This window comes from Dehalobacterium formicoaceticum (genome assembly GCF_002224645.1).
Lineage (GTDB): Bacteria > Bacillota > Dehalobacteriia > Dehalobacteriales > Dehalobacteriaceae > Dehalobacterium > Dehalobacterium formicoaceticum.
Genome location: NZ_CP022121.1, coordinates 689,566 through 804,908, shown reverse-complemented (window position 1 = coordinate 804,908; position 115,343 = coordinate 689,566). Strand labels below are relative to the sequence as shown.

Sequence of the window (115,343 nt, the reverse complement as noted above, 5' to 3'; positions counted from 1 at the left end):
ACGGATCAGCTGAGACAACTCCTGCTCCAATTCCGGTGACGCAAAAAATAAAACCGTTTTTGAAGCGTATTTATTTGCATGTATATCAATTTATTGAATATATAATGATACGTTATAATTAAGACTACTTCCCGGGAGCAAGGGAGGATCCGGGCGTAAGCACCCATAATAGTTGTCCGGGAGACGGGGGTATTGACATTGCTGACACCCCCAATGACCAACTTAGAATGCCAATAACCCCGTCCCTCCGACATCCTAGTACCGGGTTATTATAACAATATTGATACAGATTCAAACTTAGCGGATTGGTGACCTGCCCCTCATTACTGTCCTCCGAAATAAACCTGCCCACAGAGGGATCGTAATACCTGGCCCTTAAATAGTACAGCCCACTCTCCTCATCATAGTACTCTCCCGCATAGAGGATAGGATTATCAATCCCTTCCGTCTGACTAAGCACATTCCCCCATTCGTCATAGGTGTAGCGGTTGACTACAGCACCGCTGCTGTTCACGATCTGCACCACATCACCATGGCCATTGTAAAAATAATAATAGTAGCTGCCGCTGATCTTGCGGGCCAGCATTCGGTGGCCCCAGATGTTTTGGGCTGTTAACTGACCAGATCCGTTGGATTCAGCCAGGACTCTCCCCTGATCATCCAAATGATAGCGCAGGGTATCCGTGCCCTGGATCTTCGCGGTGCGCAGACCTTCCCCGTCATATTGATACTGGGTTACCTCCCCTTGGCTGCTAAACTGGGCCAATTGATCCCAATTGTTATAGGTAAAGGTACTGGGTATACCGGTCAGTTCATCCTCTGCGGTACCCCTCATCTGGGTACGGTTGCCCCGGGTATCATACCCATAAGTTTTCTTTGTCCCGTCCGGCAAGGTAGTTTCAATCAGTCGGTTCAATACATCATAAGTATAACGGGTCACGCTCCCGTTTTCCACCTGCTCAATAATATTGCTGTTATCATCATACCGGTAGCTATATTGGGAGATAATCTGAGTGCCCACTTTATTCACCAAGAAAGTCAGGCGGTTCATATTATCATAAGTATAGGTGCTGAGGGGAATCTTTCCTCCGACCGCAGGATACTGCACCGATTTCAGCATCCCGTCCCCGTAGAATTCGTAATCGAAGACCTGCCCTTCCACGGTTACCTGATCCGGATTGTTCAGACTGTCATAGCTGTACTGAACCGTCAAGTTAAAGGGATCCTGCACGGACGTCCGGTTTAAAACCTGGTCGTATTGAAAAACAGTGCTGTAATTACCCAACTTTCTTTCCCGGGTGACTCCGTCGCCAAAATATTCATAGGTCAGGGTATCCCCGTACACCTTGCTGCCCCCGGTATCCTTCCAGACCTCATATTGATCGGGCTGGCCCATGGGGTGATAGGTGATGGTGATGCCGTCATCATTGGCCCTCTTTTCTTTGGGCCGATTCAGATAGTCATAAGAATAGGCGGTGCTTTTGCCTGTGGCATCCGTCATCAAAACAGGCAATCCGGCGGCGTTATTAACATAGGTGCGAGTTTCCCCCATGGGCCTGGTTTGTGAGAGCAAAGCTCCACGCTCATCATAAGCTTTGCTGTTAATGATGCTCTGGCTGTTTTCATATTGCTTGATTTCACTGATTTGATTCAGATGGTTGTAAGCGTAATCCGTGTTTTCTCCTAAGGCGTTGGTGACGCCGGTTACATTACCCAAAGGGTCATAGTGAAAATCTGTTTGGTTTCCTCTCCCATCTGTAAGACGGATCAAATTATCCAAAAGGTCATAGGTATAGCTTTCCTGTACCCCAGAGCCGCCGCTTACGGGATAGGCCCTGCGCTCAATGATCCGGCCTCTTTCATCGAAGCACTCCCGGTAGTGGTTTTCACTGCTGCCCCCTGCCGGCTGGAAATAGGTATCCTTACTTTGCTGTACAATATCATACTCATAGAATTGTTTATTCCCCTGGACATCGGTGACGGATTTCAAACGATCCCATTCATCGATGCTGTAGACAGTTTCTCGTTGGAGGGGATCTTTTGATGAAACCAACCGGCCGTAGTCGCCATAGTGGAATTGGGTTGCACGGGTAAGACCCTGCACATGCTCCCATTCCTCTTTCACCAGAAGATTGCCGTAATCATCATAATAATCGTAGGTGCGATTGATAATCGGCCGGTCGATGATACTGCGAAAATGGATGGTCGACGTCTGTACCCGAAAAGCCCCCCGGCCGTTATAGCCATAGTCCGTCAACAGCACTTTGTCATATGTAAAATACCGAATTGCGATATAAGTACCACTCTTATCTTCCAGATCCCAGGGAGACCATTCAGACATCAACCGTCCCTGAGTATCATATTGATAGGTGGTTTCATTACCCAAGGCATCATCTTCACTGATCAGATGGCCCCATAGAAAATCATATTGACGAGTGGTGATACTGGTTTTAGGTACTCCGTCTTCCGTATACTTTTGCATAATCCGGGTGGGATAGGCAGCATAATTAGCATCATACTGATACTCTGTAATCTCCTGCTGACCATTCGGGAGCGCCCGCCAGGTTTTGCTGCAGTTCCCGGGATGGGCCCCGTCCGCATATTCAAAATAGGTGGTTTCCCCCTTGGCATTAGTTGTGGACTGAATCGCACCGGAGGATGTATATTCGGTATTTTCCGTTAATAATACACCCTCTTTTTGATAATAGCTTGTGGATGCAGGAAACTTATACGTGGGATGATAGGTATAGCTCACAGTATTCAGTTCCTTTTGGGTGCTGTCTTCCCATTGGGCCGGGGTCAATGGTTTCGTTTCCTTTGCTACGCCGCCCCAGGTATTATAGGTATAGCCCTGATAGAGGGGATAGGTACCGCCGCTGTTTTCCTGCACACTTTTGATGCGGAGGGGCTGGTTATGGTATGTCCCGTCATACTCTTCATAGTACAGAGTTTCCTTTTCACCCCCGGAATGGTAGGTGACCCTTTGATCTTCACGAAGGCCCATGGCGCTGCTTCCTTTGAAGACGTAATCAGTTTTTAATCCGTCCTCCTGCTCTACGCTGCAGATCCACTGGAACCCTGTATTTTTAGGTAAATCATGATTACTGTAAAAGGTCTCCGAGTAGCCGGTTTCATTGTAATAGGGATTTCCCTGGTAGGTACCACCGTAACTGTAGGTTCTTTTGTTATGTCCTCCGCCGTCCCATTTGTTATTAACTAAGTATTGTTCTTCCCGGGAGGTCAGATAGGATTGTTCATAAAAGCCTCTTCTCCCCAAATGCTTGGGGTTCGTCTCATTAAAATCATAATTAATCCGGCTGTTACGCAGTGAGATGCTTCTTAATAACACCTCACCAATCGTTGCATAGCCACCTGAATATTCCTTGTTGACAAAAGAGAAAAAGTCCGTTCTTAGTCTGTATCTATATTCATATAAATCTTCCCCGTCATGGTAGCTTACCAGGCTGGGATATCTTCTTTGGCCGGAATATTCTTCCCCCGGATAGAGGTGTTGACATACATTGCTAACACTTCTAAAGAATTAGAATGCCAACAACCCAGTCCCCCTGACATCCCGTTTGGCTGATCAAGTCGAATCCCCTGGTTCATAGTTTTAGAACAATATCACTAGAAAGCCGGTATCTGTTTCTGATCTCTAACACCCATTACCTGGTATTGAACGATATTTCTGTCATCTGGCAACTAAAGCAGCATTAACGGTTTCCTGACATTCCTGAAAAGCTCAAAAAATCGTCGTTCATCGTGAAGCCCTTTTGCAGATACCCATGCAAAAAAGTTTTATCCACTGTCGGAACCGTGTGCTGCGCGGAGATTTTACGCGGTATCCGACCGCGAGAATCACTTGATGTCCTATTGACACCTTCTTTTCAAATAAAAAAGGTCAATAGACTTTAGTGTCCGTTGACCTGATGTTCAGAACCTCAAAAAAATTTTGCTGAACATCTAAGATGGTCAAGAAAACAGCTCAACAATCAGTGTTTATCTGACTGTTGAGCTGTTATTACAGCAAAGCTTCCGAAATGAACCCTTCAAGGATCGTCCCATGTTCTAATAATAATGGCTTTGAGACTAGGAGGTTGCGGGTATTGAGACGATTTCAGCACACCCCCCTGTAACATGCCAATAACCCCGCAACCCCTACACTTAATCAAACTTCCACTTGCATTGTGTGTAAGCAAGACGGTTTTGAATTATGGCCTTTTCTTTAAGACGTTCATTTTCGTTTAATATTCTATCCATGTCGGTGTATTTGCCCACTAAAAAATAATTTACGAAAATGTGGTCATCATCAGCCGTTAATTCATCGAAATCAATTAGCAAACCATTTTCCGCTAATTCCAACAAGCAACAGCTGATTAGCTTATCTGGTTCGCTTATGCTATATTTTGTTTTGCCCTCAATACATGATTGAATTTTTTTAGCCAATAATGTAGCAAAATCTTCAATATGTCGACAATATAGTTTACAGAAAAACCCATCATCATGCGCCAGATAAGCGAATTGGTTGTCTAACTTCTCAAAAAAAGGTGTTGTTAATGGTTTATACATATGCCCCAAATATAGCAACTCTGCTATCTGTTCATCTGTTAATTGATTAACCATGTCCGCTTGCTTATAATCCACAAAGCAGAAGTCCCCATAACTGTTAACATCTTCTTTTGCTAATAATCCAACCTCATCTAATCCTTCTACCAATTCAAAGTTGTTTGCAAAACCATTTCCCATATAGTTTGACTTTAAAAGAAGAATATGCTCTATTGGATTCCGCAAATAATGTACAAATTCATAAAATTCTATGCCTGTATAAATAAATTCACGATCTTTAGCATTTGCATTAATATAAATCTTTGTTCTTTTTTGACTCATTTTCTCCGTCCTCCTATCTCAAAAAATAGGTATTGGCATGGGGGCTGGTGACGGCATAGGTATGGGCATGGAATTTGGCATTGGGACAATCATTCCTTTTCCGTTATTGCTGTTTCCAGCATTATTATTTATATAAGTAGGCCCAGTATAATACTCAATTAATTCATTTCTATTTGGCCAATACGGCGCCGTATATCCCATCGGTCTATACGGCGCAACCTTAACCGCTCTACCATTAGGATATTTTATATAATGGGTACCACCATCATCTACACCTATATAAATCTTATTCGCCCAATCTTTTTCTTTTGCGTCCCAATCCCATCCCTTTTTCTTTTTCAAATTATTTTTTACGCTACCGGGAGGACCTCCTTTAGAACCATCATGCGGCGATCCATCTTCATTTTGTGCATATTTTGAGTCTCCTTTATACACGTGCGCATGCTTATCTGATCTAGCACCCGATGCATCACGTTCTATTCTGCCAGTCCAACCATTTCCTAGATCAAATTTTACTGCTAATGCTGCAAAAAGCCATGTATCATTGGAATACATTAAACCACCTTGAATGAAGTTACCATTGCCATCACGGTCATATACTGTGACAGAGCTTCCATCCAAATAAACAGTTCCTACATTCGTATTGGAATTCCAACTGATGCTGCCACCTAAATTTTGAATCGTTGGCCGGAGTTGGACATATGCTAATCCACTAGGATCAATAAAATTCACCGGATTATTAAAGCAATATGTGTACCAGTTCAAGCCGTGCCTAGCAGGATCCTCCGATATAAACCTGCCCACTGAGGGATCGTAATACCTGGCCCTTAAATAGTACAGCCCGCTCTCTTCATCATAATACTCTCCCGCATAGAGGATGGGATTATCAATCCCTTCCGTCTGACTCAGCACATTCCCCCATTCATCGTAGGTGTAGCGGTTAACCACAGTACCGCTGCTGTTCACGATCTGCACCACATCGCCATGACCATTGTAGAAATAATAATAGTAGCTGCCGCTGATCTTGCGGGCCAGCATTCGGTGGCCCCAGATGTTTTGGGCTGTTACCTGACCCGCTCCGTTGGATTCGGCCAGGACTCTCCCCTGATCATCCAAATGATAGCGCAGGGTATCCCCGTCATTGGTCTTTGCGGTACGCAGACCTTCCCCGTCATATTGATACTGGGTTACCTCCCCTTGGCTGCTAAACTCGTCCAACTGGTCCCAATTGTTATAGGTAAAGGTACCGGGTATACCGGTCAGTTCATCCTCTGCGGTACCCCTCATCTGGGTACGGTTGCCCCGGGTATCATACCCATAAGTTTTCTTTGTCCCGTCCGGCAAGGTAGTTTCAATCAGTCGGTTCAATACATCATAAGTATAACGGGTCACGCTCCCGTTTTCCACCTGCTCGATGATATTGCTGTTATCATCATACCGGTAGCTGTATTGGGAGATAATCTGAGTGCCCACTTTATTCACCAAGAAAGTCAGGCGGTTCATATTATCATAAGTATAGGTGCTGAGGGGAATCTTTCCTCCGACCGCAGGGTACTGCACCGATTTCAGCATCCCGTCCCCGTAGAATTCGTAATCGAAGACCTGCCCTTCCACGGTTACCTGATCCGGATGGTTCAGACTGTCATAGCTGTACTGCACCGTCAGGTTAAAGGGATCCTGCACAGATGTCCGGTTTAAAACCGGATCGTATTGGAAAGCGGTGCTGTAGTTTCCCAACATTCTTTCCCGGGTGACTCCATCGCCAAAATATTCATAGGTCAGGGCATCCCCGTACACCTTGCTGCCCCCGGTATCCTTCCAGACTGCATATTGATCCGGCTGACCCATGGGGTGATAGGTGAGGGTGATCCCATCCTCATTGGCCCTCTTCTCTTTAAGCCGATTCAGATAATCATAGGAGTAGGCGGTGCTCTTACCCGTGGCATCGGTCATCAGAACAGGCAATCCGACGGCGTTATTAACATAGGTGCGAGTTTCACCCATGGGTCTGGTTTGTGAGAGTAAAGCTCCCCTTTCATCATAGGCTTTGCTGTTAATGATGCTCTGGCTATTTTCATATTGCTTGATTTCACTGATTTGATTCAGATGGTTGTAAGCGTAATCTGTGTTTTCTCCTAAGGCGTTGGTGACACTGCTTACATTCCCCAAAGCGTCATAGTGAAAATCAGTTTGGTTTTCTTTCCCGTCTGTAAGACGGATCAGATTATCCAAAAGGTCGTAGGTGTAGCTTTCCGATACCCCGGGGCCGCCGCTTACGGGATAGGCCCTGCGCTCAATGATCCGGCCTCTTTCATCGAAGCACTCCCGGTAGTGGTTTTCACTGCTGCCCCCTGCCGGCTGGAAATAGGTATCCTTACTTTGCTGTACAATATCATACTCATAGAATTGTTTATTCCCCTGGACATCGGTGACGGATTTCAAACGATCCCATTCATCGATGCTGTAGACAGTTTCTCGTTGGAGGGGATCTTTTGATGAAACCAACCGGCCGTAGTCGCCATAGTGGAATTGGGTTGCACGGGTAAGACCCTGCACATGCTCCCATTCCTCTTTCACCAGAAGATTGCCGTAATCATCATAATAATCGTAGGTGCGATTGATAATCGGCCGGTCGATGATACTGCGAAAATGGATGGTCGACGTCTGTACCCGAAAAGCCCCCCGGCCGTTATAGCCATAGTCCGTCAACAGCACTTTGTCATATGTAAAATACCGAATTGCGATATAAGTACCACTCTTATCTTCCAGATCCCAGGGAGACCATTCAGACATCAACCGTCCCTGAGTATCATATTGATAGGTGGTTTCATTACCCAAGGCATCATCTTCACTGATCAGATGGCCCCATAGAAAATCATATTGACGAGTGGTGATACTGGTTTTAGGTACTCCGTCTTCCGTATACTTTTGCATAATCCGGGTGGGATAGGCAGCATAATTAGCATCATACTGATACTCTGTAATCTCCTGCTGACCATTCGGGAGCGCCCGCCAGGTTTTGCTGCAGTTCCCGGGATGGGCCCCGTCCGCATATTCAAAATAGGTGGTTTCCCCCTTGGCATTAGTTGTGGACTGAATCGCACCGGAGGATGTATATTCGGTATTTTCCGTTAATAATACACCCTCTTTTTGATAATAGCTTGTGGATGCAGGAAACTTATACGTGGGATGATAGGTATAGCTCACAGTATTCAGTTCCTTTTGGGTGCTGTCTTCCCATTGGGCCGGGGTCAATGGTTTCGTTTCCTTTGCTACGCCGCCCCAGGTATTATAGGTATAGCCCTGATAGAGGGGATAGGTACCGCCGCTGTTTTCCTGCACACTTTTGATGCGGAGGGGCTGGTTATGGTATGTCCCGTCATACTCTTCATAGTACAGAGTTTCCTTTTCACCCCCGGAATGGTAGGTGACCCTCCGGTCTTCACGGAGCCCCATGGCGCTGCTTCCCTTGAAGACGTAATCAGTTTTTAATCCGTCCTCCTGCTCTACGCTGCAGATCCACTGGAACCCTGTATTTTTAGGTAAATCATGATTACTGTAAAAGGTCTCCGAGTAGCCGGTTTCATTATCATAGGGATTTCCCTGATAAGTACCTCCATAGCTGTAGGTTCTTTTGTTATGTTCTCCGCGGTCCCATTTGTTATTAACCCGATAATCTTCTTCCCGGTCTGTCAGATATGATTGTTCATAAAAGCCTCTTTTTCCCAAATGCTTGGGTTTCGTCTCATAAAAATTATAATTGATCCTGCTGTTGCGTAGTGAAATGTGACTTAGCAACACCTCACCAATAGTTGCATAGCCTCCTGAAGATTTCTTATTGACAAAAGAGAAAAGGTTCATTTTTAGACTGTATTTATATTCGTATAAATCTTCCCCGTCATGGTAGCTTCCCAGACTGGGATATCTTCTTTGACCGGAATAGTCCTCCCCCGGATAGACCTGGTAATCATCCATATCCAATTCACCGTTTTTATAACTTAAAAGAACTCCTTGAAATAAATAATCATAAGATTGAGTATTAATGACCCCGCGCTGATAAGTAAGGGTTTTGGTTTGACTCAGGCTGGGATCCTTTATGGTTACGGTGATGGGATTGTTGTTATCATCCTCGCCATCCTCTTCATAAAAATTATCCGTATATTGAAAATTGATCTTCCTGCCGATACTATCCGTGATTTCTGTGATCAAAGGATACACTTGATCCAAACATACCTTATCCAACCAGGCATCTCCCTTAGCACTCTTGGCTAAGAATTCAATCTGGATATAATCGGTATCATCGTCGACGGTGAAATATTCCTCAAAACCGCGCCAATTCCAATCCCCGTAACTGGAGCTGGCAATTTCAATTGAACTGTTCGGCACTTTTTCCAGGAAATATCCGGACACCCAGCCGCCCAAATATGCATTATAATGGATGCCGCGCCATTTTGAATATTGGTGAATGCGCACAGAGGCAACCCCCGCATCCAAGGCATCCGCCAAATAACCGCTGATACGATGCTTGCGGTTGGGTGTCACTTTAATCGGCTTGGAAAAAGCAGATTGGGTGGTCCTGGTGGAAGAAGGGTGCTCAAACCACAAGGAAGTATTATCCTGGTATCCCTTATCAGTTGCTATTTTAAGGTAAGCTTCATTAAAGGTCCAGGGTACACCGCTATCCATCTGGTTGCTGTCGTCAAAATCGTAATTTACCACCCGGTTGGTTACGGGAAACAATTTATGCTTAAACTCAATTTTGTTGCCAAACCGGTCAATTATCGCCATCAGACGGCCATCCGCCGCAAAATATTGCTTTGTCTTATCCGCCGTCTCAAAAACATACTGGGAGCGGATACTTTCCAAACCGTCTCCTTCCGTACCGTCCATATACACATAGGTGGTATCTCCCCTGAATTCACAATCTTTGCGATAATAATTCTCCAGATTGCTATCCCCGGTTTGTGAAGTCATTTTAACCAGGTATACCTCACCGTTACCGGTATGATAATATAACTCTCGGCTTTCAATATCTTGATCGCTGTCTTGTTCTACCTGAACGGAAGGAAAGGCGAAGGACCAGCCGGTACCTAAATTATAACGCTCCTGAAAATATGAAGAAAAACTGTTTTGCTGATCTTCGAAAGGGGAGATATCCCATTTCCCCGTCCGCGCCTGACTGCTTTGATAAATTCTGCCGATCGTTAGATCCAGACCGTTTCTCCCCGGCAACTGAATGTCATCGAAGCGCAGGGTTAATTCACCTGTTTGGGGTGATACAATTTCACTGGTATCGTCCCAGGCAGCATATTTATTGTTATGGACATTATTGGCAATGGATGGGCCCACCAGGCTGTTGAACCAGCTCTCTTCTTCGTTTACCTGCTGCATGATTGCCTCTAGTTCCGACTCTAATGCAGGGTCAAGTGTGTTATCCGGTATGCCTTCAAGTATTTCCTCATTTGATTTATCCATCTCCGGGCCGGAGGAATCAGCACCGGCAGACTCATCCCCTGCCGGTGCCCCTTCGGGTTCGGTTTCATCAGCCTGATCCTGCTCCGGTTCGTATCCCTCTTCGATTACAGTTTCCGGGAGGGATTCTTCCGTTACAATATCTTCATCGTTAAGGGTTTGGTCGGATGTATCGGGGGCAGCTCCCCTTTCTTCAGCCGGTGCATCTTTTTCGGTACTTTGACTGCTGTCTGATTCAACCGGCTATGTGACTGTTTCTTCATTTATATCGTCAACCATCTCGTCAGCCGGGTCAGAGATAATATCTTCATTCATATCAATAACGGGATCAGAGACAGGTTCTTCACCTACCTCTTCTTCAATCAGCTGCGGCTCTAAAACCGGTTTTTCCGGAGAAGGAACCTCAGCTTTGGGAGGGAGTAAAAAACCTGTTCCTTCAAAAAGATAATTCCGCAAACGGTCCCAGCTGTTATTTTCTTCTAAGATACTTTTTACCAACACACTCAGTGCATTTACACGGACAGTGCCTTCGGGCAGAGACAAATCAATAAAATTATCCTCTTCTTCATCACCCAGGCCCACATATTGGTGATTAATAATAGATTTTGGCTCTGCGGTGGTTGTGTCATCTTCCTTAAAGATCTCTTCGATATCTAAGTCCTTGAATGAAGCAGCCGCCAAGGATGGTACCGGGATACTGCCGAATAAAAATGTCACCAATAATATCCACGCAATAATTTTTTTCAATGCCAACCCGCCCTTCTATCCTTCAAATATTAATTTAACGGTTCTTTGGACAGCAGATTCCCGTTCTGATCATATATAAACTGCCAGGTCGTATTGCCTTGCCTCATGATTAAACGATTGTTATGATCATATTGATAATAGAAACTGGGACCCGTAGAAATATTGGGCTTGGGCCACACATTGGATCTAAAGGTACCATCGCCCAACTGTCCATATGTGTTCTGTCCCCAGGTCCAGATATTATGATCACTGCTTAGACCTAAAGAAAAATCATATCCGGCCGATACCAGGACGCCGCTTTCGAAACGCTGCACCTTTACAGGTACTCCCCGGGTAGTATTAGTACCATCCCCCAACTGACCGTAGTAGTTTTGCCCCCAGGCATAGGCTGTGCCATCGCTTTTTAAGACCAGGTTGTGCACACCCCCTGCGGATATTCCTGTTACATTGCTTAAGGTGGATATTTGCGTCGGGAGATAAGGAGTCGTACTGCCTCCCCAGGACCAGACCGTACCGTCGCTTTTCAAGGCCAATGAATTTCTATCGCCGGCTGATACAGCAACGATATCGCTTAGGGCGAGGACCTGCACCGGAACTACCCGCCCCGTCGTCGTATTATCACCCAGCTGACCATATGCGTTTTCTCCCCAAGCCCAGACAGTGCCATCGCTTTTCAGAGCCAGATTATGCTGCCTGCCCACGGAAATGGCTTTGACGCCGCTCAAGCTGCTCACCTGCACCGGAGCCAGATAAAAGTAATAATCTCCGGTTCCCAGCTGGCCGGAACTGTTCATCCCCCAGGTCCAAACGGTTCCGTCGCTTTTCAGGCCCGCACTGTGATAGTAACCGGCACCGATTCCTACGATATGGTTTAGGTTTAACACCGACACCGGGGTGAGTCTGCCTGTTCTTGTATTATCACCTAACTGTCCCTGGCTGTTATTACCCCAGGCTTTAACAGTCCCGTCACTCAGTAAGGCCCGACTGTGCAAATTCTTGCCGGAAATGCCCATCACCTGTTGCAGCTGCAGCACCTTTGCCGGTGTATTGCGATTCGTTGTTGTTCCGTCTCCCAAGATGCCGCTTCCATTATATCCCCAGGCCAGGACTTCACCCTTTTCCACGACCATGGAGTGATAGCTGCCGGCCGCTCCTTTAACGATGGAGGTCTGGAGGCCCAGCTTCAACGGCACACTCTCATAATAGGCGTTGGTGCCGGGCCCCAGTTGACCATAATTGTTCGGCCCCCACAAAAAGCACGAACCATCTGCTTTTAAGATCATGGTATTCCTTCCGTTATGCTCCCCTACCTCTGTTACCTGAGTGAGATACGGATTCATTTTGAAGATACTGCTGTCTGTTGATGTTCCGTCACCCAGGCTTCCGCTATTATTGAAGCCTGCCGACCACAGGGTACCGTCATCTTTCAGCACATGACTGTAATAATATCCTGCAATGACCTTTTGGGCATTGAGTAAACCATCGACCTGGACCGGTATATTACGACCCACCAAACTGCCGTCTCCTAACGCGCCATAAGAATTATCTCCCCAGGCCCAGACGGTGCCGTCCTCTTTAACAGCCAGGGTATGATCCACTCCGCAGGAGATGGCAGTAATTGAATTCAAGCCCGTCACCTGCACCGGCGTATTACGCGCGGTGTTTGTCCCGTCACCCAGCTGGCCTTTTCCATTTTTGCCCCAAGCCCAAACGGTACCGTCACTTTTTATGGCCAAGGCATGTTCACAACCGGCACTGATAGCGATGATGTTCCGCAAACCGCTGACCTGCACCGGTAAAGAGCTGGACACAGTGGTGCCGTCACCCAATTGGCCATACCGGTTTCTGCCCCAAGCCCATACTGTGCCGTCGCTTTTTAGGGCAATATTAAAATCATACCCGGCTGAAATGGCAGTAACATCGGATAATCCGGCTGTCTGCACCGGTGCGTAGCGTGAGGTAGTTGTTCCGTCACCTAATTTACCATAGCTATTGTTACCCCAGGTCCAGACCGTGCCGTCACTTTTTAAGGCGATGCTGTGTTCAAAACCGCCGTCCACAGCAGTTACCTGAAATAAATTACGCACAGGCCCCGGCATGGCGCGATTTATATTTGTCCCGTCGCCCAATTGACCTGTCCAATTTCTGCCCCAGGCCCAGACGGTTCCGTCCACAATCATCATATGGTAACCAAATCCCCCTGTAACCGTGCCCGGCTTACCGCCGTCACCCTGACGGAGGACTGTCATATCAATACTTTCCCTTACCTGCATATCCCTATCCACCGGTATAACACTGCCTTCAATATCCGTTATTTGATCCGGTCTGATTTTTTCAAGGGCATTCCCTGCATTCACTTTTCTGCCGGTTTGGGTTCTCTCTATTAGGGTTGACAACAAATCTCCCGTTTCCATCAGGGCCTTTTTTATCTCAGCGGGCTGCATATCCGGATTTTGTTCAAGGAGCAGGGCGGCCGCAGCCGCCGCCAAAGCGGCGGAGAAGGAGGTACCTTGCCGGGATTCATATTTTCCTCCGGGGGAGGTACTTAGAATAACTTCCCCGGGAGCTGCCATGTCCACGGATGATTTTCCATAGTACTTAGATTATTTTAAGACTACTTCCCTGAAGATAAAAATTTAAAATTTAGGAAACATTTTTAGGTTGGAGACAGTCTATAATATCTGGAAGGGAAAAACTAAATTTTTGAATAGGAGTGAAGCTATGTCCATTAAAAACAGAAAAATCCTTATGATGCTCGGCGTCATTACCATGTTGCTCATGCTTGCACCCTTGGCTGTTCTCGCTGGAAAAACAGAAGCGGTAAGCCTGGGCGCAGATTTAACCGCTGCCCAAAGAACCCAAATGCTGGAGGAATTCGGTGTCTCTGAAAGAGATGTGGATATTATCGAAGTATCCATTCAAGATGTGGAGGAGCATCTCAAAGGAATTGCCACCAAGGAGAAGATCGGTACGAAAGCGATTTCTTCCTCTCATGTCAAATTATTGCCCAGAGGGGAGGGTCTGGGCGTCAGCACCCATAATATTACCTGGGTAACCAAGGAAATGTATGCCAACGCCTTGGTCACAGCAGGAGTCAAAGACGCGGAGGTGCAGATAGCGGCTCCTTTTGATGTCACGGGAACAACGGCTCTCACCGGTATTATGCTGGCCTTTGAAGAAGCTACTGGGGAAAAACTATCCACTGATGCCAAAGAAACGGCCAATGAAGAGCTTTTCGTCACGGAAGATATCAGCCAGGACATTGGTAAAGACGAAGCCGTGAAACTGATCCAAAACGTAAAAAAAGAGATTACCCAGCAAAATATCAAAACACCGGAAGATATGCGACAGGTGATTTTAAATATTGCTCAGGAATTAGGGATCAATCTTTCCGAAGAGCAGGTCAATCAAATTCTCAACCTAATGGAAAAAATCAGCAAGCTGGATTTGAATGTTGATACCATCACCAAACAATTGGACAGTATTAGCCGGAATCTTGATATCGTCAAGGATACGCTAAATGAAAACAAGGGCTTTTTCCAAAATCTTTTAGACTCGATCATGAGCTGGCTGCGCAGCATCTTCGGCTAAAACTAGGATTGATCAAAAAAACCAGAATTTGATGCCCGCTGAGTGATTTTGCCAAATTCTTCAGCGGGCATCTTCTTTTACAGGGGGGAAACCTTGGACCAGCAGTTGGCTTAATTTTTGATATCTTCCTTCTGCATTTTCCGGTATTTTTATTTTACAACAAACACTTGCACAGATGTCCGGTTTAAAACCGGATCATATTGGAAAGTGGTGCTGTAATTCCCCACCTTTCTTTCCCGGGTAACCCCGTCTCCAAAATAACTGTAGGTCAGGGCATCTCCGTACACCTTGTTTCCCCCGGTATCCTTCCAGACCGCATATTGATCCGGTTGACCCGTGGGGTGATAGGTGATGGTGATTCCGTCATAATTGGCTCTCTTTTCTTTGAGCCTATTCACATAGTCATAGGCATAGGCGGTGCTTTTGCCTGTGGCATCCGTCATTAGAACAGGCAATCCGGCGGCGTTATTAACATAGGTCCGGGTCTCTCCCATAGGCCTGGTTTGTGAGAGTAAAGCTCCCCGTTCATTCTTCTTTCCCTTCTATAACCTGAGAAGATCCTTGATCCTGATTGAGGGAGACACGTTCCAAAGTCACATCCAAACCCAGACTCCATTGCTGTTTTAGATTCGGATCCGCTCCTGCCAGATACAGTAATTCATCCGGCTGAATATGTATTATTCCTTCCTTGCCTTCCAATTCTTTGATCACTTTCAAGGGATTCTGCTTTGCTGTAAGATGGATCAGATCCCACCCATCTAAACTAAGTGTACCAAATTCTTTAAAGGATCCTTTCAGAGCAGTAATGATTTCTTTGCGACCGGTTTCTTTTTTTCCGGCAGCATATTGTACCAGCATTCTATCCGTCCAGGCTTCCTCCGGCAGGTAGTCCTCCCTTAGCTTAGGATCTAACCCTGTTGTCATTTCCTTTAACATTTGATCAGGGGTTTTTTGCTCAAGAAGGGAAGTCTCTCCTTCCGCCCACACCTTGGACGTGCCTGGCAGAACTATCAGGCACAACATTAGGAACAGCATACAAACAAGTGTGTAATTGACAAATTTCCTCAAAAATATCTCTCCCTTTACATAATTAATATATTTTGTCATATTGCCAAATATTGTGTTATATTAGGCATCTTTTACCAATTTCCTTCTTTTTTGAAGATGATTTTATGCAAATTATTTGTTATAATCCAAGTTTAGTGTAAAAAATCTTAAAATGTAGATATAGCAAGGCTTTAGAGCAATCATCTTTTAGACTCGATCATGAGCTGGCTGCGCAGCATCTTTGGCTAATACCAGAAGTGATCAAAAAAATAAAGAAAATTAATACTTTCAACCTTTAAAAATTTATGCTTTCTGAAAGCAGAACCAAAGATGCCCGTCTGAAGAATTTGGCCAAATTCTTCAGACGGGCATCTTCTCTTACAGGGGTAAATATTCATTCATTTTCTGCTTTTGGAAAGCTACGATTTGACTAATCTCCTCATTAGAAAATACCACACCTGATTCCAGCTGCTCCAAGCCATGGCTAAAACTTTGGACCAGCAGTTGGTTTAATTTTTGATATCTTCCTTCTGCGTCTTCCGGCTCTGGCACCCTGCCGCTCCAAATATCATTCATTTTCACAAAAAGATGATTGGTAATTTGGCTCATGGCCTCGGCTAGAGTCTTTACTTGGGGATCAGCAAAATCAGCTGCCCCTTCATAGGTAGTGGCACCAAGCACCAGCCGGCCCGCCTTTTTTAATTCTTGGTAAGCCTTGGTGCCCTGAAGAATAATCTGGGGATGATAAAGTACATTGGCCGTAATCGCTAAGTTTTTTAATAAATCGTTTCTCAAAAGAAATTCAAGGTTGGTTCTGATATCGGCCAATGAAGAATCCGGCTCAAACATAATAAACCCCACATTGGGCTCAATGCCATACTTCCGAAGGATTTTCAGGGCTCTTTCATTTTGGGCGACGGTAGTCATTTTATTGAGACGTTTCAGGGAATCATCCTTGCCGCTTTCCAGTCCGATCAGGATATCCCTCAAGCCTGCCTCCACCAAAGCGGAAATGGTTTCTTCATGAATATCATTGACTCGCGCCTCAATGCCAAAATGAATCTTTCTCTCTTTTATCATCTGCGCCAATTTCAGAGCCCTTTCCTGCCCTCTTTTCCCAGGGCCGAAAAAGTTGGGATCGGTAAAATAGAACTCTTTTTTCCCCCACTTAGCTATAATCTGATCTATTTCACTCATGATATGTTCCGGCGTACGACCCCGCCAGCAAGCATGCTCTCGTCCATAGTAAGGATTAATATAGCAAAAGGTACATCCACCGTAACAGCCCCTGCTGCCTTCCAGATTAACTTCATACATCTTCATCATCACCGGAGTACGCAACGGATAAGGCAGATCATCCAGATTTTCAACAGGGTCCCGTCTCTTTACCTCAAGAGAACCGTCTTCATTCCGCCAAGCCATGCCGGAGATACTTTTGGGAACACCAGTACCGTCAAACCTTTCCGTCAATTCTGCAAGGGTAAGTTCAGGTTCACTGATTACGGCTCCGTCAAGAGCCGGACATGATCGGAGGATTTCTTCATAGGCAAAAGTGGGATAAAATCCGTACACCAGGACAAACTTCGCGCTACCATCCGATTTTAATTTGTTGATCAAAGCAAATAAGTTCTGATTATTCCCCCAGCTGTACACCAGGTGTACCGCCATCAGATCCGGGGAGAAGTCCCGAACCTCATCGAAGATCTCATCATAGGACATCTTTTCCAAATATCCTTCAATTATTTTTACTTCATGTCCCCTGTCGGACAACATACCGGCAACATAGCCGCTAATCAAACTGGAGGACAGGGGTGTATTGGCAATATCATTACATCTTTCCCGGGCAATATACCGGGGATGCTCTAAGAGCAGAACCTTCATTATGATAACCTCACTTCCTGCCACATAAAAACATTTTTACATAAGTGATAGGTTTCCAATTGATACCGAAGCATTTCATAGGGCTGAGGATTGTAATATACCGGATAGATCAAATCGGTATGGGGTGATATTACTCCCTGGGCCAGAGCAATTTTTTCTATGGGCGTCCCCGGAAAAATGCGAATGTTATTTAAGACCACCGTTCCCAGGTTTCTTTTTTTTGCGTGGAGCTCATAAAGACGATCCAATAGCTCCATGCCGCTTTTTATGGTTTCAGAGTTTTCGCCGGGAACATTCACCAAAAAATGATACATGGTACAGACATCTGTTTGGGCGGTTAACTCACCTGCCCGAATCACATCTTCTATCTTCATGTTTTTACCCAGTACATCAAGGGCTTGCTGGCTAAGACCGTCAGGCGACAAAGAAAAGCAATTACAGCCGGCCGCTTCATAAAGAAAAACATTTTCTTCATTTAATAAATCTTCTCTAAAAAAACCGCTCCATGTAATCTGGAGCCTGCGTCCCAGGATTTCCCGGCAAATCTCATCCAAATGCTCACTGGGAAGATTAACCACAGGGGCGTTAAAATGAAAATTTTGGACGCTGTGTTCCTTGTACAAAAATTCTAATTCGTCGACTACTTGCCGCGGTTCCCGACAGCGAAGCTTTTCCCCTTGCAGCCGCCCATACACACAATAAGTACACTGGAATGGGCAGCCCCGGGAAGTTTCAATGCCCATGGAAGGAGCATACTGATTGATCCCGGTATATAATTCGGGGGCGAGGAGACTTCGGTCCGGAACCAGATATTCCCTCATATCAAAGTCGGCAATAGCAGGAATCCTTTCGATTTTCTCCCCTTTGCGATAGCACAATCCGGGAATCATAGGGGGATTGTCCAATGAACGGAGCAATGCCAGATAGGATTTTTCTCCCTCGCCGACAATTCCGTAATCAATCTCCGGCAGCTCTGCCATGATCCGTTCCGGAAAGAGAGAAAAACCGGTCCCCCCAACCACAAGCCGAGCCTTTGGTAAAAGAGCTGATACCAAACGCACGGTTACGATAAAAGGAGGGATCAGGGAACTGGTTTTGTTGGCTAAAGGGTCGATGTTTCTTAGTGATAAACCTACCAGATCCGGCTGAAAGTCTAAGAGCCGTTCCTTCAAAGCTCCAAATTGATCCGCCTCTAAATTCATATCCAGAAGTCCCACATCATAGCCGGCTTTTTTAAGGTAAGTCGCCAGGCTCACAATGCCGATAGGATAAACTCTTTCTTGGGTCACACTCTCCACAGAGGGGGTTTGTACCAATAATATTCGCATCCTGCTCACTCCAATAATAAAATTGCAAAATATTTTACATAGTAATCATCAGGCGACAAGGGTTTTAAAGAGATCCCCGCTCTCTTTACCGTCTCATAGACATCAATCCCGGATGCTTCCATGGAAGGCCGGGCACTTTGAGTATTCTTACATCCTTCTGTACCGCCGCATTCTGCACAGATGGAGCAGGGGCCTGCCCAAAGAGCGAAAGCTCGATAATACCCATCATAAAAAGCTGCTTTCTCCGCCTTTAGTACCTGGCGCTGAAAGTCTCCGGTGGGTGGTTCACCTTCAATCAAAATACAGGTGGTATAATCTTGAAGCATCTCTCTTGTTTGTTGGGGAGATGGGCTGTTGGGAGGACAGTGGGGCGCACCGAAATTACTGCAACCGTAATTGCAGTGCCAATTCACCCAATTGGGTATATGAATGATTTCAGTGGAGACCACCGAAGCTTTGCGAAAACCCAGGTGCTCTATTTTAGCTGCCAGTTGGCCCTTTTTGTTCAAAGACAGGGCTTTTAATCGATCTTCATTTTTAGCGCCAAATATCAATGAGGTATCCGATGACAAGGGCACCATCTCCGTCACAGCAAGCCCCAGTTCCTGTAGTTGTTCTCTGATCCAATGAATGCTAAACACCTTTCCATTAAAGGTATTAACAAACATATTAAGATCAAAAAGAGCCGCTTTTTCATGACCGTGCTCAAAAAAGAAATCATGAATGAGCAAATACCCCTCCGGTTTCAGACAAGCTGCCGCCCTCTTTAATATCAGAGAAATTTCCTCTTCCCCATAAGCATGCACAATATTTGAAAGGATCACTAAATCAAATTGACCCTCCTCAACCGGCCAGGACTCCAAAATATTGGCCGGAAAGTATTTGATCCGCTCCCCAAACTTACCTGATAATTGTTCCTGGGCATAAACCAAAACAGCATCCAGGTCCAAAAGTGTCGCCTGGGATTCTGGATATGTTTCCAGAAAGGCGGCAGCAATAGACCCTGTGCCCGCGCCAACATCTAAAATATTACCTGTGAGAGACAGATCCCGGAAAAATGGTAAAATTTCCTCGGCCTTATTACGGGCAACAGAGCCCATGGCAGAACTGTACCAACGGTTCCTTTCCTCCAGTTCCGTCAGATCATCTTCGACGGGGGAGTATACTACTCTCGTCCCTTCCAGAAGACAGTCTTTCAGACTGCGCCAATTATCAAAAATATGTTTGCGCCACAGGATGGAATCACCCTGGTAGTCCTCCCTGCCCCTGACCAGATACTTAGCTGCCATTTGACCGTTATAATAAGTTGAACCATTCGCTGAAACTAAGCCCAGGGCACATAAAGCCTTCATAAATCGTTTTAATCCTGACTCATTTAATTCCGTGCCCTGAACTAATTCTTCCAGTGTCTTCCCCACCGGTTCCAAGGATGAAAAAATGTCCATTTCCACAGCCGTAAAAAGAACTTCTGAAAACCAGTAACCGGTAGCCAGATCCTCAAGATATTGAGGATTGTTCTCCTGGGGATCATGTTTCATAAAATCCAGCTTTTTCATCTTTTATTCACCTTCTTTACTGTACCGGACTGGCCACGCCGGAATCTTGATAAGTCAGCATCTTGCACATGGCCTGGGCGGCTGATTCCACAATATTCATCGCTAATGCTGCCCCGCTTCCTTCTCCCAAACGCAGGTTCATGTTCAGAATCGGCTTCAGTCCCAGCTCCTCCAGCATAAACCGGTGCCCATACTCCATGGATTGATGGGCGGCAATCATGTAATCAACAGCATCAGGGGCGATGTCCTTAGCGAGAAGTGCTCCGGCGGAAGAAATAAATCCATCAATCAATATGGGTATCCGGTAATAGGCCGCGCCCAGAATCAACCCGGCGATGCCTCCGATTTCAAAGCCCCCAACCTTGGACAAAACATCAATGGCATCCTTCCCGTCAGGTTGGTTCACGGTAAGAGCCTTTTCAATCACCCGGACTTTGTGGGCCAGCGCCTCATCACTTAGTCCGGTACCTCTGCCTGTTACCTGAGCTGCCGGACGCCCGGTCAATGATGCCAATACCGCACTGCTGGGTGTCGTGTTACCGATCCCCATATCACCGGTAGCCAGCAGTTCCACCTCGTCTGCCGCCAGATTGCCCGCAATCTCAATACCGGTTTCCAGAGCCCGGATTGCCTGCTCCCGGGTCATCGCTGCTTCCCTGGCAATATTACGGGTCCCGGGGGCGATCTTATAAGATTGAATTTTTCCATCCTGCACCAAGAAGCTTAAATCCGCTGCTACACCCATATCAACCACGGTAACCCCGGCCTCGGCAACTTCCGCCAAGACATTAACAGAGGCTCCGCCCATGACAAAATTATTGATCATTTGAGGTGTTACCTCCTGAGAACACAAGCTGATTCCTTCCTCGACCACTCCGTGATCTCCCGCCATGGTAACCACCATTTTCTTCCTCACAGAAGGTTTTAATGTTTCCTGAATTCCGGACAGCTGTTCCGCCAGATCCAGCAAATCCCCCAAGCTCCCCAGGGGAATAGCCAATTGGTCAATATGCCTTCTGGCTTTTTCCCGCCATATTTTATCAACGGGTTTAATATTTGCTATTGCTTCCTGAAGCTTTACACCCATGTTTTCCCCTCCCCCATCATTTAAAAATATATTATGAAAATTTATCAAAGATCACCAGCATCAAGAGCAGAAGCACCTCAACACATTCGTTTACCGCACCTAATGTATCTCCGGTAACCCCGCCGATCTTTTTTAGAAAATAATTATTCAGGACCAAGATCGATAACACCACAAATCCCAAAAGCAGCACAGCCTGAAATTTTAATAAATAAACACTAAGAACCACCGGAAAAAACAAGCTGATTAAGACTTCCCGGTACCCAACATAATTTGTAAAGGAAGCGGTTCCTCCATCTTTTCGCGCATAAGGATACCAAGCTGCGCCCAATACCTGGGACCAACGGCCGAAAACGGTTGCCAGCACCAGGGTCCACTCCTGCATCTCCTGGGGCATTTCCCCCAATAACATCAACCGACCCAGAAAAAAAATCATAGCCGCCATCACACCGTGGGATCCTACCCTGCTGTCTTTCATAATTTCCAGGATCCGCTCCCGGGGTCTGCCGCTGAAAACCCCATCAGCTGTATCCATTAATCCGTCCCCATGGAGATTTCCTGTTAAAATAATGAGAAAAACCACCGCAAAGAAATTACTCACAGGAAGGGAAAAAATATGAGCCAGCAAAAAATGTACACCTACGGCACAGCCTCCCAAAATCAGTCCAATAAGGGAAAAGAAGGCCATAGACTGGGCTACCAATTTTTCATCGAACTGGGTGTGAATCTTTACGGGAATTCCTGTCAGAAACTGAAGTGCAACCAAAAATTTCACACCAATCACACCAATTCACCTGCAATTACCTTCTTGATTTACTTGCCACACTTTAAACAAATCCTAACCAGGCAGCACCATTGAAACAGGCCGCCGGGGACATGGGTCTACAAGGAATGTCCCCGCCAGCCAAATCCCTGAACAAAAACGTTAATGTTAAAGAGAATGATTGGATCCCAGCCCAAAATATTCTGCCGCAACCTGAGCGGCACATTCTGACCCGCATACCCCGCATATTTGGTCAAAATCCGCATCCTGAGCTGCAGCCTTGATCTTATCCGGATACAAAGCCAACTCAATTTGCCGGTCTAAATCACGATTGACTCGGGCCTTGGCCATTGCCAGATCTCTTTGCCAGGCCTTTTTATTACCTCGGGAAATATCCGCAATGTGTGCGCCCATTCTCGTGGCGATGACACCGGTTCGCACATCTTCTTCAATGGGCAGTCCCAGGTGTTCCGCCGGGGTTAAGTAACATAAAAAGTCTGCCCCGCAAGATCCGATCAAAGCTCCTCCAATAGCTCCGGTAATATGGTCGTAACCAGGGGCAATATCAGTAGCAAGGGTACCTAAAATATAATAAGGAGCATTGTTACACAGGCTTTTTTGTACTCTCATCGTCGCATCCACATGATTGAGAGGAACGTGGCCTGGTCCTTCCACCATGACCTGCACACCGGCCTCCTGAGCTCGTTGCACCAGTTGGCCCTGAATGATCATTCCTTCCAATTGGGCTCCATCCAGGGAATCGGCAATGCATCCCGGACGGATGGCATCTCCCAGGCTTAATGTCACATCATAAGCCTTCATAATCTCCAGTACCCGGTCATATTGGGCATATAGAGGATTTTCTTTTTGGTTGTGCAGCATCCAACCGGTGAGGAAGGAACCCCCTCTGCTTACTACCTGAGTCACTCTGCCGGTAGTCTGCATTCTCTTGATCACATCAAAATTAAGGGCACAATGAATAGCCATAAAATCCATACCATCCGCTGCCTGTCTTTCAATGACTTCAAAAATTTCATCTTCTTTCATATCGACCACACTGCCGTACTTTTCGATGGCTTCAATCCCTGCCTGATAAATGGTAGTGCAGCCCACGGCAACATGGGCTAAAGAAAGGGTCTGATGCCGCATCCCGTCAATATCGCTTCCTGTACTTAAATCCATAAAACTGTTACATCCTGCTTCTTCTGCCGCAGCCAGTTTTTTCGCTTCCAGCTCCATGTCATCACAGTCGCTGGATGTACCGATTAAAGCATTGACCTTAATGCTCATGCCCTCACCAATGCCGCATACTTTAAATTCTTTCCGTTTTTTATTCTTAGGAATAACAATTGTTCCCCCGGCAACTCCCTGCCTTACAAATTCTGGGGTTACTCCCTCATCAAGAGCTACTTTTTCCATTTCCTCGGTAATAATTCCGGCACGTGCTTTTAAAACCTGAGTCATTTTATCCACCCCTTCTTTTTTAACAGCTATGTTTTTCTATCTTCAAATACTTAGCGATAATTTCCATGGCGCAATATTTGCCGCACATGGCACATCCTGTGGATTCGCCGCTATTCCGGGTTTTTCTGATTTCCGCAGCTCTTACAGGATCAATTGATAATTCCAATTGCTTCTTCCAGTCTAAACTTTTCCGCGCCATGGACATGTCCAAATCCCATTGATAGTCCTCTTTTCTTCCTTTTGCCAAATCCCCGGCATGGGCAGCAATACGGGCGGCAATCACACCTTCATGAACCTGTTGTGCGTCAGGTAACCCAATATGCTCCGCCGGTGTGACATAGCAGAGAAATTCTGCGCCGGCCCAAGTACTGATCGCCCCCCCGATGGCAGCGTTTATGTGATCATAGCCCACTCCGATATCCGTAAGCAGCGGTCCAAAAACAAAATAAGGAGCGCCTTTACACAGGCTTTTCTGTAAGGTAACTGTTGCTTTGACATGATCTAAGGGCATATGTCCCGGTCCTTTGATCATAATTTGCACCCCTGCCGCGCGGGCGCGGCGCACTAATTCCCCCAGAACTACCAGTTCCTGAACCTGAGCGCCATCCAGGGAATCTGCCAAACATCCAGGCCGCATCCCATCCGCCAAGCTAAGGGTGACATCATATTTTTTTGCAATTTCCAGCACCCGATCATATTGCTCATATAAAGGGTTTTCCCGTTGGTTAGCGATCATCCAGCCGATAAGGTGGGAGCCTCCATAACTTACCAGGGGATCTACCCGTCCCTCACTTTTTGCCCGTTCCACAATATCCATGGTGGTCCCGCAATGCATCGCTAAGAAATCAACGCCATCCGCGGCATGTCGTTCAATCACCTCAAACATTTCCTCAACATCCATTTTCACCGAGGAACCGTACTTTTGGCTCGCCTCAACCATGGCCTGATAAATGGGGAGTGTCCCCACCGGCACAGAAGCTGAGGAAAGTGTTTCTTTTCTCATACCATCCATATCACCACCGGCACTTAAATCCATAATGGCATCTGTTCCGGCTTTTAAAGCAGTTTCGATTTTCTCTTTTTCCTTGCTGTGAGAAGTGTCCTTTCCGTGGAGGCCGATACTGGCACTCACTTTCGTCCGAAGGCCTTTGCCGATGCCTAAAGGAGTGATATTTTTACGGTTGATATTAGAGGGAATCACGATATTGCCTTCTGCCATTCCCTGCCTGATAAATTCCGGAGTCACCCCTTCCCGGACTGCTACCTGCTCCATTTCCGAAGTAATTGTTCCATTCAAAGCACTTGTTAATAAAGTCATTTTTATCCTCCTCTACCTTAGTCAGTTCATTTATTTAGAACTAATCTCTTTAATTAAATTACCCGGACTTGCTCTTCCCTCCCTTCGAAATCAGATCTTGTCGTATCTTTTCAGTCAGGTTAAAAAGAAAAAATCCACAACCTGATCGGTGTGAATTTTCCATCATTCCCACGCTCCATCTCTTTTAAGACGAAGAGCACATCTTTCAGGCAGGTCTCCTGGCTTCCGGATTACCATCCACAGCTCCCTTCCCGCCTGCTTTACCTTTTAGGCAACAAACGGTGGTTATGAGCCGGACTACCGGTTACAGTGGCGGGACCGCCCGGGACTTGCACCCGGTTCCCTATTCTCCCTTCTGGGCACCTGAAAATAGCTTATATTATTTTTATTTATAAACCCTTAGAGCAAAGACGATTTTTGTAAAGCACCATAAACGCGTTTAGTAAGAAATCCTGCCACAATGGTCGCCACCAAAGTGGTAATAGAGGAAGAAACTAAGGCTACCTTCCAGTCTAAATTAACAACGAAAATCAAACCCAGCATGACACAAAAGTTACCGGTTACATTACAGGCGATCATTGCCAAATAATGATGGCTTAATTTCTCCATTGATAACTCCCTGGCAACCAATGAATACATAATGGATCCAATGGTATTGGCAAACAGGAAGAAAAATGCCAAGGGTGAGTAGGCAGTAGCCATGGCGATGATTGCTTCTAATAATCCGGCAATAATCCCGGCAGGTTGTTTGTACATTAAAACAATGAGACCGGTAAAAAATGACCAACATGTTCCATTAAACAGTAATAAAGTAGGATCTAAAATACCGTCGATACGCCCTGTCACTTGCATCATGATTAAAAATACAATTCCTACAATGACACTGCCCACTAAAGCTTTGGTGTCTGTTCTAAATAAACTTTCTTTCATGTGATCCTCTCCCTGCATAGATGTATTTTAGCTTGCAAATGGTGCCATTTTGTATAAAGAACTAAGGATCATGATTAAAAATATGCCGCTGATTAAAACCCGGTCATATGTTTTTATCTCAATATTTGAGGCAAATGTACGGGTTTTACTCTGTCCGTAACCCCGTAAGTCCATGGCCAGGGCGATTTCTGTGGAACGCCTCACCGCTCGGTATAAAAAAGGCAGAAATGTGGGAATTATTGCCTTGATTTTGTCCCAGACCTTTTCCATTTTTAGACCTCTGATACTCTGGCTTTCAATAATCGACAGATATTCAGCCTTCATCAAAGGTAAGAAACGAACACCCAGTCCCACCAGCATGGCAAACCGATAAGGGACTTTAAACTTCATCAGCATCAAGGTGAATTCCGTCGGTGAAGCAGAAGTTAAAAACTGCATGCTGGCAAAAACAATTACAGTTGTTCTCAACATACCAAGAACTGTGAGGGGGATGGCTTCACTGTAGATCTTAATCATACCCCATTGATAAAGGAGCATACCTTCCCGGCAGAATAGCAGCTGAAGAATCAGCATCTGCAGTCCTAAAAGCAACATGATTGCAATCATCACCCGATATTGTTTCAATGAACCCTTTAAGATCAAGGAAACAGTCATGCCCACACATAAAACAACGATAAGTTGAAAGGGTGTTTCACAGATTAAAGCGAAAAGAATCATCAGCCCGTACCAGGCTAACTTTGTGCGGGGATCCAATTTATCGTTCAGTTTTTGTTTCGTTTTTTCCATTGATTCATAAGCAACAGACGATATCTCCATTTTTTAACCTCCTCGCTCTTCGTCCCGGTTGTTAAATGAAATAATATTTCCAAAATCCAAATCAATGTCGATTAAAGGTTTAAGATGTTCCTTCAGTTTACTCGTTGAGATATCCAGTTGAAGCCGATGGTTATACATGGCCACGATGCGGTTGGAGTAGTTTTGGGCCATGGTCAAATCATGGGTAATGAGCAGGACTGTCTTTCCCAGCCTCGATAAATCAGCTAGTTTATCCATAATCATATATCCTTGATTTTCGTCAAGACCCGAGGTCGGTTCATCAGCGATAATCAGTTCCGGATCGCTGACCAGAACAGATGCCAAGGCTAAGAGCTGACGCTGACCGCGGCTTAAACGTTGAGGATGCAAATCCTTATATTTTAAAAGACCCACGAATTCTAGACTCTCATCAATTTTTCTGTCCATCACCTCCTTTTTTTCGCCCCTCAGTTTCAAGGAAAACCCAACCTCTTCCCGCAAGGAACTGGCAAAAATCTGATAGTCAGGGTTTTGAAATAAAAATCCGATCCGGGAACGGATCTTATTTAGATTTTCCTTGATTAAGGATTCATGAAAAACATCAATGGTACCTTTAGTGGGCAGTAATAAACCAACGATCATTTTTGCTAATGTTGATTTTCCGGAACCGTTTAAACCGATCACCGCTAAAAAATCCCCCTGATAAATCTTTAAATTGACATCCTCACAGCCTGTGTAATTGTTTGGATACCGGTAAGATGCATTTTTGATATTGACAACAACCTCCTTTTCCTGACGGTGTTGATGATTTTTGCCCCGCACAACGCTCTTATTTTGAAATCGTTTTTTTAGTTCCTCATTTCGTTCTTTCAAATATTCCTCAGGGAAATATTCCCTGACGATTTCCCCTTCTTCCATATAGAAAACTCTGTTGGCATAGGTAATAACTTCTTCGATGCGATCCATCACCAAAACAATGGTCAGATCTCGGGTTTTATTTAAGTGTCCCAATCTTTGATAAAGCTCATAGCGGCCGCGGGGATCCAATTCGGCCGTAGGCTGATCAAGAATCAGCATCGGGGCACGGAGGGCCAAAACACCTGCCAAAACTACCCGTTGAGCCTGCCCTCCTGAAAGAGACGCGGTCTGTCTGTTTTCAAAGCCTCGAAGCCCCACAAATTCCAAGGTATCTTTCACAATCTCATCGATTTGTTCCATCGGTAATTCCATGTTGCCCAGTCCAAAAGAAACATCATCGTAAACATCCAAACTAATCAGTTGATTCTGAGGTTCCTGCATCATATACCCCACATACCGGGACATTTGATTAAGACTTACGTCTTTAATATCCTGACCCATCAGGGTCACTTTTCCCTCCAGCTCCCCTTGATGGTAATGGGGAATTGCCCCTGTGATCGTGTGGAGAAGAACGGATTTTCCTGATGCCACACCACCGGTAATGACAATAAAATCCCCTTTATTAATCTTAAAATCAATGTTCTTCAGGGCAGTATTGGCTGTTTGGGGGAAGAAAAGCTTTTCAATTTTGATCTGAGCGATGGTTTCCATGGCGACAGCTCCTATATATGCATAATGGAAAAAATATTAGAAAATAAAAAAAGTTCCAGCTTGTAATAAGCTAGAACTTTACCATTGTTCATCTCGAAAATTTTTCAGGCAGGTCTCCTGACTTATAGACTAATATGTACGCCTTCCCAGTGAACCCAGTGGCAAATGCACATATTTTAACGTCTAATTACAGTGGCGGGACCGTCCAGGATTTATAACCTGGTTCCCTATTATCCCTTTCGGGCACCTAAAAAATATCTGGTTTTCAATTGAGCCCAGTATAAGCCAATCTATTTGTTTTGTCAACCTAAATTTTTATCTTTCTGATCACTTGTCCCTGATGAGGCTATCAAGTATAATAATCCCATTGGAGGTGTTTTTATGGCTCTTTCTTGCGGTATCGTTGGACTTCCCACAGTGGGAAAGACCACTTTTTTTAATTTATTGACCAACGCAAACATTGAAACCAGCGCATTTTATTCTGGAAAAACGGCAACAAATATCAGCACAGCATCGGTTCCCGATGAGCGGATTGATTTCTTAACCCAAATGTTTCATCCCAAAAAAACCACCTACGCTCAAATTGAAGTCATTGATGTCCCCGGTTTGGTGCGCGGCTCCAGTCAAGGCCAGGGAACAGGCAATGAGTTTTTATCAGCGGTGCGGGATGCGGATGCTTTGGTTCATATTGTACGCGCTTTCAAAAATGATCAGGTGCTTCATGTGGACGATTCTTTGGACATCATTCGGGATCTGGAGACCGTCAATATGGAATTACTTTTTGCGGACCTGCAATTGGTGGAAACTCGTCTGGAACGTATTAACAGCACTAAAAAGAAAAAAATGGAGCATCCCTTAGAAGAGGATCTGTTATTAAAAATCCAGGAAGCCTTGGAAAATGAACAGCCTGTGAGCACTCTTTCCTTTTCTGAGGAAGAAAGGGAAGCTATTAAACATATCACCTTTTTAACAGACAAGCCCATGTTGATTGTGGTGAACCTGGATGAGAAACAATTTACCGCCGCTTCCTATCCCCAAAAAGAAGTAGTCCATGATTACGGAAAGGAACATCAGATGATGGTTTTAGAGATCTGCGCTCAGGTTGAGGCGGAGATCAGTCAACTGGAGGCAGAAGATAAGGCTGTTTTCATGGAGGACCTGGGCATCAGGGAGCCGGGCATTGACCGCCTGGCTCGGGCAATCTATGACCTTTTAGGCTTAATCTCTTTTCTTACTGCCGGGGAAGATGAGGTACGTGCCTGGACCATCCCCAAAAATCTCCCTGCCAAAAAAGCGGCAGGAAAAATTCATTCCGACATTGAAAGAGGCTTTATCAGAGCGGAAATTGTCGCTTATCAGGATTTACATGAGGCAGGATCGATGGCTAAGGCCAGAGAAAAAGGCCTTTTCCGCTTGGAAGGAAAAGAATACCTGGTACAGGACGGAGATATTATTAATTTCCGTTTTAACGTTTAAGGATAAACAGGGTAAAACAGGGGACGGTTCTTTGTTTTGAACATATGTTCAAAACGAAGAACCGTCCCCTGTTTTACCCCCTGTTTATCCTTTATTTTGATGCAGCAAATAATCTAAGAAAACGTCCCGTGCCCTGGTGGCAGCAGTATTTTTGGAGATTACGGCGTAGATATTACGCTTTAAATCAAGATCTGGTAGCATCACTTGTTTTACCACGCCGGCTTTAATAAATACATCCGCTGCCCAATGAGATACAAAGCCTACCCCTAAATTATTAATCACACCGGTGATCACCGCTTGGGTACTACCCAATTCCATGACAATTTTTAAATCCGATTCCTTAATCCCCTTTATTGATAAACAATCCTTTATCACATTACGGGTGCCGGATCCCGCCTCCCGGGAAACCCAATCCAGGGAAGACAGATCCTGACTGGATAGCTCCTCCTGAATCGGATACTCCGTCCCTGCGATCAGCACCAGCTCATCCTGGAGGATAGGAAAATACTCCGCATGATTTGTTTCCACCTTGGCTCCTACTACACCCAAATCAATTTTTCGATCATATAGAAGATCCACCACTTGACCGGTATCGGTGATAGTTAAAGAAATATTTATCCCCGGATAAAGCTTCCGAAATCCCCCAATAAAATTTGGCATGATGTATTCACCTGGAATCGTACTGGCTCCCAGAGCCAAGTTGCCTTTTTTCAATGATTTTAATTCATTCATGCTTTCTAGTGCCCGTTCATATACAGTCAACAATTCCCTGGCTTCCCGGTAAAAAATTTGACCGGCATCCGTCAGCCGCACTCGCTTATCATTACGGACAATTAATGGAACCCCCAGATGTTCCTCTAATGATTTAATCTGAGCGCTTATGGCCGGCTGAGTCATAAACATTGCTTCTGCCGCCTGGGTAAAGCTTTTTAAATCAGCTACAGCAATAAAAGCCTTTATCTGCCTGATACTTGACATTTTACTTCTCCCGTACTTTCATAGTGTTTTTTTAGGTTTTAACAGACTTTTCTTCATGGAAAATCATATATATTATTCGCGCATTAATGATCCATTCCTGCCTGGAATAAAAAATAATTATTATCGGAATAAAATTTCTTTATGACCAACAACAGGTAAACAGGGAGGTAAACAGGGGACGGTTCTTTGTTTGAACATATGTTCAAACAAAGAACCGTCCCCTGTTTAGACCCCCTGTTTACCACATTTCTAACGATTTCGGGTAATTTCCAAGCGTGCTAATTCATCACACCGATTATTATAAATATTATCAGCATGTCCTTTCACCTTAATCCAAGTGATTTGATGCTTTTCAGCCAGCGTCAAAAGTTCTTTCCATAAATCTTGATTTTCCACCGGCTCTTTTTTGGAATTTTTCCAACCGTTTCGTTGCCAATTCTCCAGCCAGTGTTGATTAAAAGCATTGATTAAATAAGCACTGTCACTATGAAGCTTTACCCGGCAGGGCTCCTTTAAGGATTTACAGGCTTCAATGGCTGCCGTTAATTCCATACGCTGATTGGTAGTCAGAGGAGTAAAACCGGAGATTTCTTTTTGGTGCCCTCCGTAAATTAGAACAGCACCCCATCCTCCCGGTCCCGGATTTTTAGAACAGGCTCCGTCGGTATAAATCGTCACTTCTTTCATATCGGGATCTCCTTGATCTGTTTTCCCATTTATTATACCTGATTTCCCCTCCTCTGTGTCCTTACTGAGGGAAATTTTCAAAGCCATATTCAAAGAGCGCGGTGGCATCCGCATACCGTCTTGAACTTCCCAGTACGGTAGCAATTAACCATCGATCTCCTTTAACTGCGGAAGCAACCAAACATCCCCCCGCCGCATTGGTGGTACCGGTTTTAATCCCATTGGCTAAAGGGTAATAATCTAAAATTTTATTAACATTACGCAATGTTTTCTTTTTAGTTTCTTTTTTTGTATGATCCTGCCAAACAATGTCCACCTCACGCTTCTGTACCGTCTCAGCAAAAAAAGGGTTGCCCATGGCCGTACGAGCAATCAACGCCAAATCATAGGCCGTAGAATATTGACCGGGTACGGAATAACCGTTAGGATTGCGAAAACTGGAATTGTAAGCCCCAAGAGCCCATGCTTTGTGATACATAAGCACAGAGAATAGCTGGGGATCTCCGGCCAAATGCTCTGCGATGGCCACAGCTGCATCATTGGCCGACCATAAAAGAGCGGATTCCACTAAATGATCCAGAGAAATCCAGTCTCCTTTGATAAGCTCAATGGTCTGTCCCACATATGTTTGATGAGCTTTTTCTCCTACTTCAACCAAATCACTTAGATTGCCTTGCTCCAAAGCGATTAAACAAGTGAGCATTTTGATTGTACTAGCCGGGTGTCTAAGTTTATGAGCATCCTTCTCCCATAAGATTTCTCCGGTATGACCATCTATCAAAACTGCTGTTTCTGCACGCACCTTTGGCTCCGCCCCCGCCATTAAAGGGTGGAAAATCACCCCTATCCCTATAATGACCCAAAAGATTTTTTTCATGACACACCTCCTGACTTTTATTATTTGTCATGTTTTTTTCCCTATACGCGAAAAAAAATTTATGATTCTTGCAAGTTATGGTATAATAAAAATTAAGGGGTGAAATAATTTGAAAAAATCTCTAAGCAGTACCATCTGGGAGTATGGGAAAAGTTTATTATTAGCGGTGCTCATAGCCTTAATCATCCGTACCTATTTGTTTCAAATCACGGAAGTTTACGGCCAATCCATGTATCCTACCCTCCATGACCATGACCGTTTATTTACCAATCGTATTGGCTACACCTTAGGTATGCCCAATCGGGGTGATATCGTTATTTTAAATGCACCGGACAGGCCGGGTACTTTTTATGTAAAAAGAGCCATCGCCTTAGGCGGAGATAAACTGCGCATTGAAAACGGCAAGGTTTATGTGAACGGCAAGGAGCAAAAAGAATCTTATATCAACGGATCTTTCACGGACGGAGAAATTGATACTGTGGTGCCGCCGGGAACGGTTTTTGTTATGGGAGATAACAGAGGGAACAGTCATGACAGCCGCAGTTCCGATGTTTCTTTTATTCCTGTGGACGATATTGAAGGAAAGGCCGTGTTCCGCATTTGGCCATTTGACAATCTGGGAAAAGTAGAGTGAGCTCGTTCAGTTAAAGCTGCACAAAAAAAACGCCTCTAAGGCGTTTTTTTAATAACCTAAATCTTCACCTACCAGAATTACTGTAATATCACTAAGCAAGGGCTTCTTCCTGAGAACAGAATAAATGCGGCAGGCTCTGCTTTTGGTCTGGCAATCACTGCAGATCCCCTGCTCTTTGCAAGGATTTGCCATATTCAACCTTTTATTGTTCATCGGCGCGGCAATCATTTCAATCCTTTCATAAGCGGCCTTTTCATTAACACAAATTTTGTTGATTCCAGCCACAATAACAATCTTTTTCGGTCCAAAAGTCATCGCTGCCACCCGATTTCCTGCTCCATCCAGATTCACCAAGCGGCCATCCAGGGTTATCGCATTACTGCTGCATAAAAATACATCACTTAAAAGCTGTCCTCTGCGGATCTTCATCTTTTCTTCATCAGATAAACCAGGCACATTATGATTCAGCACTTGAGCCCCCATAGCTGCAGCTTTTTGAGGGATCTCCAGATCTGAGATCGTTACTGACCCACCCACACCAACTGTGCTTTCCGGGGTAATATATTTTAGCACTTCCTTTACGGCCTCGTCCCGGGTGGCAACGTATACTGCATCAAATTCGTTTTTAATTAAAGCCTTGGTAACTTGTTGCCCCAATGTGTCCCGATGCCATTGTTGAATGCTCATTAAGAGCCCTCCTTTTTCATTTGTAATTTTTACTTAGGTCAGTATTTCTCTGGGAAATGGAAAAAACCTCTTCCTGATATCACAGATGAAGGAGATATTTTTAATGAAAAAATTTGTTAATGGCAGGAGTTGAGCCCTCGAAAGTAGAATTTGGTATTAAAGAGAGCGAAAAAGCAAAAATAGACTTAATAAGTGAGGAGAGGGAATTATGCATGTTCGTTCAAAGATGACCAAGGAACCGGTAACAATCACTAAACAAACAACGATTGCCGATGCATTGGAATTAATGCGCAAACATAATATCCGTCGTTTGCCTGTACTGGAGAATGATAAATTAGTTGGCATCGTGACGGATCGGGATTTAAGCGAGGTATCCCCATCGCCCGCTACCTCCCTCAGTGTTTTTGAAATCAATTATTTATTGGCAAAAATGAAAATTAAAGATGCTCTCCCCAAAAAACAAAAAGTCATTACCATTGAGCCTGATGCTTATGTAGAAGAAGCAGCCATTAAAATGCGGGAACATAAAATCGGTGCCTTGCCCGTTGTGGAACAGGATAAATTAGTAGGTATCATCACAGAAACAAATATTTTCGACGCTTTTATTGACCTTTTAGGGGTGAGAGAACAAGGCTCCCGCATCGATATTGAAGTGGAAGATCACCCTGGAGTATTGGCTAATGTTACCCAGCTCATCCAAAAAAGCGGTGCGAACATTTCCCGGGTGGCTGTTTTCCGCGAAGAGGGTAAAACCTTTCTTGTCATTCGACTCACCACTTTTTATGGAGAACCGATTATTAAAACTCTGGAAGAAAGCGGTTATAAGGTTGTTGCTTACAAAAGCTATAACGATTACCAATAATTATCAATTAATAAAAGCCAGTTAAAAAGCACCTTTTTTTCCCGGAGAGTGAAAATCAGGTGCTTTTTTATTAGCTGAACGAATTCACAATTATTCAGGGAAATAGCGATTCAATCGCCCCAACATCTCCATATCGGCCTCCCCGTCCACCTGCATCATATGATAAGCTTCAAAAAGCTTGACGGCTAATTCCGTAGCGTTACCGTACCGTCCGTCAGCATAATCCATCTGAAACCCCAGTTCCTGCAAACGATATTGAAGTATGGCTACATCCTGACCTGTTGATTTGACTTTCAATGGGCGCTTAAAGCCCCGAAAATCAGGAGTGTAGCCGGTCACGATCACTCTTGTCCCCATAGGAATCCAGGGATAAATCTCTTCCACATCCCGATTAAACATGCGAAAGCAGCCATGGGAAGCAGCCTGTCCAATAGACCCCGGTTTATTGGTCCCGTGGATGCCGTAAATCCCCCAGGGTACATTAAGCCCCATCCATCTGGTACCAAATCCTGTTCCCCAATTGAGGGCTTTATGGATGATTTTGTATTCCCCCACCGGGCTGGGTGTTTTTGACTTGCCGATGGCAATAGGATAAGTTTTAAAGACCTGTCCGTCATCTAAGATGTGGAGTTGATGGGTATTCAGATCCACCTTAATCGTCACCACACCTTTGGGACCTTCCTTTTCTTTTTTTGTTGCGATGACTTGCTCATACAATAAAGCCAATGCATCCCATGTATTGTGACCTACTACGCCGTTGGCGTCTAATCCCTGCTGTTCTTGAAAATGGCGCACGCCTTCTTCTGTACGGGGACCATAGCTCCCATCTATCTTTCCTGAATAGAACCCCGCCTTTTGGAGCAAATCCTGCAGCTCCAAAATATGTGCGCCGGACTGAACCGGTTCCGTGTGCTTCAGTTCCGGACAAGATAAATTGTCCGTGCAGGCTACGGAAGGTAGGGAACCTTGAAAAAAAATACAGCAGAAAAGCATGAGTAAACATAATTGTTTTCGAATATCCCTTCACCCCTTTCTTGATATCTTAATGCTCACAAACATCAATTAGATTTTGATCTGCATTAAATCTCCCCAATTCTAAAAGCCCTAATCCATATTTGGCGACAAAAATGGGATTGTCATGATGCATTGGTCCTAGAATGTGCAGTAAGTTTTCGCCCCTAACCTTATACAAGTCAATTTCAGTCAAATGAGCCAAGCGCATAAAGAGCAATACCACATCCATATTTTCCATAAAAGGGATCAAGGGAATCTTTAAATACCCCGGCTTGGAATCAATAATGGGAATGTCCCCATAATTACCCGCCGGCATCCGGTAGTTTTCCTCCATCTGTCCCATTAATAATCCGGCCCGTTTAAGATACGTCTTTTCTCCTGTATATTGATAGGCATCCAGCAGAGCAAGCATATATTGGGTTTGATCAGTGAGTAAGGCTGGGGCAGAGGTTTCCGGTGCACAAAAATGACTCATGCCCTGACCAAAACGATAGCATCTCGTCCATAGTAAATCCAATACCTGAAGTCCCAGCTTTAAATAACGGGGATAATTAAAGATTCGGCCGGCACGAATCAAAACAGATGCCATAAGACTATTCCAATTGGTATAGGGAATTCTATCCAGATGATTTTCCCTTCGGCTCCCACCGAATAACCCTGTTTCCTCATCCCAAAAATCTGTCATCAAATAATTGAGTGTCTGAAAAACAGCTCCTTTATATGATTCCCATCCATAAATATCTATAGCTTTCAAATAACAGCTTAACAGGCCGGCATTGCTCTCCAATAATTTTTCCTGATGGGCATGGGTCCAGTCTTTACGTTCACAAAAGCGAAAGAAGCCCCCATTTTCCCGGTCGTAAAGCTCCCCCGCTAACATCTGATCCAAGGTTTTCCGCACCATCATTACTTCCTGAGCATTGGAATATCCCATCCCAAAAGACAACAAATAGTCATATATTTCCGGCAGCGGAAATTTGATTTCCCCATCATCAATAAAAAAGCCCCCAAATTCCTGGTCATAAGAACGATCAAGGATTTGATTAATTTTTCTTAAGGAGAGAGACGGTTGTATGGCTAATGTTCTATCTGCTTCGTCCCTTCCTTGATGTTTATCTTGAAGGGCGTTTGCTTGAGCATGAAATCGGCTGCTGTTATGGCAGGCATGTTTCCCATGTTTCCTGAAACTCTCTTCCAGGAAACTGATCATTTCCCTGCCGGATAAATAGTTCTCCCCCTGGAGAATCTCACCTTCAGCTGTCAATATGATCACACTGGGATATCCTCCGAAATGATACCGATCAGCCACATGGGGATATTGATCTACATTTACCCTCATGCAAACAAATTTATGCTTCAGCCATTGCTGTACCTGATCATCCTGAAAAGTGGTTGTTTCCATAATGCTGCACCAATGGCACCAAGGAGCAGTTAAATACATTAAAATTGGTTGATTAAGGCCGCCCGCCCGCTCAAAAGTATCTGCACACCATGACAACCATTTTATGGTATGGGGCATTAAGAACCCTCCTTCCCCATACTATTTTTAGTCGGCACGGCGTATTTTAGAAGTTGTATTTTATGGTAATATCAAAGCTTACCTGTTTTCTTTCAACCCTTTCAACTGGGGATCAACCAGGTTTTTATGTTGAATCAGCACCTTAAAGATTCCTCCCATACCTTCCGGATTCACTAACTGTTGAGCAGCATAAGCTTTTTGAGGTTCTTTTGACAATGCCTCTGCCAGACCTAAATTAAAGAGAAAATGCATTTGATTGGTAAAACCCGTTGTCAAAAGGCCATTTTCCTCACCCCACTTTTTCAAAGCAGAAAAATTTACATGAGCGGTCATATCCTGCTCCCCCAAGCGCAGATATGGATTTTCTTCCGTCTGATGCCGGTAATAACACATAAGGGTACCATCCCTGCGGCAGGAATGGTATAAAAGAGAAGCCTCATAACCATAATCAATGGTGAGAACAAACCCCTGATCCAGATTATTGCCGATACTTTGGAGCCAATCCCGGGCAGCCAGATTTACCTCACCCACTTGACCTTCTGATAGAGTGATGTTCAAATCATCAAAATAAGCTTCTAATAAAGGTGTCGAGGGCACATCTGCCACTTCTATTAAGATGCCCTCTTCCTCCCGCACATAAATTTCTTTCAATTGATCCTCCAAATATTTTACCCGGTGCACGGGAAAAGCATCCACCAATTCATTGGAAAGGACACAGCCCCGGAAAGGCTTCTCCACCTCGTCCAGGCCATCCACCCAGCGCACTTGCGGCTGGAAATCCGTAAGTCTTCTGTATTGTTCCTTTTTTAAACTACTGCTTGCTTCAACGATATAATAAACGGTCCGGGCAAAGAGCGTTGGGTATTTTATCTGCAATGTTTTTAAAATATCATAGGCTAAAAATCCTTTACCGGCTCCAAACTCTGCCAATGAAAAAACCGGTCCTTCCAGAAGTACCGCCATTTCCGCCAATTGTTCCGCGATCATTTCCCCAAAGAGAGAACTGACATGAACGCTGGTATAGAAATCTCCTTCTTTACCCAGGATGGGTTTTTCCGAATTATAATAGCCATATTCTGGATGATAGAGCACCAACTCCATAAAAGATGCAAAAGTGAGGGTCCCTTGTTCTCTTATTATTTTCCGTAATTCCTGATCTGCCATGGATTCCAACCTCCTTTTTCAATACCGCTAAATTATACCATGGTTTAATATTTCTCATACCGAACTTTTCTGCAGTTTCAAAATTTCCTTTTTTAATACTTCACGCGGGGCATGGTTTATGATATGATGATACCATCTATGATAAGGATGGTGGCAAATGCACAAAATACTGAATTGGGATATGCACCTTTTCTGTTATATTAACAAAAGATGGCAATGCTCGTTTCTGGACAAAATCATGCCCAAAATGACCCATTTAGGCGGCCTAAAAGCTTCTGTTTTGATTTGTCTCACCTTACTCATGTCCTTTCATTCCCTGGGGAAAGAGGTTCTTTTAGCTATGGGAAGCAGTCAAATCGTAGTGCAGGCAGCAAAAAAATTCTTGCCTCGGCCGAGACCCTTTCTCACAATTCCCCAGACAAATATCTGGAAGAATTTGATTTTGAAGGATTATTCATTCCCTTCCGGCCATACGGCAGCAACCTTTTCCTTAACGACAGTTTTGGCCGTTAGTTTCCCTGTATTTGCACCAATTGCTCTGCCTTTGTCCTTAGTAATCGGGATTTCCCGCATTTATTTAGGATTGCATTACCCCTCAGACGTCCTGATTGGTGCTATTCTGGGATCGGCCTCAGCTGCTATCGTCTGCTTTTAATCTTTTTTCTATCCTTTATGTCTCAAATAGCTCCGGCCAAACATTTGGTAACAGGAGCTTTTTATTTTTACAAAGATTTTTCAAATCCATTCATATATGATATAATTTTTCTTGCCATTTGATTGAATTTGTCGATTTTTGCGGAATATAATCATCTCCCCCTTCGTTTTTCGAACATTAACCGTTTTTATTAAAAAATATTCGTATTTTGCAGGATTTTGACAGAGCATATGGAATTTTCCCTATGATAAGAAATGTTAATAAACTGTTAAGGAGGGAAGCATGCTCTGTATTTAGATCAAAAAATATCTGTTTAGGAGGTAATGATTAATGAAATCCATGAAAAAATATTTCCTTTTGCTTTTGCTATTGGTCTCAATTGTTTCATTAACCATCGGTTGCGGCAATCAAGATGCAAAAACGCCTAATGATCCTGCCAGCGGTGATGAACCTATGAAAGTCGGCTTCATTTATGTCGGTCCCATCGGAGATGCCGGTTATACCTATGCCCATGATCTGGGGGCAGAATTCATGAAAAAAGAGTTGGAGGACAGTGTTGAATTAATCAAGGTGGAAAATGTACCGGAAAATGCTGCCGATACCGAGCGGGTATTGAATCAATTAATCGATCAAGGCTGTAAAATCATTTTCGCCACCAGCTTTGGTTACATGGATAGTGTGATTAAAGTGGCCGAAGAAAACAAAGATGTGGTTTTTCTCCATTGTTCAGGTTATAAAACAGCAGAAAATGTCGGCACTTATTTTGGACAAATCGAACAACCTCGCTACCTCTCCGGCATTGCGGCCGGAAAGATGACCAAAACCAACATTATCGGTTACGTTGCCGCCCATCAAATCCCTGAATGTATCCGTGGGATCAATGCCTTTACCATGGGCGCTCGGTCCGTGAACCCGGATGTGAAGGTCAAAGTAGTTTGGACCAACACCTGGTTTGATCCGCCAAAAGAAAAAGATGCCGGAACGAGTTTGCTTCAAGACGGAGCAGATGTCATTGCTCAGCATCAGGATACACCCGGGCCCATGCAGGCTGCTGAAGAAGGCGGAGCCTATGGCATCAGCTACAACAGTGATATGTCCAAGTTTGCACCTAAAGCAGTTATCACGGGTCCCATATGGAACTGGGGTCCTTATTATGTAAAAACGGTCAAAGCTGTACAAGACGGAACCTGGAAGTCTGAAAAATACTGGGGTCCCATGTCCGATGGCGTTGTTGATCTGGCGCCCATTGCCGATTTTGTGCCTGAGGATGTGAAGCAGCTCATTGAAACTGAAAAGGGACGGATTCTTTCCGGGGAATTAAATATTTTTACCGGACCGATCAAGGATCAAACCGGGGCTGATAAAGTTCCTGCAGGAACCACAATGACAGACGACGAAATCTTAAATATGGATTGGTTTGTCCAAGGTGTTGAAGGCAGCCCGAAATAATCTGGATGATCTGGTATTTTTGGCTGCCGGTGCTACCGGCAGCCATCAATTTATTTTAGGGGGATAAACATGGCACACCCGATCCTGGTTAAAATGGAAGGTATCACAAAAAAATTTCCCGGTGTCATCGCCAACGAAAATGTCAATTTGGAGATCAGAGCCGGAGAAATTCATGCTCTTTTAGGGGAAAACGGAGCCGGAAAAAGCACTCTAATGAACATTCTAACAGGTCTTTACAAGGCTGATACAGGCCAAATTATGATCAAAGGGAGGCCCATGCACTTCAAATCTCCCAAAGATGCTATTGATGCTGGGATCGGAATGATTCATCAACATTTTCGTCTTGTAGCATCCTTATCGGTGGCAGAGAATGTGATTTTAGGTTATGACACAAAATCTTTTTGGTTAAATAAAAAGAAAATTATCCAGGCGATTCGGGAAATATCACAAAAATACAACCTGTCCCTGGATCCCCAGGCTAAGATTTGGCAATTATCTGTAGGGGAACAACAACGTGTGGAAATCGTTAAAAGTCTTTTCCGAGGTTCAGATATTTTAATTCTCGATGAACCTACAGCGGTGCTCACCCCCCAGGAATCCCGCGATCTCTTTGCCACCCTGAAAAAAATGACAGCAGGCGGCAAGGCCGTGATTGTGATCACCCATAAAATGCAAGAGGTGATGGATATGGCCGATCGCGTCACAGTGCTGCGCGGGGGCAAATCCATCAGCACCTTGGAAAAAAATAATACCAACAAAGAAGAGCTGGCACAGTTGATGGTAGGTCACGAAATTCCGGAAGACAGAAATCATAGAGTGCGCCATGAGCCGACTCCCATCATAAAATTGGAAAATATCCGGGCTTTAAATGATAAAGGTCTGCCCGGTCTTATAGATATTTCCTTACAAATCAACGGCGGTGAAATCATCGGCGTCGCCGGCGTCGCCGGCAATGGTCAAAGGGAACTGGCCGAAGTCCTCACCGGCCTGCGCAGCATCTATCAAGGGAAAATCATGCTGGATGGACAAGATTATACCGGCAAGCTGCCCCGTGATTTTATCAAAGCCGGCATTGCCCATGTACCGGAAGATCGCTTGGGGATGGGTTTGGTGCCTAATTTAGGTGCCGTGGACAATGTGATGTTGAAAAAATATTATAAATCCCTGACCGGTTTATTTTTAAATTATGCGCCCGTACGCCGGGAAACAAAAACCATGGTGGAAGATTTCAATATCAAGCTATCCGCATTGGACAGCCCCGTCAAGCTAATGTCAGGGGGAAATCTGCAAAAGCTTCTTTTGGCGCGGGAAATTTCCACGAATCCCAGGGTGATGATCGCGGTTTACCCCGTTAGGGGCCTGGATATCGGAGCCACAGAATCAGTGAGATCTTTACTTCTGGCCCAAAGAAATGAGGGGGTAGGGATACTCCTCATTTCCGAAGACCTGGATGAAATTATCAACCTGTCCGACCGGATCATTGTCCTCTATGAAGGAAAAATCATGGGGGAGGAGTTTCCTGAAACCACAACCAAGGAAAAGCTTGGTTACTTTATGACAGGCGTTCCCACACCTGAGGAGGACATCATATCATGAAAATCACTTTGGAAAAAAGACTGGCTCCCTCAACTTTGATGTTGTTTGCTGTTCCTGTCTTTTCCATATTCCTGGCCCTTCTATTAGGGGGAGTATTTTTGGTTATCAACGGTAGTAATCCGGTCGAAATTTATGGAATGCTTTTTAAAAGTGCTTTTGGCTCCTCTTACGGCATTACGGAAAGCATCGTTAAGGCAATACCGCTGATGCTTGCTGGTTTGGGCGTATCTCTGGCCTTTCGCATGCAGCTTTGGAATATCGGGGCTGAGGGCCAAATCTATATGGGCGCTGTTGCCGCCACTTGGGTTGCCCTTACTTTTCCCGGGCTTCCCGCTCCGGTGATGATTCCTTTCATGCTTTTCATGGGATTCCTGGCCGGCGCCCTATGGGCATTGCTGCCTGCCATCCCCCGGGCTTATATGAATGTAAATGAAACGATTACCACTTTACTGATGAATTATATCGCGATCTTGTGGGCAGATTATCTGATTTACGGTCCCTGGAAAGATCCGGCGGGCTTCAATTTTCCTTTGACACCTAAATTTGTACCTGCCGCCATTTTACCCACCCTGGGGGAAACCCGTATTCATCTGGGCTTAATTTTTGCTATTGGGGCGGCGATCGTAATTTATATCTTAATCAAGCATACCAAGTGGGGTTATGAAGTGCGGGTCATCGGAGAAAGTCCTGCTGCCGCCCGTTATGCCGGTATGAACATTAAGAAGAATATTTGTCTGGTGCTGTTTTTAAGCGGCGGCTTAGCAGGAATCGCCGGCATGGCAGAGGTTTCCGGTGTCGCCGGTCGCCTCCAGCACGGCATAAGCCCCGGGTACGGTTATACGGCCATTATTGTGGCCTGGCTGGCGCGTCTCCATCCCGCAACCTTAGCTTTGGTTTCCTTTTTATTTGGGGGACTTTTGGTGGGGGGATTTGCCATTCAACTGATTGGGATGCCTGCCGCCACCGTCAGTATGCTCCAAGGTTTAATTTTGTTTTTTGTTTTAGGGGGACAGGTGCTCACCAATTATAATATTAAAATAATCAGTTCCCCCAAAAAATCGGCATCAAAGGAGGTAGAATAATGGATCAGCTCTTTATGGTAACCTTGCTTGCCACTGCCGTAACGGCAGGTACCCCTATTCTTCTTGCTGCCTTAGGCGAAATCATTACGGAAAAATCCGGTATATTAAACCTGGGGGTGGAAGGGATGATGCTGGTAGGAGCTGTCGTGGGTTTTATGGCCAATGTTGCCACCCAAAACCCTTGGCTGGGCGTATTAATGGCATTAATCGCCGGTGGTCTTATGGCTTTGATGCATGCTTTTCTCACCATCACCCTCCGGGGGAATCAGGTGGTATGCGGTTTAGCCTTAACTATTTTCGGCACCGGATTATCCGGATTTCTAGGTAAGTCCTTTGTGGGCATCCCGGCTCCGGCTTCCTTTAAAGCTTTTTCCGTTCCTCTTTTAGGCGATCTTCCTTTGATCGGACCGATTTTTTTTCGGCAGGATGCTTTGGTCTATGTCAGTTACCTCCTGGTCATTGTGCTAGCCTTATTTTTATATAAAACGCGCTGGGGTTTATCCCTGCGGGCGGTGGGAGAAAACCCTGCCGCCGCCGATGCTGTGGGTATTAGTGTTTTCCGCATCCGATACCTCTCTGTCATTGCTGGCGGCATGCTGGCAGGATTAGGCGGAGCTTATCTTTCCCTGGCTTATGCCCCCTCCTGGCTGGAAAACATGACAGCGGGCAGGGGTTGGATCGCCGTGGCTCTGGTGATATTTGCCACCTGGAATCCGGTAAAATGCCTGGTGGGTTCCTATATTTTTGGCGGCTTAGACGCCCTAGGCTTTCGTATTCAGACGAGGGGAATCGATATCTCACCCTTTTTTCTGCAAATGCTCCCTTACATCGCTACGATAATAGTGTTAATTTTTGTATCCCGGGAAACAAAAACCCATCGAGTCTCATCCCCCAAGGCTTTAAGTATCCCTTATGACCGGGAGGAAAGATAAAGGAAATGAGGAAGGATAAACCATGGAATTATTAAAACGAAAAATTCAAGAGGAAGGAAAAATTATTTCGGAAGGAATTCTTAAGGTTGATTCTTTTTTAAACCACCAGATTGACCCTCTCCTAATGCAAGCTATGGGTCAGGAATTCGCCCGCAGATTTCACGGGGATAAAATCACAAAGGTTCTCACCCTAGAAGCATCAGGGATCGCGATTGCCATTATGACCGCCCTGTCTTTACAGGTACCCCTAATTTTTGCTAAAAAAAAGAGACCCTCCACCATGAACGATGAAGCCTTTTTAGGCCATGTTCACTCCTTTACCAAGGATGAGGATATTGACATTATGGTCTCCGCCAATTTCCTCTCCCCAGAGGATCGGGTATTGATTATCGATGACTTCCTCGCCACCGGAGAAGCTGCCCGGGGGATGATCGAAATTGTACGCCAATCCGGAGCTTCCATCATCGGTGTTGGGATCGTAATTGAAAAGGCTTTTCAAGAAGGCGGCAAATCCCTACGGGAAGAAGACATTCGGGTGGAATCCCTGGCACGCATCGCCAAGCTGGAGCAAGGCCGGGTCTTTTTTCTTTAAGCATGAACCCCTGAATCTTATTCAATTACAATCACGGCGCCGTTTTTGTAATCCATCCAATTATAAAGGAACCTGGCATGACTGGTAAAATTCCGTACGCACATATTAGAGCGGGGATATGTACCGATGGTATGGAGATATTCTGTGGGTCCCGGGTCTACCTTTTTGCCCCCTTGTTCCACATATGCCACCGGAACACCATGAATATAAGCACCTCCGGTAAAACGAATGGCAAAGGGCGCGTAACCCCCGATTTCTGATGTCCCTTTTTGCAGGTATTCAAAACGATCCTTTTTTTCAATAGCTTTGAAACTTCCTAAAGTGGTTTCAAAGGAATAATCCCCCGGAATGCCTGTGGTAGATAGGGTATAGGAAACCAGGTTCAGTCCCTTTTCATTTACTGTAAAGGCTGCCTGGTTTTGTTGATTCCGGTCCACCACTACCACATGATTCAAGGTGCTTAATGTAACAGAGGGATCCAGATACTGCTTGGGTACATAGTATTCCCCGCCAAAAGTAGGCACGCTGATATGGTAAAAGTCACCGGTCTCATTGAGCAGCCGCACCAGCATCCCATCCGGGATATAGCGAAAATTGCTGGCCGCATCTGCTTGTTCATAAGCTGGGGCACTATGATAAAAACGATATCCAAACTCATCTGTTGCAGTCTCCCCTTTTTTAGGTGGAGCGCCGTACTGATTTTTATAATTTCTGATAAAGTGCAGAGCTCCTTTGGCCAACTGCTGCCTGAGATCTTGCGCGGCAGCCTGCATCTTGTCAAAGCGGAAGGTCCTGGGAATACCTGTGGATGAGCGGAGATAGCCTTCCTTTGTTTTATCCCCATGACTGCAAGCTACCCGGTACCAAATATCAGATCCCTGAAAATCCTGCCCCTGGGCCTGCTGAAGCAGTGTAACCTTATCTAAATAATTAACCCGGCAAATTACCGGCGCATCGGTTGCCGGGTTTTCTCTGATTTCCCCGCCATTCTCCCCTGTTATCAAAAAATAATCAAAGGAAATTTTAAAATCAAAATATTGCACTTGATCACTAATTCCTTCCGGCAGTGTGGTGTTGTAAACTTGAAGAACATCATTCATCTGATTGGGACTGATATTTTTTAAAAGCCTTACTTGTTCTTCCTGATTGAGACTTAAGACCCTATGTTTTTTATGATCCTGTGTGTTTTGGGTGATTTTGAGGTCATTTTCAAGACCGTACCCGTTAATATCTTCTTCCACAGCCCTCTTTTGTGATTTGGCCAGCTTGTCTTCTTGAGGTAAATTCTGAGAAGGTGTTGGCAGCTGCCTTTGATGAGCTGGCGGCACACTCCTCAGATATAGATAACCTGAAGCTCCGATGATCACTGCAACCGCTAATAATATTCCGATTTTCCGCACCTTAAGCATCCCCCGTCTGATGTGATATATTGTTTTCAAGTATATCCTGCTCAGATTATTTTTTTATTATGTATGCGGTGATCATTTCTATCCCGCACTGGCCACCATTTAGAGGAATGAGGAAAAAGTTATACTTTCTGAAAGTACAAAAAAGCCTGAAGGAGTCATCCTTCAGGCTGTAATTTCATATTTAATACCAACACTAATACCGTATTTATCATTTCATCCTGTCCTTAACTTTTAATTAACTCAATGGCAGATTTTAAGGTTTCGGAATCAAGAGGTCCCTGGTAATAGGTAACAATATATCCCTCCCTATTAATAAAAAATGTTGTTGGTATACTGGAAATACCATAGGCCATTGCCCCGCTCATTTCCGTATCAAAATAGACGGGAAATTGATATCCCTCTTTGGCAATATACTGTTTACCCTTTTCTTGGGTTTCCCGCTGGCCGTCAACTAAATCTACCATCATAAACGCCACATCATCTTTAAGATCACCATATACCTGATTGAAATGAGGCATCTCACTTTGACAAGGGGGACACCAGGAGGCCCAAAAGTTCAAAACAACAGGTTTTCCCTTGAAGCCGGAAAGCCTCACCTCATTGCCCCGGTCATCAAAGACGATAAAATCCGGAGCTAAAGGCTTTTTATCCTTCGGATCATTAGCCTGTTCCCGGGTCTCATCAACGGCATCAATCTCAGCGGAATCAGGTTGATACCGGTCTGTCAAGGTGTTATAAGCAAGATAAGCCCCACCGATCAATAGGGAAAACAGGATGATGAATACAAGGGGTTTCATACGATTCATAAGAGCACGCTCCTAAAATGTTAGTAGGGAGAGGAGCCTCCCCATAAGACCTGTGGCCATCATCACACCAACGAGCACCAGGAAGCCTCCAGAAATAAGATTGATCACCCGATAATGTTTTTTGATCAAGTCAAAGGTTGATTTTAATTGATTGATTAAAATGGCACTGAGCATAAAAGGAATACCCAGACCTAATGAAAAACATAAAAGCATAAATATCCCCTTAATCGTTTCGCCTCCGGAAGCTGCCAGCATTAGAGCCGAACCTAAAAAAGCACCAACACACGGCGTCCATCCCACCGAAAAGACCATCCCAAAAAGCATCGTAGATAAGAAGCCGCTTTTAGAAATGTTTGACGTAAGTTGGCGATTGGTATTTAGAAATGGGATTCTGATCAGTCCCATGAAATTTAATCCAAAAAGAATCACAATCGTACCCAATGCCAGATTTACGATCTTATTGTATCTCATAAGAAAACCGCCTAGTGTCCCCGCAAAGGCCCCCAGGACAACAAAAACCAAAGTAAAACCCAAGACAAAGCCTATCGCATTGAGCAAAGTCCCCGATCCGGATCCCTCCCCCTCCTGCCCGGCAAAATAGGAAATATAGACGGGAAGCATGGGCAGTAAACAGGGTGAAATAAAGGTAATCATTCCTTCCAAAAAAGCAATCAGATAATCCATGCCATATCCTTTCCTTAGAAATTAAAGGCGCCAGATATTGAAGCTAAAGGGTGGCCACCAGCACCGCTTTAATGGTATGCATTCTGTTTTCTGCTTCATCAAAGACAACGGAATGACGGCTGCGAAAAACCTCATCTGTAACCTCACGAATATCATAGCCTTTATCCCGCTGTTCTTTGGCCATCCTCGTTTCAAAATCGTGGAAGGCAGGCAGGCAATGCATGAAAATGACGTCGGGGTTCCCGGCTTTCTCTAATAGTGCCGCATTTACCTGATAAGGTGTTAAAAGCTTTACCCTTTCCGGAATCTGAGCTTCTTCACCCATGGAGGCCCAAACATCGGTATAAATAACGTCTGCACCCTCTACCCCGGTTAAAGAGGAATCGAACTCCAAAATGGCCCCGGTTTCTTGAGCCACTGCCTGGGATCTGGCCATGATTTCTTCACTGGGGCTAAGCTCTTTTGGTCCCACAGCCACAAAATGCATACCCATTTTAGCACAGCCAAACATCCAGGCATTGGTCATATTGTTGCGGGTATCCCCCACATAGACCACTTTCACCTTGTTGAGCGGTTTGGCCACATGTTCTTCAATGGTCATCAGGTCCGCCAATATTTGTGTCGGATGATCTAAATCCGTTAAACCATTCCACACAGGTACGCCGGAATATCTTGCCAGTTCATCAACCACAGATTGTTCATATCCCCGATATTCAATCCCGTCATAAAAGCGGCCTAAAACCCGGGCGGTATCCTCCAGGGATTCCTTTTTGCCCATTTGAGAACTGTTGGAATCCAAAAAAGTAACATGGGCTCCTTCTTCCAAAGCTGCGACCTCAAAAGCACATCGAGTACGGGTTGACGTTTTTTCAAACAGCAAAACAATATTTTTTCCCCTAAGCTGATAATTATAGATCCCGCTTCTCTTTTTCGTCTTCAAATCTTTGGCCAAATCCAACAAATATCTGATCTCGCTGGTGGAAAAATCCATCAGCGTAAGTAAACTTCTGCCCTTTAGATTAACTGCCATTTTATCTCCTCTTTCCAACTGTGATCAAAATGCATAAAATATTATATCAGTTTTATATGGGAAAACAAATATGATAATCAAAATTTCTTTACTGGCCTTCTACCAGGGAAGATAAAATGCCGCTGATAATGGATAATACCAAGGCTCCAAAAACAAAGGTCCAAAATCCCTGAATCGAAACCCCAACAACAACATTATCAACGATTTTCAACATAAATCCATTGATAAAAAAGGTAAAAAGCCCCAGGGTAAGCAGATTAAGGGGCAGCGTTAAAAATAAAACGATCGGTCGAATCACAGCATTGACAACACCCAATACTACCGCTGCCACCAGGGCGGAAAAAAAATCTGTGATCTGAATTCCCGGAAACAAAGCCGCCGTGATCAACAAAGCAATGGCATTTAAGACCCACCGTACAATCATTCCCTGCATCACAAGACCTCCCTTCTTATATAATCATTATATGATAAAATTCCTCATTAAACTATATATTTTTGCATCTATTGGCATAATAACGGGGCAGGGGTTGGTTTCTTATTGTTTTTCTGATATAGATTTGTTAGAATTATATGATTTGGGAAGTTTTCCCGCTAAAGGAGGATACTGATCATGAAAGATCCTAGATTTAATACCTTAGCCGAGAATATTGTGAAATATTCCCTGAAAATACAACCCGGTGAAAAAGTGCTTATTGAAGTGACAGGCTTTGAGACGGAACTCGCCAAGGAACTTATTCAGGAAATATATCAGGCCGGTGGTCTGCCTTTCATTTCCATTAAAGGTCCTGAAATCAACCGGGTGCTTTTACAAAATACCACTCAGGAGCATCTGGAGTACATTGCACGGTGGGAATCCCAGCGTATGCAGGAAATGAGTGCCTATATCGGCATACGGGCGGGAGATAATTCCTATGAAATGAGTGCCGTACCCGAAGAAAAAATGCAGCTATATATGAAATATTGGGTCGATCCGGTGCACCATGGGATTCGTGTCCCCAAAACAAAATGGGTAGTATTAAGATATCCTAACAATTCCATGGCTCAGTTAGCCGGAATGAGTACTGATGATTTCAGTGATTTTTATTTCAATGTTTGTAATCTGGATTATCGTAAAATGTCCCAGGCTATGGACCCCCTGGTAGAGCTTTTAAACAAAACGGATCAGGTAAAAATTACCGGACCCGGTACCGATTTAAGCTTTTCCATCAAGGGCATTCCCGCCATCAAATGTGACGGACATCTTAATATTCCCGATGGAGAAGTGTATACAGCTCCTGTGAGAGATTCCATTGAGGGAACCATTACCTATAATACGGCCACCTCTTATCAGGGAAGTACCTTCGAAAATATCTCTTTTGAATTTAAGCAGGGCAAAATCATCAAGGCCCGGTGCAATCAAACGGATAAGCTGAATAAGATCCTTGATACAGATGAAGGTGCCCGCTTCATCGGTGAATTTGCCTTAGGGGTAAACCCTTACATTACCAAGCCTATGAACGATACCCTTTTTGACGAAAAGATTATGGGCAGTTTCCATTTCACCCCCGGTTCCTCCTATCAAGATGCTTTCAACGGGAATAAGTCAGCCATCCATTGGGATTTAGTCTCCATCCAAACAGAAGCATACGGTGGGGGACAGATTTATTTTGACGATGTCCTGATCAGAGATAATGGTCAATTTGTTCCCCAAAGCCTGCAGCCTCTCAATCCGGAAAATCTAAAGTGAACTCGTTCAGCTAAAGCTGAACTTCGGGGCTTCAGATGGGGAATCTACCCCACCTGAAGTAAGAATAGGAACTCCCACTTATAGAAGTGGGAGTCTTGGAATTTAATAACGCATACATAAGAATTGAATGGCGGGAAAAACTACCTGAAATGCAAGCTTAATAAAGGATGATGTCCGGTGAAAAAGTTTTGGCCTGCTGTTTTTATTCTTTTTCTGGTGATGGTTCTTTTATTCTCTCAGGGAACATTTAAGAATTCCCCGCCTCAGGACGCACCCCAGTCCTCCTCCAGTTACTGGCTGGTGAATGCGGCAAACAACGAAACGCTTACCCATACCTCGGTTTCATTAAGTGTGGGGGATGAATACATCGACTCCAACAACAGGGTTTATCGTATTACCAAAATATCCGAGGATAAAGCTTATGTCGAACGCATCGAGTAAAGAAAAACCACAAAAAATGCCTGAAAAGAAATTGTTCTTTTCAGGCATTTTTATCAACATCATATTTTTTTAAGACTCCTTACTGTCTTTGGCCGCAATAGCACTTCTGCTTAAAGCAATTTTCCCGGTGCGGACAATTTCAATAATACCGTGACCTTTCAAAACTTCACAGAGGGCATCAATTTTATCTTCTTCTCCGGTTAACTCGATGACCATGGTCTCCGGATGGACATCCACAATTTTGGCACGAAAAATATCGACAATGTCTACAATATCCGAGCGGTGCTCAGGCAGCGCCCAAACCTTGATCATCGCCAGATCCCGATTAATGGAATCCACTTTGGTAAGATTGATGATTTTGATGACATCTACTAATTTACCCAATTGATTCACGATCTGCTCCAGCTCGTCATCATTTCCCACATCCACCACCAGGGTAATTCTGGTCATATCCGATTCTTCGGTGGAACCGGCTGTAATACTTTCAATATTAAATGCCCGGCGGGAGATCAGACCGGAAATATGGGTTAACACCCCCGGTCTGTTTTCCACCAGAACGGCTAATGTATGTTTCACAGCTTAACCTCCTATCATCTGATCAATCGGTGCGCCGGCGGGTACCATGGGCAATACATTCTCCTGATCACAAACCAAAACATCAATAAACACAGGACCGCAATAATTATTGGCTTCCTGCAGAGCCGGAATCAATTCCCCGGGTTCCTGCACCTTTATTCCTTTAGCACCAAAAGCCTCCGCAACCTTGGCCAGATCCGTTTCCGTTCCATATCTGGAACAAGAATATCGCTGATCATAAAATATTCTCTGCCACTGGCGTACCATACCCAAACCCTGATTATTAATAACAACCACTTTAATCGGCAGTTGATGTTCTACCGCCGTTGCGATTTCCTGAATATTCATCATAATACCGCCATCCCCGGCGATTGCCCACACCGTCTCATCAGGATTCCCTAACTGCGCCCCAATGGCTGCCGGCAATCCATATCCCATGGTGCCCAATCCCCCCGAGGTGATAAATCTGCGGGGCTTTTTGGAGTTATAATACTGAGCCGCCCACATCTGATGCTGTCCCACATCTGTCACCAAAAAGGCGGATCCTTCCGTTATATCACTAATAGCTTTGACTACACTTTGCGGTTTGATCACATCACCATTTTCTTCAAAACGCAAAGGCCTTTCCTGCTTCCAAGCCAAAACCTGCTTTTGCCATGCTGCGATATCACCCGGCTCTGCCATTTGACTCAGTAAAGGCAGCGACCACTTTAAATCCCCAAGGATTTTAATATCGGTTCTGACATTTTTATTAATCTCAGCCGGATCAATATCCATGTGCACAATAAGAGCTTCCGGCGCAAACTTGGAAACCAGACCGGTAACCCGGTCATCAAATCTGACACCAATGCCGATTAAAAGGTCACACTGGGTAACACTTTGATTGGCCGTATAAGTGCCATGCATGCCCAGCATGCCCAGATATAGTTCATGGTCGGCAGGAAAACAGCCTAAACCCATGAGACTGGATACCACAGGAATCCCTGTTTTTTCGATAAAAGAAGCAAACTCAGACCAAGCCCCGGCAATTCTCAGTCCGCCGCCAACAAATACCATTGGTTTTTTAGCCTTTTTAATGGCTGCGGCTAATTCCTCGATCTTGGAAGGATCCCCTTCAAATAAAGGATGATATCCGCGCAAATTTATGCTTTCAGGATAAGTAAAATCCCCTTCCATCCCAGTGATATCTTTGGGAATATCAATTAATACCGGTCCCGGCCGACCTGTCCGAGCAATATAGAAAGCTTCTTTCACAGTTTTCATCAAATCCTGAGGCCGTTTCACCAAAAAATTGTGTTTCGTAATGGGCGTGGTAATTCCGGTAATATCCGCCTCCTGGAAGGAGTCCTTGCCGATTAAAGAGGTACCTACCTGGGAGGTAATAAACACCATGGGAACCGAATCCATATTAGCGGTGGCAATCCCGGTCACCAAATTGGTTGCCCCTGGGCCGGATGTGGCCAGGCAAACCCCCACCTTGCCTGTGGAACGAGCATAACCGTCCGCAGCATGAGCAGCACCTTGCTCGTGTCTGGCAAGAATATGGGTAATACCGGAGTCATAAAGAGCATCATATAAATTTAACGCTGCGCCGCCGGGATATCCAAAAACCAGTTCCACCCCTTCTGCTTTTAAGCCGGCGACGACTGCCTGAGCACCAGTCATCAACAAATCTTTCCCCTCCATCATCATTCGTTTAATATTAAATTATCCGAAAAAATAAATATTATTTCTATATTATCACTTCAGGTATTGAATAGCAATATTCATTTTTTGCCCATTTTAATTTACATTATTTTTCGTACCGCTTGTTCCAACTGGTCCAAATTGCGGCACTCCATGACGCCTTGGCAATACTTACCATAGAGCCCGATAATACTGTCATCCTGATTCCATTTTTCTTTTGGTTCCGGGTTCAGCCAATAAACCTGCTTCGCCTTTTGGGCGATCAACTTTAATTCTTCCTGGCGGGGGGGATACCAATTATTTTTAGCGTCCCCTAATATAATCACTGTTGTTTTTCTGTCTAAAATGTGACCAAAATTCTGATTGAAAAGTTCAAACACCTGACCAAAGTTGGAAATACCCAAACGGGAACATCGGGTTTGGGTAATGGCTTGACCAATACCCTCCCTCATATGATTGGTTTTGATTTGCGCAGTAATCTCTGCGATTTCATCAACAAATAAAAAGGCCTTCAGATCATGAAAACGGCGGCTCATAGCATATACCAGCTGCAAGAGAAAAGCAGAGTAGACCGAAACAGAGCCGGAAATATCACACAATACGATCATGCTGGGTTTATTCATCACCTTGTCCCGATACAGCAGTTTTTCCGGGGTACGACCCAGACGGGCAGCCTTTCTCAAAACCCGTCTCATATCAACCCGTCCTGATTTTGAGGCTTTAAAGCGGTAGGAATAACGGGACGCTAATTGATGGGCCAATCGAGCTACCCTTTTCTCCATTTCCTTTACCTGAAATTCATTTAAAGCGGCAAAATCCTTTTCCATTAAGTTCTCTTCAGTGAGTAAATCTTTTAAACCCTGATCCCCTTTCTTTTCTACCAGGATTTTTTCGATACGATAGCGGATGTATTGCTCAAGATCCTTTAAAAGCTGAAGATTTTCCTGACCTTCTTCCCCCCCACGCTCCAGGGCATTTTCCACCATAAACCATTCCATCTTTACTTTTAACTGAAACAGGAGCTGATCCACACGATCCTCTTCCATGTCCAGACCGGAGAGAATCTTTTCAGCCATGGAAATCAAATCTTCCGAGTGCCCCTTTGTCACGGCTTCATAAAGAGCCCTGGAGGCCCGCCCCATACCGGCTTTTCCGGTACCGGAGCCATCAGTGCTTGTACCAAATCCGGTGCTGGAATCCGGCTTCTGCAAATCTCCAGGCTTCTCCGCCTCTTCCCGGAAAAATAAGCGAAAAGCTAGATCAAAAATCGCGCCATCCGTTTCACTTTTTACAAGTGTAGCCTTTAACAAGATATAAAACTGTTCCGGATCTTCAATACCATAAGTGGCAATGGAGGTCAGCGCATCCATTAACTCTCCGGGAGAAACCTTCAGACCCCCATGGCGTAAAGCATGAACAAATGATAATAGCTTCTTTTCCATAGAAATTTTCCTCCATATATATCTTTATCATACCATAGGAAAGATCTTTTTTCCCCAGTCTATATTTCAATTTTTTTTTATGATATACTGATTTATATGATACGATACAGCGGAGGTTTGAAATGCTGTCTATTGAGGAAATTAAAGAAAATTTAAAACGGGAAGACTATTTATGCGACCATAACCTGGCCACGATCTTAAGTTTATCTTCTCTCTTAAAAAAACCCCTTCTGTTAGAAGGTCCGGCAGGCGTTGGAAAAACAGAACTGGCCAAGTCCATGGCTCAGGCTTTTGATATGGAATTGATTCGACTCCAGTGTTATGAAGGGCTGGACGAACATCAGGCCCTTTATGAATGGAATTACCAAAAGCAGCTTTTATATTTGCAATCAACTACGAAAAATGATTCCAATTGGACTTCCGCCCAAAAGGATATCTTTTCTCCCGACTTTCTTCTGGCTCGTCCCTTGCTGAAAGCTTTTCTTTCAGAAAAACCGGTGGTGCTTTTGATTGATGAAATCGATAAAAGCGATGAAGAATTTGAAAGTTTTCTTTTGGAAGCTCTGTCTGATTTTCAGGTTACCATTCCCGAATTTGGCACGGTAAAAGCAAAATCCATCCCCATGATGTTTTTGACCAGCAATGGCTCCCGGGATTTCAGCGACGGCTTGAAACGCCGATGTGTCCATTATTTCATAGATTATCCTGACTTTGATCGGGAATTAGAAATTATCAAAACAAAAGTGCCGGGAATATCTGAAAAGCTGTCCCAGCAAATTGTGGATTTTATTCAGCAACTGCGTAAACAAAAGCTGCGCAAAAAACCCAGTATCGCCGAAACCCTGGACTGGGCAAAGGTATTGTTAGCTCTAAATATTGAATCGCTGGAGGACGAAAGAATTAAAGACACCTTCAATTTTATTCTAAAATATCAGGAAGACATTGCTTTAGTAACGTCATAGGACAGGCGAACGATTAACCTGGTTTTTCTTTTTAATCCATACCCCCATGATTGTTTCCGTTAAAAAGGTGGATTAGATTCTACCATGAGGGCAGGTGGCTTGAGCGCAGCCATGGATAGAGGCACTCCTGCTCCCAGGATCATTAACCCTGCCAATAAGGCAATCAATACCCGTATTTCGGCTCTTTTCATGATCAGCACGCTCCTTAAGTTATTTTTCCCTTAGCGAATTGTTTATTAGTTTGACGTATTATCTTGGCAATAGGTTCCATCTTTATCTTTAATAATATCTATTCTGAAAATTATGCCGGGTTGATGGCGGCAAACAAAACGTCCCCGTGGTAAACCCTATACGTGGAGCAAAAAAACACCCCGGCGTGCCACGCCGAGGTGTTTTTTTGTGATCCAATGAAAGGTCATGCTTAATAGGGGACAAATAGGAACATCACCGGCATATAAGATGAAACCGGAGGTGTGAAAAGGAACTCTGATTGATCATATTGATTCATAACCAGATTCATCACCGCTTGGGTACCGTTGGAAACAAAGCCGGTATTGGGCAGTCCATAAACAGAACCGTCCGGAAGCATTCCTGCACCCATAAACAAGCCACCCCGGGGATTTGTTAATAATCCCATTCTGGACCCGGCATTGATGACTAATTTATACATCAAGCCATAATTCCCCTTATTGATCACTTGCTGTCCGGTAATCGCATCCATTCCACCCAGATGATAATCGGAGTTGCTGTCGGCGAGAGAGAACCGTACCGGTTGATCCCCTGTTACATCCAATTGATAGGTTCGGTTAGCCCCAAAAAAAGTCCCTCTTTGGTGCACATCCCGCTCCAGAATTGGCAGACCGGCGCAGGTGGTTAAAACATCACTTCCGGCATCTACCATAACAAAGGTAAACTTCACATTCTCCGTCGTTGTTAAATCCATCATAGCATAGATGCTTTGATTTGTAGCAAGAATACCTCCGGCTCCGGATCCGTCCAATACGATAACCTGTCCCGGTGCCAAAGTATAGGAATCCTTTAAATTTGATGATAAAAACCGCGCCACTCCATTTTTGCCGATGGCTAAATCATCCGTGGATGGCCCGCCTGTTCCCTTCTTATTCACAGTAATCACAGTATTTTTCATGCCTGGATTTTCCGCCAAAATATAAACTTTCTTCTTGCCGGAGGAAACATTTTTATGTGAATAAATCAAGCGCACGGAACCGCATACCGTATCCTGATATAGGATCCCGCTTTCTTTTACTGTTTCCGGGCTGTTGGATATGATGAGCACCGTATCGTCGAAGCTTTTGGCAACAGGCTTGACAACCGGAAAGTTCAATGGGTTAATCCCGTTTAAGTTAACGATTTCCCCGGATAATGGGTAATGAAGGTTATATTCCAACTCCGTCATCACCACTTTATCGGTCACATTCAATTCTACGGTAAAGGGCTCCGACCATTTGCCACGGCCATCCTTCACCTTTAAGGTCACAGGTACCTTCCCTGCTTTAAAATAAGCCCTTTGTTTCCCCGTCCATTGGACTTCCGTGACCCCATCCCCATCCGGGTCAAAGCTTTCATCGGTAAAAGCAATGGTTACCCCTTGATCGATCGTGGTGCTTTGGAGAGAAAACTTGGCTACAGGAGGTACATTGGGTTTTTCCAGAACCTCAATGACTTGCAAATATTTAGAACTCCAGCCGCCCCGTCGGTCTTTAACCTCCAGGCTGACATAATAGGTGCCTGGGATGGCAAAGGAATCCTTTTTGTTTTGCCAATTCCATTCAACAATTTCATCTCCGTCCGGGTCAAAGCTCTCGTCAGTGTAAAGGATCGGTTCATCCACATAGACCTTGGTGCGGTCGGTGCTAAACTGAGCCACCGGCTTGGTATTAGGCTCGCCGATAATCTCAATGGTTTGCTCAAACCATTCACTCCAGGTTCCCCGGCTGTCCTTTACTTTTAGCGAAACCACATAGATCCCCGGATCGTAAAAGTATTCTTTCTGATTCATCCAGAGCCGATCCACAATGGCATCACCATCCGGATCTGTGCTTAAATCCTGATAAACAATTTCTTCCCCCACGTCAGCTACCGTTTTGTTCACGGTAAAATTACTTTGAGGCGGATTATTGGGTCGGGAAATGGTAATCTTTTTCGTTTGATTCTCGTAATCTACCTGACAGCCAAAGGCCTGGGCAATAAATCTCAGGGGTACCAAGGTTCTCCCATCTTTGATTTTAGGAGGTATGATTAACCCTTGATCCTCTCCATTCACCTGAGCCGTGGTTTTTCCCACCTCGAGAATAACTTGGCTCACTCCCTGCTTCATGGTAATCCGGCGATTTTCCGGGGACCAATGCACCGTACTGCCCAGGGCTTCCCCCACAAATCTCATCGGTACCAGGGTAACTCCTTGATCCACCAATGCCGGCACATCCAACATCGCAGGCCGCTGATCCAAATAAGCCAAACGGTCATTGACCGTCAGGGTAATGGATGCCGCAATACTCCCAGTGGCCAGCACCCCTCCCCCTAACACACTGCACCATAAAAAAATAACCAACCCTGCAAAACCAAATTTTTTCATGCCTTACGTTCCCTTTCTTCCATACGTCTGTCTAACAAGAAGTCAAATATTTTCTTGTTGATGCCAAAATTATCTTTTATCTTAGACGCTCTTCAGACTCTTTTTGTTCCCGAAAGAACAATCTTAGCAAGCGAAGATTATTTTACCATCCTCTTTGATAATCATGAAAGCAGGCCAGACAAACTATCTTACCGTCTTCCAAGCGTGCTCTGGCTTCGGACAGTTTTTCCCCGCAAGACTCACATTCTACCGATAAAAAGATGCGGGCCTCTTCCGGCAGAGGTAAACTCACATTTTCTATTTTACAAAAATCCTCCGCCGGAGCAGAGAGGATCATCTCCCTCCGCGCTTCCCGATCATCACGATCTACAGGTAATTGAGAGGGATCAACATAAACCCGTACTCCCCGACCTGTTTTCCGATTACCAATGGTAAAGGCTTGTTTACCGTGATTTTTATAAAGCAAATTTCCTTTGCCGATGCTGCAACCGGCAATAACTTGAATGGCATCAACGCTGCAGGCATCCGTCTCTACAATGGCTACCAATTCTTCATCCTCGGCCCGGTCTACGCCCAACTTCTCCAAGGCAAGCACCGCCGCCCGAAAACCGATAGCCAGCCCGGGGCAGCTGTGACCGTGGAAGGCTACTGCCTCCTGCCATAATTTTTTATCATAACCCATAGTCTCTCCCCTTTCTAAATATATTTAAACCATTTTTTCCATTTCCACCAGCATCTCCTCAAATACTTTCAAGGCTTGCTCGATGGGATGGGGCTCATTCATATCCACGCCCGCTTTTTGTAAAAGATTAATGGGATAATCACTGCCTCCGCTTTGCAGAAACTTCAGGTAACGATCCACCGCCGGCTGACCCTCCTCCAGGATGCCCTGAGCTAAGGCGGAAGCGGCAGAAAAACCGGTGGCATATTTATAGACATAAAAAGCATTATAAAAATGGGGAATGCGCGCCCATTCCAAAGCAATTTCCTGATCCATCGCCATATCCGGACCGTAATAGTCTTGATTTAATTGATAATAAATTTCTGAGAAAGCTTCGGTGGTTAAAGGTTCACCGGCCTCAGCCTTTTCATGAATAATCTTTTCAAATTCCGCAAACATGGTTTGGCGGAAAACCGTTCCCCGGAATTCCTCCAGATAATGATTAATCAGATACATTTTTTGTTTTTCATCAGCCGCATTGGCCAATAAATATTTGGTGAGCAGAGTTTCATTGACGGTAGAAGCCACCTCGGCCACAAAAATCTTGTAATAAGAATAAATATAGGGCTGGGTCTGCCATGAATAATAAGAGTGCAGAGAATGTCCCAGCTCATGGGCCAGGGTAAAAACATTGTCCAAATTGTTTTGGTAGTTCATCAGTACATAAGGATGAGTGCCGTATGCGCCCCAGGAATAGGCCCCGGAAGTCTTGCCCTCGTTCTCCATCACATCCACCCAACCGTTACGGATGCCTTGCTTTAAATCAGTCAGATAAATTTCTCCCAAAGGTGCCAGCCCCTTTTCAACCATGGTTACAGCTTCCTCGTAGGGGATTTTGCTTTTCATTTCTTTGACTAAAGGAGCATAAATATCATACATGTGAAGCTCCGGAAGCCCAAGCAGCCTTTTTCTCAAGGCGACATAACGATAAAAAAGCCCTAAATGGCTGCGCACTGTTTTAATTAGATTGTCATAAACTCGCACCGGTATATTGTCATCATAGAGGGATGCTTCCAGGGCGGATCCGTATTTATGGACCCGGGCATAGAAAATATCCTTTTTCACACTAGCATTTAATAAAGCCCCTAAGGTGTTTTTTTGTTTGCCATAGGTATCATACAGGCCTTTAAAGGCATCCATACGCACCTGTCGCTCCTCACTTTCCATGAACTTAATATAGTTGCCGTGGGTGATCGCCACCCGGTCTCCTTCTTCATCGGTAATTTCTGGAAACTTAATATCCGCATTATTGAGCATACTGAAAATATTTTTCGGACCGGCGCCCAATTCCCCGGACATGGCAATAATCTCTTCTTCCCGGGGAGATAAGGTATGCTCCTTCATGCGCAGAATTTCTTCCAAATAAAACTGATATAAGGAAAGCCCCGGTTCCCGGTTTAAATATTCATTCAAAGTTTCAGAATCAATGGCCAGAATCTCCGGCTGAATAAAGGACAAGGCTTCCCCAATAGCCACCATCAGCCCTTGGGCCCGATCCTTCATTCCCTGGTATTTTGAGTTGGCATTGTTTTCATCTTTCCTCATATTGGCATAAACAAATACCTGATCAGAAATCTGTCCGATCTCATCCTGTAATCTAAGACAACCTAACAAGGACTGGGGCGAATCTCCCAATTTGTTACGGAATCCCTCCATGCGGGGCAAAATTTCTTTGATCTTGGCAAAATCCTTTTCCCACTGCCCATCATCAGCGTAAATTTCCTCTAAACGCCATTTATATTCCTTAGGAATCTCTTCCCTTTGCTTCAGCTTTTTATCTTCCATAGATCATGCCACTCCTTTCCATACTTTAGCTTAACATACGCCCCGTTTTCTGGAAAGACTTTTTAGGTTTTTTTAGCAAGCTTTCTTTCTTCGGGGCGCTCACATTTTTCATTTTCCCCTGTCTTTTTTGATCTGATGCACCAAATCCCAAATTCCCAATCCGAAATGCATGTAAATCTATTTTCGTGAAATACTATAGACATGCTAAAAAAGGGAGGCGAGTACAATTGCAAGAAATGAAACAAATGCTAGATAGGTTGGATACTTCTTCCTGGGAGCAGTATAAACACTCTTTAGGAGAAGCGATGGAATTTGCTAATGATATGGGCATCTCAGAAGATGAAATTACCCAGCTTGCTCAAACTTTCGGTAGTTACCTGGCCAATAATATTAGTCCGGATATTCCTGAGAACAAGGCTTTGAAAGAACTTTGGGAAGTAGCAACTCCTGAGGAACAAGCAACTCTCACGAGCTTAATGATTAAATTAGCCAAGAATAGTTAGCGGAATTTATGAAAAGGGAGCGTTTCGGCGCCCTCTTTTTATTTTGCTTTCATAAAATATAAGTTCTTAAAGGTTGAAAGTATAAGTGTAAATAAGGCTTCTCCTCAGCCTACGGCTTAGACAAGCCAAGTTTTCTATTCTTCCGCATTATATCGAAGCAGGAAAAAAAGAAAATTTGCAGAAAAAATATAAAAAGAATCAGGACCTGCGTCTGGAAAGGAATTCTTATGAATATCAATGTTTTCTTGGCTCAATTTGATGATGCCTTCGGCTATGATTTAGAAATATTAGATGAGAACGCTACGATTCAAGACTATTTGAATGCTTTAAATCAGTTCCAGGAAAAATATGTGGAGAATTGCAAAGGCTGTGACGGGTGCTGCTATGAGCGGATTCCCCTCACCTCAATCGACATCCTTACATATTTGAAAGATCCCACCCTTCCCCTCACTCCCTTTATTCATCAATACTGTAAAGTTACCGGTACCGGACCGGTGCTGGACATCTGCTTAAAAAGAAACCCCGATCAATCCTGTATTTTTTTAGACCGGGAACAAAAAATCTGCCGCCGTCACCCCGCCCGCTCCTTTGTTTGTCAATCCTTTGTATGTCTCCCCCATTCCGAAGAAGCCGGCCAATTAAGAGATCTCATTCTCAATGTGGGGGAAGACGATCTGGTGCACCGCTATCTAAATGAGGCCAAAGAAAAGGGAACAGCCCCAGTTATTCATGAAAATAACGAAGCTGCTCCCTCATTAATTGATTATCCCGCTACCATTTTTACTGGAAAAAGAAACTATGATGAAATCCGGATAAAAGATGTGCTTCCCGAAAATCTCTGGCAGAAATTATACATTCATCCCCGCCTCTAATGCCTTCAGATTGAGATCATGTACCTTTTCCGGGAGATGATCTCTTACAAGTTCGCTCCATTCAACATGGTCCAGCTCCAGAGCTTTGATTAAGGCACCTAGCAATATCATATTCTGCGTCTTGATGTTGCCCAATTCTTCCGCCATAGATACGGCATCAAAGGCCTTAACATGTTCCACCTGTTCCCGGATCTTGTCAATGATATTTTCCGGATAGGCCTGTTGACCGATTAAGACGGGCAGGGAATAGATCTCATGATCGTTGATCAAAAGTTTCCCTCCTTTTTTTAAGTGGGGCAGACTGCGTAAGGCCTCTACCTTCTCAAAAGCGAGAATTACATCTGCCTCCCCCCGGTCAATGATAGGGGAATAAACCTTTTCCCCATATCTTATCTGGGTGGTCACACTGCCGCCCCTTTGTGCCATACCGTGGATTTCGGACATTTTTACATCATAGCCTAATTGTATTAAGCCCTCGGATAAAATCTTCGAGGCAAGAATAATCCCCTGACCCCCAACGCCGACTAATAAAACGCTCTTCGTCTCAGACATTCTACTCACCCACCTTTTCAATGGCATCAAATTTACATACCTGACGGCATAAGGTACACCCATTACAAGAGGCCTGATCAATGTTCATCTGATCATTTTTAAAGGAAATGGCAGGGCAGCCAATGCGCAGACAAGATTTGCATTTGGTACATTTCTCCTGGTCGATGACACAATGAAGTTGGGCCCGTTTTTTCTGTACCGGTTTCAGCAGAGCACAGGGTTGCTTGGTAATAATAACAAAAGGTTCTGTGGCATCATAAGCTTCCTGTACCGCTTTTTTGGTTGCCGTCAAATCATAGGGATCTACCACCCGAATATTTTTCTCTTGTATGCCTACCGCTTTCACCAATCCTTCAATATCAATCACCGGCGCCGGTTTACCTTGCAGGGTTTTCCCCGTACCGGGATTTTCCTGATGGCCGGTCATGGCGGTAATACTATTATCCAGAATTACCGTCACCATGGGCGTATTATTATAAACAGCATCAATTAATCCTGTAATGCCGGAATGATAAAAGGTGGAATCTCCAATGAAGCCAAAAACCTTATCTGTCCTTCCTCCTTGCATGGCAGCCCGTTTAAAGCCCAGTCCGGCAGATATACCGGCACCCATACAGATCACAATATCCGTCACATTTAAAGGCGGGGCCATGCCTAAGGTATAACAACCGATATCTCCGGTGGCGATGACATCCTTATGCTTGCTGACCGCATAGAATATTCCCCGGTGGGGACATCCGGCACATAAAACAGGGGGTCTGGCCGGTATGGTCAGATCCGTTTGATAAGATGCGGTTTTTTTACTGGGCAGCAAGGCTTGACGAATAATCTGGGGCGTTAATTCGCCGCAACGGGGAATGAATTCCTTGCCGATACAGTTGATCCCTAAAGCCCGAACTGCGTTTTCCAAATATGGCTCACCCTCTTCAACCACATAAAGCTTGTCCACGGCCTTGGCAAAGCTCTTGATCATTTTATCCGGCAGAGGGTGACTAAATCCAATTTTCAGATAAGAAGCTTTGTCTCCAAAGACTTCTTTCGCATGCTGGTAGGATATACCGCTGGTAATGATACCGATTTTTTTCTTGCCCCATTCAATGCGGTTCAAGGTCGAACGGTTGGCATAAGCCTGAAGGGCTAGAAGCCTCTCCTCAACATCAAAATGTCTTACTTTGGAATGAGCGGGAACCATAATATATTTCTTAATATTTTTTTGGTAATCCTTAACTCCTACTTCCACTCTTTCCCCTAATTCCACCAGACTCTTGCTATGACAGACCCGGGTAGAAACACGGAATAAAACCGGGGTATCAAATTGTTCGCTGAGGGCAAAAGCCTCTTTGACAAAATCCTTGCATTCCTGGCTGTCAGAGGGCTCCAGCATCGCCACCTTGGCAAAGGGGGCATAAAGCCTGTTATCCTGCTCATTTTGAGAACTGTGGGTTCCCGGATCATCTGCCGAGACCAGCACCAAACCTCCGTTAACACCTTCATAAGCAATGGTGAATAATGGATCCGCCGCCACATTTAATCCCACATGCTTCATAGCTGCCAAAGAGCGAGCTCCCCCAATGGAGGAACCACAAACGACCTCTACCGCCACTTTTTCATTAGGCGCCCACTCAGCATAAATCTCCTGATACTGGGCAATATTCTCCAGAATTTCTGTACTTGGTGTGCCTGGGTACGCTGCTGCGACCAAACATCCCGCTTCAAAAGCGCCGCGGGCGATGGCTTCATTCCCGGACATGATTTTCTTCATCCCTTTTCCTCCTCACAATCACACTCATCTTAAATATATCGTAAAAAATGCTTTGCTTTCTTGCTATCTACTAAAGCCTATAAAATATATTTTACCATATCGTAATAGGTTTCCTCAATCCTTCTTTTACTTGGGAAATTGAGCCATTAGTTGGCATAACCGTTCATAAACTCCATCCATAAAAGGCATAAACTCATCTTCTACCAGATCCCGAGCCTCTGCCAAAACTTCGGCCATCGCCGGAGGGTCAGCTTGGTATATGCCATGTCTTTTTTGCAATTGCAGGGCATATTTCTCCGCTAAATGCAGGGGGGTGACCTCATTCAAACAAAAAAATTCAGGCATTTTCAGAAAAGCTGCTTTAATTTTCCCCCGGTCAATCTGAAAATATTTTCCTAAAATCATGGAGCAATCCTCGATGGCATCTTTATCTGCCAATGCTTCCTGAAAATCTTGCAGCAAATAGGGATATCGTTCGGCGGTAATGACATCATAGGTCATTTCAATAAAATTATGAGCTTTCCATAAACCCATTTGTTTGGGAATCCCGCAGGTTTTTACCACCTGATCTACAATTATGGAGCCCCGCTGGAAACAATATCCCTGGTTTTGTCCAGCAAAAGACTGATCAGCATAAAAATCCAGTCCCTGGGGATTGGCGCCATGACTGATCACTCCTCGGGCAAAATCAAGGTGTTCCTGATAATGATTATGGCAAAATCGATAAAAATCCAGACCCATCTCATGGGTCTCATCCCGATGGAGACCAATCACGTTGGCCAGGTCAGGAAAAACGCTGCCCAGAATCGCCCTGGCTCCAGGATTCTCGATTAATTTTTGAGCCGTCAGTGAATGGGTCAAGGGAAACATAATAAATTCTCCTTTAGATTTTAATATTTTGTTCTTTAAAAAAATTTGCTGTCCAGGTGCTTGATAAACAACTTCAATACTACTATTATATAGGCAAATGACATGAAAAGGATAGTGATACTTGTGAAAGTCAAAGAAGTCGGGCGAGATATAATTTTAATTATCTTAAGCTCGATCTTTATCGCCCTTGCAGTAAATGTTTTTATAATGCCCAACCATCTGGTCTCCGGGGGTATCTCCGGTTTGGCCATTATGACCAACCATTTTACTGCCTGGTCGGTAGGACTTTTAATTACCCTTTATAACATTCCCATTATGATATGGGCACGAAAGGAATTAAACATTCGTTTCATCACTTATACCATTCTCGCCATCTCCCTCCAATCAATTTTATTGGAGTATGTCAACCCAACAACATATACCAACGATCCCTTGCTGGCCAGCATTTTTGGCGGGATTCTTATGGGCGTGGGGGGTGGCATTATTATCCGTCAGTCCGGTTCCTCCGGTGGGATTGACGTCGTTGGCATTGTCTTACGAAAAAGACTGGGTATCAGTATCGGAACAGTGTCCTCTCTGTCCAACCTGTTTATCATTGGGATGGCAGCTTTAATCTTTGGCTTGGAACCGGCAATGTACAGCATCATCAGTATCTTGGTCAGCGGATTATCCGTCGATCTGGTACTGAAAGGATTAAACACAAAGCTTACCGCTATGATCGTTTCTAACTATTCCCATGAGATCAAAGATGCCATTATGAATCAGCTGAACCGTGGGGTAACCCTGATGCATGGCAGAGGAGGTTTTCAACAAATTGATAAAGATGTAATCTTTTGTGTCGTCAATCAATTTGAATTGGCCCGTTTAAAGGACCTGGTTTTAAGCATCGATGCTCATGCTTTTATGACCATTTCCGAAACCACCGAGGTGCTGGGGCGCTTCACTGAGCATTCCTTCCTCTGGAAAAACAATATGCAAGCACCCCCCGAAATAATTAAAGAATGAAGGTGAAAAAATGCAAGAAACTCATTTGAATTTATCCCGGCAAACCGTTAAATTAATCCTGATTAAAACGGTGCAAGATCTATTTCCCGATGACACCCTAAAGATCGCTTACTCCATCCCCGAGGGGGTTTTTTGCCGTCTGCTAAACTCGGCCCTCTCCATCCGCGAAGTAAAGCAATTAAATTTGAAACTCCAGGAGGAAGTACGGCAGGACCTTAAGATCTCTCTTTTAAAATATGAACATGGCTATTATCACTATCAAATCAACGATCGGATAATTAAAACGATCTATCCGGCTCATGACCATACCTCATTGGTGGAACCTTTTCAGGTAATTCCCTTTTACGACGGTTTTATCGTGAATTTTTCCCAAAGAGATCAGGACTTACCCTTGATCCTTCCGGAAAAATTAGCAGCAACCTATGAAGAATCCCAGAAAGGTTTAGAGAATATTAACCTGGAATTGGTTAGCGATATCAATGAGTATATCAGTTCCGGCAGAACTTTGGAACTAATCAGCCTGGCAGAAGCCCTGCAAGAAAAGAAAATCGTTAATATTGCGGATATGATCTTAAGCCAACGGCGCAGAATACGGGTCATTTTGATTTCCGGCCCATCCTCATCAGGCAAAACATCTTTTACCCGGCGGCTTGCCATTCAGCTAAGGGTGAATGGTCTCAAGCCTATCTCCCTGGGCGTGGACGATTACTTTGTGGAGCGTGAACAGACGCCTCGTGATGAAAACGGTAATTATGATTTTGACACCATCAAAGCTCTGGACGTGGCCCTTTTACAAAAACATATCAAAGAATTGATCAAAGGTGAAACGGTTGAGACACCTCTTTTCGATTTTCTTACCGGAACACGTAAAAAAGAGACAAAAACCATGCGTTTGAACGATGATGAAATCCTCATTATTGAAGGAATTCATGCCCTAAATCCCAAATTAATTCCTTCCGGTAATAAAAATGTTTTTTATAAGATTTATATCAGCGCTCTTTTCGAGCTCAATGTAGATCTTATCAACAGAACCCCTACGACAGAGGTACGGATGATCCGGCGTATGGTCAGAGATGCCCGTTCCAGGGGCTTCTCCCCTGAAAATACCTTGAAACAATGGCCCAGTGTACGTCGGGGTGAAAATAACAATGTCTTTAAATATCAGGAAGAAGCGGATGTCATGATTAATTCCAGCTTGATCTATGAAATGAATGCCCTTAGTGCATTGGCTCCGCCAATCTTGGAAGAGATCAAAAAAGACAGTCCCTATTATGATATAAAAGAACGACTCATAAGTCTATTATCCTTTTTTCAGCCTATGGATACGGCACAAATTCCCTTCAATTCTATCCTGAGAGAATTCATCGGTAACAGTATTTGTTTTCCGGAATAATTACATCTTACCCTTAAAAAATTGGCCTGAACCCTCGGGCCAGTTTTTTAAGCTCCTTTGAAGAATTAATCCCGGGGTTTTCCTGCACTTTTTCTAAAAGCAGGTGCAGTGCTTTGCCGATCTCCGGTCCCGGCGGATAGCCTATCTCGATCAGATCCTTCCCCCCAATGGCCAAATCCTTCAGGGAAATTGGCTCCTGGGTAGCCAGAATTCGGTTGATCTCCTTTTTTATTACTTCAATGCTTAATGAATCCTGGGAAGAAGAGCAAGCTTTGAGATCAGCAGCCTGCAAATCCAAAAGGCGCTCCATATTTTCTTTTCCCAGCCGATTAAGCATTCTTTTCAATGCTTTTCCTTTCATCGGGGAGAGATGATGCATATGTTCACCTACTAAAAGAGTGACCTGATCCTTTGTTTTGCGGTCCCACTTCAGTCGTGACATGATCTCATCAGTCATTTTTTGACTCTGCAGCTCGTGACCGTAAAAATGCCCTACCTCCTTTTCATCTAAAGAAAAGGTTACAGGTTTACCGATATCATGAAAAAGTGCTGCCAGGCGCAGGATCAAATCAGGAGATGTCTTCTCCAGCACCGTCATAATGTGGTGAAAAACATCCTGATTATGATGAGGATTCCTTTGTTCAAAGCCGAAACAGTTTTCCAACTCCGGCAAAATATACTTTAACAGACCGGTCTGATGAAGAAGATTAAAACCGGATGCCGGCTGCTCACTGATCAGAATTTTAATCAATTCTTCCCGAATTCTTTCCGGCGCCACCCTTTCAATCAAATAAGCCTGGGGAAATATCGCCTCTAAGGTCTTTTTTTCGATTTCAAAACCAAGCTGACAATGGAAGCGAATGCCCCGGATCATCCGTAAAGGATCTTCCCGGTATCTATTACAGGGCTGACCAATCCCTTTGATTTTTCCCCCAAGAAGGTCCGGCAGGCCACCTACCAGATCAATTAATTCTTTGCCGTCAAAAAGCAAACCATTAATAGTAAAATCCCGAGCCGAAACATCCTCCCTGACCGTATTTTTTTCAACCTGGGCCTTTAGTGCGGAGTCCCGCGCGCGAAAGGTGGTTACCTCCACTCCAAGGGATTCCTCAATCACCGTCACGGTACCGAAAGGAAGACCCGTTTCTACCACTTTGGGAAACAGTTTTTTCACCTCTTCGGGGGTTCCTGCCGTGCAGATATCAAAATCCTGGGGGATTTTGCCCATTAGAAGATCCCGTACCGCCCCGCCCACCAAAAAACTTTCATAACCATGGAACTGAAGGGTTTCCAAAGTCCTCCATACACTTTCCGGTATTTTATCCTTATCAATCATGATACGCCTCTTGTAAAAAAGATTTTTTACTCCTGTGATCCAATATTTCCATAAGTTTTTGGGGTTGCCGGTAAATGAGATTACCGATAATAATGGTATCGGCAAGAGATCCCATTTCCTCCGCCTGTGGGACACTCTCAATACCGCCCCCATAAAAGATGTGCGCTTTTTTCCGTCTTTCTTTTAATGCTTTCAGCCAATCCGGATTTCCATAGCGGCCGCTGTATTCAACATATAAAATAGGCAAGGCATACACCTCCTCGATCAATGTCTGATAGGCCAGGAGGTCCTCCCGGTCGGGAACAATCGCCTGTGTACGCCGGGCAGCGGCACTATCGGGATTGCAAATTACATAAGCCTCAACTAAAACCTGTGACCAATTGATCAGATGTCCCAAAGCTTTGATACCTGTTAAATGCTGCCCGATAAACCAGTCCCGATGCCCGGCATTCAAAACCACCGGTAACAGGTAACCGTCCACGTTGACAGAAACCGCCTGAAGTTCAGAAATTTCCTGAATCAATGGTCCCTCATAATCCGCATCATGTATTATCTGGAGAAGCACCTCCGTATTATCCCGGGTAATATTCTGGGTCCCCCCGACAATAACCGCATCAATCCCGCTATAAGAAAGGATTTCTTTTAAAATATCTTCCCTGATCTTCTTATCAGGATCTAGTTTTAGTATTATTCCCCAATCCCGCCAATTAACATCTTGCCACATCCCAAACCTCATCCCTTTCTCGCTTCAGCGTATTATCTACAGGTGGCAGCCATAAATCACTGCTCTGAACACACTCATATGTAAAAATAATCTGGGAAAAATAACATTAATTTAACGAAACTAAAAGTAAGAAATGTTGTAACCGGGAAAATAAGTTGTTATACTATAGGGAGCCCAATTTTAGGAGGAATTTTATGGCACCAAACATTCGCAATATTGCCATTATTGCCCACGTAGACCATGGCAAGACCACATTAGTAGATGGTATGCTTCGACAAAGCGGTATTTTTCATGAGAACGAAGCTGTAGCAGAAAGAGTGATGGATTCCAATCCCCTTGAAAAAGAAAGGGGTATTACTATTTTAGCAAAGAATACCGCTGTCACCTATAAAAATACGAAAATAAATATTCTGGACACCCCCGGTCATGCTGACTTTGGCGGTGAGGTAGAACGTGCCTTATCGATGGTGGACGGTGTTTTATTAATAGTAGATGCTTTTGAAGGTCCCATGCCTCAAACAAAGTTCGTTTTAAGAAAAGCTTTGGAACTTAATTTAAAACCGGTTGTGGTCGTTAATAAAATTGACCGGCCGGATGCCCGGCCTCATGAGGTCATTGACCAAGTATTCGATTTATTTGTGGAACTGGGCGCTTCAGAAGAGCAATTAGATTTTCCCATTGTCTACACCTCAGCCCGTTCCGGAACAGCCCAGGGAGAGATGGAAGATACGGGGGAAAACCTGGAACCCCTCTTTGAAACCATCATTGATCACGTTTCCCCTCCTCAAGTAGCAGAAGGACCCTTTCAAATGAGAGTAGCCAACTTAGACCATGACAACTATCTGGGGAAATATGCTATCGGGAAAATAAACCGAGGCTCTGTTAAATCAGGGGATAGTGTCTCCCTGATCAGGCACGACGGGAAGGTTGAACGGCAAAAAATTGCCAAGCTCTTTGTCTATCAGGGCTTGAAAAAAACAGAAGTCCCTTCCGCAACCGCCGGAGAAATTATCGCTTTATCCGGGATTGATGATGTCAACATCGGCGAAACAATTACTGAAGCGGATCATCCCGATGCTTTGCCTGTGATCACCGTGGACGAACCTACCCTCTCGATGACCTTTTCCGTAAATAACAGTCCTTTAGCCGGTCAGGATGGTACTCATATTACCTCCCGTAGGCTTCGGGAAAGACTTTATCGTGAAATTATCTCTAATGTCAGCCTTCGGGTAGAAGATACAGAAAGCACAGATGCCTGGCAGGTTTCCGGCCGCGGGGAACTCCATCTCTCCATTCTGATTGAAAATATGCGTCGAGAAGGATACGAGCTGCAGGTTTCCAAGCCCCAGGTAATCTACAAAAAAATCGACGGAAAGCTTTTAGAACCTATCGAACACCTGATGCTTGATATTCCTGAAGAGTTTATGGGACCGGTGATGGAAAATCTGGGACGCAGAAAAGCAGAAATGACTAATATGGTCTCCAGCGGTACAGGAAACGTTCGTCTGGAATTTAAGATTCCTGCCCGAGGTCTGATCGGCTTTCGTTCCGAGCTTTTAACCCAAACCAGAGGGAATGGGATTATGAACCATATTTTTGACGGTTATCAGCCATATAAAGGAGACATCAGCACCCGCTATTCAGGTTCCCTGATCGCTTGGGAAGATGGAGAAGCCACCACTTATGGTCTTTTAGCTGTGGAGGATCGAGGGACCCTCTTTATTGTACCCGGTACCACGGTTTATGAAGGCATGGTAGTGGGTGTAGGCAATCGGGAACAGGACGTGGAGATTAATGTTTGCAAAAAGAAGCATTTAACAAATATGCGCTCTTCTACTGCCGACGAAACCACAAAGCTCAAAGAACCCCGCCTCCTGTCTCTGGAAGAGGCCATTGAATTTATCTCTGATGATGAACTGGTAGAGATTACCCCGAAAAATGTTCGCATCCGCAAGAAATATTTAAAGAGAAATGAACGGGCAAAAGCTCAAAAAGAAGCAAATATTTTGAAATTTTAGAGGCAGGGGCTGTTGCACCATGAACCGACCGGTTCCAAGTAAAGTGCAGCAGCCCCTTTATTTTACAATATCTTTAGATTTACTGGGTGATCTGGGGCTGATGTTCAATTTCCAGCCAACCGGGATAAATATATGGAGCTACCTCCCAGTAATCCAGTGCCTGGAAGGTGGGCCGGTACATCACATCATAATATTCTCTGATCATCCGAGCGGAGGAAAATTGCCACTGGGCCATATCAATACTGGAAAGCATCATTTCCTTCCAGCGTTCCCGATCCTGATAATAGGTGGGCAGGATTTCACGGAAGAGTACCTGGTACAATTCCTGAAGATCTTTTTCATCCTGATCCCAAACTTCTGACTGTCGGGCGGCTTGTTCCAAAAGCCAACCACTGACACCATGCTGCGGTCCTTCTGCCACCCAGCCATCTACGACACTAAAGTTCAGTACCCCATTCATGGCGGCTTTAATCCCCGAGGTACCGCTGGCTTCAAATGGACGCCGCGGATTATTGAGCCAAACGTCGCAGCCCCGTACCAGGAGCTTGGCTACTTCCATATTATAATTTTCTAAAAAGACCACCCGATTCCCATATTTCTGATCCATTTTAACCAAATCAGCAATAATATCTTTGCCTAGTTGGTCATTGGGATGGGCCTTGCCGGAAAAAATCAACTGCAGCTTCCCATGGGAAATAAAAGGTTCCAGAAGGTCGGAATTCCTGAAAATCAGACACTCCTCTTATAAGGAGCGGCCCGGCGGGCAAAACCTAAAGTCAGCACCTCCGGATCCATTACTTGACCGGTTTTTTCAGCAATATAGTTAAAAAGTTCCTTCTTGCACGTCATATGTACGGCAAAAAGATCCTCAGAACGATCAAAAGCTTCTTTCATGCGCTTATCCTGCCAAGTCCCCTCATGTACCCCGTTTGTAATGGATATTATCGGTGTGGAAAGAGGAATCTCCTGCCACATTTTCCGGGCTGTATGCCCGTGGAGCTTAGATACTGCATTCGCTTTAAATGATAACCTGAGGGAGGCTGCTGTCATATTAAAGGGATCACCTCCAATTTGACACATTTCCTCGTAATTTAGCCCATTGTATGCTCCCATATAGTTTAGTAAATTGTGGTCATGGATCTCATTTCCGGCGGCTACAGGGGTGTGGGTGGTAAAAATAATCTGAGATTTTGCCTTCTTCCATGCCAAATCAAAACGATGATCATTTTTCTCCATTTCCTCCCGAATTAATTCCAACCCGGCAAAAAGAGCATGTCCTTCATTAAAGTGGTAAAGATCTACCTCTAAACCCAAAGCACGCAGAAGACGGATACCCCCAATTCCCAAAATCATCTCCGCAGCTAAGCGATCTTGGGCAGCGCCGCCGTACAATTTATTGGTCATCCAGCCATGGTTGCTGCCGGGGATATTGGTATCTAGAAGATAAAGGGGTACATTTTCGTAACAATCTACCATTTTGACCTTGCATTCCACATCTTCACCGCGCACATTCACATGCACCGATACCCCCGTATCCCGCACCATCGGGTAATCAAACTCGGGATAAACATCATAGGGGCGTCCTTCTCCATTAATATATTGCTCCGTATAATCATGGGCCCATAAAATCCCAATACCGATCATAGGGAATTGAGCATCCCGAGCCGCTTTCAAATAATCACCTGCTAAAACACCCAATCCCCCCGCATAAATAGGCATTTCTTCACTCAACCCAAACTCCATGCAAAAATACGCTACTTGAGGATTACTATTATTCTGATTCATATTCGGCCATATTGGCCCCGCACCTCCTTTGTCAGATGACGAAAACCTAGTCTCCAGTCTCCCACTAGTGTGCGATAAAATCCCTTAAAATATGTGAAGGAAGATTGGATCCCTCGTCCCAATCTGCTAATCAGAATAAGTGCTAAGTGTTTGTTCATGCTTAATAATAATGAAACAATTCCTCACAGAGAGGCACAAATCTTTCCGAATCAGCGGTAGCGTAATACTGAATCGTTCGCTTTTTTTCATTTTGATCGGCGAGAAGGTTTTTTTTGGTTAAAATTCTTTGCAAATTTTTCACCGTACCTATATTGCCATCAATGATTACCACCTAGGGAAACAATTCTGCTATCTGTTTCTTGATAAAAACATAATGGGTACAGCCTAACACGATGACAGAAACCTTGCCCATGTCAATGGAAGCAAAAATGTTTTCCAGATAATTTTGGACTGCTTGTCCTCTGTATGTTCCCCCTTCGATCAGTTCGGCCAAACCCGGGCAAGGCAAAGAGATTATATGATGATCCCCACGATAATTTTCCAGCAGACATTGAAACTTTTTTTCCCGCAAAGTAACGGGTGTCGCCATCACTACGATATCTCCCTGACCACATCTTTCCACCCCCGGCTTCAATGCCGGTTCCATGCCAATCACCGGAATATCCAAATTACATCTTAGGTCATTAATGGCAGCGCTGGTTGCCGTATTACAGGCGACCACCAGTGCTTTAATGCCCAATTTTATTAAAAATTCAGCAGCCTGAAAGGAAAGCTCCTTAATCTCTGCCACCTCTTTGGTGCCATAAGGGTTATGAAGAGAATCACCTAAATAGATCATAGATTCACAGGGAAGCAGCCGTGCCGCCTCCGCCAGGACACTGACGCCGCCCACCCCGGAATCAAAAAAACCAATGGGAAGATTATTATCAGACATTAAAAGCACCACCTAACAGATCTTAATCTGTTAAATTATAAACCTTCCCATAGCTCCCTTCAACAATAAAAGGCAGATCTAAACGGTTATTTTTAGATCTACCTTTAAACAAACACCCAAGAATGCCATAATGACCCGCAGCAGGCGAATGCGATCAGCATCAGATAGTGTCCCAGATGTTTTCCCCAACAATGCCAACAGGGGCTCCAAATCATCGCAACCCTCTAAAAGTTTAGCAAAATCTGAAGAGTCACTCACCGCATTCGCCTCCTCGCCGTTATTAAGTACTGATTTTAGCATCCACCTTTAAAATCGCAGCCACACACTCCGTGAGAAAAACCAACAATCGCCTTCGTTCATCATCTGTTAAATTGGCCATCCTTAAACATTTGCATAGCTCTTTTTCTATACTCATGCTCATCACTCTCGGCAAGCCGGATCCTACACTATTTTATGATTCTAACAACCCTGAGGTGAATATTGAGGCATTTCTTTCATAAAGTGCGCCAACTCCGACAAGGTCCCCTGATGCCCAGGATGATAGACCGGATTTCCTCGGTCAATGAGATGATCCGTAACTAAAAAAGTATCCATGCCCAGGGTACCGGCTACAATATCCTCTTGTACATCATTGCCAATCATCAGGCAATCCTTGGCCTGAACACCCATCCGGCGGCATATATCCTGGTAATATTGAACGTTGGGTTTGCAGCGGCGGCTATTCTCATAGGTGGTAATCATGGACCAGGGATATTGAGATATTCTCGCCCAGGACATTCTTTCTACGGTTGCCATGCGGGGAAAGAGGGGATTGGTAGCCAGTACAATAGGATATCCTTTGTTTAGCACCTCGGTTACTGATTCTTGCGCCCAGGGCGAAAAACCTGCATATTCCTTCAATTTAGGAAACTCTTTTTCATAATAGAGCTGAAAACGAGGATACATGAAATCCCGTTCCCGTCCAACAGCCGGCAGGAAGTTTTTCATAAAAACTTCTTCATTCACCGTATCCCCCTGGTTTCTGGCCATCGCCCTGGTGGATTGCTTTAAGTTATGCAAAAACACCTGGGGATCTACCACATCTTGAAAAAAATCGGTGATCGAGACAAAATAATTCTTGACAAAAACTTCAATATCCAAAGGTAGTAAAGTCCCGTCCAAATCAAACAAAACCAATTTATACAACAGATTTCACCTCATTAAGTATGATCTTTCTATATTATACTAAATACTTGGTTCTGTAGCCATAACCCATCTAAGCTCCTAAATAGTATTCTACTTATGTCGGTCTTTTCCTGTCACGATCTGATCATCTTTTTAACAATGCTGGGATCCATTCCCTATCTTTCATTATTCCTTTAAAAAATTCACAATTCTAGGCAGGAATCATTTGTAAATTATAGAATAACTATCAAAATACTAAAATAATAAAGATAGGAGCAATTTTATGAAACTACGTAACCACATCTTAGTACTTTTTATTTTACTGTGGGGCATGATCATGCTCTCCGGATGCAGCCAGGTTGAAAAAGATTTTTATGCTTTACAAAAAGAATCCAGTTCCCTGAATTCTTACGTTAGCGATGGGGAAATCACCTTGACCGTCAACCAGCTACCTGGGGAAATTACAGAAATCACAGGAAAATCCCCCCTATTCCAGGATATCATCTTAAAAGTATTGCAGGATATCAAGCTTACATACAATATTAAGGCGGATCTGGATCGACAATTGATCTCCGCCTCCATTTACCTGAAACTCTATGAAAAAGCGGAGCCCCGGGAACTATTCTCCATCATCGGCAAGGAGGATGATCTCTATATTAGAGTAGACAAAATAGCTGAAATATTAAGTATTGATTCTGAGTTCACCCCCTACATTGATGCCCTCGATGGTAAGGCTTATCTTACCATCTCCCGGGAGGAAATGGCGGATTTGTTAGCTTCAGAAGAAGGGCCAATAACCTTGAACTCAGCAAACTTGTGGAATACAGAACAGATTAAAACACAAAACACACTGTATTATTCCTTAATTGATGGATTAATGAATGAAGTTTATCAGCAGTATGAAACAGGGATTGTGAAAAAAGAAAGGAATGGATTCTCCATTAATCTTACGCCCCAAGAAGTGATGGAACTCATTGAACCTTTTGTTCTTTATTCCCTGGACCATGCTGATCAACTGGAAGCGTATCTGATTTCTGCAGTAGAGGATTTAACAGATGAAGAAATGCTCCTTCTGGAGTTAGATCCTGACCAAAAAGAGGCTTATCTGCAAGGTATCACCGAATTCATTAATGAAATCAAAATGGGCGGCTCGGAATTCCTTAACGAATGGGCAGAAAACCGTGCTATGATCGAAAATGAGATCATTGGCAGCTTAGGTGAAACAAAACTTTCTCTCTCCTTACAAAAAGCGGATTCCTCCACCTATGATTCTCAACTTGAACTATTACTTCAAGTAAAAGGAGAACCGGAAGCCACGCAACCCTTGGATCTTGTCTGGCAGGTAAAGGATCGCACCAAGAAAACCAATAATTTTGAAGTAACAGTTCCCCAAGAAGGATTGATTTCTCTGACTGATTTTCAGGCAAAAATACCATGGATTGTATATATTTATGTTGAACCGGATTACGGCTTTTATTCCATGAGCCATGGTTTGGAATCCAAATTTGGTGATTTGGAAGCGGTACTCGAAGAAGGTCAGACCAGCGTGCCTTTCCGTCAGATGGCAGACATTTTAAACGAAGAAGCGGGCTGGGATCCTGATAAACATCAAGCCTATGTGAAAATGGATGGTCAGCCTATTTACTTTAAAGGGGCGATTCAAGAGGGACTGCTCTTTGTTCCCGTGAAAGAATTTGAAAAAGTCGGCTGGGAGATTAGCTGGGATGCCGATTTCGCTACCATCACCTTGATTAAATATGCCGAATAAAATCAAGTATCCTAAACTAAAAATAACAAGGAAGCACCCTTATGTTAAAATTGAGGGTGCTTTTGATTCTTATAGAAAAAGGGTTATGCCAGTTCAAAACTGCATAACCCTTAAAATTTTAACTTTTGGCGGGAACGTGTGCGAATCGAACACACCAGACGCAGGATCACTACGTCTCACTGGATTTGAAGTCCAGACCGGCCACCAGGCCAGATCCGCTCCCTTAGCAATAAACATTGTACCACATAAACATTATTTATTTAAGTAGTATTTGAAATATTTTTTCACTATATTACCCTTTATTAAATATTTCCCAAATATCAGGAGGAATAACCCCTAAACGCCATAAAGCTACGCCGGATAATTGATATTTTTTTGCCAGCTCTAATTTGGATTGAGCACTTTCCCGGTCTTCAAACCAGACCTGATGCTTGATACCGCTGTCATCTGTATAGGAAAACCAGGAAACACCGGAAGCCTGATCCTTTTGAATGGCAACCCCCTTCGCTGCAGCCAGATTACGGGCATCCTGGGTAAATATTGCTTTCCCGACTCCTGTTTCCGGCCAATCCCGCCCATAAATACCTAGACCCAACTGAAATTTTTCTTTAGGAATCTGAGGCAGAAGATAATTGATCACTCGTTCTACCCAATCGTTACCGGCCACTGGTCCCGGTTCCCCTCCATTATGATGTTGATCATAGGCCATGATCATAATTCGATCCGCAATTTTGGCCAGAGACTGATAATCATAACCGTCATACCACCATTCCCGGTCAGAGGTGCGGGCGGGCAAGGATAAGGAAAGGGTATAACGGGATCCTAACCCCTCTTTTAACATACTGATAAAGTTCACATAATTATCTCTTTGACTGGGATCAATACCCTCCAGATCCATATTAACTCCGTCAAAGCCCCGTGACTCCAGGATCCCATTGATATCCTCGATTACGAGTTTTTGGCTGCTTTCATCTTCCATCAGGTTTTTTAATAAAGGTTTATCGAAGGCAGCAACCAGCATTTCCGCTCCCATACCATTTTGCCGGGCATGGCGCAGACCCTGTTCAAAGAATACTTTCTCCTGCACCCGGTTTTCGCTATTAAGTTCATAAGAAAAATGAATGGTATCAGTGATTTTGTCCCCATAGTTCTCCAGATCCGTTAAAGAGCGATAATCATAATAATAACCGGTGACAACACTTGTGCCCCGGCCCGAACTATCATTATGTAAGACCTTCACAAGTCGATTGGTGCTATCCCACTCCACATAAGAATCAAAGGCTTCGGCAATAAATCTTACCGGTAGAAAGGTTCTTCCGTTGATGATAGTGGCCGGCGCATCCAAGGTATATTTTATTCCGTTTACTGTAGCCGTCTTTTGATTTATGATTAAGGTAATCTTATTAACACCCTGAAACACTGTCACAGTACGGCTTTTGCTATCCCAAAACAGTTCTGCTCCCAAAGGTTCCAGAATCGCCCGAGCAGGTAAAATAACTCTCCCCTGAACAATCCTGGGGGGTACATCCGGGGTAATTTGCTGCCCGTTTACATAGAGGCCGATCGACCCGGCTGCCGACACAGAACCGGGAATGGCTAAGGAAAAAAGCATTAATAATAACATCAGGAATTTTCGCTTCATTTTTTCTCTCCTAGGTTTTTATTTTTCACTTCTATCTTATTTCATCTTATTTCTACAAACTCCCCCTAATTCCTTTATCTCAAGAATGGTAAAAAAAGAAAGCCCCTGCGGCTTTCCCGTAAAAAATGATTTTAGATGTTGTTACCCGCCTAAATAGGCTTTTTTCACATCCTCGGAAGAAGCGACCTCATCTGCTGTGCCGCTTAAAACAATTCTCCCCGTTTCCAAGACGTAAGCCCGATGGGCAATGGATAGAGCTTGATGGGCATTTTGTTCTACAACCAGAACAGTGGTACCCTGGTCGTTGATTTCTTTAATGATGCTAAAAATCTCTTGTACCAGAATGGGGGCAAGACCCATGGAGGGTTCGTCCAAAAGCAAAAGCCGGGGCTTACCCATTAAGGCACGCCCCATGGCCAGCATCTGCTGTTCACCCCCGGAGAGGGTGCCTGAGGATTGATTTTTTCTTTCAAACAATCGGGGAAAACGTTCAAAAACAGTTTTCATCCTTTGCTTTACCGCTGCTTTGTCAGAATCTAAAAAAGCGCCTAATTCCAGATTCTCTAAAACAGTCATATTGGCAAAAATTCTCCTTCCCTCCGGAACATGACAAATACCTTTTTTAACAATATCCTTGGCAGGAATACCTGTAATGTTTTGGCTCTCAAAGGTGATGGTACCGGATTTTGGTACCAGAAGACCGGAAATACTTTTCAGGATGCTGGTTTTACCGGCACCGTTAGCTCCGATCATGGTCACAATTTCTCCTTGCTTCACCTCGAGGGAGATTTCTTTTAATGCATGGATAGATGCTCCGTAATAGACATTGATTTGATTAATCTTAAGCATTAAGCTTGACCTCCTCCCCGAGATATGCCTTAATGACCTTAGGATCATTTTTGATTTCATCCGGGGTGCCCTCTGCAATAATTCTCCCGTATTCCAGAACGTAAATTCGTTCACACACGCCCATAACCAAAGACATATCGTGTTCAATTAACAGAATGGTTAATTTAAAGTGATCCCGGATCCAGTAAATCAGTTCCATAAGCTCATGGGTTTCCTGGGGATTCATACCTGCTGCCGGTTCATCTAAAAGCAAAAGTCTGGGTTGTGCCGCCAAAGCCCGGGCAATTTCCAGTCTTCTCTGTTGACCATAAGGAAGATTTTTTGCCACTTCATCCTTTTTATCTGCCAAACCAAAAACATCCAAACAGGCTATCGCTTTTTCAGTAATTTCCGCTTCCCCGCGATAATAGGCAGGCAAACGCAATACGGTGCTGAACATGCCATGGCGGGCGTGAATATGATAAGGAATTTTTACATTATCCAGCACCGTCAATTCTTTAAAAAGACGAATATTTTGAAAGGTGCGGGCAATCCCTCGTTTTGTAATATGATATGGCCTTAACCCCGCGATGGATTTACCCTCAAAAATAATCTCACCTTCCGTCGGGTTGTAAACACCGGTCAGCATATTAAAAACAGTTGTTTTCCCCGCTCCGTTTGGACCAATCAGTCCGATCAATTCCCCCTGCTCAAGTGAGATATTGCAATTCGTCACTGCTCTTAAACCGCCAAAGGCGATTCCCACGTTGTTAATTTCCAGAAGTGCCACGCTCTTTACCCCTTTCCTTTTTGGATTTAAAGCTGGAGAAGGACAATTCCTTTCTCCCCATGATGCCTCCGGGGCGGAAAAGCATCACAGCGATTAAAACAATAGAGTATAAAATCATTCTGACTTCCGGTACCTTTTGTAAACCTACATTCACAATTGTTAATCCGGATGCTGCCAAAATAGAACCTGTTATGCTGCCCAAACCGCCTAATACGACCATCACTAAATATTCAAAGGATTTAAAGAAATTAAATACATTGGGCTGAATAATATAAAAATTATGGGCATAAAGAGCACCGGCTACACCGGCAAAAAAGGCGCCCAGGCAAAAAGCCAGAGTCTTATACCGGGTACTGTTAATGCCCATAGTCTCAGCTGCAATTTCGTCCTCTCGAATTGAGATACAAGCCCGGCCATAAGTGGAATTAATAAAATTCTTGGCAAAAAGTACCGTGCCTACTGTAGCCACAAAGATCCAAGTCCAATTTGTCAGTTTAGGAATGGGACTAAACCCACTGGCTCCTCCCACATAGTCAATATTTATCAGGAGCACTCGGATGATTTCTGCCATCCCTAAGGTCGCAATCGCCAGATAGTCACCTTTTAAGCGCAGGGTGGGTAATCCAATCAGAAAGCCCATGATCGCAGCCGCTAAACCTGCAGCTAAAATCGCCACGATAAAAGGCATGCCGAATTTTACCGTTAAAATCGCCGAAAGATATGCACCTACTGCCATAAATCCGGCATGACCCAAGGCCAGCTGGCCGGTAATGCCGCATACTAAATTAAGACTTACTGCCAGGATAATATTCATCCCCATCAGATATAAGTTCAAAGTATAGTAATTATTTAATTTATATCTAGTGCCGCCAATTTCAAAGCCTGCAATCCAGAAATGCAATCCAAGATAAACGGCCACTAGAATTACCGCGACAATAAGTGAGAGGGCGTTACGTTTCAAAAAAGAATTCCCTTGTTTTTTATTGTTCATGGCCGTCACCTACACTTTCTCCTTCACATTTTTACCCATTAAACCGGTGGGTTTAACAATTAAGATGATGATTAAAATGATAAAAGCAACCGCATCCCGCAGCATGGAATACCCGGCACCACTAACCAGGGACTCGGTAACACCTAAAATCAATCCCCCAAAAGCTGCCCCGGGAATAATACCAATCCCACCGATTACGGCAGCGATGAATGCTTTCAATCCGGGCATAATCCCCATAAGAGGTTCGATCTGACCGTAATACATACCCACCAGAACCCCTGCTGCCGCAGCCAATGCAGAACCTAAAGCAAAGGTGGCAGAAATAGTTTTATTCACATCAATACCCATCAGTTGGGCTGCCTCACTATCATAAGAAACGGCACGCATTGATTTACCTGTTTTTGTACGATTTACCACATAAGTTAACAACAGCATCAAACCAAGGCTGATGGCAAAAATGATCAGATCCTTGCTGGAAATAACGATGTTCCCGATGTGAAAATTATGCAGTTGAAAACTCGCCGGAAAAGCCCGGGGATCCGGTTTCACCAAATAGATCATCGTATATTCCAGAAAAAAAGAAACTCCGATGGCGGTAATTAAGGCTGTTAAACGATCTTGATTTCTTAGCGGTTTATATGCCACTCGTTCAATGATCATACCCAATAAAGCACAAGCCGCCATGGCGACCAGTAAAGCAATAGAAAAAGGCATATCAAATATGGAGATCATAAAAAAAGCCACAAAAGCTCCCACCATATAGATGTCGCCATGGGCAAAGTTGATTAACTTGATAATTCCATATACCATCGTATAACCCAGGGCAATCAAAGCATAGATGCTGCCCAAAGCAATTCCATTAATAAGTTGTTGAATGAAAATCTCCAATTGTGCCACCCCTAACCGAATATTAGTTGCGATGCCGGTCTAAAAATATAAATCCAGCGGGATTTTTTTTTTGAAAAAACACACAAAGGGAAGAGAGGGGAGTTGCCTCCCCCCATTTTTGCGTGAATATTAGGGTTGAATCGGATCAATTTTATCTTTAAAGGTTGGTACTCCATCTACTAATTCCAAAATTACCACGGACTTAATCGGATTGTGTTTATCATCCATGGTCAAGGTCCCGGTAACAGCCGGAAAATCCTTGGTAGCCGCTAAAGCATCTTTAATCGCAATCGGATCATCGCTTCCGGCTCGGTTAATCGCATCCGCCATTAGATACATGGCATCATAACCCATAGCAGCAAAGGCATCCGGAACATCTCCGTACTCAGCCTTAAAGGCCTCTACGAAAGCTCGCACCTTAGGGTCGGTATCCTGGGAAGAATAGTGGTTGGTAAAGAAAACATTGTTCAAGTTTTTCGCCCCGCCCAGCTTAACTAAATCAGGGGAATCATAACCGTCAGCGCCGACAAAAGGAACGGTAATGCCCATTTCGCGGGCTTGTTTTACGATTAAACCCACATTGTTATAATAGCCGGGAAGATAAATAACTTCCGGTTTGGCGTTTTTAATTCTGGTTAATGTCGCTTTATAATCCTGGTCGGTTTTTACATAGTTTTCCTCAGCGATAATCTCTCCGCCTAAAGCGGTAAAATCCTTTTTAAATACAGAGCCGATGGCTTTACTGTAATCACTGTTGGTATCAATATAAACCGCTGCTTTTTTTAGTCCCAGGTTATTATAAATAAAATTTGCCCCGATATTTCCCTGTAAGGAATCATAGAAGCAGAGACGGAATGCATACTCTTTGGCCTTTCCGGTGGCTTCATCCACTGTCACCTTATCGGCAGTTGCGGAAGGAGTCAGTAACGGAATCTCATTTTCCATGGCTACAGGTATCGCCGCCAATGAATTGGTGGAAGTAGCGGGGCCGATGGTCGCTGCCACATTTTCCACAGTGAGCAATCTTGTTTGTACATTGGTCACTTCTGCGGCATCAGACTTATTATCTACTTTAACCAGTTCAATCTGGCGCCCGCCTAAAACACCGCCCTTGGCATTAATCTCCTTGGCAGCCATTTCAATTCCTTTAACTCCGTTGCCGCCGTAAGTGGCTACATCTCCGGATAATTCAAAGTTTAATCCAACTTTTACCGGTTCGCCGGCGCCATTAGCCGGATTTTCCCCTTCATTTCCCGTGGGTTCCTGGCCTCCGCACCCTGCACCCAATGCAGCAATCAGCATTATGGCGAAGAATACCAGTATCTTTTTACTAAACCTCACTTCTAAGCTCCCCCTTTTTTTTATTAAATTTATTATTCCAAGATTCATTATAGACTTGTCCAATATTCCCTGTCAATTCTAAATATTCTCTTATAAATTGGCATTTTTCAGCAAACGCTGATCCCCTTTTCTGATGGTAATTTTTGATTGATCCAAATATTCTAATAAAGGAAGTGCATATTTACGGGATGTTTTCAATAAATCCCTGGTTTCAGCTAATTGGATTGAGCCATGTTCCCGAAGATAATTAATGATTCTTTCTTTAGCTTCATGAAAAGCTTTTTGATGAAAAATTACTTCATCAGATACTTTGACCAAATGCTGGTTTTTGATCAGCCAGGTCATAATTTCCCCTTTTTCTTCCTCCTTCAGCCCGGCTTTTTCGGCCAGCTCATCCCAACCAGGAGGGGAGTATGGTTCTTTCAGTAATTCTTCTTCAATTAATTGAATGGCCTGAGCAACAGGGGGCGTAATCTGGGGCGCAAAATCCAATAAAGCCAAGCTTTGGCTTTCCCCTTTAATTATCTCCGCCTTTAGCCAACGCTCTATCAACAGATTGAAAATTTTCCCGGGCAGATGAGAGAAATCCCGAGAACGAAGGTCCTCTTTAGGCATGCCGGAACGCAAGGGATAGGTGTGATGGTATTGACCCAGTCTTTTTTTCGTTATCTCCAGCCATGCCTCTTCCTGAGCCTTAAGGAAATAATAGGAGGTTCCTTCTCCATGAACATAACTTATCTCTTGGAATTGGGTTAATTCAGACAAGATTTCCTGGATCAAGCTTTCCTCCATACCTGTCCGAGAGGCAATATCCTTCGGCATGACCAGACCCACCTGATCCTCAGACAATTCTTGCAACACCAGATCTTTCGGTTCCCCTTTAAATTTCAAGGCCAAGTTTTCCATCACCTGATCCTGATATCTTTTGTGTTTTGCCGGCAGGGAATCCACGATCGTACCGCCGCCGATGGTGATCATAGGTGAATAACTGCGCACCACATAATGGTCTCCTCTTAAAGGCATAAGAGGAGTTTCTAAGACAATTTGACAGAAACAACTGTCTCCCGGCTGGAGTTCCTCCCGATCCAAAAACTGCACCCTGCCCAGTACTTCCTGGGTGCCGTGATGGACTCTGATGCGTGCCCTCTGCTCAAGGGGGTGTTCAACATGTTTCAATAAATGAAGTTTTACATCGATACGGTGGGTAGGTGTCAAAAGCTCCGGTTGAGCCAATACGCATCCACGGTCAATTTCCTCCATCTCCACCCCGGCCAAATTAACGGCAACCCTTTGCCCAGCAATAGCTTCTGTGACCTTAGCTCCGTGTACCTGGAGATTTCGTACCCGTGCATTTTGACCCCCAGGTAAGATCTCTACCGTGTCTCCTACTTTTAAACGCCCGGACCACAGGGTTCCGGTTGCAACAGTACCAAATCCGGTAATAGTAAAAACCCGGTCTACCGGCAGGCGCATTTTACCCGTAATCATCTTTGGCGGCATTTCCTGGGCCATTTTATCAATCATCGCCAATAAATCTGGGATACCCTGGCCTGTAAAAGCTGAGACAGGAATGATCGGGGCATTTTCCAACACCGTCCCCACCATAGCTTCCTTAATTTCTTCATGCAATAATTCCAGCCATTCTTCATCTACCAAGTCGGATTTGGTCACCACAACAATCCCGTTTTTTACCTCCAAAAGATCGATAATATCTAAATGTTCCCTGGTTTGGGGCATGACACCTTCATCCCCGGCAATAATCAATAGCACTAAATCAATTCCGGCAATCCCCGCCAGCATATTCTTGATAAAACGCTCATGACCAGGTACATCTACCAGACCCACTTGAGTGCCGCTGGGTAGGGTCAGGGGGGCGAAGCCCAATTCGATGGAGATGCCCCGTTTCTTTTCTTCTTTTAAACGATCCGTGTCCACACCGGTTAATTTTTTTGTTAAAACTGTTTTTCCATGGTCGACATGACCTGCTGTTCCGATGATAATCCGCTGCATTTATTTCCCTCCACATCCCTTTTTCAGGGCAGATACTAAGCACTCATATTGAGAGGCAAGAACTGTCCTGGGATCAAGGATAACCTGATCATCCCGCACATAGGTAAGAACCCCCGGTTCTCCTTCCCTGAGCGCATGGACAAATTGTTCCACTTTTTGTTTTTTAAGTTTTAATAATACCAAATAGGTGGGCAGATATTTTCCCGGCAGAGAGCCTCCTCCCACCTGAGAGACCCCTTCCTCCACGGAGATATCCATAAATGAAGTTAATTCCTTAGCGATCAAGGCCTTCAATTCTTGTGCCTGTTCTTTCAAAACATTTAAAGGACGTGTAAGCATTTCCAATGTAGGGATTTCTTGCAAGGCCCCCTCCATATCCAAATAACTTCTTAAGGTTGCTTCCAAAGCGGCAACCGTCATTTTGTCAATGCGCAGCGCCCGGGTAAGGGGATTCTTCTTCATCAGAGAAATATATTGATCTTTCCCTGCAATAATCCCAGCTTGAGGACCTCCCAAAAGTTTGTCCCCGCTAAAGGTGACCACATCTGCACCACTGGCTATGATCTGCTGAACCGTGGGCTCATCACCAATGCCCCTTCCTTTTAAATCAAAAAGTGAGCCGCTCCCCAAATCATGCATTACCGGGAGGTGAAATTCCTTGCCCAGGGTCACCAAATCTTTAATATCAGTTTCCTGGGTAAAACCGATAATCCGATAATTGCTGGTATGTACCTTCAGGAGCAAGCTTGTTTCCGATCCGATTTTTTGCTCATAATCTGACCGGTAAGTCTTGTTCGTGGTGCCAACTTCCACCAAATGGGATCCGCTTTGTTCCATGACATCGGGAATACGAAAGGATCCCCCAATTTCCACCAGTTCACCCCGGGATACAATGGTTTCTTTTCCTTTGGCTAAGGTATTTAAAGCCAATAATACTGCAGCAGCATTATTATTGACCACTAAACAGGACTCTGCTCCGGTTAGTCGGGTAATCAATTCTTCCACATGGGCATACCTGGAACCTCTATGTCCTGTGGCCAAATTCAGTTCCAGGTTGGAATACCCTGTCGCAGCTATCTCCACCGATTTCCATGCCTTTCCACTTAGCAGGGCACGTCCCAAATTTGTATGCAGCACGATACCGGTAGCATTAATTACCTTGCGCAGCTGGGGTTTTTCCCGGCGCGCAATCTCCTTTATGATATCATTTAATATATCCCTTTGCAGTTCCTCTTTATGCTGGTACCGTTCGGGGTTCACTCCTAATTGGTGACGATACTCTTTTAACGTATTTCTGATTCCATCCAAGATTACCTGACGGGGGACATCATGTATTGCTTTTATTCTTTCATTTAATAACAGCTCATCTACACCCGGCAGCCATTGATAAATATTTTGCACAGCATAAGGCCTCCTACCTGAATTTATTGCCTTCGTGGGGCACTATTTCAATCTATCTGATATTCTTTTTAATATATCTTATTCTCAATCCAGATGCAAACTAAAAAGACGCATAAAGCACCTATACAGGTGCTTTATGGCATGAAATTTATTTTGTTTGGTATTTGTATCGGAGATGTCATATCTGTACCTTCCGGCAGATATTCAATTTCCTTGCCCTCAAATAAAAACTTTACTTGTTTAATCTCAGAAAACTGACTCAAAGTGTACAGTACGGAATTTACAAACATCAATTCAGCTGTACTTCCGCCCCCATAGCCAAATGCCTGATTATTAAAATCGATGGTTGCTAACCCATCTGCCATGTGAAAGCTATGAATTTTGGTACCTGGCCAAAGAGTTGCTCCCAAACCACTGTTTTTCGGGGGGCCTTCAAGTAATTTGCGCAGAGCCGCCAAAGGACGGTCTTGGGTATCAGCTTGAAGGGTCACAGGCACCAAATAAATAGCATTATCATCACTGAAATATGCTTTTACTAAATTTTGACCCATTGGTTGTGCTCCATAGTAATTGATTGCGTCCGGCCTTTTAAAGGGCTGACTAATATCAACACCTGCTAAATTTTCCTCAATTTGACCGTTTACCATAATCTGCACATCTTCTACCCCAGGAAATTCTGTCATGGTGAAAACGATGGATTTCACTGTCTGATCTGCAGTTTGCCGGGGCGCCGTCAATAGTTCTTCAGTCAAATCAACATAGGCTGTTGTGCCAACTAAATACATATCCTTTAGCTTTGTTCCTTCCGGAATCGTCGGTGCGGAAAATTCATTCTCCGGTCCTGCTAAAAGTTTTTCCATTGCTACTCTGGCAGCCTCCGGTGTTGGCTTGATACCCAATGTGACCGGTATCAGGTTTTTCTTGTCCATGGAAGCAAAATACACCACCACCAACTCTTGATCTTTTACCAAAAGTGCCTTCCTTTGTTTTGAATTATCCCCGTGAGCAGGTGAAGGAGCATCCTTCCCGTTATTACCCAGGTCATTATTTGCTGCACAACCTGCTAAAACAAAGAGTAGGAACAAAAGAGATATACAAAACAACCTAATTATTTTATGCAATATTTTCCGGCCGCTAAGCCGCTCACCTCCTAACATGATATATCATCCGATATGCTATTTTGGGGGGATACACAATTTTCGAAATTCCTAAGCTTAATATTTCGACCTTACCTATCAAATATCCTGCAATGATTTTATTAGAATAACCTTTTTAATCTTAATCCTATCAGCTGAAATAAATACACTACTCCTTTTCCTATTAAAAACATCGTGACCGCCAATCCCATAAAACCAAAGACAGGGTATACTTTTGATACTAAAAGGGTAAAATCGTACATAGCAAAGGGTATTGATAATATTACCACTATTAACAATATGAGATTATAAGGCATGCTCCAGGCATAACTCAAACGCTGACAAAGCCCATAAGCATCTGCCACAGCAGTGGTAATCATCGCTCCCCAAAGTACAACCCCATAGAAATAGAATATAATGGGACTTACCTGATAAGCTAAATAAAGCATTGGTATTTGATATACATAGATCGTTTCCCCTGCTGCTAAAAGGGCGGCTACAATTAATAAGGAGATAAGCGACAATATAAATCCACCCATTACTCCTCCCCAAGGACTAGTCTCTTTCTTATCCGCCGTCAAAGCTACCAAAACTACCAATACATTGATCATATTATAAGCGATATAAAGAAAGGAAGAGAGAACCCAATTATTTACAACCAATGAATCTGCAAAAGGATCAAAAATACTACCCTGGTTCACTGTTGCCGCGCTAAAAAGACTAATCCCCGATACCACCGTGAGTATAATCACTAAAATGGGTATTAAGATAGAATTAAACCATAGAACTCCTTCATCTCTGGCCATTAATGACAATACTACCAGTACCTGTGTAATTATGATCCCCATTATCTTCGGCAAGCCCAGCTGTTCTTCAAATAACGCTCCGCTGCCCGATAACATCACACTAAACCCCAAAAACAAAAAAATCAGGATGATGATATCCAGGATACCCGTCATTCGGGTTCCCAGTTGCCAGTTTAGAAAATCTTTATAAGTATGAAAACCATGCAATTTGGTTAAATAAATAATGATTCCTCCGAAGAAGGTAAATGCCAATCCCGTTAATAGGACGCCATAAAGACCTTTAATACTGAAGCGAACAAAAAATTGCATCAACTCCTGGCCGGAGGCAAATCCTGCACCAATTACCGTACCTATATAAACAGCGGCGATTTGCCAGTCTAGGGCTTTAGTTTTCAACCTTATACCTCCTTCTCTAACTAAACTTTTGTTACCTGAGATTGAATCTTATAATGCCTCCTTGAATATTAATTTTTTTATTTGCATATAATAGTGAAGAATAATGATCCAGGAGGTACAAATGAGTTTCCCCTTTCTTACTTCTAAAATATATGCAGAAAAGCAAATTAAATGTCATTATGAAAACCCTATGATCTTATCCCTCTTATCAGATCAATTATGTAAATTCCTCATTAATGCTGACCCCTCCGGCCAAAAGGAGATTGCTGTCGTCTGTATTGGTACAGACAGGGCCACCGGAGATTGCCTAGGTCCTCTTGTTGGTTGGTTTCTGATGCGATATGCTGCCGATTTTAACCTTTACGGCACTTTAAATGAGCCTGTACATGCCAATAATATTGATGACAAGCTGTCTCAAATCCACCAGGCCCATCCTTCTCCCATCATTATTGCTATTGATGCTTGTTTAGGAAAGCTCGAGAATGTGGGTATGATCAACTTAGGCTTAGGTCAAATTACGCCCGGTGCCGGTGTACATAAAAAGCTGCCCCCTGTAGGAGATATTTATTATACAGGCATCGTCAATGTTTCCGGACATATGGAATTTCTCGTTTTACAAAATACCCGACTTAACATTGTCTTGCAAATGGCAGGAAAAATCGCAGAAAGTATTGTACTTGGTATTCATAAGCGAAAAACTCAATAAGCAGGCTTTACCTCAATACTCCTTTTTTATCTGATAACTTATTACTCTTCTAAAAACTTGCTCTGTTGACAAAAAAAATTATTTTATATTAGAATGAGTAGGAGTGATTTGATAAACTTCATCAAAGAAGGAGAATAAAATGACTATAAATACAGTACTTTTTGATTTAGATGGCACCATTGCAAATACGCTCCCTGTCATCAAAGCGACTTATGCCAAGGTATTTGAGGAAATGAACATTCCCTGGGGAAATGATGATGTGATGAAAATGATAGGACTTCCATTAAAAGAAATTGGAAAAGTCATGGCAGGTGCTGAGAAAGAAGATATTTTTTGCACCAATTATCAAAAACATTTTCGTTCCATCCATCATCATCTAATTCAATTATATCCGGGCATTAGAGAAGTTTTAATTGAATTGCAGAACAATACATTTGACTTAGGAATCGTCACTTCAAAAAGTAAGTATGGTGCTGATTTGACTCTCACAGCCACGGATCTGGATAATTTTTTTCCTCTCACTGTTACAGTTGATGATACTTCGAAACATAAACCCCATCCCGAACCTGTTTTTTACGCGTTGGAAAAGTTACAAAAAACTCCTCAGGAAACTATTTATGTTGGGGATAGTCCCTTCGATATTATGTGTGGTAATAAGGCTGGGGTAACAACCATTGCTGTTACCTGGGGTATGGCGAGTTTTGATGAGTTAAAAGAATATCACCCTGATTTTTTTGCTGAAACCAGTGATGATCTCTTGAAACATATTTTATCTTTGAGTTGATTGTAAATAAAAAAGGAAATTTTAAAGGAAGAACTTTAAAATTTCCTTTTTTTTATTTCATGTCCAACCTAATTTCATTACAAAAGTTGTAAAAACCACGGCATAAATGATTGCTGGAAGTAAATTGCCCACTCGAATCTTAGTCAGTTCCAGCATATTTAAGCCAATCGCTACGATTAAAAGCCCCCCAACGGCTTTCATTTCCACAATCGCTTCTTCAATGATAAAAGGCTCAATAAAATGAGCCAGCAATGTGATGGAACCTTGATAGATCAGTAGAGGAAGAGCTGATAATGCAACCCCAACACCTAGAGTAGATGCCAGGACAATGGAGGTTACTCCATCCAAGATTGATTTTGCATAAAGAATACTATGATTTCCGGTAAGCCCGCTTTGTAACGCACCCATAATTGCCATTGCTCCCACACAATAAATTAATGTAGCCGTAACAAAACCCTTAGCAATACCCTTATCGGTAGATTCTCCTTGATATCTTTTTTCCAGAAATTTAGCGCTTCTGTCCAAAAATCTCTCAATCCCGATTAATTCTCCCGTCACGCCGCCTAAAACCATGCTGACTAAAACTATAATTAATTGCTGCGTTTCAAAAGCCATTTGCAGACCAATCAATAATACACCCAGAGCCACACCTTTGGAAACAGTATCCTTGGTGCTATCACTAAGAAAATTTCCGCTTTTAATACCAACTAAACTGCCTATCACGATCGCCAATACATTTACAATTGTACCCCACATTTTCACTTCTCCACTTCGCAATCAAAAATACTATGAAAAAATCCGGCCTTTCATTAAGACTCATTGGATGTTTCACGTGAAACATTTTCTACTAAATATTTGGTTTTCACAAGGAATGTTTCACGTGAAACATTTTTTATCATGTTTTAAAAATCATCTTCAGGGATCAGGGAGGTCATAATACGTTCCAGATCTTCTAGACTATAATAATCAATCTCAATTTTACCCCCATTCTTGCCCCTTTTAATCCGCACCTTGGTGCTTAATAATCCTCTTAATCTGGATTCCATATCCTTAACACCGGGAGAGGTGGTGTCTTGCTTATCATCCATTTCATTCTGATCTGTTTCCTTCAGAGCTAAATTTTCCTCCCTCTGATTAATTTCCTTGGCCCATTCTTCTGCTTGACGGACAGACATTTTTTCTTTGATGATCTTCTCAGCAAATAAAGTTCTTTTTTCTTTTGCATTGATAGACAAAATTGCCCGGGCATGTCCTGCTGATATAATCCCTTCTCGTATGAAACTTTGCACAGGTAGGGGCAAATTTAAAAGTCGCAAGGTATTAGCGACATAAGAGCGGCTTTTACCAAGACGTGCACCCAAGGAATCCTGTGTATGCTCGAAATCCTGCATTAATTTGATAAAAGCTTCTGCTTCCTCCATCACATTTAAATCTTCTCTTTGAATATTCTCGATAAGAGCAACCTCTGTAGCAATTCTATCATCCAAATCCTTTACCAAACATGGTATTTCCGTTAAACCAGCTAAACGTGCTGCCCGCCAGCGCCTTTCCCCAGCAATAATCTCATACTTTTGATCCTGAACCGCTCGCACCAAGATTGGTTGCACCAATCCATGTTCTTGGATAGACAGAGATAATTCACGCATTTTATCCTGATCAAAATTTTTGCGTGGTTGATGAGAATTGGGAAAAATATCTTCCACCCCAATTAGAATAACTGCATCACCCGAATCATTTTGACCGTATACATTAGGGGTAAGCAACGCATCCAGACCTTTGCCTAAACCTCTTTTAACCAAGTTCAATCACTTCCTTTGCTAATTCATGATAAACCTCAGCCCCTCTTGATCTGGGATCATATAAGGATATCGGTTTACCATGACTGGGCGCTTCACTTAAACGGACATTACGCGGTATAATTGTAGCAAAAACTTTTCCCTTAAAATGATTTTTCACTTCGTCTACCACTTGTATTGCCAAATTAGTTCTGGCATCAAACATGGTCAATAAAACGCCCAAAATTTCCAAATGGGGATTGAGGTGCCTTCGAACCAAATCGTAGGTATTCATCAGCTGACCTAATCCTTCCAAAGCATAATACTCACATTGAATAGGTATTAAGATGCTGTCTGCCGCCGTCAGAGCATTTAAGGTTAATAAACCTAAAGAAGGGGGGCAATCAATAATAATATAATCGTACTGATCTTTAATATCTTTCAATGCCTTTTTTAATTTACTTTCCCTTGAAATTGCTGAAACTAACTCAATTTCTGCACCAGCTAATTGGATTGTAGCAGGAACCAACTTTAATCTTTCTAATTCCGTATCGTGGATAACGGCATCAATGGATACCCCGTTGATCAATACATCATAAATACAATGTTCCGTTTCCTGCCGATTGATCCCTAAACCACTGGAAGCATTGCCTTGGGGATCAATATCGATGAGCAGCATATTCTTACCTTCTATGGCCATAAAGGAAGCCAAATTGACAGCTGTTGTCGTTTTTGCAACACCACCCTTTTGATTTGCAATTGCAATAATTTTTCCCATACTTTCACCACCGTTTAAAATAAGCTGCATTCTTTTTCCATGATTTATGCAGTCAATTTATCGTTCTAATCTTGATGCACCTTGTCTAAAATAACTTAATTCCACACCACTTAGAAACTATCCTGCCTGAAGCTGCAAAATAGCATCAGAAAACTTTATTCTATGATAAAAGCCCTTATGAAAGAAGAAACCACTTTATTTCTTCTCACTAAGAGCTTCGCAAAGGGATCGGGATCTAAATGAAAAAAACTATCTTGATAAAGGATGTTTCTCTGGGGTACCTGCCTTTCGAGGATATTTATTTGATGTCTCTTTTATTTTTTCGATCACGATCAAAGAACGATCATCTCCTGATATTGGAAGTTGGTAATGTTTTATATCTTTTATCATACCACCTAAGAGATCAATACCCACCATGCTTTTTTCTATCTCCTCATTTATATCCGGTCCTTTTAAAGCAAAAAAAATACCGCCAATTTTTGAAAAGGGCAAACAATATTCCAGTAATACAGGCAGACTAGTTACAGCACGCGCTGTAACTAAAGTAAACTTTTCTCGATACTTTTCTTGGCGGCCATAATCTTCTGCCCGGCCATGAATCACTTGTACCTTCTTCAAACCTAATTCACGAACCACCTCAGTGAGAAAGGAACATCTTTTAGCTAAAGAATCTAATAAAACAACTTCCATTTTCGGACTAAAAATCTTTAAAGGAAGGCCGGGGAATCCAGCACCGGTACCAATATCAATTAAATGATCCTGCCCTTTCATAGGGATAAATTTAAAGACCATTAAAGAGTCCAAAAAGTGCTTTAATGCGACCTCTTTCTCCTCAACAATGGCCGTTAAATTCATTTTACGGTTCCAATCCAAAAGAATTTGATAATACTTGTGACACTGGTCTAATTGTGCACTGGTGAAATCTATTTCCATTGACTCTAAACCACGGGACAGAAAATCATAAAATTCATTCACCTGATACTTCCCCCCCCTTTTGACTTCTCTTTTTTTGCTCAAGATAAATAAGAAGTACAGAAATATCAGCAGGTGAAACTCCTGATATTCTTGAGGCTTGGCCAATGGAGGTTGGTTTAATTTTATCCAACTTTTGCTGAGCTTCTGTCCGTAGTCCTTTTATTAAATGATATTCCAGGTCCTCCGGAAGTTGTTTTTGCTCTAATTTGTTAAATCGGTTAACTTGCTCCATCTGTTTTTTAATATAACCCTGATATTTAACCTGAATCTCTATTTGTTCTTCTTCCTGACGGGTAAGAAAAAGATCTTCCTCTGTCAATGAGGAAATATCCTTAAAATTAATTTCCGGTCTCTTCAATAAATCATATAGAGAGATGCCGGATTTAATCTCACTGGAATCCTTTTGCTGCAGTAGTGTTTTCAATTTCTCATTTTGAGGAGTTACCGTGATTCCTTTTATTTTAGCTAAGGTTTGATCAATAATCTCCCTTTTCTCAGTAAATTTGCGATAACGATGATCAGTCACCAAACCAATATTTCTTCCATATTCTGTAAGCCTTAAATCTGCATTATCCTGTCGCAGCAGCAGTCGGTATTCCGCTCGGGATGTTAACATCCGATATGGTTCATTGGTACCCTTCGTAACCAGATCATCAATTAAAACTCCAATATAGCCGTCGGAACGGGTCAGAATCAATGGATCTTTTTCCCTGATCTTTAAGACGGCATTGATCCCAGCCATCAAACCCTGAGCGGCAGCTTCCTCATATCCGGAGGTTCCGTTAATTTGACCGGCTGTATATAAATTGGAAATACATTTGCTTTCTAAAGTAGGTTTCATTTGCATAGGATCAATACAATCATATTCTATGGCATAAGCCGGCCGCATAATCTCTACGTGCTCCAAACCTCTAATGGTTCTCAAAAAGGCAAACTGCACTTCTTCCGGTAAGCTACTGGACATGCCTTGTACATAATATTCATATGTGTTTAACCCTTCAGGTTCCAAAAAAAGCTGATGAGCCGTTTTATCAGGAAATTTAACGACTTTGTCTTCCAGAGAAGGACAATAGCGAGCCCCGATCCCCTCGATCATGCCACTGTATAATGGAGAGCGATGCAAGTTATCCCGTACCACTTGATGTGTTCTTTCATTGGTATAAGTTAACCAACAGGAAATATTAGGACGATCAAACTTTTCTGTCAAAAAGGAAAATGATAATGGACCTTTATCCCCAGGCTGTTCCACCGTTTTAGAAAAATCGATGGAACGGTAATCGACACGCGCCGGCGTCCCCGTTTTAAACCTTCTGATTTCATAACCATTTTCTTTGATACTCTCTACCAAAGACATGGAGGCATATTGTCCGTTGGTGCCTCCCGGATAATGCACTTCTCCAATAATGATCTTACCGCGCAAATAGGTACCTGTTGTTAAAATCACAGATTTACCCAAATATTTAGCTCCTGTTTTTGTCACCACACCAACTGCTTTATAATTATCTACTAATATCTTATTTACCGTGGCTTGTTTGACATCTAAATTTTCTTGTGATTGCACCGTCATAGTCATTTCCTGTTGATATAATTTTTTATCAACCTGAGCTCTTAATGCATGCACAGCCGGACCTTTTCCGGTATTTAAAAGTCTGATTTGAATATGGGATTTATCAATATTGATTCCCATTTCCCCACCCAAAGCATCAATTTCCCGGACCAAATGACCCTTAGCCGGACCTCCAATTGATGGATTACATGGCGTGAGAGCAATATTCTCCATATTTAAAGTAATTAATAAAGTTTTACATTTCATGCGCGCAGCTGCCAGTGCTGCCTCGCAACCGGCATGACCGGCGCCAATAACTATTACTTCATATTCTCCTGCTAAATACTCCATGGTTTCACCTCTATTTTCCGATACAAAAATCGCTGAATATTCGATCAAGTAAATCTTCACCCACTGTGTCTCCAGACAACTCACCCAAGGTTTCCCAGGCATCTTTTAAATCAATGGATAGAAAATCCAAAGTCATTAATTTTTCAGCACCTCTTGAAACTTCCTGAAGACTCTGCTGGGCTTTGACAAGTACATCTCTATGCCGTACATTTGTAATAATTAAATCTTGTCCTAGATTGATCTCCCCTTGAAGAACTGAAGATGCAATCAGCTTTTCCAATTGTTCGATACCGATTTCATCTTTTGCGGATATAAAAATATGAGGTATAGGAGTTAAAAATCTTTCAATCTCCTTTCGTTTTTTCTCATCGTCTTCCACATCGATTTTATTTATCAAGACAATAGCCTGTTTATCTTTAATATCAGAAATGATTTCTTTGTCTTCTTCGGTGATACCAATAGAAATATCCAAAACAAAAAGGATCAAATCCGCTGTTTTTATCATTTCTTTAGATCGCTCCACACCAATTCTCTCAACTAAATCTTTTGTCTTTCTAATGCCTGCCGTATCAATTATTTTTAAGGAAATACCTCCAATGGTTAAATACTCCTCAATAGTATCCCGGGTAGTTCCCGGAATATCGGTGACAATGGATCGATTCTCTTTTAACAGGGCATTTAAGAGACTGGATTTACCAACATTTGTGCGACCAACAATAGCAGTTTTAATACCCTCACGGATCAATTTGCCTTGAGCAAAAGTGGCGATCAATTTTTCCACTTGTTTAGTCAAAAAGGCCACGGTATGCTTGATTTTTTCATAGGTAAGATCCTCTATATCTTCTTCCGGAAAATCAATTGCAGCTTCAATCGCAGCCAAAAGACCTAAAATCCCATGTCTGATGCCACGCACTTCATCCGATAATTTTCCGGCTAATTGACTGACGGCACTATTTAACCCTTGTTTTGATTTTGCTCTGATCACATCAATAATGGCTTCTGCTTGCGTTAAATCAATCCTTCCATTTAAAAAAGCCAATTTTGAAAATTCCCCAGGTTCTGCCAAACGTGCTCCGGCTTCTAAAACCCTTTCAAAGGTTGTATGAAGAGGTATCAAACCACCATGACAATTGATTTCAACAACATCTTCCCCGGTAAAAGATTTCGGTCCTCTCATAATGGAAACCAATACTTCATCAATTACATCCTGGTTATGATCAACAATGTTTCCTAGATGCATGGTAAAACTAGGTACCTTTGACATATCCTTTTCTTTTCGTGCTTGAAAGATTTCATTTAAGATATCAAGGGATTTTTCACCACTGATACGAATGATTCCAATCCCCGCCTCTCCAAAAGAAGTAGAAATGGCAGCAATAGTATCATTTATCATAATTTTCACCTCATAAACAGAGTTCTTGGTATTAGTGGCAGTTAGTTATCTGAGAAAAGTTTTAGAAAAACCCAGCAATTAATATTACTGGGTTTAGAAACATAAAAATTTTTCTTATGACTTCGTTCTTTTAGTAATTACCACTTTACGGTGAGGTTCTTCCCCCTCACTAAAGGTGCGCACCTTGGAATCATTCTGGAGAGCTGTATGAATAATTCTTCTCTCATGGGGATTCATAGGTTCCAGAACGATATTATGACCGGTTCTTTTTACCTTTTCAGATAATCTTAAAGCTAAATTAATCAAGGTTTGCTCTCTGCGTTCACGATACCCTTCTACATCGAGAATAATACGATATCTTTGTCCAAATTTTTTGCCCACAACCAAATTTGTTAAGTATTGCAGTGAATCTAAGGTTTCACCTCTGCGCCCGATTAAAATTCCTAAATCTTCTCCTCGAAAAGAAAGGTATAAAAAATCATCTTTTTTAGATACTTCTGTTTCAACCTGGACCTCAATTTTGTTAAAAATATTTTCTAAAAATTGAATTGCTGCCGTCTCAGGTAAATCATTATCATTTTGTACGATATGATTGCTCTCAATACTTTGTAAACTGTGATTTTTCTCGGGCTCTGGTTCTTCATTGACAATCTTTATTTCAGATCTGCTTTCACTCAAAGGAAAAGTTTCTGAAGTCTCTGCTTCCTGGTTCTTATCAAAATTATCAATGATATAATTTAATTTTATTTTTGCATCTTTCACGCCAAAAATACCAAAAATTCCTTTGGAAGGTGCTTCAATAATTTCAATCTCTACTGCATCACGGTTACAATTTAATTTTTTTAGCCCTTTTTCTATCGCTTCATCAATAGTTTTTCCGGATATTTCTATTGATTTCATTTTTTTTCACTCTCCTTGACCGGTAAATGCTTCTTCTTATTTTTATCTTTCGCTGTATCTTCTACCGGTGTAGGTTTTATTCCTCTGTTAATGAAAATTTGTTGAATTGTTCCCACCACACTAAAAGCAATCCAATAAAGCGCCAAACCTGCTGGAAAAGACCTTGTCATCCATCCAAATAAAATCGGCATGGCATAAAGCATCATTTTTTGTGTTGGATCATTGGAATTGGGTGAAGTAATATATTGTTGCAAAAAAGTTGTTAATCCTACAAAAACAGGTAAAATAAATCCACTGGGGTCTGCTAAGCTTAAATCATTAATCCAGAAAAAATTATAATGTTCCGGTATAGATGGGTGAAAGGATTGTAATCCCCGAAACAAAGCAATTAAAATAGGAAATTGAATCAGTAAAGGAAGACAGCCAGCCATAGGATTTGCCCCATATTCCTGGTAAACCTTCATCATCTCTTCTTGTTTTTTCTGAGGATTATTTTTATATTTTTGATCTAATTCTTTGATAATAGGCTGCAGTTGCTGCATGACCTTCATCGATTTCATTTGTTTATAAGTTAATGGATAAAGTAAAACTTTAATAATAATGGTTAATAACACAATAGCCAGCGCATAGCTTGGCATATTAATCTGTACTGTTAATTGATAAAGCCACTCTAAAGAATCTGTAACAAATCCGATTAAAGTACCCAAATTTGCAGATTCACCTCCTATTTCATTTTAGGCAGGATCATAACCACCTGGATGCCAAGGGTGACATTTGCTTATCCTTTTTAAACCCTTCCAGACACCAATAAAAAAACCATACTTATTCAAAGCATCAATCCAATATTGGGAACAAGTTGGGTAAAAGCGGCATTTTCCAGGTAAAATTGGTGATATTATTTTCTGATATATTCTAATAAAAAAAATCAAAAATCCAGTCATCTTATTTTCTCATCTTATGGATTAAATCCAGTAAATTTTTTTCAAGTTTATGATAAGAAGCATCTTTACTTCTTACCCTGACCACAAAGATATAATCATAACCAATTGAAAATAATTTTTCATTTAAACGACAAATTTCCCTTAATTTTCTCTTAACACGATTTCTTATTACAGCTTTTCCTACTTTTTTGATACTGAAAAGCCGATACGATATGTATTTTTCTGATTTTTACGAAAATACAAAACTAAATAAGGATTAACTAATGATTTGCCTTTTTTATATGTCAGGCGAAAATCTTTCGGGCTTTTTAACCGATATGCTTGTTTCAACAAAATGAGAGCCCCCTAAATGACTACTCAACCATATTATAACTATCCTGAAATAATTATAATCATTTTTTGCCCGATCAAAAATGAAAATATTCTCAAAATTTTAGGCAAATATCATCTTAAAATTGATAAAATATGGGAAAAGGCCGCTTATCGGCCTTATGCAGACAATCTCTTTCTTCCTTTAGCGCGTCTTCTCTTAATAACATTACGTCCGCTTTTATCACTCATTCTTTTTAAAAAACCATGTACCCTCTGATGTCTTTTTCTTTTTGGTTGATAAGTCCTTTTCATAATAAAAAAATCCTCCTTCATCTATCTTTTAAAAATCACGCTTCCAAGCAAGCATTAGCATTAGAATTATATCTTACCACTTTAGAACTGTCAAGGAATAGAAAAAAAAGATCAAATTAAGTTTGGGGATAACTTATTTTTTGCCTGTTGAAATTGTGGATATTTTTTGCTATCATTGATATAAAATAAAATATACATGTTAAATAATTACTTATCCACCGTATTAATTTTGTGCGTATCATTGTGGATATTTTTTTGTCCCTTTTATTTTATTTCAATTCATATCCTACAGATATTCATCAATCATACTCGCAAAATATAGTTTTTTCTTTTTTAAGGATTTAAGGAGGACACCATGCTTACACAACTAAAAGAGGATTGGCAGAAAACTTTAGAAATTTTAAAAACAGAATTAAATGAAGCCAGCTTTGATACCTGGTTAAAAAAAACTCAAGTGGTCACAAAATATGATCAAACATTTGTCATTGCAGTCCCCAATGGCTTTGCTAAAGATTGGTTGGAATCACATTACGCCAGCCTGATTAAAAACACTTTACAGTTAGTAACAGCAGAAGAAGTAGATATTGAATTTGTCTTGCCCCAGGCAAATGGCGAGATTAATTATTTAACTCCCCATTCCAAAGAAAAAAATAAAGAAATGATGCCGAATGGGATAAAAAAATCCTTTGAAACAATGAATGGTTTTCATTTTAATCCTAAGTATACCTTTGATTCTTTTGTCATTGGAAACAGCAATCGCTTTGCCCATGCTGCATCCCTGGCAGTGGCGGAAGCCCCTGCTCAAGCATATAATCCTTTATTCATTTACGGTGGAGTAGGTCTAGGAAAAACTCATCTCATGCATGCGATCGGCCAATTTGTTCAACTCCATAACCCGCTTTCCAAGGTCGTTTATGTTTCTTCTGAAACATTTACCAATGAATTGATTAATTCCATCAGAGAGAATAAGACCGTTCAATTTCGTAATAAATACCGTAATATGGACGTTTTATTAATAGATGATATTCAATTTTTAGCCGGTAAAGAAAGTACACAGGAAGAATTTTTTCATACTTTTAATACCCTTCATGAGGCTAATAAGCAAATTATTATCAGCAGCGACCGTCCACCTAAGGAAATTCCCACTTTAGAGGACAGGCTGCGCTCCCGTTTTGAATGGGGTCTGATTACAGATATCCAACCCCCTGATTTAGAAACCAGAATCGCCATTCTCCGTAAAAAAGCACATGCCGACCACATTGAAGTAGCTAATGATGTAATGGTTTTTATCGCCAATAAAATACAATCTAACATCAGAGAATTGGAAGGCGCCTTAATCAGGGTTATCGCATATTCCTCTTTGACGGGGAAAGAAGTGACTCCGGAATTAGTACAGGAATCTTTGAAAGACATTCTTCCAGAGAATAAGCAAAAAACTATTTCGATAGAATTAATCCAGCAGGCTGTAGCGGAATATTACCATCTTAAGGTGGATGATTTTAAAGCTAAAAAAAGAACTCGCAACATCGCTTTTCCAAGACAAATTGCCATGTACTTGTCCCGTGAATTAACTGATGCTTCTTTACCTAAAATAGGTGAAGAGTTTGGGGGACGGGATCATACCACTGTGCTTCATGCCTATGATAAAATTACGAGAGAAAGAGCCCAGGATATTAACATAGACCGCTCCATCTCAGATATAATAACCCATATACAGAGCATTTGATTGGGGATAGTTACGGAATAACCTGTGTATAATTATATTATTTAGGGAAGTTTTATTTTTTTTGTTGATATGTTGATAAGTGTTTTCTATTTATCAACATATTTTCAACACAGCTAACCCCATAGTTTTAAAAGCAATAATGCACATATACACATATTCACTGCCCCTATTACTATTAATGCTAATTTAAATGATAATAAAGATTATAAAGATGAGAAATGTACTGTATTTAAGGAGGCTCAATCATGCACTTTAATTGTAGTAAAGAAGATTTAGTTTATGGTGTTCAAACGGTTAGCAGAGCCGTTTCCAACAAGAACACCAAGCCCATATTAAGCGGCATACACTTAGTAGCAGAAAACAATGCCTTAAAATTAACAGCTACAGACTCAGAAATTGCCATACAGTGTACTATCGAGGTGGAGGTTATTGAAGAGGGATCTTCGGTTGTTCCGGGAAGATATTTCATTGAAATGGTAAAAAGGCTTCCTTCCGGAATTATTAACTTAAAAAGCTCAGTACGGGAGGGTATGATTATAAAATATGAACAATCAGAACAGTTTATTAATGGCTTTTCTGATGAAGAATTTCCATCCCTACCTGAAATTAAAAATCAGATTACAGGAAGTATGCCTCAGAACCAGTTTAAGAAAATGGTTAAACAAACTTCAATTGCTGCTTCAAATGATGAATCAAGACCTTTATTTACCGGAACCCTGGTTGAAATAACAGGGGATAAAATCATTATGGTAACCACCGATAGCCATCGATTAGCTCTGAAAGAAGAATTTTGGAGCAATTCATCACCAGTTATTGAAAATAAAATTTCTGTGATTATTCCCACCAAAACCATGGTAGAAGTATCCCGTATCATCCCGGATGAAACCGAACCTTTAATCATGATCGGGGGAAGCAATCAATTTCTTTTCAAAACGTCCAATATTACAGTTTTTACGCGATTAATTGAAGGCCAATATCCCAGCTATACGCAAGTAGTCCCGGATCCCAGTAAATGTACCAGCCGTATTAGGGTTAAAACCAAAAAATTATTAGAGGCTATAGAAAGAGCCTCTCTTTTGGTACGGGATGAATTAAAAGAAAAATATAGCTTGGTAAAATTAAGTGTTGATGACAATATTTTAGAGATTAATTCTAATTCACCGGAATTAGGAAAAATTCATGAGGAATTAAATGTTTTTCTGGAAGGTGAACCCACGGAAATCATTTTTAACTCTCACTATTTGATGGATGCTTTGAAAAGTATTGATGAGGAAGAAATTTACATAGATTTAACAGGATCCTTGAGTCCCGGTATTATTCGCTCAGTTGAAAATGATAAGTATATCTATTTAATTTTACCGGTACGAAACACCTAAATGAAAAAAATATAAAGCGAAGTGTTCTTTTTTGCATATTTTATCTTTGTTTTTAAAAAATTTCCGCAATTATGATGAAGAAAAGATTGAATTTCATCCCCATGTTAATATCTTGATGGGCATGAATGCCCAGGGAAAATCTAATCTTTTGGAAGCCATTCATTATCTGAGCATTTTTTCCTCTTTCAGAAACGCTAAAGATCGGGAAATGATTAAATGGGGTCAACCATATTTTTTTCTGGAAGGAAAGATTCTAAGAAATAATGGGGAATATCTTTTGTCAGCAGGCTATCATGAAGAAAATAAGAAGATTTTAAAGGTAAATGGCAGCCAAAGAAAAAAGATCAAAGATGTGCTGGGAGTTTTTAATAGTGTTCTTTTTTCTCCTGAAGATCTAAATATTATTAAAAACGGACCATCGGCACGGAGAAGATATTTGGATCAAGAAATGATTCAATTATTTCCATCTTATTATTATTCTTTAATTCAGTATCAAAGAATTTTAGGTCAACGGAATAATTTATTGAAGGAAATAAGGGGAAGTAAAAATAAATTAGAACTTTTACCTGTTTGGAGCCAGCAATTGGTTAACCAGGGGAGCATGATCATAAAAAAAAGATTTGAGGTCTTACAAAAGCTGACTCCTTTGGCAAGATTGACTCATCGTAAGATAACCAATGGAGCAGAAGAGTTGGATTTAGACTATCATAGTTTGGAATTAAAGGGAGAAGAAAATCTTAAAACAGCCTCTCTTGACAAAATTAAAAATATATTTTTTTCTCAATTAGATAATAATCTTGTCTTGGAAAACCAGCGGGGGATCACCCTTTTTGGTCCTCATCGAGATGATTTAAAAATTATGATTAATGGTATTGATGCACGAAAATTCGCTTCTCAGGGACAACAAAGAACAGCTGCCTTATCCTTGAAAATTGCAGAATTGGAATTAGTAAAATCAGAAATAGGAGAATATCCAGTTTTATTATTAGACGACGTGATGTCGGAATTGGATCAGAACAGGAAAAATCATTTAATGCAGTATATCGGTAATAAGGTACAAACTTTTATTACTACCACGGATTTTGATTTTAAACAAAAAGAAGGCAATATAATTCAGATCTCACGGGGAAAAATTGAAAATAAAAAAAATTAGGGGAGAAAAATGTTTATACATATAGGAAAAAACATTATGGTGAACAGTAAAGAAATCATTATGATTTTAGATTATCTAAAGGTAAAAGATTCATCTTTGTCCCAAGGTTTTTTGGAAAGCCTTGGCCAGCAAAAATGGAACGATGAAAATAATGATAATGATGAGGAAACGAATACTATCATTGTCACAGAGAAAAAAACATATTTTTCATCTATAGCCCCAAGTACTATTGAAAAAAGAATCAAAAAATTTCTTTATTAATCGTCATGAATCAACGAAGATGCATAGATCAGGGTTTAAAAAATGGAAAATGATGTATAATAGAAGAAGACCTGCTTGTTGTATTATTTTTTTTCATATATAATTAAAACTTGGAAATTAGGGATTTTGGCACTGTTTTAGATGGAGGGACAATAATGATTGAGGATAAAATAGAAACAAATTATGATGCCAGTCAGATTCAGGTACTGGAAGGATTAGAGGCAGTGCGTAAACGCCCGAGCATGTATATTGGGAGTACTAGTTCCCGCGGTTTGCATCATTTAGTTTATGAAATCGTAGACAATAGTATTGATGAAGCCCTGGCTGGTTTTTGTGATCAGATTCATGTCACCATTACAGAAGAAAACAGTATTATTGTGCGGGATAATGGCAGAGGAATCCCTGTAGATATTCACGAAAAAACAGGAAAGCCGGCTGTAGAAGTAGCCCTTACTATTCTTCATGCCGGCGGCAAATTCGGTGGATCGGGTTATAAGGTTTCAGGGGGTCTCCATGGCGTAGGAATGTCGGTGGTCAACGCCCTCTCGGAATGGCTGGAGGTTAAAGTAAAAAGAAATGGAAATATATATCAGCAAAAATATAAAATAGGAAATCCTACCAGCGAATTAACAATTATCGGTCATTCTGATGGAACAGGTACAGAAATATCTTTTAAACCGGATGGAGAAATTTTTGAAGAATTAATTTTTAATCGGGAAATATTAGCACAAAGATTAAGAGAGTTATCTTTTTTGAATAAAGGTTTATCCATTACCTTGACAGACCAGAGAGATCAATTTGAAGTGAATTATAAACATGATGGAGGAATTATTGATTTTGTCCACTTTTTAAACAAAAATAAAGATGTTATCCATCAAAAACCTGTTTTTTTTCATACTGAAAAGGATCAAGTCCTGGTGGAAATTGCTCTTCAGTATAATGATAGCTATGCTGAAAACATCATGTCATTCGCTAATAATATCCATACCCAAGAAGGGGGTACCCATGAAGCGGGGTTTAAGGCAGCTTTAACCCGGGTTATCAATGATTATGCCCGGAAGATTAATGTTATTAAAGATAATCAAAGTAATTTATCAGGTGAAGACATTCGTGAAGGATTAACGGCAATTATTAGCGTTAAAGTCTTAGATCCTCAATTTGAAGGACAAACCAAGACCAAACTAGGCAATAGTGAGGTGCGGGGGATTGTTGATTCTATTGTGGGAGAGGGCATGGGAACTTTTTTAGAGGAAAACCCATCCTTTGGAAAAAAAATCATTGAAAAAAATGTCCAGGCAGCACGGGCACGGGAAGCGGCACGCAAGGCCCGTGAATTGACGAGACGTAAGAGCGCCTTGGAAAGCACTAGTTTACCTGGTAAACTGGCAGACTGCTCTATGAAGGATCCTGCCATGAGTGAATTGTTTTTGGTGGAAGGAGATTCTGCCGGAGGATCTGCCAAACAAGGTCGGGATCGAAGAACCCAGGCTATTCTCCCTTTACGTGGCAAGATTCTTAATGTGGAGAAAGCCCGTTTAGATAAAATTCTCGGTAATGAAGAAATCAGAGCGATGATAACAGCTATGGGTACAGGTGTTTCTGATGATTATGATATCAGCAAAGCCCGATATCATAAATTAATTATTATGACAGATGCGGATGTAGATGGTTCTCATATCAGAACATTACTGTTAACTTTCTTTTTCCGTTATATGAGGCCTTTGATTGAGGCAGGTTATGTTTATATTGCTCAGCCCCCTTTGTATAAAGCGAAGGTAGGTAAAGAAGAAAACTATTTTTACAGTGATGATGATTTGGAAAAATATTTACAACAACATCAGGGTGTTACGCCAAGCATCCAGAGATATAAAGGTTTAGGGGAAATGAATCCGGAGCAGTTATGGGATACAACGATGAATCCTGAAACAAGAACCATTCTTCGAGTCACTTTGGATGATGCTATCGCAGCAGATGAAATATTTACGATTTTGATGGGTGATAAAGTTGAGCCTCGGCGGGAGTTTATTCAAAGTCATGCCAAAGATGTACGCAATCTTGATATTTAAGTCGGCAGGATAAATCAAGATTGATAAAACAAAACAAATATGAAATTAGATTATCAGATAATTTTTGTAATTATATGCGAATGAGATCGAGGTGTAATCATGGACTCAACTTTTACCCACGGGAAAATCGTTCCCTTGGCCATAGAAGATGAAATGGAGAAATCATATATCGATTATGCAATGAGTGTTATTGTAGGTCGTGCTTTGCCCGATGTACGGGATGGCTTAAAGCCGGTGCATCGCAGGATCCTTTATTCTATGTATGAGCGAGGCGTTACCCCAGATAAGCCTCATAAAAAATCAGCACGTATTGTAGGGGATGTGTTGGGTAAATATCATCCCCACGGTGATTCTTCTGTTTATGATGCTGTGGTCAGGCTGGCTCAGGATTTTTCCATTCGTTATCTTTTAATTGACGGCCACGGAAATTTTGGTTCCGTAGACGGTGATTCTGCTGCAGCGATGCGATATACTGAGGTGCGTTTATCTAAATACGCGGTAGAAATGATGACGGACATTCAAAAAGATACCGTTGATTTTATACCTAATTATGATGCTTCAGAAGAAGAACCTGCCGTGCTCCCTGCCCGTGTGCCTAATTTATTGGTGAACGGTTCCTCCGGGATTGCGGTGGGTATGGCAACGAATATCCCGCCCCATAATATTGGAGAAGTCATTGACGGGGTGGTAGGACTGATAGATGATCCGGATATAGAAATATCTCAGCTCATGACCATGATCAAGGGCCCTGATTTTCCTACAGGAGCTTTAATTATGGGACGGGAAGGAATTAAATCCGCTTATACTACAGGTCGTGGTTCCATAAAAATGCGGGCTAAAGTGGATATAGAACAAATGTCCAACGGTAAGCAGCGTATTATTGTCAATGAAATTCCTTACCAGGTTAATAAGGCCAGATTGATTGAAAAAATTGCTGATCTGGTGAAAGATAAAAGAATTGATGGTATTACGGATTTAAGAGATGAATCGGATCGTACAGGCATGCGTATTGTCATTGAATTACGTAAAGATGTCAATGGACGTGTTATTTTAAATCAATTATACAAACATACCCAGCTTCAGGAGAACTTTGGTGTTATTACTTTGGCTTTGGTGGATGGTCAGCCCAAGATCTTAAATTTAAAACAAGTGCTGATCCATTACCTGGAACATCAAAAAGATGTAATCGTACGCCGAACCCGCTTTGAATTGGCAAAAGCTGAAGCACGGGCTCATATTTTGGAAGGATTAAAAATTGCCTTAGATCACATTGAAGAAGTCATTAAGACGATTCGAGAATCAAAAACAACAGACGTAGCCCGGGAACAATTGATGACGAAATTCAGCCTCAGTGAAAAACAAGCACAGGCTATTTTGGAAATGCGTTTGCGTGCACTCACCGGATTGGAACGAGAAAAACTGGATGATGAATATCGGGAGTTAATTAAAACGATTTCTTATTTGACGGAAGTATTAAGAAATGAAAAAATGGTATTACATATTATTCGGGAAGAAATTCTCGTGATGAAAGAAAAATATGCTGATCCCAGACGAACACAAATAGTTCGTGATGATAGTGAATTAGACGAGGAAGACCTCATTGCTGAAGAAGATATGGTAATTACCATTACCAATAACGGTTATATTAAACGTTTAAATACGAATGTCTATCGCAATCAAAAGAGAGGCGGCCGTGGAATAACTGCCATGACCACTAAAGAAGAAGATTTCGTGGAGCATTTATTTATTACGACGACGCATCATTATTTGATGGTGTTCACGAATAAAGGTAAGGTATATCGCTTAAAAGTGCATGAAATTCCCGAAGCAGGTAGAACAGCTAAGGGTACAGCCTTGGTCAATCTCCTTTATCTTTCCGGCGAAGAGACAGTTAACACAGTCATTCCTGTAAAAGAGTATAGTGAAGACTTATTCTTATTTATGGCAACCCGTCAAGGGATTGTTAAAAAGAGCGTCTTGAAGGAATATGATTCGGCACGCAAAGATGGTTTAATTGCCATACATTTAGATGAAAATGATGAATTAATCGGTGTAAAATTAACGGATGGTACAGAAGAAATTATTTTAGGTACCAGAAATGGCAAAGCGATTCTTTTTTCTGAGGAAGAGGTACGCAGCCAAGGCCGGACCACCCGAGGGGTTAAAGGGATTCAATTAGGTAAAAACGATTGGGTGGTCAGTATGGATGCAGTGACCGAGGGCGGTGAACTGATGGTCATTTCAGAAAATGGTTTTGGCAAAAGAACACCTTTGAACGAATATAGTAAACAAAGCCGTGGAGGCAAGGGGGCTTTAACCATTAAAGAAACGGCGAAAACAGGTCCTTTAACGGCGATAAAAGTCGTGAAACCAGGGGATGAATTAATGATGATCACGAAAGAAGGAACGCTGATTCGCATCAATGTGTCAGACACATCTGTTTTAGGCCGCAATACCCAGGGTGTAACCCTGATGAAACTCAATTCCGATGATAAGGTGGTCGCGGTAGCAAAAGTTGTATCCAAGGATGATGAAGTGTAGTATTGTTTTTTCAGGTAAAATATAATAAGATAGTTTCATATATCATAGGTTGTTGATATTTTCCTTAGATTTATTTAGAAGGAGCGATTTTTTAAATATTATGCGTGTGGGGGTATTAACAACTAAAAAAGAATTTAAAAACCATCAAAGAATGTTGGCTCAATGCGGTATAGATGGGGTTTTGATTATTAACGCTCAAGACTTAAATGATATCGATGGTTTCATCCTTGCTGATGATGATAGAATCATGGGGCATGCATGGAAAGATCGAGATCAACTGCATCAAGCAATCAAAGGTAAAGTCTATCAGGGGATGCCGATTTTTGGAATTAGTCAAGGCATGATGGTGCTAGCCCGGGAAATGAAGCAGGAGGATGGTTTATATCTCAGACTTTTAGAAATCAAGGTAGAAAAAGATGGTTTTCATCTTATAAAAGAGAGCTTTGAGGTTCCTTTGAAGATTGATGTATTGGGAAAAGCTCCTTTTCCCGGGATATTTATTGGGGCACCATATATAAGATCTATTCAACCAAATGTAGGTATTTTAGCTATGTATCAGGAAAAAATTGTAATGGTACGTCAGGGCAATATCTTAGGCGCATCTTTTCATCCTGAATTAACAGATGATTTAAGAGTGTATCTTTATTTTAAGCAAATGATTGAGGATGCTAAGGGATAAAGAAATTAACTAAGCTTTTGCTCTTGGAGAGCAGAAGCTTGTTTTTTACAATAAAAGCAATAAAATTTCAATATATGGGAAAAGTATATAAAAGGGAGCAAGGAAAGGGAGGCAGTTTATTTTGTTAGATTTAAAATTTGTCCGAAGTAATCCGGAAAAGGTGGAACAAGCCTTAATAAACAGAGGCGGGAAAATAAATCTAGATTTATTTCTAAATATGGATGAAGAACGTCGGGAACTATTAGTGAAAGTGGAACAAATGAAGGCAGAAAGAAATGCAGTTTCCCAGGAAATAGGCAAGGCTAAAAAATCCGGTTCATCTGCCGAAGAAAAAGTAGCGGAAATGCGTCAATTAGGAGAAGAGATCAAAGGAATGGATGATCGCTTAAGAGAATTAGAAGCAGGAATTCAAAAGGAGCTCCTTACTATTCCTAATATTCCCCATGAATCGGTTCCTGTCGGCTTATCGGAAGATGATAATCTGGAAGTCAGGAAATGGGGCGATGTGCCAAAATTTGATTTTGAACCGAAAGCTCATTGGGAGATCGGTGAGAAACTGGGTATTTTGGATTTTGAAAGGGGTTCTAAGGTTACCGGAGCCAGATTTACCTTTTATAAAGGGGCAGGGGCCCGTTTAGAAAGAGCCTTGATAAATTTCTTTCTTGATTTACATACGGAAAAGCATCAATATACAGAAGTTTTTCCTCCTTTTATGGTGAACCGGGATAGTATGATTGGAACAGGTCAATTGCCTAAATTTGAGGAAGAAGCTTTTAAAATTGAAAAAACAGAATATTTTTTAATTCCTACCGCTGAAGTACCGGTCACAAATTTATATCGGGAAGAAATATTGGATGGAGCAAATTTACCCATTTTCCATTGTGCCTATAGTGCGTGTTTCCGGGCTGAGGCCGGGGCAGCAGGTCGGGATACTCGGGGTTTAATTCGGCAGCATCAATTTAATAAAGTAGAATTGGTAAAATTCTCTCAGCCGGAAAGCTCATACGAGGAATTAGAGAAACTTACTAATGATGCAGAGGAGATTCTCAAATCCTTAGGACTTTCTTATCGAGTTGTAACCCTATCTACAGGGGATTTAGGTTTCTCTTCGGCTAAGACTTATGATCTGGAGGTATGGCTGCCCAGCTTTAATTGTTATCGTGAGATCTCTTCATGCAGTAATTTTGAGGATTACCAGGCTCGCCGTGCCAATATCCGTTTCCGTCGGGATGTGAAAAGCAAACCGGAATTTGTCCATACCCTTAATGGATCCGGGGTGGCTGTGGGAAGAACAGTAGCGGCAGTTTTAGAGAATTATCAGCAGGAGGACGGAAGCGTCTTAATTCCTGAAGTTTTACAGAAATATATGGGTGGACTTACGGTGATCAAATAAATTTAAATTTTTCTGGATCAGATGATATTGACGGGAAGATTGTAATGTGTTATTATAACTAAGCTATTGATGCGCGCCCATAGCTCAGCTGGATAGAGTGACAGACTTCGAATCTGGAGGTCGCAGGTTCGAATCCTGCTGGGCGCGCCATAAGGTTTATTGATTAGACAGGCTGTTTTAGGAATTACTTTAATTGACAATGAAAAATCACTATGTTATAGTATAAAATGTGCCCTTTGTCCGGGTTTTCTCGGCGTGGAGGGGTGTCTGAGCGGTTTAAGGAGGCGGTCTTGAAAACCGTTGAACCTGCAAGGGTTCCGTGGGTTCGAATCCCACCCTCTCCGCCATATACAAGATGCAAGGGAATTGAAAGCAAGAAGACTGGGAAGGCAAAAATCAAAGTAAGATTAGACGAGTAGTTTTTATAAATTGATATAGATGGCAGTTATTAAGATGTACATTATCAGGTGAAAGATTATTGCTTTTGACATCTTAAATCTTGCCTCTTGATCCGGAGAGATGGCCGAGTTGGCCGAAGGCGCTCGCCTGCTAAGCGAGTATACGGGCCAAAACCTGTATCGCGGGTTCGAATCCCGCTCTCTCCGCCATATATGCGCCCGTAGCTCAGCTGGATAGAGTGTTTGACTACGAATCAAAAGGTCGTGAGTTCGAATCTCGCCGGGCGCACCATTTCATTTAGGCTTTCGTCCTTCATCTGGCGTAAGCCGATTTTAATTAAAATGCGCCCGTAGCTCAGGCGGATAGAGCAGCGGTTTCCTAAACCGCGTGCCGGTGGTTCGAGTCCTCCCGGGCGCGCCAGTTTGTTTTAAATATTGATGGTGAAAAATGTTAAATGTTCTTTATATGAAAGAAGCATTGTTGGAAGCTGAAAAAGCATATTATAAAGGAGAAGTCCCTATCGGGGCTATTATTGTTTATCAAGACAGGATTATTGCCCGGGCTCATAATCTTAAAGAAGAAAGACAAGATCCTACTGCCCATGCTGAGATTTTGGCCATACAAGAAGCAGCCCAATATCTGAAAAGTTGGCGATTAAATGGCGCTACCATCTATGTCACCTTGGAACCTTGCCCCATGTGTGCCGGGGCTTTGGTACAGGCAAGAGTAGATACATTAGTTTTTGGTGCTTGGGACGGCAAGGCAGGAGCTGCCGGCACATTAATGAATATTACTCATTTTTCCAGGTTTAATCATCAATTGGAGGTCTTCGGTGGGATTCAGGAAGAGGCGTGTAAGAGTCTGATACAGCGGTTTTTTAATCAACGAAGATAAGAGTTTAAAATGTTATAATTTTATATGGAGGCGTATCGAAGTGGTCATAACGAGCCTGACTCGAAACCGAAAGCGATATGTGGTAAGCTAAACTCCGAAAACGTTGATATGACTCGTTTTTATGAGTCAATTTGACAATTGAATACCCATTGTTCTCTCCATCAGTTCTCTCCTTTTTCCGAGGGATTTCTGAGACCTGATGTTTGGAGATATATTGGAGGGTTGTCCGAGTGGTCGAAGGTGCGACTCTCGAAATGTGTGGAGCTTTGTGGAAGCCATGTAGCCGAAAACCTTGATTTTATGCAGTTTTCCAAACCCTCGGAGTTCGAATCAGGACAGCTTTTTGAGCTGTTCTATCCAAGTTCTATCCGAGGTACTAAATAAGTTTATATTCGGAGAGTTGTCCGAGCGGCTTAAGGAGCTGGTCTCGAAAACCAGTGTACATGTAAATGTACCCAGGGTTCAAATCCCTGACTCTCCGCCATCATGGGACTGTTAATCCTAAAGATTAGCAGTCCCTGCCATTTTAAGCGGCAAAGATTTCTGAATGATCTTGGCCGTTTTTTTCTTAGATTGGTATTCCAGATGGCCATAGGTATTGACCGTTGTTCGGATGTCGCTGTGACCAACCCAATCTCTGATACGCTCCATAGGCACTTCATTGGCCATCATCAATCCTACGCACGAATGCCGAAGGTCATGGAACCTGACATGCTGCAATCCAGCTTTCTTGAGTAACTCCCGGTGCCTGTTGGTTATGTAACCCGGGTCGATGATTTCCCCCAAAGGATGGACGCAAAGATATCCAAGCCATTCGTTGCTGTATGAACTGCCGCAAAGCTTCCTCAGTTCCTTGTTCTCAGCTATTTTTGCTTTTATTCTTTCCTCTACATAAGGAATCAAGGGATAAGTGCGGTTACTTAAATCCGTTTTGAGCTTATCGGAAGGGATATATATCTTTTGCTTATTGATCACTGCTGTCGTTACAGTGTGATTAGCTCGAAAGAATTTGTGCTGAAAATCAAATTGCGATTCTCTGGTGCCAACACATTCACTGCGTCGCATCCCATAAAAGCCGCCGAGCAATATAGGAATTTCAATAATATCTCCGACAATAAATTCGAGATAATACTGCATCTGTTCAGCATTGAGCGTAGCCGCATTATATTTCTCGATTTTGTGTAAGGTGATTGCGCTGTTTGGATTCACACTGATCATCTTTTTGCTGACGGCATAATTCAATACCTGGTTGATAACAGTGTAATCCTTGGCAACTGTAGCCTTCTTCTTGCCGTGTTTCAGCCGATAAGCGTAATGTCCCTTGAGCAGATCGGGCGTAATTTCCTGGACAGTGCATCCATAAGCCTTGAATGTCGGATACAGGTTTTGCTTTATGTTGTCTGCATATCCGGCCCAGGTATTGAGCTTGATCGTTCTGTCAAAATTAAAATCTTCCCCCACCACAATATTATCTGGGTGTCTGAATGCCAGCCATTCGTTTAATAAATCCGCGAACAAGGGATTTGCGGAATGGTTTTCATCGGAATCATCATGAGCAATGCTCTTTTCAGGCACTTCATGCGCAAACGTCTTATCCGTCACACCATTTTTCAGGTCAAGCGAATATTGGATTCTGGTTGATAAGCATTTGCTTTCGGCTTCTGCTTCATTTTCCTCAATTGCAGAAAGCCCTGTTGAAATCCAAAGAGGCTTGCGCTTACCGTTCTGATCCTTTCGATTGAGAACGATGTAATAATATCCTTTCTTTGGTGTTATGAAGCCTCCAATTAATTCATCCTCGGTCAATCTGACCATTTTCAGCATTTGAGTGAGTTCCATATGGTTCCTCCTTTCGAATTATTCACTCACCTGCCGTTGACATGATGAGTGTATCACAATAAATAAGGTTCGTAAAATGTGCAAATATCATTTTTTATTGGCTGTCGCTGCTTGTACCTATTCTAAGATAGCTAAATAAAAAAGGCTTGGGGATCTTATATGCCCGCCCAACCTTTAGACATTCAATTTTATTTTCTTGTATGAGACCGTATCCTGTTTTTAGGCTAATGCCAAGAATTTCACACATTTGCTTGATGTCAAGCACATCGGGATAGCCCTTTAGCATGATACGGTAGGCTTTTTCTTGGGATAATTTTTCATTAGCCATAGTAAGCCTCCTTCTCGTTTTTAATGCCGCGCTACTTTCTATTTTTGATTCGCGAAGCAGGAGATACGCCTTAGTTTGGACACGCATATATACTCACATGGATAGGCGCACCTCTAACTCGCGTTTCTATTTTGGTTTTATTACTTATGGCTTTATCCGGCAGACGGCGGTTAACCGTCCTCATAGGAATTCCACCTCTCCCAGGTTCTCTGCAAGCCGCCCCCATTGCGTGATCCTGCTTGAGCAGGGCTGTGGCTGGACGGAAGTATCATTATCCCTCCGTATGTGTCGCCGCCTTAAATGTAACCAGCATTTATTTACTGCATGGGTATTGACCGCTCGCACCCTTACCTTTATCCACTCCTCAATGGTGTGGATATTGGGACTGTGGTCTTGGCGTACCTGCAATCTGGCTTTCCTTCTCAAGGACATACGGGGAATGTACCGGATAAAACACCTATTCAATTATCAAGGTTCAATTGAGGGGGTAGATGTATCCC

At 42.8% G+C, this 115,343-nt stretch carries 99 protein-coding genes, 7 tRNA genes, 2 pseudogenes and 2 riboswitches (1 of these 110 running past the window's edge); of the genes and pseudogenes, 37 read left to right on the top strand and 71 right to left on the bottom strand.

Going from position 1 to position 115,343, the window contains the following annotated elements; translation table 11 throughout:
• Positions 1–122: the 3' portion of a polysaccharide deacetylase family protein gene (locus CEQ75_RS03960; RefSeq protein WP_157677317.1), read on the top strand. It extends 832 nt beyond the left edge of the window; 122 of the gene's 954 nt are visible here — the last part of the coding sequence; its start codon lies off the left edge, out of view; its stop codon occupies positions 120–122.
• A 2-nt stretch (positions 123–124) separates the two neighbouring features.
• Here the strand turns inward: CEQ75_RS03960 and CEQ75_RS03955 are convergent, their stop codons facing one another.
• From CEQ75_RS03955 to CEQ75_RS03935, 5 genes are all read right to left on the bottom strand, one after another.
• Positions 125–3,349 (bottom strand): RHS repeat-associated core domain-containing protein, encoded by a 3,225-nt coding sequence (locus tag CEQ75_RS03955; RefSeq protein ID WP_089609171.1) that lies wholly within the window; start codon positions 3,347–3,349, stop codon positions 125–127.
• 815 nt (positions 3,350–4,164) lie between these two features.
• Complete coding sequence (locus CEQ75_RS03950; protein ID WP_089609170.1) at positions 4,165–4,887, bottom strand: hypothetical protein; 723 nt, start codon at positions 4,885–4,887, stop codon at positions 4,165–4,167.
• Between the two features lie 18 nt (positions 4,888–4,905).
• A complete protein-coding gene (locus tag CEQ75_RS03945; protein WP_198306625.1) occupies positions 4,906–10,278 on the bottom strand; it encodes an RHS repeat-associated core domain-containing protein in 5,373 nt (1,790 codons plus the stop codon).
• A gap of 324 nt (positions 10,279–10,602) precedes the next feature.
• On the bottom strand, positions 10,603–11,106 hold the full coding sequence (locus CEQ75_RS03940; protein WP_157677315.1) for a hypothetical protein: 504 nt from the start codon (positions 11,104–11,106) through the stop codon (positions 10,603–10,605).
• A gap of 29 nt (positions 11,107–11,135) precedes the next feature.
• Entirely contained in the window at positions 11,136–13,685 is a 2,550-nt protein-coding gene (locus CEQ75_RS03935; RefSeq protein WP_089609167.1) for an RCC1 domain-containing protein, read from the bottom strand.
• 142 nt (positions 13,686–13,827) lie between these two features.
• Between CEQ75_RS03935 and CEQ75_RS03930 the strand changes: the two genes are divergently transcribed.
• Complete coding sequence (locus tag CEQ75_RS03930; RefSeq protein WP_198306624.1) at positions 13,828–14,697, top strand: DUF1002 domain-containing protein; 870 nt, start codon at positions 13,828–13,830, stop codon at positions 14,695–14,697.
• Positions 14,698–14,846: 149 nt separating this feature from the next.
• Here CEQ75_RS03930 and CEQ75_RS03925 read toward each other — a convergent pair whose 3' ends face one another.
• From CEQ75_RS03925 to CEQ75_RS03870, 12 genes are all read right to left on the bottom strand, one after another.
• Positions 14,847–15,191 carry a hypothetical protein gene (locus tag CEQ75_RS03925; RefSeq protein WP_089609166.1) on the bottom strand — a complete coding sequence of 115 codons (345 nt, stop codon included), beginning with the start codon at positions 15,189–15,191 and terminating at the stop codon, positions 14,847–14,849.
• A 31-nt stretch (positions 15,192–15,222) separates the two neighbouring features.
• Positions 15,223–15,765: a hypothetical protein gene (locus CEQ75_RS03920; RefSeq protein WP_089609165.1), complete on the bottom strand. Its 543-nt coding sequence runs from the start codon at positions 15,763–15,765 to the stop codon at positions 15,223–15,225.
• Between the two features lie 357 nt (positions 15,766–16,122).
• Complete coding sequence (locus tag CEQ75_RS03915) at positions 16,123–17,625, bottom strand: B12-binding domain-containing radical SAM protein (RefSeq protein WP_089609164.1); 1,503 nt, start codon at positions 17,623–17,625, stop codon at positions 16,123–16,125.
• Entirely contained in the window at positions 17,625–18,953 is a 1,329-nt protein-coding gene (gene bzaD, locus CEQ75_RS03910) for a B12 lower ligand biosynthesis radical SAM protein BzaD (protein ID WP_089609163.1), read from the bottom strand. The genes CEQ75_RS03915 and bzaD overlap by 1 nt, the downstream gene beginning before the upstream one ends.
• A 5-nt stretch (positions 18,954–18,958) precedes the next feature.
• Positions 18,959–20,509, bottom strand: coding sequence for a DUF2284 domain-containing protein (locus CEQ75_RS03905; RefSeq protein WP_242965372.1), 1,551 nt, complete (start codon positions 20,507–20,509; stop codon positions 18,959–18,961).
• Positions 20,510–20,525: 16 nt separating this feature from the next.
• Positions 20,526–21,596 carry a nicotinate-nucleotide--dimethylbenzimidazole phosphoribosyltransferase gene (gene cobT / locus CEQ75_RS03900; RefSeq protein WP_089609162.1) on the bottom strand — a complete coding sequence of 357 codons (1,071 nt, stop codon included), beginning with the start codon at positions 21,594–21,596 and terminating at the stop codon, positions 20,526–20,528.
• A 31-nt stretch (positions 21,597–21,627) separates the two neighbouring features.
• Complete coding sequence (gene cobS / locus CEQ75_RS03895) at positions 21,628–22,377, bottom strand: adenosylcobinamide-GDP ribazoletransferase (protein ID WP_242965371.1); 750 nt, start codon at positions 22,375–22,377, stop codon at positions 21,628–21,630.
• 147 nt (positions 22,378–22,524) lie between these two features.
• Positions 22,525–23,820 (bottom strand): B12 lower ligand biosynthesis ThiC-like protein BzaB, encoded by a 1,296-nt coding sequence (gene bzaB, locus CEQ75_RS03890; RefSeq protein ID WP_089609161.1) that lies wholly within the window; start codon positions 23,818–23,820, stop codon positions 22,525–22,527.
• 19 nt (positions 23,821–23,839) lie between these two features.
• Positions 23,840–25,138, bottom strand: coding sequence for a phosphomethylpyrimidine synthase ThiC (thiC, locus tag CEQ75_RS03885; RefSeq protein WP_089609160.1), 1,299 nt, complete (start codon positions 25,136–25,138; stop codon positions 23,840–23,842).
• Between the two features lie 191 nt (positions 25,139–25,329).
• A riboswitch (cobalamin riboswitch) is annotated at positions 25,330–25,520 on the bottom strand.
• A gap of 17 nt (positions 25,521–25,537) precedes the next feature.
• Entirely contained in the window at positions 25,538–26,068 is a 531-nt protein-coding gene (locus CEQ75_RS03880; RefSeq protein WP_089609159.1) for a hypothetical protein, read from the bottom strand.
• A gap of 27 nt (positions 26,069–26,095) precedes the next feature.
• The gene (locus tag CEQ75_RS03875) at positions 26,096–26,884 is read right to left on the bottom strand and encodes an energy-coupling factor transporter transmembrane component T family protein (RefSeq protein ID WP_242965370.1); all 789 of its coding nucleotides are present in this window, start codon (positions 26,882–26,884) and stop codon (positions 26,096–26,098) included.
• Between the two features lie 3 nt (positions 26,885–26,887).
• Positions 26,888–28,432 (bottom strand): ABC transporter ATP-binding protein, encoded by a 1,545-nt coding sequence (locus CEQ75_RS03870; protein ID WP_089609158.1) that lies wholly within the window; start codon positions 28,430–28,432, stop codon positions 26,888–26,890.
• Between the two features lie 90 nt (positions 28,433–28,522).
• A riboswitch (cobalamin riboswitch) is annotated at positions 28,523–28,698 on the bottom strand.
• 115 nt (positions 28,699–28,813) lie between these two features.
• Between CEQ75_RS03870 and ychF the strand changes: the two genes are divergently transcribed.
• The gene (gene ychF / locus CEQ75_RS03865; protein ID WP_089609157.1) at positions 28,814–29,908 is read left to right on the top strand and encodes a redox-regulated ATPase YchF; all 1,095 of its coding nucleotides are present in this window, start codon (positions 28,814–28,816) and stop codon (positions 29,906–29,908) included.
• Between the two features lie 84 nt (positions 29,909–29,992).
• Here the strand turns inward: ychF and CEQ75_RS03860 are convergent, their stop codons facing one another.
• From CEQ75_RS03860 to CEQ75_RS03850, 3 genes are all read right to left on the bottom strand, one after another.
• Positions 29,993–30,886, bottom strand: a complete 894-nt coding sequence (locus CEQ75_RS03860) for a selenium metabolism-associated LysR family transcriptional regulator (protein ID WP_089609156.1) — start codon at positions 30,884–30,886, stop codon at positions 29,993–29,995.
• A gap of 249 nt (positions 30,887–31,135) precedes the next feature.
• Positions 31,136–31,573, bottom strand: coding sequence for a ribonuclease HI (rnhA, locus tag CEQ75_RS03855; RefSeq protein ID WP_089612492.1), 438 nt, complete (start codon positions 31,571–31,573; stop codon positions 31,136–31,138).
• Positions 31,574–31,634: 61 nt separating this feature from the next.
• Positions 31,635–32,450, bottom strand: a complete 816-nt coding sequence (locus tag CEQ75_RS03850) for a D-alanyl-D-alanine carboxypeptidase family protein (protein WP_089609155.1) — start codon at positions 32,448–32,450, stop codon at positions 31,635–31,637.
• Between the two features lie 109 nt (positions 32,451–32,559).
• On the opposite strand from CEQ75_RS03850, the gene lepB reads away from it, so the two are divergent.
• Positions 32,560–33,084: a signal peptidase I gene (gene lepB / locus CEQ75_RS03845; RefSeq protein ID WP_198306623.1), complete on the top strand. Its 525-nt coding sequence runs from the start codon at positions 32,560–32,562 to the stop codon at positions 33,082–33,084.
• Between the two features lie 48 nt (positions 33,085–33,132).
• On the opposite strand, the gene CEQ75_RS03840 is transcribed toward lepB, so the two are convergent.
• Positions 33,133–33,771 carry a lactate utilization protein gene (locus tag CEQ75_RS03840; RefSeq protein WP_089609154.1) on the bottom strand — a complete coding sequence of 213 codons (639 nt, stop codon included), beginning with the start codon at positions 33,769–33,771 and terminating at the stop codon, positions 33,133–33,135.
• A 208-nt stretch (positions 33,772–33,979) separates the two neighbouring features.
• Here CEQ75_RS03840 and CEQ75_RS03835 point away from each other — a divergent pair, with 208 nt between their 5' ends.
• Entirely contained in the window at positions 33,980–34,633 is a 654-nt protein-coding gene (locus tag CEQ75_RS03835) for a CBS and ACT domain-containing protein (RefSeq protein ID WP_089609153.1), read from the top strand.
• Between the two features lie 90 nt (positions 34,634–34,723).
• Here CEQ75_RS03835 and CEQ75_RS03830 read toward each other — a convergent pair whose 3' ends face one another.
• The 3 genes from CEQ75_RS03830 to CEQ75_RS03820 all read right to left on the bottom strand — a co-directional run bounded on the left by CEQ75_RS03830 (position 34,724) and on the right by CEQ75_RS03820 (position 38,330).
• Positions 34,724–35,626 (bottom strand): L,D-transpeptidase family protein, encoded by a 903-nt coding sequence (locus CEQ75_RS03830; protein WP_089609152.1) that lies wholly within the window; start codon positions 35,624–35,626, stop codon positions 34,724–34,726.
• Between the two features lie 49 nt (positions 35,627–35,675).
• The gene (locus CEQ75_RS03825; RefSeq protein ID WP_089609151.1) at positions 35,676–37,166 is read right to left on the bottom strand and encodes a DUF255 domain-containing protein; all 1,491 of its coding nucleotides are present in this window, start codon (positions 37,164–37,166) and stop codon (positions 35,676–35,678) included.
• 78 nt (positions 37,167–37,244) lie between these two features.
• Complete coding sequence (locus tag CEQ75_RS03820) at positions 37,245–38,330, bottom strand: class I SAM-dependent methyltransferase (RefSeq protein WP_089609150.1); 1,086 nt, start codon at positions 38,328–38,330, stop codon at positions 37,245–37,247.
• Between the two features lie 157 nt (positions 38,331–38,487).
• On the opposite strand from CEQ75_RS03820, the gene CEQ75_RS03815 reads away from it, so the two are divergent.
• The 6 genes from CEQ75_RS03815 (at position 38,488) to CEQ75_RS03790 (ending at position 44,636) form a co-directional block, all read left to right on the top strand.
• Positions 38,488–38,985: a phosphatase PAP2 family protein gene (locus CEQ75_RS03815; RefSeq protein WP_089609149.1), complete on the top strand. Its 498-nt coding sequence runs from the start codon at positions 38,488–38,490 to the stop codon at positions 38,983–38,985.
• Positions 38,986–39,324: 339 nt separating this feature from the next.
• The gene (locus CEQ75_RS03810; RefSeq protein ID WP_089612490.1) at positions 39,325–40,434 is read left to right on the top strand and encodes a BMP family ABC transporter substrate-binding protein; all 1,110 of its coding nucleotides are present in this window, start codon (positions 39,325–39,327) and stop codon (positions 40,432–40,434) included.
• A 69-nt stretch (positions 40,435–40,503) separates the two neighbouring features.
• Complete coding sequence (locus tag CEQ75_RS03805) at positions 40,504–42,030, top strand: ABC transporter ATP-binding protein (protein WP_089609148.1); 1,527 nt, start codon at positions 40,504–40,506, stop codon at positions 42,028–42,030.
• Positions 42,027–43,112 (top strand): ABC transporter permease, encoded by a 1,086-nt coding sequence (locus tag CEQ75_RS03800; RefSeq protein ID WP_089609147.1) that lies wholly within the window; start codon positions 42,027–42,029, stop codon positions 43,110–43,112. The genes CEQ75_RS03805 and CEQ75_RS03800 overlap by 4 nt, the downstream gene beginning before the upstream one ends.
• The gene (locus tag CEQ75_RS03795; RefSeq protein ID WP_089609146.1) at positions 43,112–44,044 is read left to right on the top strand and encodes an ABC transporter permease; all 933 of its coding nucleotides are present in this window, start codon (positions 43,112–43,114) and stop codon (positions 44,042–44,044) included. The genes CEQ75_RS03800 and CEQ75_RS03795 overlap by 1 nt, the downstream gene beginning before the upstream one ends.
• Positions 44,045–44,066: 22 nt before the next feature.
• Positions 44,067–44,636 (top strand): xanthine phosphoribosyltransferase, encoded by a 570-nt coding sequence (locus tag CEQ75_RS03790; RefSeq protein ID WP_089609145.1) that lies wholly within the window; start codon positions 44,067–44,069, stop codon positions 44,634–44,636.
• Between the two features lie 17 nt (positions 44,637–44,653).
• Here the strand turns inward: CEQ75_RS03790 and CEQ75_RS03785 are convergent, their stop codons facing one another.
• The 5 genes from CEQ75_RS03785 to CEQ75_RS03765 all read right to left on the bottom strand — a co-directional run bounded on the left by CEQ75_RS03785 (position 44,654) and on the right by CEQ75_RS03765 (position 48,998).
• Complete coding sequence (locus CEQ75_RS03785) at positions 44,654–46,075, bottom strand: L,D-transpeptidase family protein (RefSeq protein WP_242965369.1); 1,422 nt, start codon at positions 46,073–46,075, stop codon at positions 44,654–44,656.
• A gap of 194 nt (positions 46,076–46,269) precedes the next feature.
• The gene (locus CEQ75_RS03780) at positions 46,270–46,851 is read right to left on the bottom strand and encodes a TlpA family protein disulfide reductase (protein ID WP_089609144.1); all 582 of its coding nucleotides are present in this window, start codon (positions 46,849–46,851) and stop codon (positions 46,270–46,272) included.
• Between the two features lie 12 nt (positions 46,852–46,863).
• Complete coding sequence (locus CEQ75_RS03775) at positions 46,864–47,535, bottom strand: cytochrome c biogenesis CcdA family protein (RefSeq protein ID WP_089609143.1); 672 nt, start codon at positions 47,533–47,535, stop codon at positions 46,864–46,866.
• 43 nt (positions 47,536–47,578) lie between these two features.
• Positions 47,579–48,565: an ornithine carbamoyltransferase gene (argF, locus tag CEQ75_RS03770; RefSeq protein WP_089609142.1), complete on the bottom strand. Its 987-nt coding sequence runs from the start codon at positions 48,563–48,565 to the stop codon at positions 47,579–47,581.
• A gap of 88 nt (positions 48,566–48,653) precedes the next feature.
• Positions 48,654–48,998, bottom strand: coding sequence for a phage holin family protein (locus CEQ75_RS03765; protein ID WP_089609141.1), 345 nt, complete (start codon positions 48,996–48,998; stop codon positions 48,654–48,656).
• Between the two features lie 177 nt (positions 48,999–49,175).
• Between CEQ75_RS03765 and CEQ75_RS03760 the strand changes: the two genes are divergently transcribed.
• Together CEQ75_RS03760 and CEQ75_RS03755 are read left to right on the top strand one after the other, a co-directional pair.
• Positions 49,176–50,291, top strand: coding sequence for an aminopeptidase (locus tag CEQ75_RS03760; protein WP_089609140.1), 1,116 nt, complete (start codon positions 49,176–49,178; stop codon positions 50,289–50,291).
• 177 nt (positions 50,292–50,468) lie between these two features.
• Complete coding sequence (locus CEQ75_RS03755) at positions 50,469–50,732, top strand: hypothetical protein (protein ID WP_089609139.1); 264 nt, start codon at positions 50,469–50,471, stop codon at positions 50,730–50,732.
• Between the two features lie 69 nt (positions 50,733–50,801).
• Here the strand turns inward: CEQ75_RS03755 and ilvN are convergent, their stop codons facing one another.
• From ilvN to CEQ75_RS03740, 3 genes are all read right to left on the bottom strand, one after another.
• A complete protein-coding gene (gene ilvN / locus CEQ75_RS03750; RefSeq protein ID WP_089609138.1) occupies positions 50,802–51,308 on the bottom strand; it encodes an acetolactate synthase small subunit in 507 nt (168 codons plus the stop codon).
• 3 nt (positions 51,309–51,311) lie between these two features.
• A complete protein-coding gene (ilvB, locus tag CEQ75_RS03745) occupies positions 51,312–52,973 on the bottom strand; it encodes a biosynthetic-type acetolactate synthase large subunit (protein ID WP_420828407.1) in 1,662 nt (553 codons plus the stop codon).
• 122 nt (positions 52,974–53,095) lie between these two features.
• On the bottom strand, positions 53,096–54,436 hold the full coding sequence (locus tag CEQ75_RS03740) for a vWA domain-containing protein (protein WP_089609136.1): 1,341 nt from the start codon (positions 54,434–54,436) through the stop codon (positions 53,096–53,098).
• A 122-nt stretch (positions 54,437–54,558) separates the two neighbouring features.
• Here CEQ75_RS03740 and CEQ75_RS03735 point away from each other — a divergent pair, with 122 nt between their 5' ends.
• Entirely contained in the window at positions 54,559–55,398 is an 840-nt protein-coding gene (locus CEQ75_RS03735) for an AAA family ATPase (RefSeq protein WP_089609135.1), read from the top strand.
• Between the two features lie 59 nt (positions 55,399–55,457).
• Here CEQ75_RS03735 and CEQ75_RS19180 read toward each other — a convergent pair whose 3' ends face one another.
• The 4 genes from CEQ75_RS19180 to pepF all read right to left on the bottom strand — a co-directional run bounded on the left by CEQ75_RS19180 (position 55,458) and on the right by pepF (position 60,500).
• Positions 55,458–55,589, bottom strand: a complete 132-nt coding sequence (locus CEQ75_RS19180; RefSeq protein WP_257913218.1) for a hypothetical protein — start codon at positions 55,587–55,589, stop codon at positions 55,458–55,460.
• Positions 55,590–55,819: 230 nt separating this feature from the next.
• Complete coding sequence (locus CEQ75_RS03730; RefSeq protein ID WP_089609134.1) at positions 55,820–57,994, bottom strand: copper amine oxidase N-terminal domain-containing protein; 2,175 nt, start codon at positions 57,992–57,994, stop codon at positions 55,820–55,822.
• A gap of 142 nt (positions 57,995–58,136) precedes the next feature.
• Complete coding sequence (locus tag CEQ75_RS03725; protein ID WP_089609133.1) at positions 58,137–58,676, bottom strand: FmdE family protein; 540 nt, start codon at positions 58,674–58,676, stop codon at positions 58,137–58,139.
• 24 nt (positions 58,677–58,700) lie between these two features.
• Positions 58,701–60,500 (bottom strand): oligoendopeptidase F, encoded by a 1,800-nt coding sequence (gene pepF / locus CEQ75_RS03720; protein ID WP_089609132.1) that lies wholly within the window; start codon positions 60,498–60,500, stop codon positions 58,701–58,703.
• A gap of 236 nt (positions 60,501–60,736) precedes the next feature.
• Between pepF and CEQ75_RS03715 the strand changes: the two genes are divergently transcribed.
• Both CEQ75_RS03715 and CEQ75_RS03710 read left to right on the top strand, forming a co-directional pair.
• Positions 60,737–61,003 (top strand): DUF3243 domain-containing protein, encoded by a 267-nt coding sequence (locus CEQ75_RS03715; protein WP_242965446.1) that lies wholly within the window; start codon positions 60,737–60,739, stop codon positions 61,001–61,003.
• Positions 61,004–61,230: 227 nt separating this feature from the next.
• On the top strand, positions 61,231–61,875 hold the full coding sequence (locus CEQ75_RS03710; protein ID WP_089609131.1) for a YkgJ family cysteine cluster protein: 645 nt from the start codon (positions 61,231–61,233) through the stop codon (positions 61,873–61,875).
• On the opposite strand, the gene CEQ75_RS03705 is transcribed toward CEQ75_RS03710, so the two are convergent.
• The 3 genes from CEQ75_RS03705 to CEQ75_RS03695 form a co-directional block, all read right to left on the bottom strand.
• Positions 61,852–62,427 carry an indolepyruvate oxidoreductase subunit beta gene (locus CEQ75_RS03705; RefSeq protein ID WP_089609130.1) on the bottom strand — a complete coding sequence of 192 codons (576 nt, stop codon included), beginning with the start codon at positions 62,425–62,427 and terminating at the stop codon, positions 61,852–61,854. The genes CEQ75_RS03710 and CEQ75_RS03705 overlap by 24 nt on opposite strands.
• A gap of 1 nt (position 62,428) precedes the next feature.
• On the bottom strand, positions 62,429–64,189 hold the full coding sequence (gene iorA, locus CEQ75_RS03700; RefSeq protein ID WP_089609129.1) for an indolepyruvate ferredoxin oxidoreductase subunit alpha: 1,761 nt from the start codon (positions 64,187–64,189) through the stop codon (positions 62,429–62,431).
• Positions 64,190–64,315: 126 nt separating this feature from the next.
• Complete coding sequence (locus CEQ75_RS03695) at positions 64,316–65,059, bottom strand: hypothetical protein (RefSeq protein WP_089609128.1); 744 nt, start codon at positions 65,057–65,059, stop codon at positions 64,316–64,318.
• 123 nt (positions 65,060–65,182) lie between these two features.
• On the opposite strand from CEQ75_RS03695, the gene CEQ75_RS03690 reads away from it, so the two are divergent.
• On the top strand, positions 65,183–66,064 hold the full coding sequence (locus CEQ75_RS03690) for a YitT family protein (protein WP_198306621.1): 882 nt from the start codon (positions 65,183–65,185) through the stop codon (positions 66,062–66,064).
• A gap of 10 nt (positions 66,065–66,074) precedes the next feature.
• Positions 66,075–67,457, top strand: a complete 1,383-nt coding sequence (locus CEQ75_RS03685; protein WP_089609126.1) for a uridine kinase family protein — start codon at positions 66,075–66,077, stop codon at positions 67,455–67,457.
• A 13-nt stretch (positions 67,458–67,470) separates the two neighbouring features.
• Here the strand turns inward: CEQ75_RS03685 and CEQ75_RS03680 are convergent, their stop codons facing one another.
• Both CEQ75_RS03680 and CEQ75_RS03675 read right to left on the bottom strand, forming a co-directional pair.
• Positions 67,471–68,793, bottom strand: coding sequence for a CCA tRNA nucleotidyltransferase (locus tag CEQ75_RS03680; RefSeq protein WP_198306620.1), 1,323 nt, complete (start codon positions 68,791–68,793; stop codon positions 67,471–67,473).
• Positions 68,786–69,517, bottom strand: a complete 732-nt coding sequence (locus tag CEQ75_RS03675) for a geranylgeranylglyceryl/heptaprenylglyceryl phosphate synthase (protein ID WP_157677313.1) — start codon at positions 69,515–69,517, stop codon at positions 68,786–68,788. The genes CEQ75_RS03680 and CEQ75_RS03675 overlap by 8 nt, the downstream gene beginning before the upstream one ends.
• Before the next feature lie 194 nt (positions 69,518–69,711).
• Between CEQ75_RS03675 and typA the strand changes: the two genes are divergently transcribed.
• Positions 69,712–71,535, top strand: coding sequence for a translational GTPase TypA (gene typA, locus CEQ75_RS03670; RefSeq protein WP_089609123.1), 1,824 nt, complete (start codon positions 69,712–69,714; stop codon positions 71,533–71,535).
• Between the two features lie 79 nt (positions 71,536–71,614).
• Here the strand turns inward: typA and glgP (CEQ75_RS19310) are convergent, their stop codons facing one another.
• From glgP (CEQ75_RS19310) to CEQ75_RS03650, 6 genes and pseudogenes are all read right to left on the bottom strand, one after another.
• Positions 71,615–72,211: an alpha-glucan family phosphorylase gene (glgP, locus tag CEQ75_RS19310; protein WP_338031996.1), complete on the bottom strand. Its 597-nt coding sequence runs from the start codon at positions 72,209–72,211 to the stop codon at positions 71,615–71,617.
• Between the two features lie 53 nt (positions 72,212–72,264).
• Positions 72,265–73,266, bottom strand: a complete 1,002-nt coding sequence (gene glgP / locus CEQ75_RS19305) for an alpha-glucan family phosphorylase (RefSeq protein ID WP_338031995.1) — start codon at positions 73,264–73,266, stop codon at positions 72,265–72,267.
• Positions 73,267–73,480: 214 nt separating this feature from the next.
• Positions 73,481–74,254, bottom strand: a pseudogene (murI, locus tag CEQ75_RS03660) (glutamate racemase).
• 78 nt (positions 74,255–74,332) lie between these two features.
• A complete protein-coding gene (locus tag CEQ75_RS03655) occupies positions 74,333–74,512 on the bottom strand; it encodes a hypothetical protein (RefSeq protein WP_089609122.1) in 180 nt (59 codons plus the stop codon).
• Between the two features lie 22 nt (positions 74,513–74,534).
• Positions 74,535–74,669 (bottom strand): hypothetical protein, encoded by a 135-nt coding sequence (locus tag CEQ75_RS19175; protein ID WP_276327718.1) that lies wholly within the window; start codon positions 74,667–74,669, stop codon positions 74,535–74,537.
• A 44-nt stretch (positions 74,670–74,713) separates the two neighbouring features.
• Positions 74,714–75,439 (bottom strand): HAD family hydrolase, encoded by a 726-nt coding sequence (locus CEQ75_RS03650; RefSeq protein WP_157677311.1) that lies wholly within the window; start codon positions 75,437–75,439, stop codon positions 74,714–74,716.
• Positions 75,440–75,701: 262 nt separating this feature from the next.
• On the opposite strand from CEQ75_RS03650, the gene CEQ75_RS03645 reads away from it, so the two are divergent.
• The gene (locus CEQ75_RS03645; protein ID WP_089609120.1) at positions 75,702–77,186 is read left to right on the top strand and encodes a hypothetical protein; all 1,485 of its coding nucleotides are present in this window, start codon (positions 75,702–75,704) and stop codon (positions 77,184–77,186) included.
• Positions 77,187–77,312: 126 nt separating this feature from the next.
• Here CEQ75_RS03645 and CEQ75_RS18250 read toward each other — a convergent pair.
• From CEQ75_RS18250 to CEQ75_RS03590, 11 genes are all read right to left on the bottom strand, one after another.
• Positions 77,313–77,409, bottom strand: a tRNA-Sec gene (locus tag CEQ75_RS18250).
• A gap of 69 nt (positions 77,410–77,478) precedes the next feature.
• Entirely contained in the window at positions 77,479–78,828 is a 1,350-nt protein-coding gene (locus CEQ75_RS03635; protein ID WP_089609118.1) for a stalk domain-containing protein, read from the bottom strand.
• 141 nt (positions 78,829–78,969) lie between these two features.
• Complete coding sequence (locus tag CEQ75_RS03630) at positions 78,970–79,677, bottom strand: ABC transporter ATP-binding protein (protein WP_089609117.1); 708 nt, start codon at positions 79,675–79,677, stop codon at positions 78,970–78,972.
• Entirely contained in the window at positions 79,670–80,446 is a 777-nt protein-coding gene (locus tag CEQ75_RS03625) for an ABC transporter ATP-binding protein (RefSeq protein ID WP_089609116.1), read from the bottom strand. The genes CEQ75_RS03630 and CEQ75_RS03625 overlap by 8 nt, the downstream gene beginning before the upstream one ends.
• Positions 80,427–81,437 carry a branched-chain amino acid ABC transporter permease gene (locus CEQ75_RS03620; RefSeq protein ID WP_089612487.1) on the bottom strand — a complete coding sequence of 337 codons (1,011 nt, stop codon included), beginning with the start codon at positions 81,435–81,437 and terminating at the stop codon, positions 80,427–80,429. Before CEQ75_RS03620 ends, CEQ75_RS03625 begins: the two co-directional genes overlap by 20 nt.
• 9 nt (positions 81,438–81,446) lie before the next feature.
• The gene (locus CEQ75_RS03615; RefSeq protein ID WP_089609115.1) at positions 81,447–82,325 is read right to left on the bottom strand and encodes a branched-chain amino acid ABC transporter permease; all 879 of its coding nucleotides are present in this window, start codon (positions 82,323–82,325) and stop codon (positions 81,447–81,449) included.
• A 129-nt stretch (positions 82,326–82,454) separates the two neighbouring features.
• Positions 82,455–83,666, bottom strand: coding sequence for an ABC transporter substrate-binding protein (locus CEQ75_RS03610; RefSeq protein ID WP_242965367.1), 1,212 nt, complete (start codon positions 83,664–83,666; stop codon positions 82,455–82,457).
• A 90-nt stretch (positions 83,667–83,756) separates the two neighbouring features.
• Entirely contained in the window at positions 83,757–85,676 is a 1,920-nt protein-coding gene (gene selB, locus CEQ75_RS03605; RefSeq protein ID WP_089609113.1) for a selenocysteine-specific translation elongation factor, read from the bottom strand.
• Positions 85,677–87,077 carry an L-seryl-tRNA(Sec) selenium transferase gene (selA, locus tag CEQ75_RS03600; protein WP_089609112.1) on the bottom strand — a complete coding sequence of 467 codons (1,401 nt, stop codon included), beginning with the start codon at positions 87,075–87,077 and terminating at the stop codon, positions 85,677–85,679.
• Between the two features lie 134 nt (positions 87,078–87,211).
• A complete protein-coding gene (locus CEQ75_RS03595) occupies positions 87,212–88,048 on the bottom strand; it encodes a GerMN domain-containing protein (protein ID WP_198306619.1) in 837 nt (278 codons plus the stop codon).
• A 287-nt stretch (positions 88,049–88,335) separates the two neighbouring features.
• Positions 88,336–89,415: a YkvI family membrane protein gene (locus tag CEQ75_RS03590; protein WP_089609110.1), complete on the bottom strand. Its 1,080-nt coding sequence runs from the start codon at positions 89,413–89,415 to the stop codon at positions 88,336–88,338.
• Positions 89,416–89,536: 121 nt separating this feature from the next.
• On the opposite strand from CEQ75_RS03590, the gene yyaC reads away from it, so the two are divergent.
• On the top strand, positions 89,537–90,121 hold the full coding sequence (gene yyaC, locus CEQ75_RS03585; protein WP_089609109.1) for a spore protease YyaC: 585 nt from the start codon (positions 89,537–89,539) through the stop codon (positions 90,119–90,121).
• 139 nt (positions 90,122–90,260) lie between these two features.
• Positions 90,261–90,905: an HAD family hydrolase gene (locus CEQ75_RS03580; protein ID WP_089609108.1), complete on the top strand. Its 645-nt coding sequence runs from the start codon at positions 90,261–90,263 to the stop codon at positions 90,903–90,905.
• Between the two features lie 57 nt (positions 90,906–90,962).
• Here CEQ75_RS03580 and CEQ75_RS03575 read toward each other — a convergent pair whose 3' ends face one another.
• The 11 genes and pseudogenes from CEQ75_RS03575 to rpmH form a co-directional block, all read right to left on the bottom strand.
• A complete protein-coding gene (locus CEQ75_RS03575; protein WP_089609107.1) occupies positions 90,963–91,661 on the bottom strand; it encodes a DUF554 domain-containing protein in 699 nt (232 codons plus the stop codon).
• Between the two features lie 146 nt (positions 91,662–91,807).
• Complete coding sequence (locus CEQ75_RS03570) at positions 91,808–92,704, bottom strand: ParB/RepB/Spo0J family partition protein (RefSeq protein WP_157677309.1); 897 nt, start codon at positions 92,702–92,704, stop codon at positions 91,808–91,810.
• Complete coding sequence (locus CEQ75_RS03565) at positions 92,697–93,458, bottom strand: ParA family protein (RefSeq protein WP_089612486.1); 762 nt, start codon at positions 93,456–93,458, stop codon at positions 92,697–92,699. Before CEQ75_RS03565 ends, CEQ75_RS03570 begins: the two co-directional genes overlap by 8 nt.
• A gap of 249 nt (positions 93,459–93,707) precedes the next feature.
• Entirely contained in the window at positions 93,708–94,433 is a 726-nt protein-coding gene (rsmG, locus tag CEQ75_RS03560; protein WP_242965366.1) for a 16S rRNA (guanine(527)-N(7))-methyltransferase RsmG, read from the bottom strand.
• A complete protein-coding gene (gene mnmG / locus CEQ75_RS03555; protein WP_089612484.1) occupies positions 94,426–96,330 on the bottom strand; it encodes a tRNA uridine-5-carboxymethylaminomethyl(34) synthesis enzyme MnmG in 1,905 nt (634 codons plus the stop codon). The genes rsmG and mnmG overlap by 8 nt, the downstream gene beginning before the upstream one ends.
• A 10-nt stretch (positions 96,331–96,340) precedes the next feature.
• Positions 96,341–97,723, bottom strand: coding sequence for a tRNA uridine-5-carboxymethylaminomethyl(34) synthesis GTPase MnmE (gene mnmE / locus CEQ75_RS03550; RefSeq protein WP_089609105.1), 1,383 nt, complete (start codon positions 97,721–97,723; stop codon positions 96,341–96,343).
• A gap of 114 nt (positions 97,724–97,837) precedes the next feature.
• On the bottom strand, positions 97,838–98,623 hold the full coding sequence (jag, locus tag CEQ75_RS03545; RefSeq protein ID WP_089609104.1) for an RNA-binding cell elongation regulator Jag/EloR: 786 nt from the start codon (positions 98,621–98,623) through the stop codon (positions 97,838–97,840).
• A complete protein-coding gene (locus CEQ75_RS03540; RefSeq protein ID WP_242965365.1) occupies positions 98,620–99,330 on the bottom strand; it encodes a YidC/Oxa1 family membrane protein insertase in 711 nt (236 codons plus the stop codon). The genes jag and CEQ75_RS03540 overlap by 4 nt, the downstream gene beginning before the upstream one ends.
• A gap of 27 nt (positions 99,331–99,357) precedes the next feature.
• A complete protein-coding gene (gene yidD / locus CEQ75_RS03535) occupies positions 99,358–99,564 on the bottom strand; it encodes a membrane protein insertion efficiency factor YidD (protein ID WP_089609103.1) in 207 nt (68 codons plus the stop codon).
• Between the two features lies 1 nt (position 99,565).
• Positions 99,566–99,894, bottom strand: a pseudogene (rnpA, locus tag CEQ75_RS03530) (ribonuclease P protein component).
• A 159-nt stretch (positions 99,895–100,053) separates the two neighbouring features.
• On the bottom strand, positions 100,054–100,188 hold the full coding sequence (gene rpmH, locus CEQ75_RS03525) for a 50S ribosomal protein L34 (RefSeq protein WP_089609102.1): 135 nt from the start codon (positions 100,186–100,188) through the stop codon (positions 100,054–100,056).
• A gap of 355 nt (positions 100,189–100,543) precedes the next feature.
• Between rpmH and dnaA the strand changes: the two genes are divergently transcribed.
• From dnaA to CEQ75_RS03450, 15 genes are all read left to right on the top strand, one after another.
• Complete coding sequence (dnaA, locus tag CEQ75_RS03520; RefSeq protein ID WP_089609101.1) at positions 100,544–101,914, top strand: chromosomal replication initiator protein DnaA; 1,371 nt, start codon at positions 100,544–100,546, stop codon at positions 101,912–101,914.
• A 245-nt stretch (positions 101,915–102,159) separates the two neighbouring features.
• On the top strand, positions 102,160–103,290 hold the full coding sequence (dnaN, locus tag CEQ75_RS03515) for a DNA polymerase III subunit beta (protein ID WP_089609100.1): 1,131 nt from the start codon (positions 102,160–102,162) through the stop codon (positions 103,288–103,290).
• Between the two features lie 31 nt (positions 103,291–103,321).
• Positions 103,322–104,443 (top strand): DNA replication/repair protein RecF, encoded by a 1,122-nt coding sequence (gene recF, locus CEQ75_RS03510; protein ID WP_089609099.1) that lies wholly within the window; start codon positions 103,322–103,324, stop codon positions 104,441–104,443.
• Positions 104,444–104,452: 9 nt separating this feature from the next.
• On the top strand, positions 104,453–104,704 hold the full coding sequence (remB, locus tag CEQ75_RS03505) for an extracellular matrix regulator RemB (RefSeq protein ID WP_089609098.1): 252 nt from the start codon (positions 104,453–104,455) through the stop codon (positions 104,702–104,704).
• A gap of 155 nt (positions 104,705–104,859) precedes the next feature.
• Positions 104,860–106,770, top strand: coding sequence for a DNA topoisomerase (ATP-hydrolyzing) subunit B (gene gyrB, locus CEQ75_RS03500; RefSeq protein WP_089609097.1), 1,911 nt, complete (start codon positions 104,860–104,862; stop codon positions 106,768–106,770).
• A gap of 99 nt (positions 106,771–106,869) precedes the next feature.
• Positions 106,870–109,311 (top strand): DNA gyrase subunit A, encoded by a 2,442-nt coding sequence (gene gyrA / locus CEQ75_RS03495; protein WP_089609096.1) that lies wholly within the window; start codon positions 106,870–106,872, stop codon positions 109,309–109,311.
• A gap of 52 nt (positions 109,312–109,363) precedes the next feature.
• Positions 109,364–109,990, top strand: coding sequence for a pyridoxal 5'-phosphate synthase glutaminase subunit PdxT (gene pdxT, locus CEQ75_RS03490; protein WP_157677305.1), 627 nt, complete (start codon positions 109,364–109,366; stop codon positions 109,988–109,990).
• Positions 109,991–110,111: 121 nt separating this feature from the next.
• The gene (serS, locus tag CEQ75_RS03485) at positions 110,112–111,383 is read left to right on the top strand and encodes a serine--tRNA ligase (protein ID WP_089609094.1); all 1,272 of its coding nucleotides are present in this window, start codon (positions 110,112–110,114) and stop codon (positions 111,381–111,383) included.
• 73 nt (positions 111,384–111,456) lie between these two features.
• A tRNA-Arg gene (locus CEQ75_RS03480) sits at positions 111,457–111,533 on the top strand.
• Positions 111,534–111,640: 107 nt separating this feature from the next.
• Positions 111,641–111,730, top strand: a tRNA-Ser gene (locus CEQ75_RS03475).
• 166 nt (positions 111,731–111,896) lie between these two features.
• Positions 111,897–111,991 (top strand) — tRNA-Ser (locus CEQ75_RS03470).
• Positions 111,992–111,996: 5 nt separating this feature from the next.
• Positions 111,997–112,073: transfer RNA gene (locus CEQ75_RS03465), tRNA-Arg, on the top strand.
• A 52-nt stretch (positions 112,074–112,125) separates the two neighbouring features.
• Positions 112,126–112,202 (top strand) — tRNA-Arg (locus CEQ75_RS03460).
• A 27-nt stretch (positions 112,203–112,229) separates the two neighbouring features.
• Positions 112,230–112,676 carry a tRNA adenosine(34) deaminase TadA gene (gene tadA / locus CEQ75_RS03455; RefSeq protein WP_089609093.1) on the top strand — a complete coding sequence of 149 codons (447 nt, stop codon included), beginning with the start codon at positions 112,230–112,232 and terminating at the stop codon, positions 112,674–112,676.
• 394 nt (positions 112,677–113,070) lie between these two features.
• Positions 113,071–113,160 (top strand) — tRNA-Ser (locus CEQ75_RS03450).
• A gap of 17 nt (positions 113,161–113,177) precedes the next feature.
• Here CEQ75_RS03450 and CEQ75_RS03445 read toward each other — a convergent pair.
• Both CEQ75_RS03445 and CEQ75_RS03440 read right to left on the bottom strand, forming a co-directional pair.
• The gene (locus CEQ75_RS03445; protein ID WP_242965364.1) at positions 113,178–114,515 is read right to left on the bottom strand and encodes a site-specific integrase; all 1,338 of its coding nucleotides are present in this window, start codon (positions 114,513–114,515) and stop codon (positions 113,178–113,180) included.
• Positions 114,516–114,609: 94 nt separating this feature from the next.
• On the bottom strand, positions 114,610–114,843 hold the full coding sequence (locus tag CEQ75_RS03440; protein ID WP_089609092.1) for a helix-turn-helix domain-containing protein: 234 nt from the start codon (positions 114,841–114,843) through the stop codon (positions 114,610–114,612).
• Positions 114,844–115,343: the final 500 nt, after the last annotated feature.

What these genes read in the sequence shown, in the direction of transcription:
- yyaC (WP_089609109.1), top strand. Translation starts at nt 89,537, where the DNA reads ATGAGTTTCCCCTTTCTTACTTCTAAAATATATGCAGAAAAGCAAATT.
- CEQ75_RS03825 (WP_089609151.1), bottom strand. Translation starts at nt 37,166, where the DNA reads ATGCCCCATACCATAAAATGGTTGTCATGGTGTGCAGATACTTTTGAG.
- pepF (WP_089609132.1), bottom strand. Translation starts at nt 60,500, where the DNA reads ATGGAAGATAAAAAGCTGAAGCAAAGGGAAGAGATTCCTAAGGAATAT.
- CEQ75_RS03925 (WP_089609166.1), bottom strand. Translation starts at nt 15,191, where the DNA reads ATGGGAGAGACCCGGACCTATGTTAATAACGCCGCCGGATTGCCTGTT.
- CEQ75_RS03930 (WP_198306624.1), top strand. Translation starts at nt 13,828, where the DNA reads ATGTCCATTAAAAACAGAAAAATCCTTATGATGCTCGGCGTCATTACC.
- remB (WP_089609098.1), top strand. Translation starts at nt 104,453, where the DNA reads ATGTTTATACATATAGGAAAAAACATTATGGTGAACAGTAAAGAAATC.
- typA (WP_089609123.1), top strand. Translation starts at nt 69,712, where the DNA reads ATGGCACCAAACATTCGCAATATTGCCATTATTGCCCACGTAGACCAT.
- gyrA (WP_089609096.1), top strand. Translation starts at nt 106,870, where the DNA reads ATGGACTCAACTTTTACCCACGGGAAAATCGTTCCCTTGGCCATAGAA.
- CEQ75_RS03635 (WP_089609118.1), bottom strand. Translation starts at nt 78,828, where the DNA reads ATGAAGCGAAAATTCCTGATGTTATTATTAATGCTTTTTTCCTTAGCC.
- CEQ75_RS03715 (WP_242965446.1), top strand. Translation starts at nt 60,737, where the DNA reads ATGAAACAAATGCTAGATAGGTTGGATACTTCTTCCTGGGAGCAGTAT.
- CEQ75_RS03680 (WP_198306620.1), bottom strand. Translation starts at nt 68,793, where the DNA reads ATGATTGATAAGGATAAAATACCGGAAAGTGTATGGAGGACTTTGGAA.
- CEQ75_RS03575 (WP_089609107.1), bottom strand. Translation starts at nt 91,661, where the DNA reads ATGTGGGGTACAATTGTAAATGTATTGGCGATCGTGATAGGCAGTTTA.
- bzaD (WP_089609163.1), bottom strand. Translation starts at nt 18,953, where the DNA reads ATGCGAATATTATTGGTACAAACCCCCTCTGTGGAGAGTGTGACCCAA.
- CEQ75_RS03440 (WP_089609092.1), bottom strand. Translation starts at nt 114,843, where the DNA reads ATGGCTAATGAAAAATTATCCCAAGAAAAAGCCTACCGTATCATGCTA.
- CEQ75_RS03705 (WP_089609130.1), bottom strand. Translation starts at nt 62,427, where the DNA reads ATGTCTGAGACGAAGAGCGTTTTATTAGTCGGCGTTGGGGGTCAGGGG.
- CEQ75_RS03710 (WP_089609131.1), top strand. Translation starts at nt 61,231, where the DNA reads ATGAATATCAATGTTTTCTTGGCTCAATTTGATGATGCCTTCGGCTAT.
- CEQ75_RS03765 (WP_089609141.1), bottom strand. Translation starts at nt 48,998, where the DNA reads ATGCAGGGAATGATTGTACGGTGGGTCTTAAATGCCATTGCTTTGTTG.
- CEQ75_RS03860 (WP_089609156.1), bottom strand. Translation starts at nt 30,886, where the DNA reads ATGTCAAGTATCAGGCAGATAAAGGCTTTTATTGCTGTAGCTGATTTA.
- CEQ75_RS03870 (WP_089609158.1), bottom strand. Translation starts at nt 28,432, where the DNA reads ATGGAAACCATCGCTCAGATCAAAATTGAAAAGCTTTTCTTCCCCCAA.
- dnaA (WP_089609101.1), top strand. Translation starts at nt 100,544, where the DNA reads ATGCTTACACAACTAAAAGAGGATTGGCAGAAAACTTTAGAAATTTTA.
- CEQ75_RS03565 (WP_089612486.1), bottom strand. Translation starts at nt 93,458, where the DNA reads ATGGGAAAAATTATTGCAATTGCAAATCAAAAGGGTGGTGTTGCAAAA.
- argF (WP_089609142.1), bottom strand. Translation starts at nt 48,565, where the DNA reads ATGGCAGTTAATCTAAAGGGCAGAAGTTTACTTACGCTGATGGATTTT.
- CEQ75_RS03760 (WP_089609140.1), top strand. Translation starts at nt 49,176, where the DNA reads ATGAAAGATCCTAGATTTAATACCTTAGCCGAGAATATTGTGAAATAT.
- CEQ75_RS03820 (WP_089609150.1), bottom strand. Translation starts at nt 38,330, where the DNA reads ATGGCAGATCAGGAATTACGGAAAATAATAAGAGAACAAGGGACCCTC.
- CEQ75_RS03805 (WP_089609148.1), top strand. Translation starts at nt 40,504, where the DNA reads ATGGCACACCCGATCCTGGTTAAAATGGAAGGTATCACAAAAAAATTT.
- bzaB (WP_089609161.1), bottom strand. Translation starts at nt 23,820, where the DNA reads ATGACTCAGGTTTTAAAAGCACGTGCCGGAATTATTACCGAGGAAATG.
- CEQ75_RS03790 (WP_089609145.1), top strand. Translation starts at nt 44,067, where the DNA reads ATGGAATTATTAAAACGAAAAATTCAAGAGGAAGGAAAAATTATTTCG.
- CEQ75_RS03950 (WP_089609170.1), bottom strand. Translation starts at nt 4,887, where the DNA reads ATGAGTCAAAAAAGAACAAAGATTTATATTAATGCAAATGCTAAAGAT.
- CEQ75_RS03830 (WP_089609152.1), bottom strand. Translation starts at nt 35,626, where the DNA reads ATGCTTTTCTGCTGTATTTTTTTTCAAGGTTCCCTACCTTCCGTAGCC.
- gyrB (WP_089609097.1), top strand. Translation starts at nt 104,860, where the DNA reads ATGATTGAGGATAAAATAGAAACAAATTATGATGCCAGTCAGATTCAG.
- CEQ75_RS03645 (WP_089609120.1), top strand. Translation starts at nt 75,702, where the DNA reads ATGAAACTACGTAACCACATCTTAGTACTTTTTATTTTACTGTGGGGC.
- CEQ75_RS03795 (WP_089609146.1), top strand. Translation starts at nt 43,112, where the DNA reads ATGGATCAGCTCTTTATGGTAACCTTGCTTGCCACTGCCGTAACGGCA.
- ilvB (WP_420828407.1), bottom strand. Translation starts at nt 52,973, where the DNA reads ATGACTGGTGCTCAGGCAGTCGTCGCCGGCTTAAAAGCAGAAGGGGTG.
- mnmE (WP_089609105.1), bottom strand. Translation starts at nt 97,723, where the DNA reads ATGATAAATGATACTATTGCTGCCATTTCTACTTCTTTTGGAGAGGCG.
- CEQ75_RS03735 (WP_089609135.1), top strand. Translation starts at nt 54,559, where the DNA reads ATGCTGTCTATTGAGGAAATTAAAGAAAATTTAAAACGGGAAGACTAT.
- CEQ75_RS03620 (WP_089612487.1), bottom strand. Translation starts at nt 81,437, where the DNA reads ATGAACAATAAAAAACAAGGGAATTCTTTTTTGAAACGTAACGCCCTC.
- mnmG (WP_089612484.1), bottom strand. Translation starts at nt 96,330, where the DNA reads ATGGAGTATTTAGCAGGAGAATATGAAGTAATAGTTATTGGCGCCGGT.
- CEQ75_RS03880 (WP_089609159.1), bottom strand. Translation starts at nt 26,068, where the DNA reads ATGAAAGAAAGTTTATTTAGAACAGACACCAAAGCTTTAGTGGGCAGT.
- jag (WP_089609104.1), bottom strand. Translation starts at nt 98,623, where the DNA reads ATGAAATCAATAGAAATATCCGGAAAAACTATTGATGAAGCGATAGAA.
- CEQ75_RS03725 (WP_089609133.1), bottom strand. Translation starts at nt 58,676, where the DNA reads ATGGGTTATGATAAAAAATTATGGCAGGAGGCAGTAGCCTTCCACGGT.
- CEQ75_RS03850 (WP_089609155.1), bottom strand. Translation starts at nt 32,450, where the DNA reads ATGAAAAAAATCTTTTGGGTCATTATAGGGATAGGGGTGATTTTCCAC.
- CEQ75_RS19180 (WP_257913218.1), bottom strand. Translation starts at nt 55,589, where the DNA reads ATGAAAAGAGCCGAAATACGGGTATTGATTGCCTTATTGGCAGGGTTA.
- CEQ75_RS03740 (WP_089609136.1), bottom strand. Translation starts at nt 54,436, where the DNA reads ATGGAAAAGAAGCTATTATCATTTGTTCATGCTTTACGCCATGGGGGT.
- CEQ75_RS03675 (WP_157677313.1), bottom strand. Translation starts at nt 69,517, where the DNA reads ATGTGGCAAGATGTTAATTGGCGGGATTGGGGAATAATACTAAAACTA.
- yidD (WP_089609103.1), bottom strand. Translation starts at nt 99,564, where the DNA reads ATGACTGGATTTTTGATTTTTTTTATTAGAATATATCAGAAAATAATA.
- CEQ75_RS19175 (WP_276327718.1), bottom strand. Translation starts at nt 74,669, where the DNA reads ATGAGTATAGAAAAAGAGCTATGCAAATGTTTAAGGATGGCCAATTTA.
- cobT (WP_089609162.1), bottom strand. Translation starts at nt 21,596, where the DNA reads ATGGGTGTAAAGCTTCAGGAAGCAATAGCAAATATTAAACCCGTTGAT.
- CEQ75_RS03685 (WP_089609126.1), top strand. Translation starts at nt 66,075, where the DNA reads ATGCAAGAAACTCATTTGAATTTATCCCGGCAAACCGTTAAATTAATC.
- CEQ75_RS03840 (WP_089609154.1), bottom strand. Translation starts at nt 33,771, where the DNA reads ATGAGCATTCAACAATGGCATCGGGACACATTGGGGCAACAAGTTACC.
- CEQ75_RS03945 (WP_198306625.1), bottom strand. Translation starts at nt 10,278, where the DNA reads ATGCAGCAGGTAAACGAAGAAGAGAGCTGGTTCAACAGCCTGGTGGGC.
- CEQ75_RS03630 (WP_089609117.1), bottom strand. Translation starts at nt 79,677, where the DNA reads ATGCTTAAGATTAATCAAATCAATGTCTATTACGGAGCATCTATCCAT.
- CEQ75_RS03695 (WP_089609128.1), bottom strand. Translation starts at nt 65,059, where the DNA reads ATGTTTCCCTTGACCCATTCACTGACGGCTCAAAAATTAATCGAGAAT.
- CEQ75_RS03905 (WP_242965372.1), bottom strand. Translation starts at nt 20,509, where the DNA reads ATGAAAAAGCTGGATTTTATGAAACATGATCCCCAGGAGAACAATCCT.
- selB (WP_089609113.1), bottom strand. Translation starts at nt 85,676, where the DNA reads ATGCAGCGGATTATCATCGGAACAGCAGGTCATGTCGACCATGGAAAA.
- CEQ75_RS03835 (WP_089609153.1), top strand. Translation starts at nt 33,980, where the DNA reads ATGCATGTTCGTTCAAAGATGACCAAGGAACCGGTAACAATCACTAAA.
- rnhA (WP_089612492.1), bottom strand. Translation starts at nt 31,573, where the DNA reads ATGAAAGAAGTGACGATTTATACCGACGGAGCCTGTTCTAAAAATCCG.
- CEQ75_RS03810 (WP_089612490.1), top strand. Translation starts at nt 39,325, where the DNA reads ATGAAAAAATATTTCCTTTTGCTTTTGCTATTGGTCTCAATTGTTTCA.
- rpmH (WP_089609102.1), bottom strand. Translation starts at nt 100,188, where the DNA reads ATGAAAAGGACTTATCAACCAAAAAGAAAAAGACATCAGAGGGTACAT.
- tadA (WP_089609093.1), top strand. Translation starts at nt 112,230, where the DNA reads ATGTTAAATGTTCTTTATATGAAAGAAGCATTGTTGGAAGCTGAAAAA.
- CEQ75_RS03915 (WP_089609164.1), bottom strand. Translation starts at nt 17,625, where the DNA reads ATGAAGGTTCTGCTCTTAGAGCATCCCCGGTATATTGCCCGGGAAAGA.
- CEQ75_RS03875 (WP_242965370.1), bottom strand. Translation starts at nt 26,884, where the DNA reads ATGGAGATATCGTCTGTTGCTTATGAATCAATGGAAAAAACGAAACAA.
- CEQ75_RS03775 (WP_089609143.1), bottom strand. Translation starts at nt 47,535, where the DNA reads ATGGATTATCTGATTGCTTTTTTGGAAGGAATGATTACCTTTATTTCA.
- thiC (WP_089609160.1), bottom strand. Translation starts at nt 25,138, where the DNA reads ATGACTTTATTAACAAGTGCTTTGAATGGAACAATTACTTCGGAAATG.
- CEQ75_RS03580 (WP_089609108.1), top strand. Translation starts at nt 90,261, where the DNA reads ATGACTATAAATACAGTACTTTTTGATTTAGATGGCACCATTGCAAAT.
- CEQ75_RS03780 (WP_089609144.1), bottom strand. Translation starts at nt 46,851, where the DNA reads ATGAATCGTATGAAACCCCTTGTATTCATCATCCTGTTTTCCCTATTG.
- CEQ75_RS03815 (WP_089609149.1), top strand. Translation starts at nt 38,488, where the DNA reads ATGCACAAAATACTGAATTGGGATATGCACCTTTTCTGTTATATTAAC.
- CEQ75_RS03800 (WP_089609147.1), top strand. Translation starts at nt 42,027, where the DNA reads ATGAAAATCACTTTGGAAAAAAGACTGGCTCCCTCAACTTTGATGTTG.
- CEQ75_RS03730 (WP_089609134.1), bottom strand. Translation starts at nt 57,994, where the DNA reads ATGAAAAAATTTGGTTTTGCAGGGTTGGTTATTTTTTTATGGTGCAGT.
- ychF (WP_089609157.1), top strand. Translation starts at nt 28,814, where the DNA reads ATGGCTCTTTCTTGCGGTATCGTTGGACTTCCCACAGTGGGAAAGACC.
- iorA (WP_089609129.1), bottom strand. Translation starts at nt 64,189, where the DNA reads ATGAAGAAAATCATGTCCGGGAATGAAGCCATCGCCCGCGGCGCTTTT.
- CEQ75_RS03445 (WP_242965364.1), bottom strand. Translation starts at nt 114,515, where the DNA reads ATGGAACTCACTCAAATGCTGAAAATGGTCAGATTGACCGAGGATGAA.
- dnaN (WP_089609100.1), top strand. Translation starts at nt 102,160, where the DNA reads ATGCACTTTAATTGTAGTAAAGAAGATTTAGTTTATGGTGTTCAAACG.